This window comes from Marinactinospora endophytica (genome assembly GCF_054780875.1).
In genome coordinates, this window is sequence record NZ_BAAGVM010000001.1 from 171204 (window position 1) to 286546 (window position 115343).

Annotated in this window: 99 protein-coding genes and 2 tRNA genes (1 of these 101 only partly in view); 67 read left to right on the top strand and 34 right to left on the bottom strand. The window is 71.7% G+C overall.

Annotation, left to right across the window (positions count from 1 at the left end):
• The 5 genes from ACYVHU_RS00760 to leuA form a co-directional block, all read left to right on the top strand.
• Positions 1–591 carry the 3' portion of a hydroxypyruvate isomerase family protein gene (locus ACYVHU_RS00760; protein WP_078760186.1) on the top strand. It extends 210 nt beyond the left edge of the window, so 591 of the gene's 801 nt are visible here — the last part of the coding sequence; the start codon falls outside the window, past its left edge; the stop codon is at positions 589–591.
• A 32-nt stretch (positions 592–623) separates the two neighbouring features.
• The gene (locus tag ACYVHU_RS00765; RefSeq protein ID WP_078760187.1) at positions 624–1529 is read left to right on the top strand and encodes a 2-hydroxy-3-oxopropionate reductase; all 906 of its coding nucleotides are present in this window, start codon (positions 624–626) and stop codon (positions 1527–1529) included.
• A gap of 141 nt (positions 1530–1670) precedes the next feature.
• Complete coding sequence (gene gcl, locus ACYVHU_RS00770; protein WP_498947338.1) at positions 1671–3395, top strand: glyoxylate carboligase; 1725 nt, start codon at positions 1671–1673, stop codon at positions 3393–3395.
• Positions 3396–3467: 72 nt separating this feature from the next.
• Complete coding sequence (gene alc, locus ACYVHU_RS00775; RefSeq protein ID WP_078760189.1) at positions 3468–4622, top strand: allantoicase; 1155 nt, start codon at positions 3468–3470, stop codon at positions 4620–4622.
• A 287-nt stretch (positions 4623–4909) separates the two neighbouring features.
• Positions 4910–6619 (top strand): 2-isopropylmalate synthase, encoded by a 1710-nt coding sequence (gene leuA, locus ACYVHU_RS00780; protein WP_078760190.1) that lies wholly within the window; start codon positions 4910–4912, stop codon positions 6617–6619.
• A 45-nt stretch (positions 6620–6664) separates the two neighbouring features.
• On the opposite strand, the gene ACYVHU_RS00785 is transcribed toward leuA, so the two are convergent.
• The gene (locus ACYVHU_RS00785) at positions 6665–7366 is read right to left on the bottom strand and encodes a CAP domain-containing protein (protein ID WP_235000723.1); all 702 of its coding nucleotides are present in this window, start codon (positions 7364–7366) and stop codon (positions 6665–6667) included.
• Positions 7367–7632: 266 nt separating this feature from the next.
• Positions 7633–8925: an MFS transporter gene (locus ACYVHU_RS00790; RefSeq protein ID WP_078760192.1), complete on the bottom strand. Its 1293-nt coding sequence runs from the start codon at positions 8923–8925 to the stop codon at positions 7633–7635.
• 391 nt (positions 8926–9316) lie between these two features.
• Between ACYVHU_RS00790 and recO the strand changes: the two genes are divergently transcribed.
• The 4 genes from recO to ACYVHU_RS00810 all read left to right on the top strand — a co-directional run bounded on the left by recO (position 9317) and on the right by ACYVHU_RS00810 (position 12712).
• Positions 9317–10048 (top strand): DNA repair protein RecO, encoded by a 732-nt coding sequence (gene recO / locus ACYVHU_RS00795; RefSeq protein ID WP_078760194.1) that lies wholly within the window; start codon positions 9317–9319, stop codon positions 10046–10048.
• Positions 10045–10887, top strand: coding sequence for an isoprenyl transferase (locus tag ACYVHU_RS00800; protein WP_078760195.1), 843 nt, complete (start codon positions 10045–10047; stop codon positions 10885–10887). Before recO ends, ACYVHU_RS00800 begins: the two co-directional genes overlap by 4 nt.
• A 71-nt stretch (positions 10888–10958) precedes the next feature.
• Positions 10959–11783 (top strand): SGNH/GDSL hydrolase family protein, encoded by an 825-nt coding sequence (locus ACYVHU_RS00805; protein WP_078760196.1) that lies wholly within the window; start codon positions 10959–10961, stop codon positions 11781–11783.
• Between the two features lie 131 nt (positions 11784–11914).
• A complete protein-coding gene (locus ACYVHU_RS00810; RefSeq protein WP_078760197.1) occupies positions 11915–12712 on the top strand; it encodes an SGNH/GDSL hydrolase family protein in 798 nt (265 codons plus the stop codon).
• Positions 12713–12749: 37 nt separating this feature from the next.
• On the opposite strand, the gene ACYVHU_RS00815 is transcribed toward ACYVHU_RS00810, so the two are convergent.
• Genes ACYVHU_RS00815 through ACYVHU_RS00830 form a run of 4 tightly spaced genes read right to left on the bottom strand, consistent with a single transcriptional unit; the run spans position 12750 to position 15291 of the window.
• The gene (locus ACYVHU_RS00815) at positions 12750–13133 is read right to left on the bottom strand and encodes a Fur family transcriptional regulator (protein WP_498947339.1); all 384 of its coding nucleotides are present in this window, start codon (positions 13131–13133) and stop codon (positions 12750–12752) included.
• A complete protein-coding gene (locus ACYVHU_RS00820) occupies positions 13130–14050 on the bottom strand; it encodes a metal ABC transporter permease (protein WP_078760199.1) in 921 nt (306 codons plus the stop codon). Before ACYVHU_RS00820 ends, ACYVHU_RS00815 begins: the two co-directional genes overlap by 4 nt.
• Positions 14043–14873, bottom strand: coding sequence for a metal ABC transporter ATP-binding protein (locus tag ACYVHU_RS00825; RefSeq protein ID WP_078760200.1), 831 nt, complete (start codon positions 14871–14873; stop codon positions 14043–14045). The genes ACYVHU_RS00820 and ACYVHU_RS00825 overlap by 8 nt, the downstream gene beginning before the upstream one ends.
• A 31-nt stretch (positions 14874–14904) precedes the next feature.
• The gene (locus tag ACYVHU_RS00830; RefSeq protein ID WP_498947340.1) at positions 14905–15291 is read right to left on the bottom strand and encodes a DUF6703 family protein; all 387 of its coding nucleotides are present in this window, start codon (positions 15289–15291) and stop codon (positions 14905–14907) included.
• 278 nt (positions 15292–15569) lie between these two features.
• On the opposite strand from ACYVHU_RS00830, the gene ACYVHU_RS00835 reads away from it, so the two are divergent.
• Entirely contained in the window at positions 15570–19211 is a 3642-nt protein-coding gene (locus tag ACYVHU_RS00835; protein ID WP_078760202.1) for a bifunctional glycosyltransferase/CDP-glycerol:glycerophosphate glycerophosphotransferase, read from the top strand.
• Between the two features lie 16 nt (positions 19212–19227).
• Here the strand turns inward: ACYVHU_RS00835 and ACYVHU_RS00840 are convergent, their stop codons facing one another.
• The gene (locus ACYVHU_RS00840; RefSeq protein ID WP_498947341.1) at positions 19228–19980 is read right to left on the bottom strand and encodes a copper homeostasis protein CutC; all 753 of its coding nucleotides are present in this window, start codon (positions 19978–19980) and stop codon (positions 19228–19230) included.
• Between the two features lie 173 nt (positions 19981–20153).
• Here ACYVHU_RS00840 and ACYVHU_RS00845 point away from each other — a divergent pair, with 173 nt between their 5' ends.
• Together ACYVHU_RS00845 and ACYVHU_RS00850 are read left to right on the top strand one after the other, a co-directional pair.
• Positions 20154–20441: an antibiotic biosynthesis monooxygenase family protein gene (locus ACYVHU_RS00845; RefSeq protein ID WP_078760204.1), complete on the top strand. Its 288-nt coding sequence runs from the start codon at positions 20154–20156 to the stop codon at positions 20439–20441.
• 242 nt (positions 20442–20683) lie between these two features.
• Positions 20684–22072, top strand: coding sequence for a glycine--tRNA ligase (locus ACYVHU_RS00850; protein ID WP_498947342.1), 1389 nt, complete (start codon positions 20684–20686; stop codon positions 22070–22072).
• 249 nt (positions 22073–22321) lie between these two features.
• Here the strand turns inward: ACYVHU_RS00850 and trhA are convergent, their stop codons facing one another.
• A complete protein-coding gene (trhA, locus tag ACYVHU_RS00855) occupies positions 22322–22996 on the bottom strand; it encodes a PAQR family membrane homeostasis protein TrhA (protein ID WP_235000775.1) in 675 nt (224 codons plus the stop codon).
• 514 nt (positions 22997–23510) lie between these two features.
• Between trhA and ppdK the strand changes: the two genes are divergently transcribed.
• The 27 genes from ppdK (at position 23511) to ACYVHU_RS00990 (ending at position 54887) form a co-directional block, all read left to right on the top strand.
• The gene (ppdK, locus tag ACYVHU_RS00860; protein WP_498947343.1) at positions 23511–26189 is read left to right on the top strand and encodes a pyruvate, phosphate dikinase; all 2679 of its coding nucleotides are present in this window, start codon (positions 23511–23513) and stop codon (positions 26187–26189) included.
• A gap of 244 nt (positions 26190–26433) precedes the next feature.
• Complete coding sequence (locus ACYVHU_RS00865; protein ID WP_235000725.1) at positions 26434–27348, top strand: YdcF family protein; 915 nt, start codon at positions 26434–26436, stop codon at positions 27346–27348.
• A gap of 28 nt (positions 27349–27376) precedes the next feature.
• Entirely contained in the window at positions 27377–28627 is a 1251-nt protein-coding gene (locus ACYVHU_RS00870; RefSeq protein ID WP_498947344.1) for a deoxyguanosinetriphosphate triphosphohydrolase family protein, read from the top strand.
• 154 nt (positions 28628–28781) lie between these two features.
• A complete protein-coding gene (locus tag ACYVHU_RS00875) occupies positions 28782–29831 on the top strand; it encodes a LacI family DNA-binding transcriptional regulator (protein WP_200813507.1) in 1050 nt (349 codons plus the stop codon).
• A 58-nt stretch (positions 29832–29889) separates the two neighbouring features.
• Positions 29890–31536, top strand: a complete 1647-nt coding sequence (araB, locus tag ACYVHU_RS00880; RefSeq protein WP_200813529.1) for a ribulokinase — start codon at positions 29890–29892, stop codon at positions 31534–31536.
• A gap of 46 nt (positions 31537–31582) precedes the next feature.
• Positions 31583–32278, top strand: coding sequence for an L-ribulose-5-phosphate 4-epimerase (locus tag ACYVHU_RS00885; RefSeq protein ID WP_078760209.1), 696 nt, complete (start codon positions 31583–31585; stop codon positions 32276–32278).
• A 35-nt stretch (positions 32279–32313) separates the two neighbouring features.
• Positions 32314–33672: an L-arabinose isomerase family protein gene (locus ACYVHU_RS00890; RefSeq protein ID WP_498947508.1), complete on the top strand. Its 1359-nt coding sequence runs from the start codon at positions 32314–32316 to the stop codon at positions 33670–33672.
• Between the two features lie 141 nt (positions 33673–33813).
• Positions 33814–35133: an extracellular solute-binding protein gene (locus ACYVHU_RS00895; protein ID WP_078760211.1), complete on the top strand. Its 1320-nt coding sequence runs from the start codon at positions 33814–33816 to the stop codon at positions 35131–35133.
• 31 nt (positions 35134–35164) lie between these two features.
• Positions 35165–36121, top strand: a complete 957-nt coding sequence (locus ACYVHU_RS00900) for a carbohydrate ABC transporter permease (protein ID WP_078760212.1) — start codon at positions 35165–35167, stop codon at positions 36119–36121.
• On the top strand, positions 36118–36999 hold the full coding sequence (locus tag ACYVHU_RS00905) for a carbohydrate ABC transporter permease (protein ID WP_432936274.1): 882 nt from the start codon (positions 36118–36120) through the stop codon (positions 36997–36999). The genes ACYVHU_RS00900 and ACYVHU_RS00905 overlap by 4 nt, the downstream gene beginning before the upstream one ends.
• 22 nt (positions 37000–37021) lie before the next feature.
• Positions 37022–38026 (top strand): arabinan endo-1,5-alpha-L-arabinosidase, encoded by a 1005-nt coding sequence (locus tag ACYVHU_RS00910; RefSeq protein ID WP_078760214.1) that lies wholly within the window; start codon positions 37022–37024, stop codon positions 38024–38026.
• A 35-nt stretch (positions 38027–38061) separates the two neighbouring features.
• The gene (arfA, locus tag ACYVHU_RS00915; protein ID WP_200813508.1) at positions 38062–39576 is read left to right on the top strand and encodes an arabinosylfuranosidase ArfA; all 1515 of its coding nucleotides are present in this window, start codon (positions 38062–38064) and stop codon (positions 39574–39576) included.
• Between the two features lie 73 nt (positions 39577–39649).
• Positions 39650–40732, top strand: a complete 1083-nt coding sequence (chvE, locus tag ACYVHU_RS00920) for a multiple monosaccharide ABC transporter substrate-binding protein (protein WP_078760215.1) — start codon at positions 39650–39652, stop codon at positions 40730–40732.
• A gap of 38 nt (positions 40733–40770) precedes the next feature.
• Positions 40771–42312 carry a multiple monosaccharide ABC transporter ATP-binding protein gene (gene mmsA, locus ACYVHU_RS00925; RefSeq protein ID WP_200813509.1) on the top strand — a complete coding sequence of 514 codons (1542 nt, stop codon included), beginning with the start codon at positions 40771–40773 and terminating at the stop codon, positions 42310–42312.
• Positions 42309–43571, top strand: coding sequence for a multiple monosaccharide ABC transporter permease (gene mmsB, locus ACYVHU_RS00930; protein WP_078760216.1), 1263 nt, complete (start codon positions 42309–42311; stop codon positions 43569–43571). Before mmsA ends, mmsB begins: the two co-directional genes overlap by 4 nt.
• A gap of 231 nt (positions 43572–43802) precedes the next feature.
• Entirely contained in the window at positions 43803–44762 is a 960-nt protein-coding gene (locus ACYVHU_RS00935; RefSeq protein ID WP_144389955.1) for an MHYT domain-containing protein, read from the top strand.
• Positions 44763–44771: 9 nt separating this feature from the next.
• Entirely contained in the window at positions 44772–46649 is a 1878-nt protein-coding gene (gene dnaG, locus ACYVHU_RS00940) for a DNA primase (protein ID WP_078760217.1), read from the top strand.
• A gap of 86 nt (positions 46650–46735) precedes the next feature.
• The gene (rpoD, locus tag ACYVHU_RS00945; protein WP_144389956.1) at positions 46736–47854 is read left to right on the top strand and encodes an RNA polymerase sigma factor RpoD; all 1119 of its coding nucleotides are present in this window, start codon (positions 46736–46738) and stop codon (positions 47852–47854) included.
• Positions 47855–48025: 171 nt separating this feature from the next.
• Complete coding sequence (locus ACYVHU_RS00950; protein WP_078760219.1) at positions 48026–49324, top strand: glycoside hydrolase family 18 protein; 1299 nt, start codon at positions 48026–48028, stop codon at positions 49322–49324.
• 194 nt (positions 49325–49518) lie between these two features.
• The gene (locus tag ACYVHU_RS00955) at positions 49519–50361 is read left to right on the top strand and encodes a hypothetical protein (RefSeq protein WP_159457210.1); all 843 of its coding nucleotides are present in this window, start codon (positions 49519–49521) and stop codon (positions 50359–50361) included.
• 36 nt (positions 50362–50397) lie between these two features.
• Positions 50398–50823 (top strand): hypothetical protein, encoded by a 426-nt coding sequence (locus tag ACYVHU_RS00960; RefSeq protein WP_078760221.1) that lies wholly within the window; start codon positions 50398–50400, stop codon positions 50821–50823.
• Between the two features lie 36 nt (positions 50824–50859).
• Positions 50860–51711, top strand: coding sequence for a hypothetical protein (locus tag ACYVHU_RS00965; protein WP_078760222.1), 852 nt, complete (start codon positions 50860–50862; stop codon positions 51709–51711).
• 41 nt (positions 51712–51752) lie between these two features.
• On the top strand, positions 51753–52151 hold the full coding sequence (locus tag ACYVHU_RS00970) for a hypothetical protein (RefSeq protein ID WP_078760223.1): 399 nt from the start codon (positions 51753–51755) through the stop codon (positions 52149–52151).
• A 148-nt stretch (positions 52152–52299) separates the two neighbouring features.
• The gene (locus tag ACYVHU_RS00975) at positions 52300–53097 is read left to right on the top strand and encodes a hypothetical protein (protein ID WP_498947345.1); all 798 of its coding nucleotides are present in this window, start codon (positions 52300–52302) and stop codon (positions 53095–53097) included.
• 33 nt (positions 53098–53130) lie between these two features.
• On the top strand, positions 53131–53553 hold the full coding sequence (locus ACYVHU_RS00980) for a hypothetical protein (protein WP_498947346.1): 423 nt from the start codon (positions 53131–53133) through the stop codon (positions 53551–53553).
• A gap of 34 nt (positions 53554–53587) precedes the next feature.
• Positions 53588–54442 carry a hypothetical protein gene (locus ACYVHU_RS00985; protein WP_498947347.1) on the top strand — a complete coding sequence of 285 codons (855 nt, stop codon included), beginning with the start codon at positions 53588–53590 and terminating at the stop codon, positions 54440–54442.
• 43 nt (positions 54443–54485) lie between these two features.
• A complete protein-coding gene (locus ACYVHU_RS00990) occupies positions 54486–54887 on the top strand; it encodes a hypothetical protein (protein WP_498947348.1) in 402 nt (133 codons plus the stop codon).
• Between the two features lie 36 nt (positions 54888–54923).
• Here the strand turns inward: ACYVHU_RS00990 and ACYVHU_RS00995 are convergent, their stop codons facing one another.
• Genes ACYVHU_RS00995 through ACYVHU_RS01005 form a run of 3 tightly spaced genes read right to left on the bottom strand, consistent with a single transcriptional unit; the run spans position 54924 to position 56292 of the window.
• Positions 54924–55391: a pyridoxamine 5'-phosphate oxidase family protein gene (locus ACYVHU_RS00995; RefSeq protein WP_078760224.1), complete on the bottom strand. Its 468-nt coding sequence runs from the start codon at positions 55389–55391 to the stop codon at positions 54924–54926.
• Between the two features lie 48 nt (positions 55392–55439).
• The gene (locus ACYVHU_RS01000; RefSeq protein ID WP_078760225.1) at positions 55440–55934 is read right to left on the bottom strand and encodes a hypothetical protein; all 495 of its coding nucleotides are present in this window, start codon (positions 55932–55934) and stop codon (positions 55440–55442) included.
• A 46-nt stretch (positions 55935–55980) separates the two neighbouring features.
• Positions 55981–56292: a hypothetical protein gene (locus ACYVHU_RS01005; protein ID WP_078760226.1), complete on the bottom strand. Its 312-nt coding sequence runs from the start codon at positions 56290–56292 to the stop codon at positions 55981–55983.
• Between the two features lie 194 nt (positions 56293–56486).
• Here ACYVHU_RS01005 and ACYVHU_RS01010 point away from each other — a divergent pair.
• Positions 56487–56559 (top strand) — tRNA-Asn (locus ACYVHU_RS01010).
• A 395-nt stretch (positions 56560–56954) separates the two neighbouring features.
• On the opposite strand, the gene ACYVHU_RS01015 is transcribed toward ACYVHU_RS01010, so the two are convergent.
• The 12 genes from ACYVHU_RS01015 to ACYVHU_RS01070 form a co-directional block, all read right to left on the bottom strand.
• Complete coding sequence (locus ACYVHU_RS01015; protein ID WP_078760227.1) at positions 56955–57665, bottom strand: response regulator; 711 nt, start codon at positions 57663–57665, stop codon at positions 56955–56957.
• 182 nt (positions 57666–57847) lie between these two features.
• On the bottom strand, positions 57848–59164 hold the full coding sequence (locus ACYVHU_RS01020; RefSeq protein ID WP_078760228.1) for an MFS transporter: 1317 nt from the start codon (positions 59162–59164) through the stop codon (positions 57848–57850).
• A gap of 241 nt (positions 59165–59405) precedes the next feature.
• On the bottom strand, positions 59406–60581 hold the full coding sequence (locus tag ACYVHU_RS01025) for a 4-hydroxybenzoate 3-monooxygenase (RefSeq protein ID WP_432936254.1): 1176 nt from the start codon (positions 60579–60581) through the stop codon (positions 59406–59408).
• An 89-nt stretch (positions 60582–60670) separates the two neighbouring features.
• Entirely contained in the window at positions 60671–61087 is a 417-nt protein-coding gene (gene pcaC, locus ACYVHU_RS01030) for a 4-carboxymuconolactone decarboxylase (protein ID WP_078760230.1), read from the bottom strand.
• A gap of 28 nt (positions 61088–61115) precedes the next feature.
• The gene (pcaD, locus tag ACYVHU_RS01035; RefSeq protein WP_078760231.1) at positions 61116–61880 is read right to left on the bottom strand and encodes a 3-oxoadipate enol-lactonase; all 765 of its coding nucleotides are present in this window, start codon (positions 61878–61880) and stop codon (positions 61116–61118) included.
• Positions 61877–63250, bottom strand: a complete 1374-nt coding sequence (pcaB, locus tag ACYVHU_RS01040) for a class-II fumarase/aspartase family protein (RefSeq protein ID WP_498947349.1) — start codon at positions 63248–63250, stop codon at positions 61877–61879. The genes pcaD and pcaB overlap by 4 nt, the downstream gene beginning before the upstream one ends.
• 70 nt (positions 63251–63320) lie before the next feature.
• On the bottom strand, positions 63321–63878 hold the full coding sequence (gene pcaG / locus ACYVHU_RS01045; RefSeq protein WP_498947350.1) for a peptidase associated/transthyretin-like domain-containing protein: 558 nt from the start codon (positions 63876–63878) through the stop codon (positions 63321–63323).
• Entirely contained in the window at positions 63878–64636 is a 759-nt protein-coding gene (pcaH, locus tag ACYVHU_RS01050) for a protocatechuate 3,4-dioxygenase subunit beta (RefSeq protein ID WP_078760233.1), read from the bottom strand. The genes pcaG and pcaH overlap by 1 nt, the downstream gene beginning before the upstream one ends.
• Positions 64637–64664: 28 nt before the next feature.
• On the bottom strand, positions 64665–65840 hold the full coding sequence (locus tag ACYVHU_RS01055; RefSeq protein ID WP_498947351.1) for a thiolase family protein: 1176 nt from the start codon (positions 65838–65840) through the stop codon (positions 64665–64667).
• 40 nt (positions 65841–65880) lie between these two features.
• On the bottom strand, positions 65881–66636 hold the full coding sequence (locus ACYVHU_RS01060; protein WP_078760234.1) for a CoA-transferase subunit beta: 756 nt from the start codon (positions 66634–66636) through the stop codon (positions 65881–65883).
• Positions 66633–67460 (bottom strand): CoA transferase subunit A, encoded by an 828-nt coding sequence (locus ACYVHU_RS01065; protein WP_078760235.1) that lies wholly within the window; start codon positions 67458–67460, stop codon positions 66633–66635. The genes ACYVHU_RS01060 and ACYVHU_RS01065 overlap by 4 nt, the downstream gene beginning before the upstream one ends.
• 148 nt (positions 67461–67608) lie before the next feature.
• Positions 67609–68427 carry an IclR family transcriptional regulator gene (locus tag ACYVHU_RS01070; RefSeq protein WP_078760236.1) on the bottom strand — a complete coding sequence of 273 codons (819 nt, stop codon included), beginning with the start codon at positions 68425–68427 and terminating at the stop codon, positions 67609–67611.
• 471 nt (positions 68428–68898) lie between these two features.
• Here ACYVHU_RS01070 and ACYVHU_RS01075 point away from each other — a divergent pair, with 471 nt between their 5' ends.
• From ACYVHU_RS01075 to ACYVHU_RS01100, 6 genes are read left to right on the top strand one after another with little or no spacing between them, the layout of a single operon-like run.
• Positions 68899–69849, top strand: coding sequence for an ABC transporter substrate-binding protein (locus tag ACYVHU_RS01075; RefSeq protein WP_078760237.1), 951 nt, complete (start codon positions 68899–68901; stop codon positions 69847–69849).
• Between the two features lie 8 nt (positions 69850–69857).
• Positions 69858–70709, top strand: coding sequence for an ABC transporter permease (locus tag ACYVHU_RS01080; protein ID WP_144389958.1), 852 nt, complete (start codon positions 69858–69860; stop codon positions 70707–70709).
• Positions 70706–71533: an ABC transporter permease gene (locus tag ACYVHU_RS01085; protein WP_078760239.1), complete on the top strand. Its 828-nt coding sequence runs from the start codon at positions 70706–70708 to the stop codon at positions 71531–71533. The genes ACYVHU_RS01080 and ACYVHU_RS01085 overlap by 4 nt, the downstream gene beginning before the upstream one ends.
• A gap of 48 nt (positions 71534–71581) precedes the next feature.
• Complete coding sequence (locus ACYVHU_RS01090) at positions 71582–72376, top strand: ABC transporter ATP-binding protein (protein WP_078760526.1); 795 nt, start codon at positions 71582–71584, stop codon at positions 72374–72376.
• 21 nt (positions 72377–72397) lie between these two features.
• Positions 72398–74020, top strand: a complete 1623-nt coding sequence (locus ACYVHU_RS01095) for a thiamine pyrophosphate-dependent enzyme (RefSeq protein WP_078760240.1) — start codon at positions 72398–72400, stop codon at positions 74018–74020.
• A 36-nt stretch (positions 74021–74056) separates the two neighbouring features.
• Entirely contained in the window at positions 74057–75517 is a 1461-nt protein-coding gene (locus ACYVHU_RS01100; protein WP_498947352.1) for an aldehyde dehydrogenase family protein, read from the top strand.
• Between the two features lie 50 nt (positions 75518–75567).
• Here the strand turns inward: ACYVHU_RS01100 and ACYVHU_RS01105 are convergent, their stop codons facing one another.
• The 4 genes from ACYVHU_RS01105 to ACYVHU_RS01120 are packed head-to-tail and all read right to left on the bottom strand — an operon-like array spanning position 75568 to position 80190.
• A complete protein-coding gene (locus tag ACYVHU_RS01105; RefSeq protein WP_078760242.1) occupies positions 75568–76455 on the bottom strand; it encodes a carbohydrate ABC transporter permease in 888 nt (295 codons plus the stop codon).
• Positions 76456–77403, bottom strand: coding sequence for a carbohydrate ABC transporter permease (locus ACYVHU_RS01110; protein ID WP_078760527.1), 948 nt, complete (start codon positions 77401–77403; stop codon positions 76456–76458). It lies immediately after the preceding gene.
• 58 nt (positions 77404–77461) lie between these two features.
• Positions 77462–78868: an ABC transporter substrate-binding protein gene (locus ACYVHU_RS01115; RefSeq protein ID WP_235000726.1), complete on the bottom strand. Its 1407-nt coding sequence runs from the start codon at positions 78866–78868 to the stop codon at positions 77462–77464.
• A gap of 35 nt (positions 78869–78903) precedes the next feature.
• The gene (locus tag ACYVHU_RS01120; protein WP_498947353.1) at positions 78904–80190 is read right to left on the bottom strand and encodes a glycoside hydrolase family 15 protein; all 1287 of its coding nucleotides are present in this window, start codon (positions 80188–80190) and stop codon (positions 78904–78906) included.
• A 323-nt stretch (positions 80191–80513) separates the two neighbouring features.
• On the opposite strand from ACYVHU_RS01120, the gene ACYVHU_RS01125 reads away from it, so the two are divergent.
• The 3 genes from ACYVHU_RS01125 to ACYVHU_RS01135 are packed head-to-tail and all read left to right on the top strand — an operon-like array spanning position 80514 to position 82935.
• Entirely contained in the window at positions 80514–81743 is a 1230-nt protein-coding gene (locus tag ACYVHU_RS01125; RefSeq protein WP_498947354.1) for an alpha/beta hydrolase fold domain-containing protein, read from the top strand.
• A 32-nt stretch (positions 81744–81775) separates the two neighbouring features.
• Positions 81776–82480 carry a RibD family protein gene (locus ACYVHU_RS01130; protein WP_078760245.1) on the top strand — a complete coding sequence of 235 codons (705 nt, stop codon included), beginning with the start codon at positions 81776–81778 and terminating at the stop codon, positions 82478–82480.
• Positions 82477–82935 carry a cytidine/deoxycytidylate deaminase family protein gene (locus tag ACYVHU_RS01135; protein WP_498947355.1) on the top strand — a complete coding sequence of 153 codons (459 nt, stop codon included), beginning with the start codon at positions 82477–82479 and terminating at the stop codon, positions 82933–82935. Before ACYVHU_RS01130 ends, ACYVHU_RS01135 begins: the two co-directional genes overlap by 4 nt.
• A gap of 16 nt (positions 82936–82951) precedes the next feature.
• Here the strand turns inward: ACYVHU_RS01135 and ACYVHU_RS01140 are convergent, their stop codons facing one another.
• From ACYVHU_RS01140 to ACYVHU_RS01150, 3 genes are all read right to left on the bottom strand, one after another.
• The gene (locus tag ACYVHU_RS01140; protein ID WP_498947356.1) at positions 82952–84241 is read right to left on the bottom strand and encodes an alkaline phosphatase family protein; all 1290 of its coding nucleotides are present in this window, start codon (positions 84239–84241) and stop codon (positions 82952–82954) included.
• A 139-nt stretch (positions 84242–84380) separates the two neighbouring features.
• Entirely contained in the window at positions 84381–86894 is a 2514-nt protein-coding gene (locus ACYVHU_RS01145; RefSeq protein ID WP_498947357.1) for a DEAD/DEAH box helicase, read from the bottom strand.
• Positions 86895–87023: 129 nt separating this feature from the next.
• A complete protein-coding gene (locus ACYVHU_RS01150; RefSeq protein ID WP_432936216.1) occupies positions 87024–88013 on the bottom strand; it encodes a malate dehydrogenase in 990 nt (329 codons plus the stop codon).
• Between the two features lie 417 nt (positions 88014–88430).
• Here ACYVHU_RS01150 and ACYVHU_RS01155 point away from each other — a divergent pair.
• The 6 genes from ACYVHU_RS01155 (at position 88431) to ACYVHU_RS01180 (ending at position 97122) form a co-directional block, all read left to right on the top strand.
• Positions 88431–88504, top strand: a tRNA-Ile gene (locus tag ACYVHU_RS01155).
• Between the two features lie 722 nt (positions 88505–89226).
• Entirely contained in the window at positions 89227–92004 is a 2778-nt protein-coding gene (locus ACYVHU_RS01160) for an AMP-binding protein (protein ID WP_498947358.1), read from the top strand.
• Positions 92005–92092: 88 nt separating this feature from the next.
• Positions 92093–93478: a methyltransferase gene (locus ACYVHU_RS01165; protein ID WP_498947359.1), complete on the top strand. Its 1386-nt coding sequence runs from the start codon at positions 92093–92095 to the stop codon at positions 93476–93478.
• Positions 93479–93568: 90 nt separating this feature from the next.
• Positions 93569–94228 (top strand): helix-turn-helix domain-containing protein, encoded by a 660-nt coding sequence (locus ACYVHU_RS01170; RefSeq protein WP_078760252.1) that lies wholly within the window; start codon positions 93569–93571, stop codon positions 94226–94228.
• A 459-nt stretch (positions 94229–94687) separates the two neighbouring features.
• On the top strand, positions 94688–95701 hold the full coding sequence (gene galE, locus ACYVHU_RS01175) for a UDP-glucose 4-epimerase GalE (protein WP_078760253.1): 1014 nt from the start codon (positions 94688–94690) through the stop codon (positions 95699–95701).
• Between the two features lie 416 nt (positions 95702–96117).
• Entirely contained in the window at positions 96118–97122 is a 1005-nt protein-coding gene (locus ACYVHU_RS01180; protein ID WP_078760254.1) for an LLM class flavin-dependent oxidoreductase, read from the top strand.
• On the opposite strand, the gene ACYVHU_RS01185 is transcribed toward ACYVHU_RS01180, so the two are convergent.
• The 3 genes from ACYVHU_RS01185 to ACYVHU_RS01195 all read right to left on the bottom strand — a co-directional run bounded on the left by ACYVHU_RS01185 (position 97069) and on the right by ACYVHU_RS01195 (position 99906).
• Entirely contained in the window at positions 97069–97566 is a 498-nt protein-coding gene (locus ACYVHU_RS01185; RefSeq protein ID WP_078760255.1) for a MerR family transcriptional regulator, read from the bottom strand. The genes ACYVHU_RS01180 and ACYVHU_RS01185 overlap by 54 nt on opposite strands.
• A gap of 51 nt (positions 97567–97617) precedes the next feature.
• Positions 97618–98877: an MFS transporter gene (locus ACYVHU_RS01190; protein ID WP_078760256.1), complete on the bottom strand. Its 1260-nt coding sequence runs from the start codon at positions 98875–98877 to the stop codon at positions 97618–97620.
• A 117-nt stretch (positions 98878–98994) separates the two neighbouring features.
• A complete protein-coding gene (locus ACYVHU_RS01195; protein WP_078760257.1) occupies positions 98995–99906 on the bottom strand; it encodes an SDR family oxidoreductase in 912 nt (303 codons plus the stop codon).
• 876 nt (positions 99907–100782) lie between these two features.
• Here ACYVHU_RS01195 and ACYVHU_RS01200 point away from each other — a divergent pair.
• The 6 genes from ACYVHU_RS01200 (at position 100783) to ACYVHU_RS01225 (ending at position 109731) form a co-directional block, all read left to right on the top strand.
• Positions 100783–101622 carry an SAM-dependent methyltransferase gene (locus ACYVHU_RS01200; RefSeq protein WP_078760259.1) on the top strand — a complete coding sequence of 280 codons (840 nt, stop codon included), beginning with the start codon at positions 100783–100785 and terminating at the stop codon, positions 101620–101622.
• A 1-nt stretch (position 101623) separates the two neighbouring features.
• Entirely contained in the window at positions 101624–101929 is a 306-nt protein-coding gene (locus ACYVHU_RS01205; protein WP_078760260.1) for a hypothetical protein, read from the top strand.
• Positions 101930–101959: 30 nt separating this feature from the next.
• Positions 101960–103807, top strand: coding sequence for a non-ribosomal peptide synthetase (locus ACYVHU_RS01210; protein WP_498947360.1), 1848 nt, complete (start codon positions 101960–101962; stop codon positions 103805–103807).
• 11 nt (positions 103808–103818) lie between these two features.
• The gene (locus ACYVHU_RS01215; RefSeq protein WP_498947361.1) at positions 103819–108213 is read left to right on the top strand and encodes a type I polyketide synthase; all 4395 of its coding nucleotides are present in this window, start codon (positions 103819–103821) and stop codon (positions 108211–108213) included.
• A complete protein-coding gene (locus ACYVHU_RS01220; RefSeq protein WP_200813512.1) occupies positions 108210–108971 on the top strand; it encodes a thioesterase II family protein in 762 nt (253 codons plus the stop codon). The genes ACYVHU_RS01215 and ACYVHU_RS01220 overlap by 4 nt, the downstream gene beginning before the upstream one ends.
• An 88-nt stretch (positions 108972–109059) precedes the next feature.
• Entirely contained in the window at positions 109060–109731 is a 672-nt protein-coding gene (locus ACYVHU_RS01225) for a catalase family protein (protein ID WP_078760264.1), read from the top strand.
• 15 nt (positions 109732–109746) lie between these two features.
• Here ACYVHU_RS01225 and ACYVHU_RS01230 read toward each other — a convergent pair whose 3' ends face one another.
• Positions 109747–110298 (bottom strand): TIGR03086 family metal-binding protein, encoded by a 552-nt coding sequence (locus ACYVHU_RS01230; RefSeq protein WP_078760265.1) that lies wholly within the window; start codon positions 110296–110298, stop codon positions 109747–109749.
• 104 nt (positions 110299–110402) lie between these two features.
• Here ACYVHU_RS01230 and ACYVHU_RS01235 point away from each other — a divergent pair, with 104 nt between their 5' ends.
• From ACYVHU_RS01235 to ACYVHU_RS01260, 6 genes are all read left to right on the top strand, one after another.
• Positions 110403–111221, top strand: a complete 819-nt coding sequence (locus ACYVHU_RS01235) for a helix-turn-helix domain-containing protein (protein ID WP_235000729.1) — start codon at positions 110403–110405, stop codon at positions 111219–111221.
• A 597-nt stretch (positions 111222–111818) separates the two neighbouring features.
• Positions 111819–113048: a PP2C family protein-serine/threonine phosphatase gene (locus tag ACYVHU_RS01240; RefSeq protein WP_200813513.1), complete on the top strand. Its 1230-nt coding sequence runs from the start codon at positions 111819–111821 to the stop codon at positions 113046–113048.
• A gap of 147 nt (positions 113049–113195) precedes the next feature.
• A complete protein-coding gene (locus ACYVHU_RS01245) occupies positions 113196–113738 on the top strand; it encodes a hypothetical protein (RefSeq protein WP_144389959.1) in 543 nt (180 codons plus the stop codon).
• A 2-nt stretch (positions 113739–113740) separates the two neighbouring features.
• On the top strand, positions 113741–114283 hold the full coding sequence (locus ACYVHU_RS01250) for a CAP domain-containing protein (RefSeq protein WP_498947510.1): 543 nt from the start codon (positions 113741–113743) through the stop codon (positions 114281–114283).
• A gap of 236 nt (positions 114284–114519) precedes the next feature.
• Entirely contained in the window at positions 114520–114846 is a 327-nt protein-coding gene (locus ACYVHU_RS01255; protein ID WP_498947362.1) for a hypothetical protein, read from the top strand.
• Between the two features lie 162 nt (positions 114847–115008).
• A complete protein-coding gene (locus ACYVHU_RS01260) occupies positions 115009–115275 on the top strand; it encodes a hypothetical protein (protein WP_144389961.1) in 267 nt (88 codons plus the stop codon).
• The last annotated feature ends 68 nt before the right edge of the window (positions 115276–115343 follow it).

Genomic DNA, 115343 nt, shown 5'->3' on the forward strand with positions numbered 1-115343 from the left:
TACGCCGGTGAGATGCCCGGCCCCGATCGGGGGGTGCTCTCCCTGCCGGATCGGGCCCAGGAGTTCCGGGACAACGTCGACGTCGTCGTCGACATCGCCCGGCGCACCGGGGTGGCCGCCTTCAACGCGCTGTACGGTCTGCGCCAGGACGGGATCGACCCGGCGGAACAGGACCGGATCGCCCTGGAGAGCATCGGCATCGCGGCGGCGGGGGTCGCCGCCGTGGGCGGCACCGTCCTCATCGAGCCCATCAGCGGCGCCGACGCCTACCCGTTGTCGACCGCGGCCGACGCGCTGCGGGTCGTCGCCGCCGCGCACGCCGCCGGCGCGCCCAACGTCGCCCTGCTCGCCGACTTCTTCCACCTCGCCGCCAACGGGGACGACGTCGCCGCCGTGGTGGACGCCCACGCCGCGGAGTTCGGCCACATCCAGATCGCCGACTTCCCCGGACGGGGCGAGCCCGGAACCGGCACGCTCCCCCTCGACGAGCTCCTCGGCGCCGCCCAGACCAAGGGGTACGACGGGTACGTCGGGCTGGAGTACAAGCCGACCGTGTCCAGCGCCGAAAGCCTCGGTTGGCTCAAGCGCTGAACAGGACCGCATCCGTCAGGAAGGAAACGTCAATGCCCCAGGCGCACAAGGTCGCCTTCATCGGACTCGGCATCATGGGCCTGCCGATGGCGGTCAACCTGGTCAAGGCCGGTTTCGCCGTCACCGGTTACAACCGCTCGCCCCACAAGGCCGAACAGCTCGCGCAGCAGGGCGGGAAGGCCGCGAGCTCCGTCGCCGAGGCGGTGCGCGACGCCGACGTCGTCATCACGATGGTGCCCGACTCGCCCGACGTCGAAGAGGTGCTCCTCGGCGAGGACGGCGTGTTCGCCAACGCCGCCCCCGGGACCCTCGTCATCGACATGAGCACCATCCGCCCCGACGTCTCCCGCGAGCTGGCCCGGGCCGGAGCCCAGCGGGGGCTGCGCGTCCTGGACGCGCCGGTGAGCGGCGGCGAGGCGGGCGCCATCGAGGCGAAGCTGTCCATCATGGTCGGAGGGGAGGAGGCCGACTTCGCCGCGGCCGAGCCGGTCTTCTCCGCCCTGGGCACCACCTGTGTCCACGTCGGCCCCGCGGGCTCCGGCCAGACCGTCAAGGCGGCCAACCAGCTCATCGTCGCCGGCAACATCCAACTGGTCGCCGAGGCACTGGTGTTCCTGGAGGCCCACGGCGTCGACACGGAGGCCGGCCTGAGGGTCCTCAACGGAGGACTGGCCGGCAGCACGGTGCTGACCCGTAAGGGCGAGGCGATGCGCAACCGCGAGTTCCAGCCGGGGTTCCGCGTCGAACTGCACGACAAGGACATGAAGATCGTGACGACCGCCGCGCGTGAGGCGGGGGTGAGCATCCCCGTGGGGGCGCTGGTCGCCCAGTTCGTGGGCGCCCTCAAGGCACAGGGCCACGGCGGGCTCGACCACTCCGCGCTGCTCAAGCTCGTCGAACAGCTCTCCGGATCCGAGCGCGGCCGACCGCGCGGATGAGACGGGTCGCCGCCGGCGGGACTGGCGGGACGGTCTCGCGTCTTACGTGTGCTCCGCGCGAGATCCGGCCGCCTGGGTGTTGGCCGCACCACGGTTCCGCCGGCGGAACCCCAACCCCCTAGCACTGAAGGGTTTGCCACCATGGTACAGATGCCCGCGATGAACGCCGTCGTCGAGGTGATGAAGTCCGAGGGCGTCGACACGGCGTTCGGATGCCCCGGCGCGGCGATCCTCCCCCTCTACAAGGCGCTTGAGGAGGTCGGCGGAATCGAGCACCTGATCGTCCGCCACGAGGAGGGCGCCACCCATATGGCCGACGGCTGGGCGCGCACCAGCGGCCGGGTCGGCGTCGCCATCGGAACCTCGGGTCCGGCCGGGACGAACATGATCACCGGCCTGTACACCGCGTTCGCCGACTCCATCCCGATCGTCTGCATCACCGGCCAGGCGATCTCGACCAAGCTGCACCAGGAGGCCTTCCAGGCCGTCGACATCGTCGAGATCGCCAAACCGGTCACCAAGTGGGCGGTGCAGATCAAGGAGGCCGCCCAGGCCCCGTGGATCTTCCGCGAGGCCTTCAGGACCGCCCGCGAGGGACGTCCCGGTCCGGTCCTCATCGACATCCCGCTCGACGTCGCCCAGCAGATCATCACCTATGACCCGAAGATCGACGCCCCGCTCCCGGTCGCCGCGGTCCAGCCCCACCAGCCCAGGGTCGAACGCGCCCTCGACATGCTGCTGGCCGCCCAACGGCCCCTGATCCTGGCGGGCGGCGGTGTGATCATCGCCGACGCGGCCGAGGAACTGCGCGAACTCGCCGAATACCTCAACATCCCGGTCCAGGTCACCCTCATGGGCAAGGGCGCCATCGACGAGAACAGCCCGCTGTTCTCCGGTATCACCGGCATCCAGACCTCGCAGCGCTACGGCAACGCCTCCTTCCTGGAGTCCGACCTGGTCCTGGCCGTGGGGGCGAGGTTCGGCGACCGCCACACCGGTCGGCTCGACGTCTACCGAGGCGACCGGGCCTTCATCCACGTCGACATCGAGCCGACCCAGATCGGCAAGGTCTTCGAACCGGACCTGGGCGTCGTCTCCGACGCGCGACTGTTCCTGCGCGCCCTCCTCGACCTGGCGAGGAAGCGCGGCGCGGGCCGGCCGGCCGGAGCCTGGGTCGAGCGCGTCGGGGAACTCAAGCGGACGCTGGGCCGCCGTGAGGACTTCGACACCACCCCGATCAAGGCGCCTCGCGTCTACAAGGAGATCAACGAGGTCTTCGGCGCCGACACCTACTTCGTCACCGCCATCGGCCTCTACCAGATCTGGGGCGGGCAGCACCAGAAGGCGTTCAAACCGCGCCACTACCAGATCTGCGGCCAGGCGGGCCCGCTGGGCTGGGAGATCCCGGCCGCGATCGGGGTGAAGAAGGCCCTGAAGAACACCGAACCCGACGCCGAGGTGGTCGGGATCGTCGGAGACTACGGCTTCCAGTACATGGTCGAGGAGCTCGCCGTCGGCGCCCAGTACAACGTGCCGTTCGTCCTCGTCATGCTCAACAACGAGTACCTCGGGCTGATCCGCCAGGCCGAGATCCCGTTCGAGATGAACTACCAGGTCGACATCCACTACGACGAGTTCGGCACCGACAACGTCAAGATCATGGAGGCCTACGGCTGCTCGGGGCGGCGCGTCGCCGATCCGGCCGAGATCAGGCAGGCCCTGGAGTGGGCGCGCAAGGAGGCCGAGGCGACCTCCCGGCCGGTGCTGGTCGAGATCATGATCGAGCGCGAGGCCAACACCCCGCACGGCCCGTCGATCGACGCGGTCAAGGAGTTCGAACCGCTGCCCGACGAGGCCGCGCTCTAGACGACCGCGCCCTCGGGCGCGGCTCGCGATCCGGGGGCAGCCGGCCCCCGGACCCACTTCCACAGGAGAGAGATGTCATTGAGTGACCAGGAGTTCCTCCGGTACCCCGACCTCGCCCTCCGCTCCTTTGGCGGCGCCGTCGTCTACGCCAACGACGAGTCCTTCGCCGAGCGGGAGAACCTCATCAAGCCCACGGCGCCCTTGTTCGACGAGACGGACTTCGGCCACAAGGGCAAGGTGTACGACGGGTGGGAGACCCGACGGCGGAGGACTCCCGGGCACGACTGGGCCATCGTCAGACTGGGCGCGCCCGGCGTGATCCACGGCGTGGTGGTCGACACCGCCTGGTTCAAGGGCAACTACCCGCCCGAGGTCTCGGTCGAGGCGGCGGGTTTCGAGGGGTACCCCACCGTCGAGGAGCTCAACGCCGCCGAGTGGACCACGATCGTGCCACGGTCGCCGGTCCAGGGGCACCACGCCAACGTGTTCACGGTCACCGACGACCGCCGCTACACCCACGTCCGGCTCACCATGCACCCCGACGGCGGGATCGCCCGGTTGCGGGTGCACGGCGAGGCCATCACCGATCCGCGGCTGCTCGTCGCCGGAGGGCTGGACCTCGTCGCCCTGGAGAACGGCGGCCGGGTCACCGGGTGCAGCAACGAGTTCTACTCCTCGCCCACCAACCTCATCGCCCCTGGACTGACCCGCACCATGGGGGAGGGGTGGGAGAACGCGCGCCGCCGCGACGACGGCAACGACTGGGTGGAGTTCCAGCTCGCCGGCTGTGGCGAGGTGCGGCTGCTCGAACTGGACACCAGCTACTTCCTGTTCAACGCGCCCGGGGCGGCCCGGGTCACCGGATGCGACGAGACCGTCTCCGACCCGGCCGACCCGGACTCCTGGTTCACCGTGCTGGAACGCACCGAGCTGCTCCCCGACACCCGCCACCGTTTCGTGGTGGCCGATCCCCGTCCCGCGACCCGGCTGCGCCTGGACGTCTACCCCGACGGCGGGCTGGCCCGGTTCCGGGCGGTGGGCGAGCTGTCGGCGGAGGGTCGCTCCGCGCTGTGGCTGCGCTGGGCCAACGCCCTGCCCGAGGCGCAGCTGCGCGCCGCCTTGAACGCGGCGGGCCTCACGGGGGACCAGGCCGAGCAGGCGCTCGCGAGCCGCCCCTTCGACAAGGCGGACGCGATTCCCGCCGAACTGACCGGGGGCGCGTTCTGATCCCGCGTCCCGGTTGATGGCTCCCAGCCGCAGGGAGCCGGGGCGTCACGGTGGCCGACTTGGCCGGGTCACCGTGGCGCCCCTTCGCGGTGGGACCGGATTCGAGGGTCCGCCCCATCCCGCTCGCGGGGATCTGCTAACGTGATCGTCGTTATGCTGCGCGAGCTGCTCCTCCTTAGCGGCCGCGGCGGGGGCCGTTAGTCAGGCCGGCTCCCTCGCCGCGGGGCTTCGGCGTGTCTTGTCGGCCGTACGACACCGTGAGCACTCTCCACTGAGGAGCACCCGTCATGATTCCGCAGCAACAGCCCAGCGGTATGCCCTTCCAGCGCTACCAGCCCTTCGCCCCGGTCGATCTGCCCGACCGCACCTGGCCCTCCACGACGATCACCCGGGCGCCGCGCTGGCTGTCCACCGACCTGCGCGACGGCAACCAGTCCCTGATCGAGCCGATGGACTCCGAGCGCAAGCGCGAGATCTTCGACCTGCTGGTACGCATCGGCTACAAGGAGATCGAGGTCGGTTTCCCCGCCGCCAGCCAGACCGACTTCGATTTCGTCCGCGGCCTGATCGAGGACGACGCGATCCCCGAGGACGTGCAGATCTCGGTGTTGACCCAGGCCCGCGAGGACCTGATCGAGCGGACCGTGCAGAGCCTGGTCGGAGCGCGGCGCGCGACCGTGCACCTGTACAACGCCACCGCGCCGGAGTTCCGCCGCGTCGTGTTCGGCGTCGACCGCGACGCCTGCAAGGCCATCGCGGTCGAGGGCACCCGGCACGTCATGAAGTACGCCGAGCAGTACCTGGGCGACACCGGGTACTTCGGCTACGAGTACTCCCCCGAGATCTTCATCGACACCGAGCTGGACTTCGCGCTGGAGGTCTGCGAGGCGGTCATGGACGTCTGGCAGCCCGGCCCCGATCGCGAGATCATCTTGAACCTGCCGGCCACCGTCGAGCGCGCCACGCCCAACGTCTACGCCGACCAGATCGAGTGGATGAGCCGCAACCTGTCGCGGCGCGAGTACGTGTGCCTGTCGGTGCACCCGCACAACGACCGCGGGACGGGGGTGGCCTCGGCCGAGCTGGCGGTCATGGCCGGCGCCGACCGGGTCGAGGGGTGCCTGTTCGGCCACGGTGAGCGCACCGGCAACGTCTGCCTGGTCACCTTGGGCATGAACCTGTACAGCCAGGGCGTCGACCCCCAGATCGACTTCTCCGACATCGACGAGATCCGCCGTGTCGTGGAGCATTGCACCCGGCTGCCGGTGAGCCCGCGCCACCCCTATGGGGGCGACCTGGTCTACACCGCCTTCTCCGGATCGCACCAGGACGCCATCAAGAAGGGGCTCAAGGCGTTGGAGGCCGACGCCGAGCAGGCCGGCGTCCCGGTCGAGGAGTACCCCTGGAAGGTCCCCTACCTGCCGATCGACCCCAAGGAGGTCGGCCGCACCTACGAGGCCGTCATCCGGGTTAACAGCCAGTCGGGCAAGGGCGGGGTGTCCTACATCCTGCACCGCGACCACCGTCTGGACCTGCCGCGTCGGCTCCAGATCGAGTTCTCGCGGGTGGTGCAGGAGTTCACCGACGCCGAGGGCGGCGAGTTCACCGGTGAGCGCATCTGGGAGATCTTCCGGGAGACCTACCTGACCGACCGCGGACCGGTCGCGGTCATGGCGCACCGTTCCGCCACGGAACCCGACGGCTCCTACCGGGTCAGCGCCGACGTGCGCGTCCGCGGTGAGATCCGCGAGCTGGTGGGGACGGGCAACGGGCCGATCTCCGCGTTCGTCGACGCGCTGGCCGGCGTGGGGATCAAGGTCCGCGTCGTCGACTACGCCGAGCACGCGATGAGCGAGGGCGGCGACGCCCGCGCCGCGGCCTACGTCGAGGCCGAGGTGGACGGCCGCACCGTGTGGGGTGTCGGCATCAACGACAACATCACCACGGCCTCGCTGAAGGCCGTGTGCAGCGCGGTCAACCACGCCACGCGCGGCTGAGAGGACCCTCCCGGGGTGCGCGACCGCCCGTACCCCGGGAGGGGGTCACTCGCGGCCGAACATCTGGGTCCAGTGGACGCCGTCCCGGCCGACGCCGATGGACCGGTTGTCGCAGTCGAGGATGTTGGCGCGGTGGCCGGGACTGTTCATCCAGGCCGACATGACCTCCTCCGCCGAGGACTGGCCGGCGGCGACGTTCTCGCCGGACCAGGCCCCGTATCCCGCGGCGGCGGCCCGCTCGTCGGGTCCCTCGCCTTCGGGGTTCTCGTGTGCCATGTACTCCCGTTGCGCCATGTCCTCGCTGTGGGACTGGGCGGCCGAGGTCAGACGCTCGTCGGGGCGCAACGGCGCGCACCCCGCCGCCGCGCGCTCGGCGTTGGCCAGCGCGACGACCGCTGCGGCGGAGTCGGCCTGCGGTGCCTCGTCCGGCTCCTCCTCCCGCTCCGCCTCCCCGCGGTCACCGCCGGAGGGGCTGGGGCGGGGGGAGACCTCCTCGGCGGGGATCTCCACGCTGAGCTCGGTGGTCTCGCCGGTCGCGGACGGGACGTCGGGCGCCGAGGGGCTGGCGGAAGGGGCGGGGGAGGACGCGGGGGCGGCGGAGGACGGGACCGGCGGCAGCGAGTCGTCGGGGACGATGACGTTCAGGTCGCCGGCCTGTTCACCGGCCTCGTCCGAGGACAGGGAGGCCAGGGTCAGGGCCGCGGCCAGGCCGAGCCCCACCGGAACCGCGGCCAGCGCGCCGATCACGGGCCGTTGCCACGGGGGAGCCGGTGGAACGGGGGCGCGTCTTCTCCCCCGCCGCGCGCGTCGCGTTCTATCGTCCTGCCGCCGGTGGTTCGCGTTGCCCCGTGGCATGTCGTGGCCCCCGTCTGCCTGGTGTGGGTCGTGTTTGCGCGAGATGGTAGACCAAATGCGGGCAAAGAGTGTCGTGGTTCCCCGTTACCGCAGGAAAGGCGGTGGGGCCCGGTCGGCACCGGACCCCACACGTCGAAGGCCGCTCCCGCTGGAGCGGTTCAGTCCTCCTCGGCCACGGTGACGCGGCGGGCCATGGACACGGCCACGATGGAGATGATCGCGGTGAACACGAGATAGATCGCGATCGGCGCCCACGAGTTGTCGTAACGGCCCAGCAGCCAGGTGGCGAGCAGCGGCGCGGTGCCGCCGGCCAGCGCCGCGCCGACCTGGTAGCCCAGCGTCACGCCGGTGTAGCGGACCCGGGTGGAGAAGATCTCCGAGGACAGCGTGCCGATCGTGGCGGTCACGGGAGGCCAGAAGATGCCCAGGCCGATCACCGTGGCCAGGACGAGGGCCCAGGCGCCGCCCAGGTCGATCAGCATGAAGTAGGGCGCGGCGAACAGCGCGAGCAGTACGGCGCCGCCCAGGTAGACCCGCTGGCGGCCGAACGTGTCGGAGAGGCGGCCCATGAGCGGGATCATGACCGTGGCGACGATCGCGCCCACCGTCACCGCGTTGAGCGCGGTGGCGTTGGCGAAGCCGAGCGTTCCCGTGGCGTAGCTGACCACGAACGTGCCGAAGATGTAGAACGGCGCGGTCTCCACGACCTTGGCGCCGATCGCGATGAGCACGGAACGCCAGTGGTGGCGCAGCGTCTCGGCGATGGGCATCTTGGCGACGTTGCCCTCGGCCTTGGCCTGGCGGAAGGCGGGGGTCTCGTCGATCCCCGAGCGGATCCACAGGCCCAGCAGCACCAGCAGGAAGCTGGCGATGAACGGGATGCGCCAGCCCCAGGAGGTGAACTGCTCCTCCGAGAGCAGCTGCATCACGGTCAGGGCCAGACTGGCCAGCAGCATGCCGATGGTGATGCCCATCTGCGGAACGCTGCCGAACAGGCCGCGGCGGTTCTTCGGGGCGTACTCGTAGGCGAGCAGCAGCGCGCCGCCCCATTCGCCACCGATGCCCAGCCCCTGCACCAGGCGCAGGATGATCAGCAGGATGGGGGCCCACACCCCGATCTGGGCGTAGGTCGGCAGCAGGCCGATGAGCACGGTCGAACCGCCCATCAGCGACAGCGTGATGACCAGCGTCTTCTTACGCCCGATGCGGTCGCCGATGTGCGAGAAGATGAAGCCGCCCAGGGGGCGGATGAAGAAGGTCAGGGAGAAGGACAGGTAGGACAGCATCAGCGACACCACGGGGTCGCTGGAGGGGAAGAAGAGCTCGTCGAAGACGAGCCCCGCGGCGGTGCTGTAGAGGAAGAAGTCGAACCACTCGATCGAGCTGCCGGTCAGGCTGGCCGCGATCACCTTTCCGTGCGGACGTTTTCTGGCGCTGTTGGCCACGCTCATGTGCGCGGGTCTCCTGTTCAAGCCGGCCTCGGTGAGGCTGGGGGATGCGGCCCGCGGGCCGCCGGGGGAGGACGGCGAGCTCGGCGAGGTTTCCGGCCGGACGCGCTCCTGGGGCACCGTCGGTGGGTCCGGGGTGGCCGGAAGGGGGACCGAGCGGGAGGGGCCGGTGGCCGGGGTCGTGCCCCGTCACACGGCCCGGTGACTGCCATGAACCTAGGGCACGGTTGAAACCCGGGAGTTTGCCCACCTGGCCAAAGAACGGCCGGCGGGTTTGTTCGAGTGAACGAAAAGATGAAATCGCGAGTAATCCGGAAACATGACCGTTTCCCGGGGGTGGGAGCGCGGCCGGGCCGTGGCGCACCCGCCGCCCGGAATCGGCGACAATGGAGGGGTGAGCCTCTACCGTGACGAGGGCGTTGTCCTCAGGACCCGCAAACTCGGCGAGGCCGACCGCATCGTGACCCTGCTGACCCGGCGTACCGGGTTGGTGCGCGCCGTCGGCAAGGGCGTGCGCCGGACCAAGTCCCGATTCGGGGCCAGGCTGGAGCCGTTCACCCATGTCGACCTCCAGCTCTACACCGGGCGCACGCTCGACGTGATCACCCAGGCCGATACGCTGCACGCCTACGGGACGCCCATCGTCGCCGACTACGCGCGCTACACCGCGGGCACCGCGATGCTGGAGACGGCCGAGAAGATCGTCATCGTCGAGAAGGACCCCGCCCTGCGGCAGTTTCTCCTGCTCATCGGGGGGCTGCGGACGCTCGGCGGAAACGAGCACGACCCCCGGCTGGTCCTGGACGCCTACCTGCTGCGCTCCCTCGCGGTGGCCGGCTACGCGCCGGCGCTGGACGAGTGCGCCAGGTGCGGCTCGCACGGTATCCAGCGCTCCTTCGCGGTGCACGCCGGCGGCGCGGTGTGCTCGGTGTGCCGCCCGGCCGGCTCGGCCAGTCCCGCGCCGGACACGCTGCGGTTGATGGTGGCCCTGTTGCGCGGCGACTGGGCCGGCGCCGACGCCAGTGAGGAACGGCACCGCACCGAGTGCAGCGGTCTCGTCGCCGCCTACCTCCAGTGGCACCTCGAAAACGGAATCCGATCCCTGCGCCTCGTGGAGCGTTCTTGAGTCCTTACAACCCCCTCTCGTCGAAGTCCTCCCGGCAGTACGCGCCCCCGGTGCCCCACCCCAGTGGCGCCCGCCCGCCGGAGCTGCCCCGCGAGCTCATCCCCCGTCACGTCGCGCTCGTCATGGACGGCAACGGCCGCTGGGCCAAGGAGCGCGGCCTGCCGCGCACCGAGGGGCACAAGGCGGGGGAGAGCTCCCTGTTCGACGCGATCGAGGGCGCGCTGGAGCTGGGCATCCCCTATCTGTCGGCCTACGCCTTCTCCACCGAGAACTGGAAGCGCTCGCCCGAGGAGGTCCGCTTCCTCATGGGCTTCAACCGGGAGGTGCTGCGCCGCCGCCGGGACGAGCTGCACGCCCGCGGCGTGCGCGTCCGCTGGGCCGGCCGGCGCGGCCGGCTGTGGAAGAGCGTCATCAAGGAGCTGGAGGAGGCCGAGGAGCTGTCGAAGGACAACACCCGGCTCACCCTCCAGTTCTGCGTCAACTACGGCGGTCGCGCCGAGATCACCGACGCCGCGGCGGCGATCGCCCGCGCGGCGGTCGAGGGGCGGATCAACCCGGACCGGATCACCGAGGCCACGTTGGCCAAGTACCTCGACGAACCCGATATTCCCGACGTCGATCTGGTGGTGCGCCCCTCGGGGGAGCAGCGCATCTCCAACTTCCTGCTGTGGCAGTCGGCCTACGCCGAGTTCGTCTTCCTCGACACGCTGTGGCCCGACTTCGACCGGCGGCACCTGTGGCACGCCTGCGAGGTCTATGCCAGCCGTGACCGGCGCTACGGCGGCGCGGTGCCCAACCCGGTCCCGCCCGTGACGGACCCCGCCCCTCCCGGCCGCTGAGGTCCCCGCCGTGGCCCGCCACGGCGTCCCTGGAGCCGAGCCGAGCGCATGACCAGGCATGATCGGATGACGTGAGAACAATCGACCTGAACAGAGACAGCCTCACCTACGTCGCGATCGGCGACAGTTTCACCGAGGGGGTCGGCGACCCGCACACCCCCGAGCGGGCCGTTCACGAGGGCGAGTTCCGGGGCTGGGCCGACCGGTTCGCCGAGCACCTCGCCGGCCATGTCGGCGAGGTCCGCTACGCCAACCTCGCGGTGCGCGGCAAGCTGCTGCGCCAGGTCATGGCGGACCAGCTGCCCCGCGCCCTCGAACTCCGGCCGGACCTGGTGTCCTTCAGCGCGGGGGGCAACGACCTGTTGCGCCCCGGGGCCGACCCCGACCGGTTGGCCCTGGTGCTGGAGGAGGGGGTGCGCCGGTTGCGGGCGGCGGGCAGCGAGGTCGTGCTGTTCACCGGGGTCAACATCACCGGCGGCTACATGCGCGCCCTCATCGGCACGTTCGCGCGCTACTACCTGAACATCCGCGCGATCGCCGACCGGCACGGCTGCTATCTGGTCGACCAGTGGTCCATGGGCGTCCTCGCCGACGCCAGGGCCTGGGACGCCGACCGGCTGCACATGTCACCGGAGGGCCACCGGCGACTGGCGCTCAAGGTCTGCGAAGTCCTGGGCGTCCCGGTGGCGGGGCGCTGGGACGACCCGTGGCCGCCGGTCCCCGCCGTCCCCTGGTTCACGGCGCGGGGGGAGGACCTGCGCTGGGCCCGGAGCTTCCTGGTGCCGTGGGTGGGCCGCAGGCTCACCGGCCGCTCGTCGGGTGACTCCGTCACCGCCAAGCGGCCCGCGCCGGAGCGGGTGCGGCGTCTGGAGCGCGAGGACGACCCGTCCCGGTAGCGCGCCGCCGCGCGACCGTCGGCGGGCCGTTCACCGGGGCCGGCCCGCCGACGTGAGGCGCGCAACAAAAGGTCGAAATCCTCGAACCTACTGTCGCGTAACCATGGACTCAGCATGCATGATCGTCTACCATGAGCGGCTTTTCCATCGAGCGGGACATCGTTTCCTACGTCGCCATCGGCGACAGCTTCACGGAGGGCATGAGCGACCCCTACCCGGACAGCACGGCGGTGCCGACCGGTAGGTATCGGGGGTGGGCGGACCGGTTGGCCGAGCACATGGCCGACCACATCGGGGAAGTGCGCTACGCCAACCTCGCGGTGCGCGGAAAACTGATCCGCCAGATCGTCGCGGAGCAGCTGCCCCGCGCCATCGAACTACGTCCGGACCTGGTGACCATCTGCGCCGGCGGCAACGACATCATCCGCCCGGGCAGCGACCCCGACCAGGTCGCCGAGATATTCGAAGGGGCGATCGGCCGGCTTCGGGAGACCGGGGCCGACGTGTTGATCTTCACCGGCTTCGACACCGGGTTCCAGCCGGTCATGCGGCGCTTCCGCGGCAAGATCGCCACCTACAACATGCACCTGCGCGGCATCGCCGACCGCTACGGCTGCCAGGTCGTCGACCTGTGGAGCATGAAGATCTTCGCCGACCGGCAGGCCTGGGACGCCGACCGGCTGCACCTGTCCCCCGAGGGGCACCGCCGTCTCGCCCTCAGGGTGGCCGAGGTGCTCGGCCTGCCCGCCGACGAGGACTGGAACGCCCCCTGGCCCGCCCTGCCGCCGATGGCCTGGCACGTGGCGCGCCAGCAGGACCTGCACTGGGCGCGCGAGTTCCTGGTGCCCTGGATCGGCCGCAGGCTGACCGGACGGTCCTCCGGCGACGGGATCAGGCCCAAGCGGCCCAACCTGGAGCGGCTGCGCTGAGGGCCTGACGGCCGCCGGGGGGGAACCCCGGCGGCCGTCAGGTCGTGCTCTTCGCGCAATCGCCGCAGGTGCCGAACACCTCGACCGTGTGGGTGAGATCGACGAACCCGTGATGACGGGCCAACTCCTCGGCCCAGCTCTCCACGGCCGGCCCCTCGATCTCGACCGCCTTGCCGCAGGAGCGGCAGACAAGGTGGTGGTGGTGGGTGTCGGTCACACAGGCCCGGTAGACGGCCTCGCCGTCGTCCGTGCGCAAGACGTCGATCTCTCCGGCGTCGCTGAGCGCCTGGAGGGCACGGTAGACCGTTGTCAGCCCGATCTTCGAGCCCTCGGCGCGCAGATCGGCATAGAGGTCCTGGGCACTGCGGAAACCGGCGCTCTCGTTCAGCGCCTGGCGAACTGTCTCGCGTCGTGTACTCATGTCGATGGGCTCCCCGGATCCAGGCTCCCCGGCTTCGTCTGGGGAATCGTACCGGCCGGGACGGCCTCGGCGCCCTTCTGGGGCACCGGACCGCGGCCCCGCCGCCGGCGCACCACCTGGCCGACACCGACGGACACGGCGAAGACGGCCAGGGCCAGCAGCACGATGGCCGCTCCCGGCGAGATGTCGGCACCGGAGTAGAAGGCGGCGGAGACCCCGCCGAGGGAGGCCACCACGCCGATGCCCATGGCCAGCGCCACGGTCACCCGGAAGCTGCGGGTCAGCTGCTGGGCCGCGGCGACCGGGACCACCATCAAGGCGCTGACCAGCAGCACCCCGACCACGCGCATCGCGATGACGACGGTGACCGCGGCGGTGATCGCGATGACCGCGCTGAGCAGACGCACCGGAAGACCGTGGGCGCGGGCCACCTCCTCGTCCTGGCACAGGACGAACAGCTCCCGGCCGAAGAAGGCGAGAACGCCGAGGACGATCACCGCCAACGCGATCACGGCGTAGACGTCCTCGGTGCTGACGGTGCTCACCGAGCCGAACAGGAACGAGGTGAGTGTCGCCGTGTTCGCTCCCGGCGCCAGCCCGATCAGCAGGACACCGCCGGCGATCCCGCCGTAGAACAACAGGGCGAGCGCGACATCGCCGCTGGTGCGGGTCCGCACCCGGACCAGCTCGATCAGGAGCGCGCCGGCGGCCGAGACGATCAGCGCGGTGAAGATCGGAGAGGTACTGGTGAGGATGCCCAGCGCCACACCGGTCAAGGCGATGTGGCCGATGCCGTCTCCCAGGAGCGCGAGCCGGCGCTGCACCATGAAGGTGCCGATGGCGGGCGCGACGAGGCCGACGAGGAGGGCGGCGATCAGCGCCCGCTGCATGAAGTCGTAGGCGAACAGGTCAGTCACGGAGCGGGACCTCAAGGGCAGGGGCGGCGGGCAGGGAGGCCGCGTCGCTGGTGTGCGGGTGCAGGTGGGGGCTGGAGGAGAGAAGGCCGCCAGGCGGTCCGTCGTGCACGACCACGCCGTCGGACAGCATGACGGCGCGCTCGATGAGCGGTGCCAGGGGGCCGAGCTCGTGGAGGACGAGGACCACCGTCGCGCCGGATCGGGCGAGGTCGGCGATCGTGCGGGCGAGCGCCTGCTGGTTCGCGGCGTCCACGCCGGCCATGGGCTCGTCCATGACGAAGGTGTCGGGGCCGCCCGCGAGGGCCCGGGCGATGAGGACGCGCTGCTGCTGGCCGCCGGACAGCTCGTGGACGGAGTCGCGGGCGCGGTCGGTCAGGCCGACGGACTCCAGGGCGTGCTCGACGGCGGCGCGGTCGGCGGCGGACGCCCGGCGCCACCGGCGCCGGCGGGCCACCTGACCGGAGGCGACCACCTCGCGCACGGTGGCCGGCACGCCCCCGCCCACCGACAGGCGCTGGGGCACGTAACCGATGCGTCCCCAGTCGCGGAAGCCGCGCACCGGCCGGCCGTGGATCTCGACGGAGCCGCTGGCGAGGGGGACCACGCCGAGCATCGCGCGCATCAGGGTGGACTTGCCCGAACCGTTGGCGCCGAGAACGGCGACGACCTCGCCATGCGGGATCTCAAAGGAGACGCCGCGCACCACGGGCTTGCGGTCGTATTCGACGACGGCGTCGGCGACGCGGAAGGCGGGTGGGGCCGACGAGGGGGGCGTGTCGTGTGCGGACGCGGACGACTCGACGCGGGATACCTCTACAGACACTTCTCCATCATGCCGAAAACGAAAATGATTGTCAAAATAACCCGGATTGGAGCAGACCGAGAAGCAGCAGCGTCGCGACCACCACGCAGCGCAGCGTCCGCTCCGCCTGCTTCAGCGTCGGCCAGCTGAGGAACGCCAGCCAGGCGAAGAAGAGCGCCAGCAGGCCCAGCAGCAACGCGCCCACCACCCCCGCCAGGAGCAGGCCCGCGATGAACACCGCCGCCATGGAGATCGGGAGCACCCAGCGGGGCGCACTGTGCAACACCAGGAGCGGCACCGCGCTGCGGCGCTCGATCGCCGCGCGCAGCCCGGGCCCGGCGGGACCGGCGGCGGGCCGGGGATCAGCCGACGACGGCGGACGCCCCGGTCGGGAGAGACGGGTACGGGAGGTGCGGGAGTTCTTGCGTTTGGGGGACACGCGGCTCCTCCGGGACTGCGGCGCTGACGGGAACGCAGCCTATCCGCCGCCGGGTCGGGACGGAGGGAGAGCACACCAGATGGCGGAGAGTCAGGTATCGGGCCGCGCCAGTGCCGTTATTTTGGTTAGGAGGCGCCGAAGCGGCGTGATCCGGCCGCCGACGGCGGTTTACCACCCACTCACCCATGCCGACCTAGGGTCGCTCCACGTCGCGGGCGCCGACGCACCCGGTCGTACGCGCCGCTCCGCATGATGATCACCTGGGAGACTGTTTTTCCGTGCCGAAGCTCAGCGTCATCGTTTCCTTCGACGTCACAGAGCCCCACCTGCAGCACTGCCTGGACTCACTGGCCCGGCAGAGCATGGACATGGCCGACGTCGAAATCCTCCTGGTGCCGGTCGAGGCCCGGGACCCCCTCGCCCGAACCGCGGCGCGGCCCGCTCCGGTGCCGGGAGGCGACACCGACGACGGTGAGGAGGCCCCGGCCCAGGACGGCGACCGCGACGAGAGCGAGCAGGAGGACGGCGAGTCCGTCGACTCGGCCCGCGCCGAAGGACTCGCCGTCGCCAAGGCGCACGACGGGCGCTCGCTGGGCGGGGCGACCGTCAGGCTGGTCGACTCGGCCAGCCCCGGGCACGCGCCGGCGCGCCGCGCGGGTTCGGCCGTCGCCTCGGGGGAGTACCTGCTCTTCCTGGAGGGGGCCGACGCGCTGACCGAGTACGCGCTGGAGCACCTCACCTCGGTCGTCGAGACGTCGGGATGCGACCTGGCCGCCGGGAACGTCTACCGGTTCAACGAGCTCGGCGCGCGCGCCTCCTCCACCCACCGCAAGATCTTCGACCGGGCCCGCGACGCGGTCCACGTGCGCGACGTCCCCGCCCTCATCGGCGACCGCACCTACGGCAACAAGGTGTGGCGCCGTTCGCTGTGGGAGCGCCTGCCCGAGACCGTCCCGAGTGACGACTGCGCCGACCTCGACATCGTGCGCGCCCACTTCATGGCGCGCGCGGTCGCGACCGTCCCCGCCCCGGTCCTGCTCCTGCGCGACCGCGAGACCAAGAACGACCTCAGCGACATCGACGTGCTGACCAGGCGGATCACCGCCATCGATGACCTGGCCGCCGCCCTGGCCGGCGCCGACCGGCCCCTGTGGGACCAGGTCGCGCTCACCCGGGACCTGCGACGGGTCCTGCTGCGTCTGGACGACGCCGACGAGGCCGCGCGCGCCCGCTTCCTCGACCTGGTCAACGCCTATCTCGACGGCGTCTCCCGCGAGGTGCTCGACGAGTTGAGCGTGCTGCACCGGCTCAACTACCACCTCGTCCGCAAGCGCCGGATGGACCTCCTCCTGGAGACCGTCACCTTCCAAAAGAGCGTCGAGCTGAAGAAGGCGCCCGTGGTGCGCCGGGGGCTGAACTACTACATCTCCTACCCCTTCTTCGAGGACGCCGCGGCCGGCGTGCCCCGCGAGATCTACCGTCTCGACGAGGAACTGAAGGTGCGCCAAAAGACCGAGAAGGTCGAGTGGGTCGACGGCCAGCTGGTGATCGGCGGGCGCGTCGGCATCCGGCACCTGCGCGCCGGACGCCGTTGGCAACAGCACCTGCTGGCCTTCCTGGTCGAGACCGGGACGGGGCGGCGCCAGCCGGTGCCCGTCAAGGTGCGCCGGGCCGCCGAGTACCGGCTGCCCGACGTCCCCGACGCCGCACGGCACGACTACGGCGGTTTCGAGGTCACCGTGGACCCGGCCCGGCTGCGCGTGTCGGGCCAGTGGCGGTCGGCGGACTGGCAGGTCGAGCTCGTCGTGGTCAACCGGGGCCTGGTCCGCCGGCGCGTCATCGCCAACCCGGTCTCCGGCCCGCCGGAGCGGCCGCCCTACCGCAAGGTGGCCGAGGACGTGTGGGTCCGTCCCGACTGGGACGCCGACCAGCGGCTGCGGATCGTGGTGGAGCCGCTGCGGGTCACCCTCACCGGCCACCGGGTGGACCAGGGGACGGGGGCGCCCGAGCTGGAGCTCACCGGCCGGTTCGTCCCGCCCGTGCCGGCGCAACCGCACCGGTTGCGTCTGGTCCGGCTCCCCGGGACGAGCGAGCTCGAATACCCATTGCACACCTCCGACACCGGGTTCACCGTCCGTGTCCCGGCCCTCGACCTGCTCAGCCGCGCGGTCTCCGAGGGCAACGGCGCGCTGCGCCAGGAGCAATGGCGGGTCGAACTGTGCGCGGACGACGGGACCGTACTGCCGGTCGTCGTGCCCGACGACCTCCCCCTCGCCGCCCACCCGGCCGGTGACGGGCACCGCGAGATCGCGGTGCAGCGCACCAGCACGGGCCATCTCCGGCTGCGCGCGGGGTCGGCGCGCCCCGTCCTGCACGGTGTGAGCTGGGAGGGCCGCCGTCTCGTCCTGACCGGCCGCTACGCCGCGGCCCTGGACGCCGAGCTGGTCCTCAAGGCCAGGGGGCGCGACGAGCAGCACCTGTTCCCGATGGAGCGCGACGGCGAGGAGTTCCGCGCGTTCCTCGCCCCCGCGGACGTCCCCACCCTGTCGGGAACGCTCTCCCTGCCGGCGGGCACCTACCGGCTGGGCGCCCGAGTGCGCCCTGCGGGAGAGGAGGAGCACGAGGTCACGGCCGAGCTGGATCCCGACGTCGTCCGCGAGCTGCCGATGACGATGGAGACCGCCGAACGGGTCTACGAGTTCGCCGACAGCGGGTTCGACACCCCCGTGCTGAAGGTCGGCAGCGACCTGCGCCCCGAGGAACGCGGCACCTTCGCCCAGCGTCAACTGCGGGAGGTGGCCTACCCCGCGATGCGCGAGGAGGCGCTGACCGAGGGCATCCTGTTCGACAGCTACACCGGCCGGCAGTTCTCCGACAGCCCGCACAGCATCTACGCCGAGCTTCGGGCCCGCGGCGGGCGGTGGGCCGACTACCCGATGTCGTGGCTGGTGCGTGACGGCCAGGTCGACCTCCCGGCCGACCTCGCCCGGGTGCGGCACAACGGCCGCGAGTTCTACGAATCTCTGGCCCGTTCCGCCTACATCGTCACCAACTCCCGTCAGCCGGCCTGGTTCGCGCGCCGTCCCGGACAGGTGGTCGTGCAGACCTGGCACGGTTCGATGCTCAAGCGCATCGGCTTCGACATCGAGAACATCCGGGGCAAGGCCCGCGACTACCACGAGAAGCTGGCGTGGGAGACCAAGCAGTGGGACTACCTGGTGTCGCCGAGCCCGTGGGCGACCCCGATCCTGCGCCGGGCGTTCCGGTTCGAGGGCGAGATCCTGGAGACCGGCTACCCCCGCAACGACATCTTCTTCTCCGCCGACCGGGAGCTGATCGCCGAACGCACCCGGCGCCGTCTCGGCCTGCCCGAGGGCAAGAAGGTGATCCTCTACGCGCCGACCTGGCGGGACGACAAGTACTACACGCGCGGCAAGCACAAGCTGGACCTGCACCTGGACCTGCGGCGCATGTACGACAAGCTCGGCGAGGACCACGTGCTGCTGGTCCGCCGCCACCCGCGCGTCGTCGACAGCGTGCCGATCGTCGGCGAGGACTTCGTCTACGACGTCTCGCTGTACCCCGAGATCATGGAGCTGTTCCTGGTCACCGACATCCTGGTTACCGACTACTCGTCGATGATGTTCGACTTCGCCAACACCGGCCGGCCGATGCTGTTCTTCACCTACGACATCGAGAGCTACCGCGACAACCTGCGCGGGTTCTACTTCGATTTCGAGGAGACCGCCCCGGGGCCCCTGCTGTTGGAGTCCGACGACGTGATCGAGTCGATCGTCGGGGTCGACGACGTCGCGCGCGCCTACGCGGACCGCTACCGGGCCTTCACCGACCAGTTCTGCCCGCTGGACGACGGCGGCGCGGCCGCGCGCGTCGTCGACCGGGTCTTCGGAGAGGGGTAGCCGGGGCGGGCCGTCCTCAGGCCTGTTCCCGCGCGGCGGCCATGATGGCCGCGATCCGCCGGGGGGAGCTGACGCGGCGCTCGGTCTCGTCGACCGGCGCCGCGGTCGCCATGCGAACGCGCGGATTGCGGTGCGCGACCGGGACGGGCACCGTCTCCATCCCCGAGAAGTGCAGCTCGTCCACCCCGGTGCGGGCCACCAGGTCCGCGGCGGTGCGCTCGTCCACCCCGCCGCCCGGCATGATCGAGATCCGTCCGCCGGCGTGCCGCACCAGCTCGGAGATCAGCGGCGCGCCGGCCGGGGCGGTGGCCTCCTGGCCGGAGGTCAGCACCCGCTGTACGCCGAGGTCGATCAGCTCCTCCAGGGTCGAGAAGGGGTCGGCGGCCATGTCGAAGGCCCGGTGGAAGGTCACCGAGAGTCCCTGGGCCGCGGCGACCAGGCGTTCCACCGCGGGACGGTCGACCTTGCCCTCGGGGGTCAGGGCGCCGATGACGACGCCGGGCACTCCCGCGGCGGCGAAGGCCCACACGTCCCGTTCCATGGCGGCCACCTCGTGCCGGTCGTAGACGAAGTCGCCCCCACGCGGCCGGACGATCGGGTGGACCCGGATCCGGGAGGTGGCGGCGAGCGTCTCCTCGACCGTTCCCAGGCTCGGGGTCAATCCGCCCTCCGACAGCGCCGAGCACAGTTCCACCCGGTCGGCGCCGGCGCGCTCGGCGATGAGCGCGCCTTCGACACCGTCGACGCAGATCTCGAAGCGGAGGGTCATGGGGGGCTCCCTTTCCTCGTGGTACCTACCGGTATAGACCAGTAGACCACGGGGCGCGCGCCGGAACACGGCCACGGTGCCCGTGGCCCAGAACGCCGGAACCGAGGTCCCGGCGTTCCCGGGGACCTCGCTGTCGGGGAGGCGGAGGGGGAGGACGGTGGCACGATGGTCGGGTGATCGTCATCACCCGTTACACCGTCTCCCCGAACGACGCCGACGATTTCGTCGCCCGGGCCCGAGAGGCCCTCGGCGCGTTGAGTCGAAGGCCCGGCTTCAAGGAGGGCAGTGTCGGCCGCGCGGCCGACGACCCGGACCTGTGGACCGTCGTGACCTCGTGGGAGGGCGCCGGCTACTACCGCAGGGCGCTCTCCGACTTCGACGTCAAGGTCGCCGCGGTGCCGCTGCTCGCCCTCGCTCACGACGAGCCGAGCGCGTTCGAGGTGGTCGCCACGAGCCCGTGACCGGCCGCGGTCGCCCTTGTCCCCGCGTGTCGGGCGCGGGTCCGGTCGGGGACCCGCGCCGCCGGTCGGGGGAGCCGGGACCGGACCCCGAGAGGCCGCCCGTCTCCCAGGCCGACCCGGGGCGCGGCGCCGTTGGTGCTCGTCAGGACCCGGGCGTCCAATAGGCTGGAAGCTCATTGTTCTCGAGCGTCGCGCTTTCCCGCGATCCGCCGACCGCCAGCCGGATGGAGAGTTATACAGCTATGGCTGCCAAGTCAGAGGCTATGGATACCCTGGTCAACCTCGCCAAGCGGCGAGGTCTGGTCTACCCCTCCAGTGAGATCTACGGGGGTCTGCGCGCCTCTTGGGACTACGGCCCGCTGGGCGTGGAGCTGAAGAACAACATCAAGCGCCAGTGGTGGCGTTCCATGGTCCAGGAGCGCGACGACGTCGTGGGGCTGGACTCCAGCGTCATCCTGGCGCGTGAGGTCTGGGAGGCCTCCGGCCACGTCCAGGCCTTCGTCGACCCCCTCACCGAGTGCCAGTCCTGCCACAAGCGCTTCCGCGCCGACCACCTCGTCGAGGCCTACGAGGAGAAGCACGGCCGCGAGCCCGAGGGCGGTCTGGCCGCCCTGGCCTGCCCCAACTGCGGCGCGAAGGGCTCCTTCACCGAGCCCCGCATGTTCAACGGCCTGCTGCGCACCTACCTGGGTCCGGTTCAAGACGAGACGGGGCTGGCGTTCCTGCGGCCCGAGACCGCGCAGGGCATCTTCATCAACTACAAGAACGTCGAGCAGTCCGCGCGCCGCAAGATCCCCTTCGGCATCGGCCAGATCGGCAAGTCGTTCCGCAACGAGATCACGCCGGGCAACTTCATCTTCCGGACCCGCGAGTTCGAGCAGATGGAGATGGAGTTCTTCTGCAAGCCCGGTGACGACGAAGAGTGGCACCAGTACTGGATCGACACCCGCATGCAGTGGTACGTCGACCTGGGCATCTCAAAGGACAACCTGCGGCTCTACGAGCACCCCAAGGACAAGCTCTCCCACTACTCCAAGCGGACCGTCGACATCGAGTACCGGTTCAACTTCGTCGGCAGCGAGTGGGGCGAGCTGGAGGGCATCGCCAACCGGACCGACTACGACCTGCGGACGCACTCGGAGAAGTCCGGCACCGACCTGCTCTTCTTCGACCAGGAGAAGAAGGAGCGCTACGTCCCCTACGTCATCGAGCCGGCGGCCGGTGTGGACCGCGCGATGCTGACGTTCATGCTGGACGCCTACAACGAGGACGAGGCGCCCAACGCCAAGGGCAAGCTCGAAAAGCGCGTCGTCATGCGGCTGGACCCGCGTCTGGCGCCGGTCAAGGCGGCGGTGCTTCCGCTGTCGCGCAACGCCGACCTGTCGCCGAAGGCGCGCGACCTCGCGGCGCGCCTGCGCAAGCGGTGGAACGTCGACTTCGACGACGCCGGGGCGATCGGCCGGCGGTACCGCCGCCAGGACGAGGTCGGTACCCCGTTCTGCGTCACGGTCGACTTCGACAGCCTTGAGGACGACTCGGTGACCGTGCGCGAGCGCGACACGATGAGCCAGGAGCGCGTCTCCATCGACCAGGTCGAGACCTACCTGTTCGAGCGCCTGCCCGGCTGCTGACCGGTTCCACGAGCGAAGGCCCCGCACGTCCGACGTGCGGGGCCTTCGCTCGTTCGAGGAAGGGAGACGGCCGGATCCGGGGGGATGGTGGTGTCCGGCCGCCTCACTCGGTCCTCACGGCCGCACACGGCCATCAGGATCGGTCCTCAACCTACCGAGGTGATTCCGGAGTTTTGTGAGGTTTCACCCTTACCGTCCGGTCGTGTGAGCGAATCGTGACTGCCCGTCCGGAAGTGGCCAGACCGCTGGTCAGCCCGACCCGTAGACCACGAACGACACCGCGATGTAGTGGCAGACGTAGGCGGCGATCGTCAACGAGTGGAAGACCTCGTGGAACCCGAACCAGCGAGGCGCGGGGTCGGGACGCTTCAGGCCGTAGACGACCGCTCCGGCGCTGTAGAGGATGCCCCCGACCAGGATGAGGATCCAGGTCGCCGGGTGGGTGCCGCCCACCAGCTGGGGGACGAAGAGGACGGCCACCCAGCCGACCGCGATGTAGAGCGCGGTGGACAGCCAGCGTGGCGAGTTCAGCCAGAAGACCTTGAACAGCACGCCGGCGATGGCCGCGCCCCAGATCAGCGAGATCATCGCGGTGCGCAGCGTGCCGTCGAGCACGAGCAGGACGAAGGGCGTATAGGTCCCGGCGATGATCAGATAGATGTTGGAGTGGTCCATCCGCCGGAGGATCGCCATGCCCTTGGCCGACCAGCGGCCCACGTGGTAGATCGCCGAGGTGCTGAACAGCAACACGGAGCTGAGCGCGTAGACGGCGCTGGCCAGCCGGGACAGGCCGGTGGGGGCCAGGGCGACGAGCACGATGCCGGCGGCCAGGGCCAGTGGGGCGGTGCCCAGGTGGAGCCAGCCGCGCAATCGGGGTTTGACCACGTTCAGCAGGTCTGACGCCGCGGAGCCGGCCTTGTCCAAGGGGCTCTCGGGTCTCCTCGGGGTGGGCTCCGTGGAGGGCTGGTTCGGCGCGTCGTCGCTGTGGTCTGGAGGCACGTTCTCTTCTCCGTCGGGTCGGCTCCGGCAGCACCGGTGGCCGCGAGGGCTGTGCTGCCCTGTCCAGAACTCTACCTACGCAACCGTAGGTTACTTGTCGGTAGGAATGTGGCTCTCGGCACAGGGGAAGGGGCTTCGAGGGTGATCCGCGAGGCCTCTCCCGGTCAGTGTGGACCAGAAGACGGGCGGGGTGGCGGTCGGGTGGCGTGATGAGGGGAAGTGTCGGCCCGCCGCTTCGCGTGGAGGAGTGAGAACCCCGGTGACCTGGGTCTCTCCGAAATCGTCGATTAGACCTTTGGTCTAAACCAAAACGGCGCTGTGTGCTGCGAAAACGCGGATAACGGGGTGTGCTGGGGAAGATTTTTTCGCTGTCCGGATAGAGTCGCGCCCATTCGGGGTCACGAGGCCCCGCGGGCCTCGACGCAAGCAAGGAGTTCCCGTGCCCAAGTACGTCTACAACTTCACCGAGGGCAACAAGGACCTCAAGGACCTGCTCGGCGGCAAGGGCGCCAACCTCGCGGAGATGACCAACCTCGGTCTCCCGGTTCCGCCCGGCTTCACGATCACCACCGACGCCTGCCGGCACTACCTCGAACACGGCCGGGTACCCGAGGGGCTCGACGCGCAGATCGAGGAGGCGCTGACCGCCCTGGAGGAGGCCATGGGCAAGAGACTCGGCCAGGCCGACGACCCGCTGCTCGTCAGCGTCCGCTCCGGCGCGAAGTTCTCCATGCCCGGCATGATGGAGACCGTTCTCAACATCGGCCTCAACGACGCGGCGGTGCACGGCCTGGCGGCGCAGGCCGGCGAGGAACGGTTCGCCTGGGACTCCTACCGCCGCCTGATCCAGATGTTCGGCAAGACCGTCCAGGGCATCGACGGCGAGCTGTTCGAGGACGCCATCGACGACCTCAAGCGCCGCAAGGGCGTCACCGACGACCTCGCCCTCGACGCCGCGGACTTCGCCTCCCTGGTCGAGGTCTTCAAGGACATCGTCCGTGAGCAGACCGGCCGTGACTTCCCGGCCGACCCCCGCGAACAGATGCGTCTGGCGATCACCGCGGTGTTCGACTCCTGGAACGCGCCGCGTGCCGTGCTCTACCGCCGCCAGGAACGCATCCCCGCCGACCTCGGCACCGCCGTCAACGTCTGCTCGATGGTGTTCGGCAACCTCGGCATGGACTCCGGCACCGGGGTGGCCTTCACCCGTGACCCCGCCTCGGGCCGCCAGGGGGTCTACGGCGACTACCTGCAAAACGCCCAGGGCGAGGACGTCGTCGCGGGGATCCGCAACACCCTGCCCCTGGCCGAGCTGGAGCGGATCGACCCCAAGAGCTACGGCGAGCTGCTCGCCATCATGGAGAAACTGGAGAACCACTACCGCGACCTGTGCGACATCGAGTTCACGGTCGAGCGCGGCAAGCTGTGGATGCTCCAGACCCGTGTCGGCAAGCGGACCGCGGCCGCGGCCTTCCGGATCGCCGACCAGCTGGTCGACCAGGGGATGATCAGCCTGGACGAGGCGGTGGGCCGGGTCACCGGCGACCAGCTCGCCCAGCTCATGTTCCCCCGCTTCGACCACGAGGCCCCACGGCACCGATTGGGACGGGGCATGAACGCCTCGCCCGGCGCGGCGGTCGGCAAGGCGGTGTTCGACTCCTACACCGCCATCAAGTGGTCGCGCAGCGGCGAGAACGTCATCCTGTGCCGTCGCGAGACCAACCCGGACGACCTGGAGGGCATGATCGCCGCCCAGGGCATCCTCACCAGCCGTGGCGGCAAGACCTCCCACGCCGCCGTCGTGGCGCGGGGGATGGGCAAGACCTGCGTGTGCGGCGCGGAGGAACTCGACATCGACACCAAGAACCGCCGGATGACCGCGCCCGGTGGGGAGGTCGTCGAGGAAGGGGACGTCATCTCGATCGACGGGACCAGCGGCGAGGTGTTCCTCGGCGAGGTCCCGGTCGCCTCCTCCCCGGTCGTGCGCTACTTCGAGGGCGAGATCGACCCGGCCTCCGACGAGGCCGACGACCTCGTCCGCGCGGTCCACCGCTTCATGCAGTACTCCGACGCCGCGCGGCGGATGAACGTGCGCGCCAACGCCGACACCCCCGAGGACGCGGCCCGGGCCCGCCGGATGGGAGCGCAGGGCGTGGGGCTGTGCCGGACCGAGCACATGTTCCTCGGCGATCGGCGGACCCTGGTCGAACGCCTCATCCTCGCCGACACCGACAAGGAGCGCGAGGAGTCGCTGGCGGCGCTGCTGCCGTTGCAGCGTGAGGACTTCACCGGCATCTTCGAGGCCATGGACGGCCTGCCCGTGACGGTCCGGCTGCTGGACCCGCCGCTGCACGAGTTCCTGCCCGACATCACCGAGCTGTCGGTGCGCGTCGCGGTCGCCGAGGCGCGCGGCGAGGAGCACGAGGGCGACCTGCGGCTGCTCCAGGCCGTCCACCGGCTCCACGAGCAGAACCCGATGCTGGGCCTGCGCGGGGTACGGCTGGGCCTGGTCGTGCCGGGGTTGTTCACGATGCAGGTCCGGGCGATCGCCCAGGCCGCCGCCGACCGGATCAAGGCCGGCGGGCGGCCGCGCCCGGAGATCATGATCCCGCTCGTGGGCACGGTCCAGGAGCTGGAGATCATCCGCGAGGAGTCCCTGAGGGTCCTCGCCGAGGTCGGCGCCGAGCACGGGGTGGAGCTGGACTTCCCCATCGGCACCATGATCGAGCTGCCCCGCGCCGCGCTCACCGCAGGGCAGATCGCGGAGAACGCCGAGTTCTTCTCCTTCGGCACCAACGACCTCACCCAGACGGTATGGGGCTTCTCCCGCGACGACGTCGAGGCGTCGTTCTTCTCCAACTACCTGGAGAAGGGGGTGTTCGGGGTCTCCCCGTTCGAGTCGCTCGACGTGGACGGTGTCGGCCGGCTGGTGCGGCTCGCGGCGCAGGAGGGACGCGCCGCCCGCCCGGACATCAAGCTCGGCGTGTGCGGGGAGCACGGGGGCGACCCGGCGTCGGTCCACTTCTTCCACGAGGTGGGCCTGGACTACGTGTCCTGTTCGCCGTTTCGGGTGCCCGTCGCCCGGTTGGAGGCGGGTCGGGCCGCGGCCCGCTCCTGACGACCCCTCCGGTGTGGTGTGCCCCGCGCCACACCGGTCCCGGTTTTCCCGACCCGGCGGGGCCACGGTGACAAAAACCGCCGTGACCTTCTCGTAGCATGAACGAGACCGGCGCCCCGAACGCCGCGTCCGTGACGCCGCGCTCGCCGGGGACGAAGAACCGCCGATTTCGCCGACGAAACTCCTTTTTGCAGCTGTTTGTGGTTATCGTCAGGCGGGTCAACAGCCACTCAGGGGGTGAGACGTGCGGGCAACCGGTGAGGAACCGCGCGGGGACGACGGGCCAGGCCTCCCGCCCGGCGCGGAGGAGACACTACGGTTCGTCCGTGCCGACGTCGAGGCCACGGTCGGCGACCCCGACCGCACCCGCACCATGGTCAGGCCCGCCACGGAGCCGGCGGGGGGCGAGCCCACCCGCACGCTCACCCGGACGATGCCCGACGGCGATCCGGGGCGCACCCGCGAACTGCGCCGCCCCCGCCCGACGGCCGAGGACGCCCCGCCCCCGCCGTCCGGGGGCCGGACGCCCCGCCCGCGCCGACGGCGCCCGCCCGTCGGACGGATCCTCGCGCTGGTGCTGGCGATCGCCGTGGCGTTGCCGTGCGGCACCTGGGCCTGGGTGTGGTACACCGCGCGGCAGGACGATCGTCCCGTCTCCGACGCGATCATCGTGCTGGGCGCCAGCCAGTACAACGGACGTCCCTCGCCGATCTTCGAGGCCCGCCTGGCCCACGCCTCGGAGCTGTACGCCGAGGGCGTGGCCCCCACCGTGGTCACCGTCGGCGGTAACCAGCCGGGTGACAACTTCACCGAGGCGGGCAGCGGTCGCGACTGGCTGATCCGCCACGGCGTTCCGGGAGAGCGGATCGTCGCCGTGGACCGGGGAAGCGACACGTTGCAGAGCATCGACGCGGTGTCGGGGGTGTTCCAGCAGAACGGTTGGACCACCGCCGTCATCGTCACCGACCCGTGGCACTCACTGCGCTCGCGCATCATGGCCGAGGACTTCGGGATAGAGGCGGCCACCTCGCCGGCCCGCTCCGGTCCGGCGGTCCAGGAGCGCCGGACCCAGCTGTGGTACATCACCCGCGAGACGGCGTCCCTCTGGTACTACTGGATCTTCGGCGACAGCTCGTCGTTGCAGGTCGACGCCGCCTGAGCACGACGAGCGAATCCGGGACCAAGCCATGACCGCGACCGCCGGGGCCGCCCCGCCCGGCTACGCCGACCACGACCTGCGGCGCTGGGTCCTCGAACCACCCAAGAACCGCGCCCGCGGCCCGTTCGAACGCGACCGCGCCCGCGTCCTGCACAGCTTCGCGCTGCGCAGGCTCGCGGCCAAGACCCAGGTCGTCAGCCCGGGGGCGGGCGACTTCCCGCGGACCCGGCTCACCCACTCGCTGGAGTGCGCCCAGATCGGCCGTGAGCTCGGCGGTGCGCTGGGATGCGACCCGGATCTGGTCGAGACCGCCTGCCTCGCCCACGATCTGGGACATCCGCCGTTCGGCCACAACGGCGAGTCCGCGCTCGACGCCGCGGCGCGGGAGTGCGGCGGTTTCGAGGGCAACGCCCAGAGCCTGAGGCTGCTGACCCGCCTGGAGGGCAAGGTCGTGACCGAGGGGGGACGCAGCGCCGGCCTCAACCTCACCCGCGCCGCCCTCGACGCCACCTTGAAGTACCCCTGGGCGCGCGGCGCGAAGGGGGCCGCCGGCAACAAGTTCAACCACTATCCCGACGACGCCGAGGTCTTCGCCTGGGTGCGCGAGGGGGCGCCGGGCACCCGTACCTGCCTGGAGGCCCAGGTCATGGACTGGGCCGACGATGTCGCCTACTCCGTTCACGACCTGGAGGACGGGATCCACGCGGGCCTGATCCAATTGGCGGCGTTGCGCAGCGCGACCGAGCGCGCCGAGGTCTGCGCGATCGCCGCGCGCGCCTACACCGACGCTTCGCCCGCCGAGCTGGCCGAGGTCTTCGACGCGCTGCTGGCCGAACCCTTCTGGCCGGACCGCTACACCGGCGACCTGCGCTCGCTCGCCGCGCTGAAGAACCTCACCAGCGAGCTCATCGGCCGTTTCCGCAGGGCCGCGGAGGCGGCCACCCGTCGCGTCCACGGTCCCGGACCGCTCAGCCGTTATGCCGCGACGCTGGTCGTGCCGCGTCGTCGGCTGTTGGAGTGCGCCCTGCTCAAGGCGGTCGCCGTCCACTACGTCATGGCGCGCTCGGAGGCGCTGGAGTACCAGGCGCGGGAGCGCGAGGTGATCGCCGAGCTCGTCACGGCGATCTGGCTGGGCGCCCCGGGAACGTTGGAGGAGCCCTTCCGGGCGGACTACGAGCACGCGCCCGGTGACGCCGCGGCGCTGCGGGTGGTGATCGACCAGGTGGCGTCGTTGACCGACACCTCGGCGCTGGCCTGGCACCGCCGGCTGGTGGGATGACCGGCCGCGCGCGGCACCGGGGAAGGGCGCGCGCCGCCGTCCAGGCGGTGTGATCCAGATAACCCGGACCCCTTGACGCCTCGTTTGTTAGCGCTAACAATGTAGCTCACGTCACACCGGCGTTAACGGAAACTTCACGAGGTGTCGATCGCCCATGTCCTCCGAGAACGGCCGCAGCCCGGTCATGGCGGATGTCGCCCGGCTCGCGGGGGTGTCCCACCAGACCGTCTCCCGCGTGCTCAACGGCCATCCCAACGTCCGCCCCGAGACCCAGGCGCGGGTCCAGGCCGCCATCGAACAACTGGGCTACCACCGCAACTCCTCGGCCCGCGCCCTGGTCACCCGGCGGACCAACGTCCTCGGCGTGGTCACCTTCGACACCACCCTCTACGGGCCGGCGAGCACGCTGTCGGGGATCGAACGAGCGGCCCGGGAGGCCGGCTACTTCGTCAGCATCGTCACGCTCACCGACATCTCCCGCGCCTCCGTCCGCGAGGCACTGGACTACCTGGCCGAACAGTCGGTCGAGGGCTGCATCGTGATCGCGCCGCAGCGCGCCGCGGTGGAGTCGTTGACGGACGTGTCGGTGGCCAGGCCCCTGGTCGCGGTGGAGGGCGGTCGGGCCCCGGGCCTTCCCGTCGTGTGCGTGGACCAGGTCGGTGGGGCCCGCGCCGTCACCGAGCACCTGTTGGGGCTCGGCCACCGCACGGTCCACCACGTCGCCGGCCCGATGGAGTGGCTGGAGGCCGAAGGGCGGGTCCAGGGCTGGCGCGAGGCGCTGGAGGCCGCCGGGGCGCCGATCCCCGAACCGCTCCGCGGCGACTGGAGCCCGCGTTCGGGGTATGAGATCGGGCTGCGCCTGGCCGAGGACCCCCGCATCACCGCCGTGTTCGTGGCCAACGACCAGATGGCGCTGGGAGTGCTGCGGGCGCTGGGGGAGGCGGGGATCCGGATTCCCGAAGAGGTCAGCGTGGCCGGGTTCGACGACGTTCCCGAAGCGGAGTTCTTCACCCCGCCGCTGACCACCGTGTGGCAGAACTTCAGCGACGTGGGACGTCGCAGCATCCGATTGCTCGTGGACCAGATCGACCGGCGCGCGCGGAAGGGGTCGGCCGGTGCGACGGAGACGGAGGAGGACCTCCGCGACGTCGTTCCGGCCCGACTGGTGGTGCGGGCCAGTACCGCTCCCGTGCAGCTCAGATGACCCCATGAGGAGGGGAACCCCCGTGTCTCCTGATGTTAACGCTAACAATGTGACTCCCGTGGTGATCGGGGTCGACTTCGGGACACTGTCCGGCCGCGCCGTGGTCGTCAGGGTCTCCGACGGCGCCGAACTCGCCAGCGCCGTCTGCCCCTACAAGCACGGCGTCATCTCCCAGACGCTGCCCGGATCAACGCGACGGCTCCCACCCGACACCGCGCTCCAACTCCCCGAGGACTACCGCGAGGTACTGCGCCGCGCCGTCCCCGAGGCCCTGGCGGCCAGCGGGGTCGCCCCCGACCAGGTCATCGGGATCGGGACCGACTTCACCGCCTGCACCGTGCTGCCGGTCACCGCCGAGGGAACCCCCTTGTGCGAGCTGCCCGACTACACCGACCGCCCGCACGCCTACCCCAAACTGTGGAAGCACCACGCCGCCCAGCCCGAGGCCGACCTCGTCAACCAGGTCGCCCGCGAGCGGGGGGAACGGTGGCTGGCCCGCTACGGCGGCCGCATCTCCTCGGAGTGGGAGTTCGCCAAGGCGCTCCAGGTCCTCCGCGAGGATCCGGAGATCTACGAGCGCACCGACCGCTGGATCGAGGCGGCCGACTGGATCGTCTGGGAACTGTGCGGCCGCGAGACGCGCAACGTCTGCACCGCCGGCTACAAGGGCATCCACCAGGACGGCGCCTGGCCCGACCGCGGCTACCTCGCCGCACTCCATCCCGACTTCGCCGGATTCGTCGAGGACAAGCTGGCCCATCCGCTCTCCCAGCTCGGCGGACGCGCGGGAGGGCTCACCTCGCGCGCGGCCGAGTGGACCGGGCTGCCGGAGGGCATCGCCGTGGCCGTGGGCAACGTCGACGCCCACGTCACCGCCGCCGCGGCCAGGACGGTCGCCCCCGGCCAGATGCTCGCGGTCATGGGCACCAGCACCTGCCACGTGATGAACTCCGACGTCCTCGCCGAGGTGCCCGGCATGTGCGGCGTGGTCCGCGATGGCATCGTGCCGGGGCTGTGGGGATATGAGGCGGGGCAGAGCGGGGTCGGCGACATCTTCGGCTGGTTCGCCGACACCTCGGTGCCCGACGACTACGTCCGCCAGGCCGGCGAGCTCGGCGTCTCGATCCACGACCTGCTCTCCGCCAAGGCCGCGGGCCAGCCGGTCGGCGGCCACGGACTGGTCGCCCTGGACTGGCACAGCGGGAACCGGTCGGTCCTCGTCGACCACGACCTGTCTGGCGTCATCGCCGGGCTCACCCTGGCCACCCGGCCCGAGGAGATCTACCGGGCCCTTGTCGAGGCCACCGCCTTCGGCGCGCGGACCATCGTCGACGCCTTCGACGCCTCCGGAGTCACGGTCACCGAGTTCACGGTCGCCGGAGGGCTGGTGCGCAACCCCTTCGTCATGCAGGTCTACGCCGACGTGCTGCGCCGCCCCCTCAACACCATCGTCTCCGACCAGGGGCCGGCCCTGGGCGCCGCGATCCACGCCGCCGTCGCGGCCGGAGCCTATCCCGACATCCACGCGGCCTCAGCGGCGATGGGCCGGGTCCGCGAGGCGGCCGTGCTGCCGGACCCGGAGCGGGCCGACGCCTACGACGAGCTCTACGCGATCTACACCGACCTCCACGACCACTTCGGCCGCGGCGGCGACGGGGCGCTGCACCGCCTGCGCCGCATCCGCAACCGGGTCACCCCCGGCTGACCCCGAACCCCCTGACGGCCACCGGCCACGGAAGGAGCCGACGACCGTGCCCACCGACAGCGTCGACCGACTACGCCGCGAGGTCTGCGCCCTGCACGACGAACTCGTGCGCTGGGGCCTGGTCACCTGGACCAGCGGAAACATCTCCGCCCGGGTGCCGGGAACCGACCTCATCGTCATCAAACCGAGCGGAGTGCTCTACGACGACCTCACCCCCGAATCGATGGTCGTGACCGACCTTCACGGAACCGTGGTCGACGGCGCCTACGCCCCCTCCAGCGACACCGCCGCACACGCCTATGTCTACCGCGAGATGCCCGAGGTCGGCGGGGTCGTCCACACCCACAGTCCCTACGCCACCGCCTGGGCGGCGCGCGGCGAGGCGATCCCGTGCGCCATCACGGCCATGGCCGACGAGTTCGGGGCCGAGATCCCCGTCGGGCCGTTCGCGCTGATCGGCGGCGACGACATCGGCAAGGGCATCGTCGCGACGCTGACGGGACACCGCTCGCCCGCCGTGCTCATGCGCAGCCACGGGGTCTTCACGATCGGCCGCGACGCCCGGTCGGCGGTCAAGGCCGCGGTGATGTGCGAGGACGTCGCGCGCACCGTCCACCTGGCCCGCGTCCACGGTCCCGTCGAACCGCTGGCGCCCGAGCACGTCGACGCCCTCTACCACCGCTACCAGAACGTCTACGGCCAGCGGGCCGCCGACGACACCACGGAAGGAGCCGGTTCGTGACCGACCGTCTGCCCCGCATCGGGGTTCTCGGGATCATGCAGGAGCTCTACGACCACATGATCCCGGGGATCACCCAACGCCAGGCCGGCTACGCGCGTGACATCGCCCAGCGTCTCTCCGGCGTCGTCGAGTGCGTCGTCGGCGGGCCGGTGAAGGGCCGGGAGGAGACCGAGCGCGCGGTCCGCGCGTTCGAGGACGCCGACCTCGACGGCGTCCTGATCGTGATGCTCACCTACGCGCCGTCGCTGCGGGCCGCCCGGCTCTTCGCCGGGATGCGCCTTCCGGTGTGCCTGGCCAACGTCCAGCCCGACCCCGCGGTGACGCCGGCCTGGGACATGGACGACATGACCTACAACCAGGGCATCCACGGCGCGCAGGACACCGCCAACGCGATGGTCCGCGCCGGCCTGCCCTTCGAGGTGGTCACCGGCGAGTGGAACGACGACGCCTTCGTCGAGCGGGTCGGCCGCTGGGCGCGCGCCGCGCGGGCGGTCACCGCGTGGAAGACGCTGAAGGTCGGCGTGTTCGGGTACGCGATGAACGGCATGGGCGACGCCCGCGTGGACGAGTCCGCCCTGTTGCGCAGGCTCGGCCCCGAGGTCGTCGCGATCGCCCCCGGCGAGCTGCACCGCACCGTACAGGAACTGCCCGACTCCGCCGTCGAGGAGCTGATGGCCTGGGAGGACGAGCGGTTCGACGTCGACCCGCGCCTGTCCAAGGAGGAACGCGGCGACCACGCGCGCATGCAGATCGCGATCGAGCGGATTCTCGCCCGACGCGGCATCGGCGCCTACTCCACCCACTTCGACGCGATCGCCGAGGACGGGCGGTTCGCCCGGCTGCCCATGGCCTCGGCCTCCAGCCTCATGGCCAAGGGGTACGGGTTCGCCGGCGAGGGCGACGTGCTCGCCGCGTCCATCGTCTACGCGGGGCACCAGCTCGCCGGAGACGGGCACTTCACCGAGATGTACGCGATGGACTTCCCCAGTGACTCCATCCTCATGAGCCACATGGGCGAGGGCAACTGGAGGGTCGCGCGTTCCGACGAGCCGATCCGGCTGATCAAGCGCCCGCTGGGCATCGGCCGCCTCGACGACCCGCCCACCCTGCTGTTCCGCATCCAGCCGGGCCCCGCGACGCTCGCGTCCCTGGTCTACCTCGGCGGCGAGCGGTTCCGGCTGGTCGTGGCCGAGGGCGAGGTACTGGACTCCCAGGAGCTGCCGGCCCTGGAGATGCCCTACGGCCAGTTCCGTCCCGACAGCGGAGTCCGCGGCTGCATGGACGCCTGGCTGCGGGCCGGCGGCACCCACCACATGGTCATGAACCTCGGCCGGATCGCCGCCGACTGGGCGGCGTTGTGCACCCTGACCGGTATCGAGCTGGTCCAGGTCTGACCGGTCCGGCGCGGGCTCCGGCCCGCGCCGGGCTCCGGCTGTGTCCGAGTCACACACCCGAGGGGGTGCCTCGCGCACCCCGCACCGCGGCCCCCGGGGGACGGCCGCACCTACGGCGCATCACCAGGCAGAGGAGATGCCATGCGCACAGAAGAAACGCCGCTCCCGGCCCCCGCGCCGGCCATCGGGCGGCGCGGGTTCCTGGCGGGAGCCCTCACCGCCGCGGGGATCGGGCTGGCCGGCTGTGGGGGCGGCATCGCCACGGTCGGCGAGTCCCGGACCGTCCTGCGTCAGTGGAACCTGTTCACCGGCGGCGACGGCGTCCGCATGGTCGAGATGCACGACGCCTACCAGAGGGAGCACCCCCAGATCGACTTCCGCCCCACCACCTACCTGTGGGGCAACCCCTTCTACACCAAGTTCGCGATGGGCGCCGCGGGCGGCCGGGCCTTCGACGTCGCCACCCTGCACCTGTCCCGGCTGCGCGGCATGGGACCGGGCACCCTGATCGACCCGATCCCCGTCGAGCTGCTCGCCGAGTACGGCGTCACCCCCGACACCGTCCTGCCCAACGTCTGGGACAAGTGCACGGTCGACGGCGAGCTGTACGCGATCCCACTGGACACCCACCTGGTCGTCACCTACTACAACCGCGAGATCTGCGCGCGGGCCGGCGTGCTCGACCCGCAGGGGCGGCTCATCGAGACGGACGGCGTCGAGGAATTCCTCGACCTGCTCGCCGCGGTCAAGGACGTCACCGGAGGCTACGGGGTCGTCATGGACACCACGGGGGCCTGGCGCCAGTTCTGGTCCCTGTACCGCCAACTCGGCGGCGAGATGACCTTCGACGGGGACGTGGGCATCGACGACGACAAGGCGCTCCAGGCCCTCGACTTCCTGCGCCGGGTCTCGGAGGAGGGGCTGGCGCCCTCGGCGTCGGACGCCCCCGGCACCCCGGCGAACTTCGTCAACGGCATCTGCGGGCTCATGTTCGCCGGCAACTGGGAGATCGCCACCGCCCAGGCGGCGGGGATGGACTTCGGAATGCGTCCCTTCCCCGGTCTGTACGGCGACGAACTGGGCCAGGGCGACTCCCACGCGCTGGTGCTGCCCCACCGCAGGACCCGCGACGACGCGGCGGTGCGCGCCGCCGTGGAGTACGCGGCGTGGATGCTCAAGCACAGCATCACCTGGGCCGGCGGCGGACACGTCCCCGCCTACCTGCCGGTGACCGAGAGCGCCGAGTACGCCCGCCTGGAACCGCAGGCCGACTACCGCGACGCGGCGGTCAACGTCCAGTTCGACCCCGAGGCGTGGTTCAGCGGTTCGGCGGCGCAACTACAGAACGAGGCGAGCTCCCTGTTCGCGGGCGTCCACAACGGTTCCACGACGCCCGAGCGGGCCCTCGACGCCTTCAAACGGGCCACCCGCAAGCTCATCGAGACCCCCGCGCCGGTGTGACCCGGGCCCGCCATCCCCCTTGGAGTCCGACATGACCCCGTCCACCGACATCGCGCCGCCGGAAGCGGCGCGCGCCGTGTCCCCGGCCCCGCCCGGGGGCCGTGCCCGCACTCGCCACGTGTCCTCCTGGGCCGGCCTGTGGTTCGTCCTCCCCTTCACCGTCCTGTTCGCCGTCTTCCTCGTCTGGCCGATGCTCGCCGGCCTGTGGACCAGTTTCACCGATCGCAGCCTCGGCCGGGCCGGCTCCTCCTTCGTGGGCCTGGCCAACTGGAGCGAGATGCTGGGCGATCCCGCGGTGTGGCAGTCGCTGTGGGTGACCCTGCTGTTCACCCTCATCAGCACGCCCCCATTGGTCCTCATCGCCCTGGGCATGGCCCTGCTCACCCACCGGGTCTCACGCCTGGGCTGGTTCCTGCGCTTCTCCTTCTTCGCCCCGTTCCTGCTGCCGGTCGCCGTGGTGACGCTCATCTGGACCTGGCTCTACCAGCCGGGGTTCGGCATGGTCAACGGCGCGCTCCAGGCGGTCGGGCTGCCCGAGGTGAACTGGCTCACCGACAAGGACACGGTGCTGGTCGCGATCGCCATCACCACCGTGTGGTGGACGGTCGGATTCAACTTCCTGCTCTACCTGGCCGCGCTCCAGGGCATCCCCGCCTACGTCTACGAGGCCGCGGCCCTCGACGGCGTGAACCCCTGGCAGCGGTTCCGCCACATCACGCTGCCCCTGCTGCACCGCACCACCGCCCTGATCGTGACGCTGCAACTGGTGGCCTCGTTGAAGCTGTTCGACCAGGCCTACCTGATGACGGCCGGTGCGGGAGGCCCCGACTACGCGGCCCGCCCCATCATCGGCTACATCTTCGACAGCGGTTTCACCGGTCTGCGCATCGGCTACGCCTCGGCGATCTCCTACCTGCTCTTCGCGGTGATCGTCGTGGTCTCCCTCGTCCAGTTCCGGCTGTTCTCCGGGAAGGGGAAGAGCGCATGAGCGCCCCCACCGCGACCCTCCGTCCCTCCCGCGGCGCCACGGAGGGGAGCAGGCCGCGCCCGCGGATCACCGCGGGCGGCGCCATGGTCACCGTGTCCGCCCTCGTTCTCGCCGTCGTGTGGTTGATCCCTCTGGTCTGGGCGGTGCTCACCTCGCTCAAACCCGAGGGGGAGACGACGGCCGTGCCCATCCGCTGGCTGCCGCTGGAGCCCACCCTGGAGGCCTACCGGCTCGTCCTCGCCCGTGGCGACCTCCAACGCTGGCTCGTCAACAGCACCGTCATCTCCACGGTGGTCACCGTGCTCACCCTCGTGGTGTGCGTGCTGGCGGCCTACGCCTTCTCCAAGACCCGCTTCCCCGGCAGGAGGGCGCTGTTCGCGCTGTTCCTCGCGGGCATCCTGGTGCCACCGCAGGTCCTCATCGTCCCCTTGTTCGACGAGATGACCTTCCTCGGCCTGGTCGACACCTACTGGGGTGTGGCGCTGCCACAGGTCGTCGCCCCGGTCATGGTGTTCATCCTGAAACGCTTCTTCGACGCCATTCCCCGTGACTACGAGGAGGCCGCCCGCCTGGACGGCGCCGGCCACCCGCGGATCCTGTGGAGCGTCGTGCTGCCGATGTCGGGGCCGATCCTCGCGGCCGTCGCCATCTTCACCTTCGTCCAGTCCTGGAACAACTTCCTGTGGCCCTTCATCGCCGCCACCGACCCCGCCCTGATGACCGTCCCGGTCGGCCTGGGGAGCGTGCAGGGCGCCTACGGCATCCAGTACGCGCAGAACATGGCGGCGGCCGTGCTTGGAGCTTTGCCGCTGCTCGTCGTCTTCCTGCTCTTCCAACGCCAGGTCGTGCGCGGGGTCACCGACGCCGGCCTCAAGTGAGCCCCCGCGAAGGAGGGTCCCGATGAAACGCAGATTCCTCACGACGGCGGCCGCGCTCGCCGCCGCGGTCCTGACGGTCTCCCCCCTGGCCCCCGCGCACGCGGCGCCGCAGCCGCGCGCGGCCGACCGGCTCGACGGGGACGTGCGCGTCCACGACCCCGCCCTCGTCAAAGGCGAGGCGGGGGAGGACTGGTACGTCTTCTCCACGGGCGATCCGGCGGTCGGCGACGGCAACATCCAGATCCGCTCCTCGCCTGACGGGCGCACCTGGACCTACGAGGGGACCGTCTGGGCGGACAAACCCGCCTGGCTCGCCGAGGAGATCCCCGGCGTCACCAACCTGTGGGCGCCGGAGGTCTACGAACACGACGGCACCTACTACCTGTACTACTCCGCCTCGACGTTCGGCTCCAACCGGTCGCTGATCGGGCTGGCCACCAACACCACGCTCGACCCCCGCGACCCCGACTACGCCTGGATCGACCGGGGCAAGGTCACCGAGTCCTTCCCCGGCGACGACTACAACGCGATCGATCCCGGCGTCGTGGAGGACGCCGAGGGGACGCCGTGGATGGCGTTCGGCTCCTTTTGGAGCGGGATCCGCATGCTGCGCCTGCACTGGCCCGACGGCAAGCCGGCCGCGGGCCAGGGCGAACCGCTGCGCATCGCCGACCGCGGCGAACCCCCCAACGCGATCGAGGCGCCCTACATCGTCGAGCGGCACGGTTGGTACTACCTGTTCGTCTCCCTCGACAGCTGCTGCCAGGGCAGCGCCAGCACCTACCGGATCGCGGTGGGCCGCTCCCGCGCGGTCACCGGCCCCTACCACGACCGTGACGGCCGTCCCCTGCTGGCGGGAGGCGGCACGGTGATCCTGGCGAGCTCCGGGTCGCGGATCGGCCCCGGAGGCCAGTCGGTCTCCGGTGGATACCTCGCCTACCACTACTACGACGCCGACGCGGGCGGAGACTTCCGGCTCGGTCTTCGACCCCTGCGCTGGTCCCCCGACGGCTGGCCCCAGCCGTAACCGTCCCCTTCCCCGTCCCCAGAGGAGAGCGCACCGTGCTGAACGCATCCTTCCCCCTCGATCCGGCCCTGCGGATCGCCCCCGTCCACCGCCGCACGTTCGGCTCGTTCGTCGAGCACATGGGACGCTGCGTCTACACCGGCATCTACGAACCCGACCATCCCACCGCCGACGCCGACGGGTTCCGCCGCGACGTCCTCGAACTCACCCGCGAACTCGGGGTGACGACCGTGCGCTACCCCGGCGGCAACTTCGTCTCCGGCTACCGGTGGGAGGACGGCGTGGGGCCGCGCGCGTCACGTCCGGTCCGCCGTGACCTCGCCTGGCACAGCCTGGAGACCAACGAGGTCGGCCTGGACGAGTTCATGCGCTGGACCCGCAAGGCCGGCGTCGAGCCGATGATGGCCGTCAACCTCGGCACGCGAGGCGTGCAGGAGGCCCTGGACCTGCTCGAGTACGCCAACCATCCCGCCGGCACCCACCTGTCCGACCAGCGCGTCGCCAACGGGGCGGCCGAACCCTACGGCATCCGCATGTGGTGCCTGGGCAACGAGATGGACGGCCCCTGGCAGGTCGGCCACAAGACCGCCGACGAGTACGGCAGGCTCGCCGCCGAGACGGCCCGCGCGATGCGCATGGCCCAGCCCGACCTGGAACTGGTCGCCTGTGGTAGCTCCGGACCGGAGATGGCGACCTTCGGCGCGTGGGAGGCCACCGTCCTGGAGCACACCTACGACCAGGTCGACTACATCTCGCTGCACGCCTACTACGAGGAGCGTGACGGGGACCTCGCGAGCTTCCTCGCCTCGGGGGTCGAGATGGACCGTTTCGCCGACTCCGTCATCTCCATCGCCGACGCGGTGGGGGCGCGCCTGCGCAACCGGAAGCGCATCATGCTCTCCTTCGACGAGTGGAACGTCTGGTACCTCAGCCGGCACCAGGCGCAGCAGCCGCGCACCGACTGGCCGGTGGCGCCCCGCGTCATCGAGGACCGCTACCACCTGGCCGACGCCGTTGTCGTGGGCGGTCTGCTCATCTCGCTGCTGCGCCACAGCGACCGGGTCACCGCGGCCAGCCAGGCCCAACTGGTCAACGTGATCGCGCCGATCATGACCGAGCCGGGCGGGCCCGCCTGGCGTCAGACCATCTTCCACCCCTTCGCCCGGACCGCCGCCGCGGCGGCCGGCCAGGTGCTGCGGGTCGAACCGACCTGCCCGACACACGAGACCGCGCGCTACGGCGAGGTGCCGGTCATCGACGCCGTCGCCACCTATGACGCCGAGGCCGCGACCGCGGCGATCTTCGTCGTCAACCGGTCCACCGACTCCCCGGTCAGCCTCGACGTGGACACGCGCGGCCTGGCCGCCGAGCGGGTCACCCGCTGCCTGACCCTCTCCGACACCGACGTCTACGCCTACAACACCGCCCGGCATCCCGACCGTGTCGCCCCGCGCGACAACAAGGACGTCCGGCTCGACGGGGGAAGACTCAACATCGTCCTGCCCCCGGTGTCGTGGAGCGTCATCGAACTGGCCACGGCCCGCTCCTGACCCGCACGCCCTCTCACAGTCCCTCCCGCCCGGTCCGCGCGGCCGGGCGCATCCCGAAAAGTGTGGAGCGCACATGAACGTCAAGCCACTGGGCGCGCTGCTCGCCGGCGCCGCGCTGCTGCTGTCCTCCTGCGCGGTGGGTGACGCCGCCCGGACCAGCGGGGAGAACGGGACGGTCGGCATCGCCATGCCGACCCAGTCCTCCGAGCGCTGGGTCGACGACGGAGCCAACATGGTGGAGCACTTCGAGGAGCTCGGGTACGGCGCCGACCTGCAATACGCCGAGGACGTCGTCGAGACCCAGGTCTCCCAGATCGAGAACATGATCACCAAGGGCGTCGACGCCCTCGTCATCGCCGCGATCGACGGGGAGGCGCTGACCGACGTCCTCCAGCAGGCCGCAGACCAGGACATCCCGGTCATCTCCTATGACCGGCTGATCCGCGGCACCGAGCACGTCGACTACTACGCGACCTTCGACAACTTCCAGGTGGGCGTCCTCCAGGCCACCTACATCGAGGAGGCGCTGGGCCTCGCCGAGGAGGAGGGCCCCTTCACCATCGAGCTGTTCGGCGGGTCGCCCGACGACAACAACGCCTACTTCTTCTACGACGGGGCGATGTCGGTGCTCCAGCCCTACATCGACTCCGGTGTGCTGGAGGTGCGCAGCGGACAGACCACGATGTCGCAGATCGCGACGCTGCGCTGGGACGGGGCCACCGCCCAGGCGCGCATGGACAACCTCCTCAGCGCCAACTACTCCACCGAACGGCTCGACGCCGTGCTGTCGCCCTACGACGGCATCAGCATCGGCGTGATCTCCGCGCTCAAGAGCGTCGGCTACGGCGGCGAGGACAGGCCGATGCCCGTCATCACCGGGCAGGACGCCGAGGTCGCCTCCCTGAAGTCGATCATCGCCGGTGAGCAGACCCAGACGGTGTTCAAGGACACCCGGGAACTGGCCAGGGTCGCGGCGAACATGGCCGACGCCGTCGTCAAGGGCGAGGAGCCCGAGGTCAACGACACCGAAAGCTACGACAACGGGGTCAAGGTCGTCCCCGCCTACCTGCTCGAACCCGTCTCGGTGGACGCCGACAACTACGAGGAGGTGCTGATCGATGGCGGCTACTACACCGCCGAGGAACTGCGGGGCTGACGCCGCGCGACGGCCCGGCGAACGGTAAGGAGACCGACATGCCCGACGCCATCCTGCGCATGCGCGGGATCAGCAAGGAGTTCCCCGGCGTCAAGGCGCTGGAGAACGTGGACCTCACGGTCGAGCGCGGCGAGGTCCACGCCCTGATGGGCGAGAACGGGGCCGGCAAGTCGACCCTGATGAAGGTCCTCAGCGGGGTTTACCCCCACGGCACCTACGGCGGCGACATCCTCGTCGACGGCGAGGTCCGCGCCTTTCGCGACGTCCGCGACAGTGAGGCCGCCGGCATCGCCATCATCCACCAGGAGCTCGCGCTCGTCCCCCAGCTCTCGGCGGCGGAGAACGTCTTCCTGGGCAACGAGCGGACCCGCGCCCGGGGGATCTTCGACCGGGACCGCACGGTCGCCGAGGCCCGGACGCTGCTGCGGCGGGTGGGGTTCGACGAGGACCCCACGGTCCCGGTCGCCGCCCTGGGGGTCGGCCGCCGCCAACTCGTCGAGATCGCCAAGGCCCTCGCCAAGGACGTGCGGCTGCTGATCCTGGACGAGCCGACCTCGGCGCTCAACGAGTACGACAGCGCCGACCTGCTCGACCTGATCCTGGACCTCAAACGCCAGGGCGTCACCTCCATCCTCATCTCCCACAAGCTCAACGAGGTCACCCGGGTCGCCGACACCATCACCGTCCTGCGCGACGGCCGGACGATCGAGACGCTGAGCACGGCCGGGGGAGAGGTGAGCGAGGACCGCATCATCCGCGGCATGGTCGGCCGCGACCTCGACCACCGCTACCCCGAACGCACGGGCCGGGCCGGGCAGGTCCGTTTCGAGGTCCGCGACTGGACCGTGGACCACCCCGACCAGGCCGGCCGACGGGTCGTCGACGGCGTCGACATCGACATCCGACACGGCGAGATCGTCGGGATCGCCGGTCTGATGGGGGCCGGGCGCACCGAGTTCGCGATGAGCCTGTTCGGCCGCTCCTACGGCCGCTACGTCCGCGGGACGCTGCGCAAGGACGGGCACGAGATGCGCGTGCGCACCGTCGGCGACGCCATCGCCGCGGGCATCGCCTACGTTCCCGAGGACCGCAAGGAGCTCGGGCTGATCCTCGGCGAGGACGTCCGGCGCAACATGACACTGGCGGGCCTGCGCCAGGTCGCCTCGCGCGCGGTCATCGACCCCGGCCGCGAGATCGTGCTGGCCGAGCGGCTGCGCGAGCGCCTGGGGGTCAAGGCGCGTGACGTGTTCCAGCAGGTGGGCAACCTCAGCGGTGGCAACCAGCAGAAGGTCGCCCTCGCCAAATGGGTGTTCACCGAGCCGGAGCTGCTCATCCTCGACGAGCCGACGCGCGGGATCGACGTCGGCGCCAAGTACGAGATCTACCTGATCATCCATGAACTGGCCAGGCAGGGGCGCAGCGTCCTGGTGATCTCCTCGGAACTGCCCGAGCTGATCGGGCTGTGCGACCGGATCTACGCCATGAACGAGGGGCGCATCACCGGTGAGCTGTCGCGCGCCGCCGCCGCCCAGGAGCCGCTGATGAAACTCATGACCGCGACGAAGGGCGGGGATCGATGAGTGCCCTGAGGGAACTGCAACGTGGAAACGTCCGGCAGTACGGCATGCTGATGGCCCTCGTGGCCATCGTCGTCCTGTTCAGCGTCCTGACCGGCGGACTGCTGCTGCGCCCGATCAACATCACCAACCTCATCATGCAGAACAGCTACGTGCTGATCCTGGCCATCGGCATGATGCTGGTGATCGTCACCGGGCACATCGACCTGTCGGTCGGCTCGGTGGTGGCCTTCGTCGGTGCGGTCTCGGCGGTGATGCTGACGAGCTGGGACCTGCCCGTTCCCCTCGTCATCGTGCTCGCCCTGGGGATGGGCGCGCTCGTCGGCGCCTGGCAGGGGTTCTGGATCGCCTACGTGCGCATCCCCGCGTTCATCGTCACGCTCGCCGGAATGCTCGTCTTCCGCGGCGCGACCATGATCGTCCTCGGCGGGGAGTCGATCGGTCCCCTGCCCGATTCGCTGCGCGCACTGGGCTCGGGCTACCTCCCCGACGTGTTCGGCGGACAGATCCACGTCCTGACGCTCGTGCTCGGCGCGCTGGCCTGCGCCGCGCTGGTGTGGAGCCGGCTGCGGGCGCGGGCGCGCAGCCGGCGTCACGGACTGCAGGTCGGCTCGGCGGCCCTGTTCTGGGCGAGGACGATCGCCCTCGTCGTGGTCGTCATGGCCTTCGCCTACGTCCTGGCGATCGAGAACGGCGTCCCGGTGGTCGGTGTGCTGCTCGTCGCGCTCATCGTCGTGTTCTCCTTCGTCATGAACAGCACCACGGTCGGACGTCATGTCTATGCGGTCGGCGGGAACGAGAAGGCCGCGATGCTCTCGGGGGTGAAGACCCAGCGCACGACCTTCTGGGTCTTCGTCACCATGGGAACGCTGTCGGCGCTGGCGGGGCTGGTGTTCATGGCCCGGCTCAACGCGGCGACGCCGCGCGCCGGGACGATGTTCGAGCTCGACGCGATCGCCGCGGCGTTCATCGGCGGGGCCTCGGCGTCGGGCGGTGTGGGGACCGTGGTGGGCGCCGTCGTCGGAGCGCTCGTCATGGGCGTGATGAACAACGGCATGTCCCTGATCGGCCTGGGCGCCGATTGGCAGCAGGCCATCAAGGGGCTGGTGCTGCTGGCCGCGGTCGCCTTCGACATCTACAACAAGAACCGGGTCGGCCGGTCGGTCATGGACCGGGTGTCGGCGCGGGGGGTCGGCGGGGAGCCGCCGCAGGACCGGTCGGCGCGTGGGGTCCGCGCGCGGACCCCCACCGGCGGGGGATGAGCCGAGAGCGGGTGTGGTCCGGTGGCCGGACCACACCCGTGCCGGAATGTTTCCGCTCGTCCCCGTGGACCCTCGGTGACCTGGGATCTCAGAACGGGTGAACTTCATAAAGAGTAGATATCGACATATAGCTGACAAGGGGCGAAGGTCCTAGGCTCGGTCTCCCCGACGTGGCGGACGTCACGTCGCTTCGCGTCACGTCGACGCTCCGGGTCCGGAAAGGACGGCGCCATGGCAGAGGTCGAGCACTACGCCTATGGGTGGTGGACCCCCGCGCTCGCCTACGCGGTCTCCTGTCTGGGCGCCTTCATCGGACTGACGATGACGGCGCGGGCCCGGGCGGTCGGCGGCCGGGCCCGCGCCGGATGGCTCGCCTGCGCGGCCGTATCCATCGGCTGCATCGGCATCTGGGCCATGCACTTCATCGCGATGCTCGGGTTCCGCGTCCCGGGGGTCCCCATCCGCTACGACGTCCTCCTCACCGTCCTCAGCGGCCTGCTGGCGGTCCTGGTCGTCGGCGCCGGCCTGGCCCTCATCGGGATGCGCCGCCGGGGCGTCGGCGCGCTGCTCGGCGCCGGGCTCATCACCGGCCTGGGCGTGGCCGGCATGCACTACCTGGGGATGGCGTCGATGCGCATGGACGCCCATATGTCCCACCGCTGGGAGTTCCTCGCCGCCGCGGTCGCCATCGGGATCCTCGCCTCCACCGCCGCGCTGTGGGCCGCGCTCTACGTCACGGGGATCGGTGGTGGGGTGGTCGCCGCGCTCATCATGGGGGCGGCGGTCAGTGCGATGCACTACACCGGGATGCTCGGGGTCGAGATCACCCCGATCGAGGTGACCGACCACGTGGTCATGGCGCAGGAGGTGGAGGGCCACGTCCACGAACACGCGGGGGAGGGGGCCACCGGCATGGACTTCTTCCTCCCGCTGTTCGTCGGCCTGGCCATGTTGACCCTCCTGTTCGTCCTGATCCTCGTGCTCTCCCCCGGAGAACGCGAGTACGGCGAACGCCGCAGCTTCGAACAGCGCCTCGCCGGCATCCGCAAGGCGACCCGGAGCGGGCCCTCGCCCGGCCCCCGTCCCACGGCCGGGACGGAGCCCGCCGTGTCGATGTTCGAACGCCCCTCCCGGCCCGCGCCCCCCACCCCTCCACCAGGGCGGGGTCGAGGCGGCCACCGACGTCAATAGACTTCCCATGTGGCCGGCCGAATCCGAGACGAAGACGTCGCGCTCGTCCGCGAGCGCTCCCCGATCGCCGAAGTGGTGGGGGAGTACCTGCAGCTCCGCAACGCCGGGGGAGGCTCTCTCAAGGGACTGTGCCCCTTCCACGACGAGAAGTCCCCGTCGTTCAACGTCACCCCCTCCCGGGGGCTCTTCTACTGCTTCGGGTGCGGCGAGGGCGGCGACGTCATCGCCTTCGTCCAGAAGATCGAGCACCTGAGCTTCGTCGAGGCCGTCGAGAACCTCGCCCGGGGCGCCGGTATCCAGCTGCGCTACGAGCAGGGCGGGTACGTGCCCCGCAACGAGCAGGGACAGCGTCAACGCCTGCTGGAGGCCCACCAGGCCGCCGCCGCGTTCTACGCCGAGCAGCTACTGACGCCCCAGGCCCAAGAGGCGCGCCGCTTCCTCAGCGAGCGCGGGTTCACCCGCGCCGACGCCGAGCACTTCGGCGTCGGTTACGCTCCCGCCGGCTGGGAGGCGCTCACCACGTACCTGCGCGGCAAAGGCTTCACCGACAAGGAGATCATCCTCGGCGGGCTGGCCAGCCAGGGGCGGCGCGGCCCCTACGACAAGTTCCGCAACCGGCTGGTGTGGCCGGTGCGCGAGGTCACCGGCGAGGTGGTGGGGTTCGGCGCGCGCAAGCTCGACCCCGACGACGACGGACCCAAGTACCTCAACACCCAGGAGACCCCGCTCTTCAAGAAGAGCCACCTGCTCTACGGGCTCGACCTCGCCAAACGCGAGATCTCCCGGCAGCGTCAGGCGGTCATCGTCGAGGGCTACACCGACGTCATGGCCTGTCACCTCGCCGGGGTCACCACCGCGGTCGCCACCTGCGGCACCTCCTTCGGCAGCGAGCACATGAAGATCCTGCGCCGGATGCTGCTGGGTCGCTCGGAGTTCGGGGGCGAGGTCGTCTTCACCTTCGACGGTGACGCGGCCGGACAGAAGGCGGCGCTGCGCGCCTTCGCCGAAGAGCACGGTTTCACCAGCGAGACCTTCGTCGCCGTGCAGCCGGACGGCCTCGACCCGTGTGACCTGCGCATCCAACAGGGAGACGGCGCCGTGCGGGACCTGATCGCGGCCAAGAAGCCGCTGTATGAGTTCGTGATCCGCAGCGCCATCCAGGGGCACAACCTCGACACCCCGGAGGGGCGGATGGCCGCCTTCGAGGCGGCGGCGCCGATCGTGGCGAGCATCCGCCACGAGGGCGTGCGCAAGTTCTACGGGCTCAACCTGGACAAGTGGACGGGGCTGATGGACGAGCGGTTCGTGCTGCGCCGCGTCCACCAACTGGCCCGCGGCGTCCGTGACGGTGACCGCAGGCAGGCCGCACCGGTCCGCCCTTCCCGGCCCGACCACGACGCCTCCTCCTACGACCTGCGCGACCCCTCGCTCCAGAGGGAACGGCTCGCGCTCAAACTGGCCGTGCAGCACCCCTCACTGGCGCTGGAGTTCGACCGGCTGGACGCCGAGACGTTCACCGTCCCCCAGCACCGGGCGATGGTCGAGCTCATCCGCGCGCAGGGGGGCGTCGCCGCCGCCGATGACCCGGCGCAGTGGTCGCTCCGGCTGCGCGAGGCCGCACCCAACGAGGTGCAACGCGAGTTCGTCACACAATTGGCCGTGGAACCGATCGAGGTCTATGGAGAGGTTGACGAGCGGTACGCGAACGAAATCCTGGGCACGATCAAAATTCATTCCATCAACCGCCGGGTCACAAACCTGAAATCACGCCTTGGTCGTCTCGACCCGATCACCGAGGCCGAGGATTACCAGCGGGTATTCAGCGAACTCATGGCGGTTGAGCAGCAGAAAAGGCAGATGCGGGAACGCACGGTGGGTGACACCTGACACAAGGGTGACAAAAATAGTTCTCTCTGCCGCGCTGTATGAGGGGGCACACTGGGGGTGTGGCTCTTTCGGTTCTGACAAGCGAAATGCCACCGATCCAGCAGGTGGTGGAAATGGTCGCGGGCGAGAAAAGCGGCGGATCGGTCTCGATGACCGATGTCGCCTCCGTCCTGGACCGCCTGGACGTTCCACCCGAGGCATTGGAGGACGTGGTCCGCGATCTCGCCCGGCGTGGGGTCGAGGTCGTCGACCCCGGTGCCGAGGAGCCGGCTCCAGACCCCGATCCCTCTCGGCGGGCCCCCACCGGCGACCTGGTGCGCATCTACCTGCGAGAGATCGGTCGCGTCTCGCTCCTCACGGCGGAGGAAGAAGTCGAGCTCGCCAAATCGATCGAGGCCGGCCTGTACGCCCGCCACAAGCTCGATACGGCGACTCCGGGCACCGAGGAGGAGACCAGGGACCTCTCCACGCTGGTCCATGACGGCGAACGCGCCAAGCGGAGGCTGATCGAGGCCAACCTGCGCCTCGTCGTGTCGATCGCCAAACGCTACATCGGACGCGGGCTGCTCTTCCCCGACCTCATCCAGGAAGGGAACCTGGGCCTGATCCGCGCGGTCGAGAAGTTCGACTACACCAAGGGATACAAGTTCTCCACCTACGCCACCTGGTGGATCCGCCAGGCGATCACCCGGGCGATCGCCGACCAGGCCCGCACCATCCGCATCCCCGTGCACATGGTCGAGACCATCAACAAGCTCGTCCGGGCGCGGCGGCGGCTCCACCAGGAGCTGGGCCGCGAGCCGACCCCGGCCGAGCTCTCCCGCGAACTCGGGGTGGGGGACGATCGGGTGCAGGAGATCCAGCGCATCGCCCAGGAACCGGTCTCGTTGCAGGCGCCGATCGGGGACGAGGAGTCCGACTTCGGGGACTTCATCGAGGATTCCGACGCGGTCGTTCCCGCCGAGGCGGCGGCCTTCCTCATGCTCCAGGACCAACTGGGCCTCCTCCTCGACGGGCTCGGCGACCGTGAGCGCCGCATCATCCGGTTGCGTTTCGGTCTGGCGGACGGGCACCCGCACACCCTGGAGGAGGTGGGGCGGGAGTTCGGGGTGACACGCGAGCGCATCCGCCAGATCGAGGCCAGGACGCTGGCCAAGCTCCGCCAGCCCTCGAAGGTGCGGATGCTCCACGACTACCTCGACTGAGGCGCCGGGGAACGTCGCGTGACGTGGGGGAGTTCCGAGTCGGCCGGTGTCGGCCCGTACCGGCCGACTCCCGGTAACGTACTGTGCTGTTCGCCTCACCCGGGCTAACGTTCAACTGTGAAGGCAGCCCACCAACATCGCCCCTCGCGCGGGGGCCCCCGACACAGGAACATGCTCCTCGGCGTCGTGGCGATCGTCGGGGTGGCTGGACTGCTGTTCGGCGCCGCCACGGTGGTCGAAGGGCGTCCGGGCATCTTCGGGGGTCAGCCACAGCGCATCGGCTACTTCGCCGACTGGAACACCGCCAACCGGGGATTTCGGATCAAGGACGTCGACGACAGCGGGGCGGCGGCCCGCCTGACCCGCGTGATGTGGGCCTTCGGCGACGTCAGCGCCCAAGGCACCTGCCACATCCCGGCCGGTTCCTCCCAGGCGTGGGAGATCTACCAGCGCCGCTACTCCGCGGCCGACAGCGTCGACGGACGCGCCGACGACTACGATCAGCCGTTGTCCGGCAGCCTGAACCAGCTGCGCAAGCTCCGCGGCGAACACCCCGAGCTCGGCGCCAGCATCTCCCTGGGGGGGTGGAACTGGTCCGATCACTTCTCCGACGCCGCGCTCACCGAGGAGTCACGCGAGCGGTTCGTGTCCTCGTGTATCGACCTGTGGCTGCGCGGGGACTTCCCCCGCATGGGCGGCGAGCCCCAAGGGGGCGACGGAGCCGCCGCGGGTGTCTTCGACGGCATCGACCTCGACTGGGAGTGGCCGGGGGGCGGGGGCCATCCCGACAACACCGAGCGTCCCGAGGACAAGCGCAACTTCACCCTGCTGGTCCAGGAGTTCCGCCGACAGCTCGACGCGCTGGAGGACGAGACCGGCGAGGAGTACACGCTGTCGGTGTCGCTGTCGCACGATCCGGAGCTGATGCGGGCCGGCTACGAGCCGGAGCTGTTCGACTCCGTCGACTTCGCCACCGTGCAGGGCTACGACTTCACCGGCTCGTGGAGCGACACGACCCAGCACCACTCCCAGCTCTACGCGCCCGAGGGCGCGGCCGGCCGGGCCAGCGCGGACCTCGCGGTACGCACCTACCTCGACTACGGGCTTCCCGCCGACAAGCTGGTGTTGGGCTTCCCGGGCTTCGGGCGGGGCTGGAGCGGGGTCGGCTCGGAGAACTTCGGACGCCACGCCCCGGCCACGGGGCCCGCCGACGGCGACTACGGCGAGGGCACCGACGCCTACGCCGACCTCCAGCAGCGTCCGGGACAGCGTTTCTTCGACCCGGTGAACGGCGCCTACTGGATCTACGACGGCGACGAGTGGTGGACCTACGACACCCCCGAGGTCGTCGCCCTCAAAGGGGCCTACGTCCGCGATATGGACCTGGGCGGCCTCATGCTGTGGAACCTCGACATGGATCCCGGCGGTGAACTCGTCACCGCCATGGACGAGTCGCTGCGCGACGATTAGCCCTGGCTCCCTGGCCGGTTCCGGACAGGGGCCGGGCCCGCCCGTCCCCGGAACCGGGCCGGCGAGGTGAAGAAACGCGATGTCGGTGATGGAGGGCTGCCCGCCTTAACCGGAGGGTGAAACCCGGAATGTCGCACCTCACCGCAATACTGCTAACTTCCACCTGAAATCCCCTGGAGTGCGCGGGATGGCCGTTGGAAGCGTGGATCCTGAGGAAGGAGAACGCGATGCCGCCGTTGGGGCCTTTGCTGAGATTCCTGGACGTCGCCCCCTGGGCCGCGGCCACGGCCCTGGGAATCTTCGCCGCCGCCGGACTGGTCATCGCGGTCTCCGAATTCCGCAGGTCGCAGAACACGCGGCTGCGCCGGAACTATTTCGAGAAGGGCGAGATCCCCAAACGCAAGAAGTTTCTCCTGTTCGGGGCTGAGACCAGGGAGATGAAATACGTTCCCGGAACCAAGATTCCGCTGAGCGAGATGAGGCCCCAGGCGGTCGAGAAGTTCCGCGACGAGATCGTCACCGGCCGGGACCGGGCCGATGAGATGGAGCTCCTGGGCCACAAGGGAGGCTTCGTCCCCTCGGAGAGGGTGGCCGCTCTCCGGGAGCAGATCCAGGGCGAGGAGAACAAGCTCGCTCCCGAAAGGGCGGCCCTGCTGCCCCTCCAAGACGAGAACAGGAAGTTGGAACAGCTGGCCGCGCGGGTCGAGGAGGAGGGACGGCCCTACCAGGACATCGCCCAGCGGGCCGCCGAGCTCCAGCGCCGGGTGAACAACGAGGTCAAACGGGTGACCAGCGACATCAAGCGTGGGGGCGACGCGCTCAAACAGGTCACCGACCAGGTCAAGGCCGATCCCCGGGTGGTCAAGTTGGAGAAGACGGCCGGGGAGGAACGAGAGGGGGCGGCTCTCGCCGGCTTCGATCTCGAAAAGGCAGTGAAGAAGAGACTGGGGTCTGCGGGAGAGCCGCGGAACCAGGGGAACCGGTCGAGGCTCACCGGTTGGCACAATAAGGGCGGCTCCAGCAGAGGGAAGAAGTGACACGATGCTCCTCCTCCACATGCGGGGTGCAGACGGATGACAGAGATCGTTCTGTGGGCCGTCCTCGCCCTGTTCGTGCTCCGTGAGGTGATCCGGGCGGTGTTCGCCTACCTGGGGCTCTACCATTCCCGGGCCCCCGAGGGCGACACCGCCACGTTCCAGGTCTCCGAGACGCTCGCCTCGACGCGACTGGAACTCCTGCGCCTGAGAGGCGAGCTGGAGACCGCCCGCCTGCCCGCGGGGGCGAGGGACCCTGGCCGGTCCGGCACCGAGGGGTCGCCTGAGGGCGGCCTCGTGGGGTTCCCCGGCCGGGTGGGCGAGATGACGCGGCGCCTCACCGCCATCGCCGAGAACGGGCGGCGCTTCTCCGGAGTACGCGGTGCCTTCACCCGAGGCTCCCTCGCGCAGTTGGCCGTGGACATCGTGATCATCGCCGTCGCCGTGTGGATCGCCTCGTCATGACGCGGCCCCCGACCCAATCCGTGAGATGAGGTGGGCATGGACCTTCTCGGTGCCCTGACGTCGATGGAAGCCGCCGTCATCTCCACGGCGCTGATCGTCGCCGGGGCCGTCACCCGGTGGAGGGTCAGCAAGGCGGCGAACGAGGACGCCGCGGCCGCGCGGGCGGATGTGCAGAAGGCCATCGAGACCCGGATCGAGACCGCGCAGAAGGCGCGAGAGCTCCACGAGTACGAGGGACGCGATCCCGAGACCGGGATGTCCATCCGGGAGAACGAACTCCAGCAGAAGAGAGCCGAGCTGGAGAAGGCCAACCGTGGGCTTCGCACGGGTATCGAGGAGGCCGTCGAGTCCCGCCCGCACAATCTCATGAAGGCGGAGACCGAGATCGCCGACATCCGACGCGCGCTCGCCGAGGCGCGGGCGGCGACCTCCACGCACGAGAACGCGAACGTCGCCATGGACGACACGCTCAGGCTCGCCCGGATCGCGGGACGCCTGGACGAGGACGACCGGGTCGTGGACACCACGGGGCTTCCCGATACCTACCGGGGCAACGTCGAGCGCGGTATCGCCGAGTGGAAGGACGTACAGCGCAACGTCGGCCAGCCGGAACACGACCTCCTACGGGAGTTCGCCGACCAGACCGAGCAGTTGGCGCGGGAGAGCGCGCGGCTCAAACAGGGGCTCACCCCCCAGGCGTCCACGGCGGCTTCGGAGGGACGGCGCCCCGGCACCGCTCCCGACGCCCCCGTATCCGACGTCAAAACGATGATCGACTCCTACCTCTCCCGCAGCAGGCGCGAGAGAACGGCACACAGGCCCGACGCCCCCGCACCCGCCTCCACGGAACGTCCGCACGGCCGGGGCCCGACCGGGCCGCGTGGCTGAGGGGTCGGCGTGAAGAGAAACCGGCGCCCACAGGAGAGGCCATGACGTTGTTCCTGCCGCTCGCGATCATCATCGTCTCGTCGTGGACACTGGTCCGCTCCCTGGAGGGGGTCATGGACCACCACAACGCGGGCCCCGACATCGGACGCGGCGCGGCCCGCAACAGGGTCCGCAGACGGCAGGGCATCGAGACCGCCGCGATCCTCCACCGCAGAGCGCCCGCCATCGTCGAGGCCGGCGAGGAGGACGCCCCCTCCCTGCTGAGGGAACTCGACGACGAATTGGCGCGGGTCGAGGCCGAGGGGGAGCGGGCCCTGGCGGGCGAGGAACGGCGCGAGGAGCGCGTCCGCGCGATCGCCTACGCCGTGGACTTCGGCTTCGCGGTCCTCGGGCTTCTCGGCGTGATCGTGGGGATCGTCCTCCTGGTGACGTCCCTGTGACCCCTCGTCCGCCCGCCGACGCCAGGCGCCGGCGGGCGTCTTCGCTGTGGCCGGACTCCCGCGCGGGGCGAAAGGACGGAAGCGCCACCGGGAACGGGGGCACAGGGGTTCCCTCCCCCCAGGCGGATTCGGCGAAGAAAGGAGTCCCGTGCCACCGTTTGGGCATCTGCTGAGGTTTCTGAACATCGCCCCCTGGGCCGCTGCCGCCGCTCTCGGTGTTCTGGCGGTCACCGGGCTGGTGATCCTTGTAGCAGAGGTCCGCAGATCACAGAATAAAACGGAGCGGCAGAAGTATTACCTGACAGGGGAGATCCGGAAGGGGCGGAGGTACCTCCTGTTCGGCCCCCGTGTCAGGGAGCCCGTGCATATTCCGGGAACAAGGATACCGCTTCGCGATATGCGTCCGGTGACCGCTGACGAGATCATCGAATCCTTGACAGTTGGGAAAGGCGTCACCGATGTGGTGACCGCTGGATGTTTCGTTCCGGCAAGGGAGCTGGCGAAGCTCAGAATGCGTCTGGGGCAGGAGCAGGAGAGGATTGAGAGGGAGAAGGGAGGCATGCAGGGGCTCGGAGACAGCGTCTCTTTCGCAGGGAGACTGGCCCGGGAGATCGATAGAGAGGGAGAGCCCTACCGTAAGTTCGCCGAAAGGGCGAGTGGATTGCAGAAGAGGATTGATAACAGGGTGAAGGGGATGGGCGTCCATGCTAAACGGGCGGCCGACGCGGCGAAGGAGATCAACGGTTACATAAGATCCGATCCTCGTGTCATAGAGCTGGAGAAGAGTGTTGAAGGGGACCGGAAGGAGAAGGCGCTGGAGGGATACAGTGTCGCGGAGGCTCTCGCCAATCTGAAGAAGGGGACTCCCGGACAAGAGGCGGAGGACGCCAGGAAATGGCGGGATTGGCGTCCGAAGAAGGGAAGAAGGTCCGGGAATGGACGATGACGGGATGCTGCCGGGCCTCTCAGAGGAGTGGGGATGATGGAGGCCGTCTTCTGGGGCGTGGTTCTGCTCCTGATACTCCGTGAGGTGTCCCGTGGCGTGTTCGCGTTCATGGGGTTTTACCACGCCAAGAGCCCTTACGGGGGTGCCGACACGTACCGGGTCGCCGAGGAGATCACCTCTGCCAGGATCGGACTCCTCAGAGTGAAATGGGCCCTGACGACGGACCGGCTGCCCGAGGAGCTCAGAGGCGGGCGCCGGGACGATGAGTCATCGGCCGAGAGGGGACCGGAAGGGGGAAACGGGCGAGTGGCCGACGCCCGGCGTGTCCTCCTGTCCGTCGCGGAGAACGGCCGGCGTTTCTCTGGCATCCGCAATGTCTTCACCGGGCGCTCCGTCATGGAACTGGTCGTGGACGGAGTCGTCGTCGCCATCGCCGTGTGGGTGGCCCTGTCGTGAATGTTTCCGTCTCTGTGCCTTCCTTTGAGGAGTGATGATCATCGACTCCGTTCTGGCCGCTCTCATGTCGTTGGAGGCCGCGGTCCTCTCCACCGCGGTTTTCCTGTCGGCGGCCGTCGTCCGATGGCGTCTCCGGAAATCAGGAAACGAGACCGCCGATGAGGTGATGAGAGAGAGTGAAAAGGCCGAGGCGGGGAGAGACGAGGCGGTGCGGACGGCCCGCAATCTGGCGGAATATGTAAGGGTCGATCCTGAAACCGGGCTGACCAGCCAGGAGGCGGAGCTGGCGGAGATGCGATCCGGGCTGGAGGAGAAGCAGGCCGAACAGGTGGAGAGGATCGAAAAGGAGATCGCCGTCCGTGGAGACCTTCTCAGATCCGGGGAGACAGAGCTGTTCGCCGCCAGACGGGCGCTGGCCGATGCGAGTGCCATGGCCTTCGGCTTGGTGAGAACAGGCGAGGAAGTGGCCGAGTCGGTCAGGATCGCCCAGGCGGTGGGGCGGCTTGATGATGACCGGAACGTCATCGACGGCAAGGGGCTCCCGCCCGACTACGGGGATGTCCTCAAACGCGCTTTCGGTGAAACAGAGGATGCGCTGAGGCATCTTGGCGAGGGGCCGCGTCAGGAGCTGGGCGAGCTGGCGAAGGAGGTCGATTCGATGCGTGAGGAGGCCGCTGTCCTGAAGCGTTCGTTGAACGACTCGGCGGCTCCGACGGGCTCCCGGGTATTGCAGAGCGGGATCCCTGTGGAGAGCGCTGTTTCCGTCAAGGAGGCGATCGGTCTCCATCTTGAGCGTAAGAACAGGCGACAGAGGGAGCGCGCTCGGGGCGCTCTTCCCGCTCGTGGGGAGGGACCTCGGATTCCGGGGTCTGGAGGAGGACCCTCATGATGCGGATGTCCGGGGACGGACCTCGTCGTCATAAGGAGAAGGCATGACGTTGTTCCTTCCGCTCGCGGTCGTCTTCATCTCGCTGTGGACCATGGCCCGCTCTCTGGAGGGCGTGCTGAGCCACACCCGCCTGGGAGCGACCGGCGCGCGGCAGGCCGCCGAGAACAGGGTCGACCGGATCCGTGGGCTGGAGCTGGCGGAGAGCGTCGGCCGGAGCATACCGGCGGTCACCGGACGCGACGCCGAGGAAGCCCTCCCCCTGCTCGAACGGCTCGACGCGGAGATCGAGCGGATCGACGCGGAAGGAGAGCGGAGGCTGCCGGCCGAGATCCGGCGGGAGGAACGCGCCCGCCGGAACGTCTACATAGTGGACTGCCTGTTCATGACCCTCGGTCTTCTCGGCGTCGCGGTGGGGTTCGCCGCCCTGGTGGCCGGGCTCCTGTGACGCCTATGGCCGGTGCCGGGGCGGGCCCGCCCCGGCTCAGGTCCGCTCGAACCTGCGCACGCCGGCGCCGGGCCGCCATAGTCGGATCACCAGCCGGTCGCCCTCCACCGTGGTCACCGCGACCTCCTCGACCAGCAGCCGGAACAGGTGAGAGCCGCCCGAGGGCTGCTCCGGGAGCAGCCTCCTCCGTTCCGCGTCGTCGGTCACCTCCACCGCGTGTCCGGAGACCTTCGCGTCGCCCTCCATCGTCCCGTCGGCGGGCTCACCCGGATTGACGTGGAGCGCGTACCGGTTGTCGCGGCGCAGGTCGAGCGCCTTGCGTGAACCGGGCATCGAGCCGAGTACCAGGTGGCCGTCGCGAAACAGCACCTCGGTACCGCTCACCCGGGGAGAACCGTCCCGGCGCAGGGTCGCCAGGACGTGGTGGCGGAACCCCTCGAACCGGCCGCGGACGAACGCGGCGAGGTCGGGGGCCTCCCGGGCGAAGTCGTTCCATGTCGTCATGGGGCCACTGTGCCGGCAGAGACTGACGTCTCCTGTCAGGTTCCCCGGTCAGATTCCCATCCGTTCGCGCAGGGAGGCCAGGGCGCGGGCCGCGTGCTCGCGCACACCCGGCTCCTGCGGGTCGACCCCGGCGTCGTAGTGGACCCGCCACAGCACCTCCGAACCGCCGGGCGGCCGACGGGCCACCAGACGGTAGCCGCGGGGCTCGTCCTCGCCGCTGCCGGGCAGGGCCACGTGGGTGTTGACGAGGATGGACGAGGCGACCCGTTCCTGGACGACCTCGGGGAGGGCGCCAGGGGAGGGCAGGGCGATGACGGTTTCGTCCGCGCCCTCCTCGACGAGTTCCAGTCCCTCGGCGTTCCAGCGGGCGCGTTCGACGCGCTCCCAGGGGATCACGCGCCCGTCGGGCAGGTGGAGCGCGCGCGTGGTGGCGACGAGCGTGCCCGGCTCGGCGGGGGCGTGGGCGAGCACGCGCTCACCACGTTGCAGGTGGAGTCGGGCGCGCACCTCGGCGGAGGGACGCGAGCGGCGGGGCCAACGCATGGGCCCACGCTAGCGTGCCGGCCCGTTCGGCGGGCCGGCACGCGGCTCACCGGGAGCCGTCTCCCAGCGGAGCCCCGTTGATCTGCGTGCGCTCGACGGCGGCGGCCTCCTCCTCGGTGGGACGGGCGAGGAAGTCGCGCAGCGAGGTGACCGGCAGCTTCTCGCTCACCTTGGTGTAGACGGTGCGGCCGGCGTTGCTCACCTGCGCGCCGACGAGTCCCGCGGTCTCCTGGACGGTGGGGTTGTCGGCGATCCGGCGGGCGGCGCGAGCGAGCTGCTCGTAACGCTCCTTGCCCGCCTTCGCCCCGAGGACGTAACCGACGGCGAGTCCGGCGATGAAGGTGATCCGGTGGCGCATGGGTTCCTCTCGGCGTCGATGGTCGTTACAGGGTGAACGGTACCCCGCGCGGCCTTCGTCATTCCGCCGCGGCCGGGCCGGGACGGCGACGCCGTGACCGGCAAGGGAAAACCTGTCACGAGCACCCTCGCGAGTGCGCTAGTCTTTTCCTGTCGGCAGGGAGCGCAAGCCCCCAGGGCCGACAGGGAAGACGATCCCGCGTAGCTCAATTGGCAGAGCAGCCGGCTGTTAACCGGCAGGTTATTGGTTCGAGTCCAATCGCGGGAGCCCCTTGGAGAGTCCCGCCGGTGATACCGGCGGGGCTTTTCGCTTTCCCGGGTCTTTTCCGTGGACGGTGGTCCTGTTCCCCTCCGCGGTGGAACCGCACGCGCCGGAAACGGCGCCGTTCGAAGCCGGTGGCTCGATGCCCGGGAAACGTCGCCCTGACTCCGCAACGGACGGGGCGGGCCGCGCTCGCCCGGGGAACACGTTTCAAGGGTGAAGCCGGCCGGGAGACGCTCATCGACCTCGCGTGACAAAGCCCCGGCGATGGCCGGCGGGGGAGCGGTCTTCCGAGAGGCCTCCCGACACCGGTCGGTGATGGAACACCGGGATCACGGGCCGACCGTGACGGCCCGCGCCCGGGGAGGCCGGCGGTCCCCGGGACGCGGAGGTCGCCACCCTCACTCGCCCAGGACGTTCTCGCGGACCGCGTAGACCGCGGCCTCCACGCGCGAGTGCAACTGGAGCTTGTCGAGGATGTTGCGCACGTGGTTCTTCACCGTGTTGTCGGAGATGACCAGCTCGGCGGCGATGTCGCGGTTGCTCAGGCCGCGCGCGATGAGACGCAGCACCTGGGTCTCGCGGGTGCTGAGCGCGGGAGGGGGGACCGGGACCGGTCCGCCCCGCTCCCTTCCCGAGGACGCGGTGAACTCCCGGATGAGCTTCGCGGCCATCGCGGGGGTGAGGAAGGAATGGCCCTTGTGGACCGCGCGCACCGCCGTGGGAAGCTCGGCCACCGAGACCGACTTCAACAGGTAGCCGACCGCTCCCGCGCGCAGCGCGCCGAACAGGTCGGCCTCCTCGTCACTGCTCGTCAACATGACGATCCTGCTGGTGGGGGCCACGTCCTTGATACCGGCGCAGGCGGTGATCCCACCGCCGTGCGGCATGCGGATGTCCATCAGCACCACGTCGGGCAGCAGGTCGGCGGCCCGGCGCATCGCGTCCGCGCCGTCGCCGGCCTCGCCGACCACGTCGATGTCGGGTTCGGCGGCCAGGACCGAGACCAGGCCGCGCCGGAAGAGCGCGTGGTCGTCGACGACGAGGATCCTGATGGGGTCGTCGGTGGGCGGGGCGCAGGCACCGCCGGGAGCGGGGAGCACGTCGTTCACGGGTCTCCTTCCGTGCCGATCGTCCGGGCATCCGGTGACGACTCTGACACGCGCCGTCGCCCCGGGGGCGCGGATGAGAAAGAGGGGTCCTCCCCTCGCTTCTCGCCCCGGGCGACGCCGCCGGAGACGGAGAGGGGTCCCCGCCGGGCGGCGGGGACCCCGTCGACGACGGACGGCCGGGCCTACTCGGCCATGTCGGTGTCCTTGGTCTCCGGACCGAACCACAGCGCGGTGAAGGTGAGCAGGGCCAGGACCAGCGCGTAGAGGGCCAGCCGCACCGGCGACTCGCCGCCGCCGATCAGCGCCGAGGCGATCATCGGCGCGAATCCGCCACCGAGGATCGAGGCCAGCACGAACGCCGAACCGGCACCGGAGTAGCGCACCCGCGTCGGGAACAGCTCCGCCAGGTAGGAGGAGACCGGCGCGTACAGCAACGTGTGCACGACACCGCCCACACCGAACCCGAGCACCATCAGCCAGGGGTCGCCGGTGCCCATGAACAGGAACATGGGGAAGGCCCACACCGCCAGCGCGACGGCGCCGATGAGCATCGGCAGCCGCCGGCCCACCCGCTCGGCCCAGTGCGCCATGGGGACGATCAGCACCAGGTGCACCAGCGCCGCGGCGGAGACCACCAGCAGCATCGTCGACTGCGCGACGCCGCCCACCGACACGCCGTAGGAGACGCTGTAGACCGTCATCAGGTACCACAGCGCCGAGCCGGCCAGGGCCGCGCCGACGCCGATCACCAGCCGCTTGGCGTGCCCGCGCAGCAGCGCGCCCATCGGGAAGCGCTCCGGCCCCTCGTCGCGCTCCTGGGCCTCGGTGAACAGGGGGGACTCGTTGACCTGGGAACGGATCCACATGCCGATCGCGATCATCACGAAACTGAGCAGGAACGGGACGCGCCACCCCCACGCCATGAACGCCTCCTCGCTCATCGAGGCGGTGACCGCGGCGAAGACGCCGTTGGCGAGGAGGACGCCCAGCGGAGGTCCGGCCTGGGTGACCGCGGCGTAGACCGCCCGCCGGTTGGGCGGGGCGTGCTCGGAGGCCAGCAGCACCGCGCCGCCCCACTCGCCGCCCAGACCGATCCCCTGGAGGATCCGGCAGGTCACCAGCAGGATCGGCGCCAGCAGCCCGACCGTGCCGAAGGTCGGCAGCAGACCCACGGCGATCGTGGCGCCGCCCATCATCAGCAGCGAGATGACCAGCGCGGGCTTGCGGCCCAGCCGGTCGCCGAGGTTGCCGAAGACGATCACGCCGATGGGGCGGGCCAGGAAGGCGGCGGCGAACGTCGCGAACGCGGCGAGCGTCCCCGCCGCGGGGTCACCGGCCGGGAAGAACAGGTGGGCCAGCACGATCGCCGCCGCGGCGCCGTAGATGCTGAAGTCGTAGTACTCGATCGTGGTGCCGATGAGACTGGCGGCCGCGACCTTGCGCGCCTCACGGCGCTTCTCCGCGGGGGCGAGGACCGCGCCCGCAGGGGACTGGTTCATCCCGTGCTCCTGAAGAGTGTGGTCGCCGGGGCTGTGGGCCCGGCGGTGCTGAGGAGGGACGCGGGACACGCCGCGCGTGTCCCGCCGCGCGCCGGCCGGCACGGGGTGGGGCCGATCGGCGCACCCGGACCCGTACCCCCGTGAGGAGGCCGGGTGGGGGAGGGCGGGGCCGGCCGCATCGAGGCACGCCGAGGAGACCGGCGGCCCCGGTGGGCGGGCGGTGCGGGGGAGGTTCCCGAGGTCAGACCTGCGGGAGCCCGGTGTAGTTCTCGGCGATCTCGGTGGCGGCGGCCCGCGAGGCGGCGATGCGGTCCAGGTCCGAGATCTGTAGGCGGCGCTCGAAGTCGCCCCCCTGCGGGTCGGGGTGCAGCATCGTCGTCATCCGGTAGGAGAAGTGCTCGGCCCGCCAGACCCGGCGCAGCGCGTCGTCGGAGTAGGAGTCGAGCAGCGTGGTGGAACCGTCCCGGTCCCACGCGGTGAGCGCCTCGGCCAGGAGCATGACGTCGTGCATGGCCAGGTTGAGGCCCTTCGCGCCGGTGGGCGGCACGATGTGGGCCGCGTCGCCGGCGAGGAAGAGGGAACCGTGGCGCATCGGCTCGGTGACGAAGCTGCGCATGGGGGTGATCGACTTGTCGGTGATCGGGCCGCGCTTGAGCTCCCAGGAACCGTCGGCGAGCGCGAAGCGGGCGGTCAGCTCGTCCCAGATCCGCTCGTCGGACCATTCGGCGGTGTCGGTTCCGTTGGGGACCTGGAGGTAGAGCCGGCTCACCTGCTCCGAGCGCATGCTGTGCAGCGCGAACCCGCGGTCGCTGTGGGCGTAGATCAGCTCGTCGCACGAGGGAGGGACGTCGGCGAGGATGCCCAGCCAGCTGAACGGGTAGACCTTGTCGAAGGTGCGCACCACCTCGGCGGGCAGCGACGCGCGGCCGATGCCGTGGAAACCGTCGCAGGCCACCACGATGTCGCACTCCAGGACCTGTTCGGCGGCGCCGTCGGTGAACCGGACGTGGGGGGAGCCGGCGTCGATGTCCTCGATCGCGGTCGCCCGGGACTCGAACAGGATCTTCCCGCCGTCGGCGAGACGACGGGCGATGAGGTCCTTGACGATCTCGGTCTGGGCGTAGATGACGACCTCGCGGCCGCACAGGTCGGGGAAGTCCAGGTGGTGGGCGCGGCCGTCGAAGCGCAGCTCGATGCCATGGTGCACCAGTCCCTCGCGGTCCATGCGCCCGCCGACGCCGGCCCCGCGCAGGGTCTCGGCGACGGCGTGCTCGACGACGCCCGCGCGCTGGCGCCGCTCGACGTAGTCGCGGGACCGGGCCTCCAAGACGACGGACTCGATGCCCTGAAGGTGCAGCAGGTGGGAGAGCAGCAGGCCGGCGGGGCCGGCGCCGATGATGCCGACGCGGGTGCGCATGGGGACTCCTCGGAGGGTCGGAACGGGCCGGAGCTGGGACGTGTCCGGCGGGGAGAGGCCGCGGTGGGGTGGACCGGGCGAGGTGGGGATCAGTGGGGGGAGGTGTCGTCGATCTCGGCCAGGACGCGCTGGGCGATGGAGAACGCCTTGTTCGCGGCGGGGACGCCGCAGTAGATCGCGGCCTGGAGGAAGACCTCGGCGATCTCCTCGGCGCTCAGCCCGTTGCGCACGGCGGCGCGCACGTGCATGGCCAGCTCCTCCCAGTGGCCCTTGGCGACCAGGGCGGTCAGCACCATGCAGCTGCGGGTCTTGCGGTCCAGCCCCGGGCGGGTCCAGATCTCGCCCCAGGCGTAGCGGGTGATGAGGTCCTGGAACGGTTCGGTGAACGGTGTCGTGCCGGCCACGGCACGGTCGACGTGGGCGTCGCCGAGGACCGCCCGGCGTACCCGCATGCCCTCGGCGTGCCGGGCCTCGTCGGTCGCGGACCGTGTCTCATCGGTGTCCATGGGGATTCCCTTCGCGCGGAGGGCCGCGTCAGCGCACGAAGTGCGCGCGCAGCAGCGGATTGACCTGGTCGGCGCGTTCCCAGCTGGCCAGGTGGGCGCCGGGACCGACGACCTCCAGGCGGGCGCCGGGCACCGCGTCGGCGATGAGTTCGGCGTGGGCGGGCGGGGTGGCGGGGTCGTCGGCTCCGGCGACGACCAGTGTCGGGGCGGCGATCGCGGGCAGGTCGGGGCGCAGGTCCATGCGTTCGATGGCCGCGCAGCATCCCGCGTACCCCTCGGCGGGGGTCGCGGCGACCATCGACGTCATCCGTTCGACCACGGCGGGCTCGGCGTGGGCGAAGCCGGGGGTGAACCACCGTTCCACCACTCCGGCGGCGACCGCCCCGGTGCCTTCGGCGCGCACGGTCGCGGCGCGCCGGCTCCACCCCTCGGGCGGTCCCAGCAGCGCCGACGTGCACAGCAGCGCCAGTCGGTCGATCCGTTCGGGGGCGTGCGCGCCCAGCCACATCCCGGTCATCCCGCCGATGGACAGCCCGGCGAAGTGCGCCCGGCGCACGCCCAGGCGGTCGAGCAGGCGCACCACGTCCGCGCCCAGGTCGGCGATCGTGTAGGGGCCGCCGGGCACGGGGGAGCGGCCGTGACCGCGCATGTCGTAACGGACCACCCGCAGGTCCCGCGCGAGGTCGGCGACCTGCGGCTCCCACATTTCCAGGGTGCTGCCCAGGGAACCGCCCAGGATCAGGACGGGCGCGTCCTCGGGGCCGTCGATGACGTGGTGGACGTCGACCGTCATCCTTCCTCACCTTCCACTCCAGCGGGCCGCGCGCCGAAGCGCTGTAGTGCCCGGTCGACGAACACGCCGGCGCTTCCCAGGTAGCCGGCCGGATCCAGCAGCGCGGCGATCTCCTCGCGCGAACGCCGCACCTCCGCCCGCCCGGCCAGCACGTCGGCGAGGTCGCGCCGGCCGTCGGCCGCCTCGGCGCAGGCGTCCTGGACGAGTTCGTGGGCGGCCATCCGGCCGAGGTCGGCGGCCAACGCCGTGGTGACCCGCTCGGCGAGCAGCAGCCCACCGGTCAGGTCCAGGTTGGCGCGCATCCGCGCGGAGTCCACCCGCAGCCGTTCCACCGAGGCGCGCAACCAGGCCACCGCCGAGCCGGTCAGGCACAACAGCCGCGAGAGCGGCTGCCATTCGGAGTGCCAGGACCCCGCGGCGCGCTGGTGTTCCTGCGCCATCGACGCCAGCAGCGACGCGACCAGCGCCGGCGCCTGTTGGGCGCAGGCCAGCGCGGACACCGCGGCGATCGGGTTGCGTTTGTGGGGCAGGGTGGAGGAACCGCCCGTTCCCGCCTCCCCCTCCTCGGCGACCTCGCCGACCTCGGTCTGGGCGAGCAGGACGATGTCGTGGGCGGCCTTCGCGACCGCGCCGCACAACCGGCCCAACGCACCGGCCAGCTCGGCGATCCGGCCGCGGTCGGTGTGCCAGGGCAGGGCCGGCTCCGCCAGGCCGAGTTCGGCGGCGTAGGCGCGCACCACGTCGGGTCCGGCGGCGCCCAGGGAGGCCAGTGTCCCGGCGGCGCCGCCGAGCTGGACCGCGAGCCCGTCGCCGGCCACGTCGGACAGCCGCGTCGCGGCCGTCGAGATCGCCTCCAGCCAGCCCGCGGCGACCAGGCCGAACGTGGTGGGCAGCGCCTGCTGGAGGAGGGTGCGCCCCGCCATGGGGGTGTCACGGTGGCGACGGGCCGAGCGGGCCAGTTCCCGGGTCAGCGCTCCGGCGTCGGCGTCGATGGCCGCGCAGGCCCGCCGGGCCACTAGCATCGCCGCGGTGTCCATGATGTCCTGGCTGGTCGCGCCCTTGTGGACGTGGCGCGCGGCCTCCCCCTCCACGGCCCGGGTGAGTTCCCGCACCAGCGGGATCACCGGGTTTCCACCTCCAGCGGCGGCCCGGCCGAGCGCGTCGGCGTCGAAGCGCTCCGGCAGGCACGCGGCGGCGATGGCCTCGGCCGCGGCCGGTTCGATCAGCCCGACACGGGCCTGGGCCCGGGCCAGGCCGGCCTCGGCGTCGAGCAGGGCCCGCAGCCAGCCGGCGTCACCGGTGTGCTCTGCGGCGCCGCCCCGCTCGAACACCCCGCCGAACAGGCCGGTCGGGACGGATATGGCGGTCATGGTGGTCTTTCCGTTGCTTGCGGTGTCTCGCGGTCCGGTTCCGGCGCGGCCGGAACCGGACCGCCGGTCCTCAGATGTCGAAGAACGCGGTCTCGTTCTCCCCCTGGAGCCGGATGTCGAACCGGTAGCCGTCGTCGGTGGCATCGGCGATGAGCGTCGCCCGCACGGCGGGGTCGGACACCGCGCACAGCACCGGGTCGGCGGCGTTGGCGGTCTGCTCCTCGGGGAAGTAGATCCGCGTCACCACCCGGTGCAGCATGCCGCGGGCGAACACCGAGACGTCGATGTGCGGGGCCTGGGGCCCGCGCGGACCGGGGAGCGGACCGGGCTTGAGGGTGAAGATCCCGTAGGCGCCGTGGGCGTCGGTGGGGCAGCGGCCGAAACCGCGGAACCCCGGGTGACGTACCGCGCCGCGCGGATCGTCGGGGTGGTCGAACCGGCCGTCCGGATCGGCCTGCCAGGTCTCGATGAGGCCGTCGGTGACCGGCTGGCCGGCCCCGTCGTAGAGGGTCCCGCGGATCCAGATCCCCCCGGACGTCCCCTCCTCGACGGCGAAGGGGCCGTCGGGCCAGGGCAGGCCGATGTGCAGGTAGGGGCCGACGGTCTGGGACGGAGTGGTGTCGGGCATCAGTCGTCGTCCACCTCGGTCTCGAAGGGAGTCTCCTCGCGGCCCCGCAGCACGATGTCCCACTCGTAGGCCAGCGCCCATTCGGGGACCGTGGCGGCGTAGTCGAACCTGGCCACCAGCCGCTCCCGCGCCGCGGGGTCGGGGATGGAGTTCCACATGGGGTCCTGGAAGAACAGCGGGTCGCCGGGGAAGTACATCTGGGTGACCAGCCGCTGCGTGAAGGCCCGGCCGAACAGCGAGAAGTGGATGTGGGCGGGGCGCCAGGCGTTGTCGTGGTTCTTCCACGGGTAGGCGCCCGGCTGGATCGTCGTGAAGCGGTAGCGCCCCTCGGCGTCGGTCATGGTGCGCCCGACCCCGGTGAAGTTGGGGTCCAACGGGCAGGGCCAGTTGTCGTTGACGTGGCGGTACCTCCCGCCCGCGTTGGCCTGCCAGATCTCCACCAGCGTGTTGGGGACCGGCCGGCCGTCGCTGTCGAGCACCCGCCCGTGCACGATGATGCGCTGGCCCTGCGGTTCCCCGTCGTGCTGGCGGGTCAGGTCGTTGTCGAGCTCGCCGATCCGGTCCTCGCCCAGGACGGGGCTGGTGATCTCGGTGAGCATGTGCGGCAGCAGGGTCAGGGCGCGCTTGGGATGGCGCAGCGCGGTGCTCTTGTACCCGGAGAAGTCCAGCGGCGGGTGGACCTCGTGGTCGCGCCGGTAGCCGGGGACGGTCAGGCCGCGTTCGCGCGCGGTCTCCTCGGGTTCCACTGGTGTCGTCATCGTCTCCTCCACAATCGGTGCCGCCGCATCAGACGTGCAGCACGACGGCCAGACCCTGCCCCACGCCGATGCAGATCGCGGCCAGTCCCCAGCCTCCGCCCCGGCGGCGCAGTTCCCGGGCGAGCGTGCCCAGGATGCGCGCGCCGGAGGCCCCCAACGGGTGGCCGATCGCGATGGCCCCGCCGTTGGGGTTGACGATCTCGGGGTCCAGGTCGGGCCAGTTGCGCATGCAGGCCAGGGCCTGGGCGGCGAACGCCTCGTTGAGCTCGACGACGGACAGGTCGCCCCAGCCGATCCCGGCCCGGCGCAGCGCGGTGTTGGCGGCCTCCACCGGGCCGATACCGAAGGTGTCGGGGTCCACGCCGGCCACGCCACGGCTGACGATGCGCGCCAACGGTTCGCGGCCGGTCGCCCGCACGGCGGCCTCGTCCCCGATGAGCAGCGCGGCCGCACCGTCGTTGAGCGGTGAGGCGTTGCCCGCGGTGATGGTCCCCTCGGGCCGGAAGGCGGGCTTGAGGGCGGCGAGCTTGTCGGCGGTGGTCGCGCGGATGCTCTCGTCCCGCTCCAGCTCCACCCCCGGGACCGCGACGACCTCGTCGTCGAAGACGCCCCGCTCCCAGGCCGCCGCCGCCCGCTCGTGGCTGCGCAGCGCGAACCGGTCCTGCTCGGCCCGGCCGATGCCGTGCGTCTCGGCGACCCGTTCGGTGCTCTCGCCGAGCGAGATCGTCCACTGTTCGGGCATCCTCGGGTTGACCAGGCGCCAGCCCAGCGTGGTGGAGTGCAGCGTCTCGTGGCCGGCCGGGTAGCCCTTGGCGGGCTTGGGCAGCACCCACGGCGCCCGGCTCATCGACTCCACGCCACCGGCCACCACCACCGAGGCGTCGCCGACCGCGACGGCCCGGTTGGCGGCGATCACGGCCTCCAGGCCCGATCCGCACAGCCGGTTCACCGTCGCGCCGGGCACCGAGGTGGGCAGACCGGCCAGGAGCGCGGCCATGCGGGCGACGTTGCGGTTGTCCTCGCCCGCGCCGTTGGCGTCACCGAGGTAGACGTCGTCGATCAGGGCGGGGTCCAGGTCGGGGGAGCGGTCCACGACGGAGCGGACGACGTGCGCGGCGAGGTCGTCGGGCCGCACACCGGCGAGCGCCCCTCCGTATTTGCCGAAGGGGGTCCGGATCGCATCGAGGATGAACACGTCGGTCATGGTGGTTCCCATCCGTTGGGGCGTGCCGGGCGGCGGCGGGTCACTTCCCGGTCAGGGCCCGCAGCACCGCCAGCTCCTCGGCGGTCGGCTCGGGCGTACGGCCGAGATCGGGGGAGACGGCCAGGTCCCAGCCGGTGGCCGCGCGGGCGTCGTCGACCGAGACACCGGGGTGGATCTGGACCAGGGTCAGTTCGCGGGTCACGGGGTCGGGTTCCAAGACGCCGAGGTCGGTGATGACGCGGGAGGGGCCTGCGCCGCGCAGGCCCAGGTCGGCCCGGTCGGTACCGCCCTTGCCGTGGCCGACGGAGGTCACGAAGTCCACGGACTCGACGAAGGTGCGCCGGCTCTGGCGGACGATGACGATGACCTCGCGGCAGGAGGCGGCGATCTCGGGGGCGCCGCCGGCGCCGGGCAGGCGCACCTTGGGGTCGCCGTAGTCGCCGATCACGGTCGTGTTGATGTTGGCGTACCGGTCGATCTGCGCGGCGCCGAGGAAGCCCACGTCGATGCGGCCCGGCTGAAGCCAGTAGTTGAAGACCTCGGGCACCGGGATGACGGTGTCGGCTGTCTCGGCGAGGACACCGTCGCCGATGGACAGCGGCAGCGTCCCGGGCTTGGCGCCCAGGGTGCCCGACTCGTAGATCATCCACAGGTCCGGCGCGTGCGTGCGCCGGGCCAGGTTGGCGGCGGTGCTGGGCAGCCCGATGCCGACGAAGCAGGCCATCGCGCCGCTGAGGGCGTGGGCCGCCGTCACGGTCATGATCTCGTCAGAGGTGTAATCCGTGACGGTGCTCATCGTCCACCTTCCCGGGCGGCGCCGGCGCCGCCGAACACGTCGGTCTCCAGCCAGCGCGCGAACGAGTCGCGGTCCCGGCTGATCGGGTCCCAAGCCTGGTAGGCGCCGTTGTCGCGCTCGTAGTAGCCGTGCGCGTAGGAGGGGCGGGCCCCTCCGGGCACCTCGGCGACCGCGGTCACCACCCTGCTGGGCAGGATGACCTGTCCGGGCAGCGGTTCGAGCTCGTCGACGATCTCCTCGACCGTGACCAGGGAGCGGCGTGCCGCCAGCACGGCCTCCTTCTGCACGCCGGTGATGCCCCACATCTGGACGTTTCCGCGGCGGTCGGCGCGTTGCGCGTGGATGATCGTGACATCGGGGTTGAGGGCGGGCACGGCGGTGAGCCGTTCGCCGGTGAAGGGGCACTCCACCGTCGCGATGTTGGGGGTGTGGGAGACGAGGTCGGTTCCGGTGTAGCCGCGCATGACGGCGAACGGCAGGCCCGAGGCGCCGGCGACGTAGCGGTTGGCCATGCCGGCGTGGCTGTGCTCCTCGATCTCCAGCGGGACCGGCCACCCGTTCTGGATGGCGTCGCGGAAGCGGTGCAGGGAGCCCACGCCGGGGTTGCCGCCCCAGGAGAACACCAGCTTGCGCGCGCATCCCGCACCGATCAGCTGGTCGTAGACCACGTCGGGGGTCATGCGGACCAGGGTGAGGTCGCGGCGGCCCTGCCGGATGATCTCGTGCCCCGCGGAGACGGGGATGAGGTGGGTGAAGCCCTCCAGCGCGACCGTGTCCCCGTCCCGGACGAGCTCACGGATCCCCTCGTCCAACGACACGATCATAAGCGTCTCATCCTTTGTTCGGATAGCGAATAAATGTTCATAAAGCGAACATCGTTGGGGGTGAAGCTACCCCTCGCCTGTGATCCGGGTCAAGAGCCGCTGTGAGGGCGCCTACTCGGCAGGGTGATCCGCGCTGCCCCGCGGGGACCTAGCCGCCCGTCCCCCGGCTGCGCGCGGCGATCTCCAGATCGGCCTCGATCCGCGCCGTGGCCGCCAACAACGGGGGCAGCAGGTCTCGTCGGATGTCCTCGATCGACGTGCGGCTGGCGTGCGTCGAGACGTTCGCCGCGGCGACCACCCGTCCCTCCCGGTCGCGGATCGGGGCCGCCACCGAGCGCAGGCCCTCCTCCAGCTCCTGGTCCACGATCGCCCAGCCCTGCGCGCGCACCCGGTCCAGCTCGGCGCGCAGCCGGGCGGGTGAGGAGAGGGTGTGCGCGGTAAGGCGGCGCATCTGGAGCCGTTCCAGGTAGGCGCCCAGTTCTTCGGGGGAGCGGCCGGCCAGCAGCACCCGGCCCATCGACGTGGCGTAGGCGGGGAAGCGGGTGCCGACGTTGATCGACACCGCCATGATCCGCGACGTCGCCACGCGCGCCACGTACACGACGTCGTCGCCGTCGAGGACCGAGACCGAGGAGGATTCCCGCACCTCGGCGACCAGGCGCTCCAGGTGGGGCTGGACCACCTCGGGCAGGCCGGCCGAGGAGAGGTAGGCGTAGCCGAGCTCCAGCACCCGCGGCGTCAGCGAGAACAACCGGCCGTCGGTGCGCACGTAGCCCAGGTCGGCGAGGGTGAGCAGGAAGCGGCGGGCCGCGGCCCGGGTGAGCCCGGTCGCCCTGGCGACGTCGCTCAGCGTCATCGTCGGGGCCTCGGGGGTGAAGGCGCGGATCACCGCCAGCCCGCGCTCCAGGGACTGGACGTAGTGCTCGGCGCGTACGTGGCCGTCGGGGTCGTTGCGGGTCGCCGTCATGGTGTTCCTTCCGCGTCGCGGGGCGCCGCCCGACCGGGCGGCGCCCTCTCGGGTGGCTGCGGCCGGATCCGTCCGGCCGTCCGCGTGTGCGGTCATTCTGGGTGATGTTCCCATACCGCACAGAGGTGGACGGGGGACTTTCCCCGGCCGGTGACCACAGGTGGACATGGTGACGTTCCGGTTCTTCGACGGAACGGCCAGTTAGGTCCCATGACCTGATCTATTTCGTCTGCGCTGCGCCGTGGTGACGAAAAAAGTGGAACGTGACCGGTCTCCCTTGACGGCGTGAGCGCCATCACTTATGTTCGCGGAAAGAACATGCGTTCGTAAAACGAACGAAACACGTGTGTGCCGGTTTTGCCCGGACCCCGCGGTATCCGACCGCATCCCCGGCCCGCGGCCCCGACCGCCCCCTCCGGACAGGCGGTCCGGCACGCGGGATCCCCGCCCTTCCCCCACTTGGAGAGCCCGATGCGTCGTACGCCCCTCGCCCTGGCGGGCACACTGCTCCTGGCCGCCACCACCGCCTGCGGAGGCGGCGGGCCCACCGAGGAAGGAGGACTCACCCAGGTCACCGTGGGTGCGATCCCCATCATCGACGTCGCCCCCATCTACCTCGGCCAGGAACAGGGATTCTTCGAGGAACGCGGCATCGAACTGACCATCGAGAGCACCAGCGGAGGCGCCGCCGCCGTCCCCGGTGTCGTCAGCGGCAACTTCCAGTTCGCCTTCGGCAACGTCACCTCGCTGATCATCGGACGCCAGGAGAACCTGCCCCTCAAGATCGTCACCAACGGTGTGACCAGCAGCGGCCAGGACGGTGCCGACTTCGGCGCCATCGTCGTGCCCGAGGGCAGCGACATCACCTCCCCCGAACAGCTGGAGGGGGCCACCGTCGCGGTGAACAACCTCAAGAACATCGGTGACACCACCGTGCGCAACTCCGTGGAGCTGGCCGGCGGCGACGGAAGCGGCATCGAGTTCGTCGAACTGGCCTTCCCCGACATGCCGGCCGCGCTCGACAACAACCAGGTCGACGCCGCCTGGGTGGTCGAACCACACCTGACCACCGCGCTGCGCAACGGCGCCACCGAGATCGCCTCCAACTTCGTCGACGCCTCACCGGACCTGTCCGTCGCGGCCTACTTCACCTCCGAACAGACGATCGCCGAGAACCCCGAACTGGTCGACGCGTTCACCGAGGCCATGACCGAGTCCCTGGAGTACGCCGACGCCAACCCCGACGAGGTGCGCCGCATCCTGTCCACCTACACCGAGATCGCCCCCGAGGTCATCGAGGAACTGCGGCTGCCGCGCTTCCCGGCCGAGGTCGACCGCGCCTCGGTGCAGACCGTCGCCGACCTGATGGTCGAGCACGGCACCCTCGACGAGGCCCCCGACCTGGACGCCCTCTACCGATGACGGCCGCCATGACCGACAACGCCCCCGCCACCCCGGCCGCCGGACCGACGGCCGAGGCCGGTCCGTCCAGGGCCGCGCGCGCGACCTCCCGCCTCGGCACCACCGCCCTCGGCCTCACCGGCATCGCCGGTTTCCTCCTGCTGTGGGAGGTGGTGCCCCGGATCGGACTGGTCTCGGCCGACTACCTGCCCCCGGCCTCCCAGGTCCTCGTCGCGCTCGCCGAGCGCCTCACCCTGCCACGGCTGTGGGTCGCCCTGCTCGACACCGTGATCGGCTGGGGCCTGGGCCTGCTCATCGCCACCGTGGCCGCCGTCGTCCTCGGCTTCGCCGTGGGCTCGCTGCCACTGCTGCGCCGCCTCACCGCCTCCACCGTGGAGTTCCTGCGCCCGATCCCCTCGGTCGCGCTCATCCCGCTGGCGGTCCTGCTCTACGCCACCGACATCCGCTCCACCCTGCTGCTCGTCGTCTACGCGGCCTTCTGGCAGATCTACATCCAGGTGCTCTACGGCGTCGCCGACGTCGACCCGGTCGCCGAACAGACCGCCCGCTCCTTCGGGCTGGGCCGGCTGGCCCGGATCCGCCACGTCGTGTGGCCCTCGGCGCTGCCCTACGTCCTCACCGGGTTCCGCCTGGGCGCCGCCGTCGCGCTGATCCTCGCCATCACCGCCCAGCTCATCATCGGCAGCCCGGGGCTGGGCAAGGAGATCGCCGTCGCCCAGTCCAGCGGCGCGGTCGCCGCGGTCTACGCCCTGGTCATCCTCACCGGCGCGCTCGGTGTCATCGTCAACATCGGGGTGCGCGCGCTGGAACGGCGTCTCCTCCACTGGCACACCTCCGTCCGAGGGGAGAACGTCGCATGAGCGCCCCCGAAGTCACATCCGCGCGGCGCGCCCCGGCCCTGCGCCTCCTCACCGCGGCGGCCCTGCGCCTGTGGTACCTGCTCGCGCTGCCCGCCGCGCTCATCCTGCTGTGGTGGTGGGCCGGCGCCGTCAGCGGCATGTACTACCTGTCCTCACCCGATGTCATCGCCGCCACCTTCGCCGAGGTCTGGTTCGGTGAGCGGTTCCTCGTCGACGCCCTGCCCAGCGTCGCCCGGCTGCTCGGCGGGTTCGCGCTGGCCGCCGTGCTGGGGGTCGCCCTGGGCGTCGGCCTGGGCCTGTCGCCTCGGCTGCGCGCCCTCACCGAGCCGGTCCTGGAGTTCCTGCGGGCCATCCCGCCGCCCGTCCTGGTCCCCCTGCTGATGCTGCTGGCCGGGGTCAGCACCGGGATGAAGCTCCTGGTCATCGTCTCCGGATGCATCTGGCCGATCCTGCTCAACACGATCGAGGGCGTGCGCGCGGTGGACCCGGTCCTGGCCGACACCTGCCGCTGCTACGGCATCGGGAGGCGACGCCGGCTGACCACCCTGATCCTGCGCTCGGCCAGCCCGCAGATCATGGCGGGCCTGCGCCAGGCGCTGTCCATCGCGATCATCCTCATGGTCATCAGCGAGATGTTCGCCAGCTCCAGCGGCCTGGGCTTCACCATCGTGCAGTTCCAGCGCAGTTTCGCCATCCCGGAGATGTGGACCGGCATCGTGCTGCTGGGTCTCATCGGGTTCCTGCTGTCCGTGTTGTTCCAGCTCGTCGAGAAGCGCGTGCTGGCCTGGTACAACGGCGTCCGCGCCGCGACTCGGGGGGAATGAGCCGACATGACGTCATCCGACACCGTCCACGGCGCGGCGGGCACGCCCATGCTCGACGTGGCCGGGCTGCGCAAGGTCTACCAGGGGGAGGGGCGCGCCGTCGAAGCCGTGCGCGACCTCACCTTCGCCCTCGCCGACGGCGAGCTGGCCTGCCTTGTCGGCCCGTCCGGCTGTGGCAAGACCACGCTGCTCAAGTGCATCGCCGGACTGTTGCGCCCCACCTCCGGCACCGTGCGGCTGGCCGGGCGCGGGGTCACCTCCCCGCCCCCGGACATGGCGGTGGTGTTCCAGGAGTACGGGCGCAGCCTGTTCCCCTGGCTCACCGTCCACGCCAACGTCGAGCTGCCGCTCAAGGAGAAGGGGCTGCCCAAGGAGCGGCGCGCGGAGCTCGTCACCGGAGCCCTCGAAGCGGTCGGCCTGGCCGACTTCGCCGGCTCCCACCCCTGGCAGCTCTCCGGCGGCATGCAGCAGCGCGTCGCGATCGCCCGGGCCATCGCCTACGAGCCGCGCGTGCTGCTGATGGACGAGCCGTTCGCGGCCGTCGACGCCCAGACCCGCGCCGACCTGGAGGACCTCATCCGATCGCTGTGGAAGCGCTTCGGCATGACCGTCCTGTTCGTCACCCACGACATCGACGAGGCCGTCTACCTGGGACAGCGCGTCCTCGTCCTGTCCTCCTCGCCCACCGTCGTGCAGGACGACATCACCGTGGACCTGCCCGACGAACGCGACCAGCTGACGACCCGCTCCCTGCCCCGCTTCGCCGAGCTGCGCACCCGGGTCTACGCCGAGATCCAAAGCGCCAAGCGCGGCCCGGCGGTCGCGGGCACGGCCGGCGAATAGAAGATCGACGAGGAGGACAGCGTGACCACAGGATCGCGGACCGTCCGCGACGCCACCTTGGAGATGCTGCGCGGGCTCGACCTGACCACCATCTTCGCCAACCCCGGATCCACCGAGGTCGGCTTCCTCACCGACCTGCCCGAGGATCTGGACTTCGTCCTGGCGTTGCACGAGGGCTCGGTGGTCGGCATGGCCACCGGCTGGGCCATCGCCCGCAGGCGCCCCGCGCTCGTCCAGCTGCACACCACCGCGGGACTGGGCAACGCGGTCGGGGCGCTGGCCACCGCCCGTGTCAACCGGGCCCCGCTGGTGGTGCTCGTGGGCCAGCAGGACCGCCGCCACCTCGCCCAGGAGCCCTTCCTCGCGGGGCGGCTGGAGGGCCTGGCCGGCGACTACCCCGTCTGGGTCAAACAGCCCGAGCGGGCCCAGGACGTGCCCGCCGCCATCGCCAGGGCCCACCACGAGGCGAGCACGCACGGCGGTCCCGCGCTGGTCATCGTCCCCATGGACGACTGGCACCAGCCCGCCGGCGACCCCGCCGTCCACGCCGCGCCCCGGCGCGTCCTGCGCCCCGCCCCGGCCCCGGCCGCCCTGGACCCGGCCCTGGAGGAGGTGGCCGCCCTGGTCGACGGCGCCCGATCCCCGGCGTTGGTCGCCGGGGCGGCCAACGACGACGAGGAGGGCTGGGCGGCCCTGGTCGCCCTCGCCGAGCGGCTCGGCTGCCCGGTGTGGCAGGAGAGCTTCGGGGCGCGTGCCGGGTTCCCGCAGGACCACGCGCTGTTCGCCGGGCACCTGCCCGCCGACCGGCCGCGGCTGCGCGCCCTCCTGGCCCCCCACGACGTCGTGGTCGCGGTCGGCGCGCCGGTCTTCCGCCAGTACCAGTACCACCCAGGGCCGCTCGTCGAGCCCGCGACCCGTACCGTCGTCGTCTCCGCCGACGCGGGGGAGATCGGCCACAGCCCCGCCGACGTCGCCGTGCACACCCCCGTGGCGCCCTTCGTCGCGGCGCTGGCCGAGCGCGTCCGGCGCCGCCCCGGCTCCGATGAGCCCCGACGCGAGGTGGCGCGCCCGCTCCCGCCCGAGCCCGGCCGTCCCCTCGCGCCCGGCCACGTCTTCGCCGCGCTGGCCGAGCGCGCCGCCGCCGACACGATCTTCGTGGAGGAGACCCCCTCCAGCCGGCCCGAGATGCACGCGCTGCTGCCGGCCCGGCGCCCCCTCGGCTTCCTGTCCGCGGCGATGGGCGGCCTGGGCTTCGCCCTGCCCGCGGCCACCGGGGCGCGCATGGCCGACCCCCGACGGCCGGTCGTCGCGGTCGTCGGCGACGGATCGGCGATGTACCAGGTACAGGCGCTGTGGAGCGCGGCCCGCTACGGCGCGGGCGTCCTGTTCGTCGTCTTGTCCAACGGCCGCTACGCGATCATGGACCGCCTCGCCGAGGGGCAGGGGGGCAAGCCCCCGTGGCCGGCGTTCGACGAGGTGTCGGTCGCGGAGGTGGCCCGCGGGTTGGGCTGTCCCGCCCGCAGGATCACCTCCTACGACGACCTCATCACCGTTTTGGACGAGGTCGTCCCCACCCTGACGGAGCGGACCGAACCACTCGTGCTCGATGTCGAGGTGACGGTCGGGACGACGTTCGCCCCCTGAGGGCACCGTGTGGTCGAGAACGTGAGAAGGAGTGACATGAGTCTGTTCGACGGCGACGTGTGGACGTCGAAGGTGTTCACCGGAACCTGGACGAGCGCGCGTGGCGGCGACGCCCCGGTCGTCTCCCCGGCGACCGGCGCCGAGATCGGCCGGATCGGCTCGGCCGACGCCACCGACGTGGCCGAGGCCGCCGCCGTGGCGGCCAAGGCCCAGCGCGCCTGGGCCGCCGCGCCTTTCGCGGAGCGCGCGGCGGTGCTGCGCCGGGCCGGAGCCCTGTTCGAGGAGTACGGCGACGAGGTCGCCGGCTGGCTGGGCCGCGAAGCGGGGTCGGCGCCCGGCAAGGCCGGCTTCGAGGCGCACCTGGCCGTCACCGAGGCCTACGAGTGCGCCGCCCTGGCCTCCCAGCCCGCCGGCGAGGTGCTGCGCTCGGCCAAGCCTCGGCTGAGCCTGGCCCGCCGGGTCCCGGTGGGGGTGGTCGGCGTCATCGCCCCGTTCAACTTCCCGCTCATCCTCGCCATGCGCTCGGTCGCGCCCGCGCTGGCCCTGGGCAACGCGGTCGTGCTCAAGCCCGACCCGCGCACCGCCGTGTCCGGGGGAGCGGTCATCGCCGAGGTCTTCCGCCGCGCCGGACTGCCCGAGGGCGTCTTGCACGTGCTCCCGGGCGGCGCCGCGGCCGGGGTGGCGTTGGTCGAGGCGCCCGAGGTCCGCGTCATCTCCTTCACCGGCTCCACCGCGGCCGGCCGCAAGGTCGGCGAGGCCGCCGGACGCCACCTCAAGCGCGCCCACCTGGAGCTGGGCGGGAACTCGCCCTTGATCGTGCTCGCCGACGCCGACGTCCAGCGCGCCGCGTCGGTGGGGGCGTGGGGGTCCTTCCTGCACCAGGGACAGATCTGCATGACGACCGGACGCCACCTCGTGCACGAGTCCATCGCCGACGCCTACGTCGAGGCGCTGGCGGCCAAGGCCGAGGCGCTGCGGGTCGGCGACCCCGAGAGCGGCGAGGTCGCGCTCGGACCGATCATCGACGCGGGGCAGCGCGACAAGATCCACTCCCTGGTCACCCGCAGCGTCGAGGCCGGGGCCCGGCTGGCCGCCGGCGGCACCTACGAGGGCCTGTTCTACCGGCCGACCGTCCTGGACGGTGTGACCGTCGACACCCCGGCCTTCGCCGAGGAGGTCTTCGGGCCGGTCGCCCCGGTGATCCGCTTCTCCACCCTGGAAGAGGCCGCCGAGATCGCGAGCAGCAGCGACTACGGGCTGTCGCTGGGCATCCTCACCGCCAACCCGATGCGCGGCTACGAGCTCGCCGAGCGCATCCCCTCGGGGATCGTGCACATCAACGACCAGACCGTCGACGACGAGTCGGTCGCGCCCTTCGGCGGGGTCGGCGACTCCGGCACCGGTTCGCGGTTCGGGGGGACCACCGCCAACATCGAGGCGTTCACCGAGACCCAGTGGGTCACGATGCAGGCCGAGATCGAGCGTTACCCCTTCTGATCGCGTCCGCGGTGGGGGAGGCCCGCGGGGCCTCCCCCACCGGGCGCCGTTCAGCCCTTCTCGGCGCCGGCGGTCAGCCCCGAGATCAGCAGCCGCTGCGCCGCGAGGAACCCCACCACCACCGGCACGGTGATCGCGATCGACCCGGCCATCAGCACCGGCGCGGGCACCGTGAAGTCGGTGAGCTGGGCGATGCCCAGCGACACCGTCCACCGCTCACGGTCGTCGACCAGGAACAGCAGCGCGAACAGGAACTCGTTCCAGGCGATCATGAACACATACAGCGCGGTGGCGGTGATGCCCGGCAGCGCCATGGGCAGCACGACCCGCGTGATCACCTGGACCCGGTTGCACCCGTCCACCTCGGCCGCCTCCTCCACGCTCGCCGGGACCGCGCGGAAGTAGTTGCGCAGCATGTACAGCGACACCGGCACCGTCTGCGCCAGGTAGATCAGCACCAGCCCCAGCAGCGACCGGGTCAGCCCCATCCGGCTGAACAGCACGAACAGCGGCACCGCCAGCACGATCCCGGGGAACAGGTAGACCGCCAGGAAGAACCCGTTGACCGCGTCGCGGCCCAGGAAACGCAGCCGCGCCGCGGCGTAGGCGCCCAGGGTGCTGCACGCCACCGCGAGCACCGTCGTCCCCACCGCCACGACCAGCGAGTTGCGCATGAACCTGGCCAGCCCGTAGCCGTCGGCGGACTCGTCGCGCAACGCCTCGGAGTAGGCGCCGAAGTCCAGTTCGCCGGGTGCCGGAAGCGCCAACGGGGCGGCGATCACATCGGGCAGCGAACGCAGCGACAGGACGATCCCGTACAGCAGCGGCCCGGCCGAGGCCAGCACCGCCGCGACGATCACCACCACGCGCAGCACCGCCAGCACCCGCCGCTCCACGGCGTGCCGGTCCAGCGGCGGACGGTTTCGGGTCCGGGGCATCTAGGCACGCTCCTTCCGCGACGCCCACACATACAGCGCGAGCGGCACCGCCAGGGCCAGGGTCATCAGCACCCCCAGCGCGGAGGCCGCGCCGATGTCGGCGCGGGTCACCAGCTCCTCATAGACCCGCACCGCCACCACCTGGGTGCCGCCCGCGCCGTCGGTGAGCAGGTAGACGTCGGTGAAGTTCTGGAACGACCAGATGAAGCGCAGCAGGGCCAGCAGCGCGATCACCCCGGTCAGCTGCGGCAGCAGGACGTGGCGGAACCCCTGCAACGGGGAGGCGCCGTCGACCACGGCGGCCTCCTCCACGTCGCGCGGCACCACCTGGAGGCGCGCGGTGATGAACAGGAACGCCAAGGGGAAGGAGCGCCACACCTCGAAGGCGATGACCACGCTCAGCGCCACCGGAACCGGCAGCCCCCACAGGTCGATGTCGTAGGTGCTGAGGAAGTTGATCGGCGCCTCCCAGCCGAGGAACCGCCGCCCCACCTCGTTGACGGCCCCGTACTGCGGGTTGAGCAGCGTCGTCCAGATCGTGGTCGCCGCCACCACCGGCAGCACGTAGGGGATGAGCAGCAGCCCGCGCACCAGACCACGCCCGCGGAAGGGACGGCGCAGCGCCAACGCCAGCACCAGGCCCACCAGGACCGAGCCGACCGTGCTCGCCGTGGCGTAGACCAGCGTGGTCCGCGCCGCCTTCCAGAATCCGGCGCTGGACAGCACGTCCGCGAAGTTGTCCAGGCTCACCCCGAGGTCGCCCAGACCCAGGGAGCGGATCTCGATCAGCCGCAGGTCCTGGAAGGCCAGCACGAAACTGGCGACGAAGGGGGCCAACACCACCAGGCCGACGACCAGCAGGGTCGGCGCGACCAGCAGCCGCCCGTGCAACTCCTCCTGCGCGCGCCGGGTCCGGCGGGCACGGGCCCGCCGATCCGGCGATGTCATCACGCTCACGCCCACCTCACCGTTGTCGGGGCGGCGCACGGCGCCCGCCACTCGTCGCTCACTCGATGTCGGTACGCACTTCCTCGGCGATGCGCGTCATGTCCTCGGCGTACTCCCGCGCGTCGCCGCCGGACAGGAGCGTGCCCAGCTCCTGGACCAGCGCGTTCTGCGAGGCCAGCGATCCCGCGAGCACCGCGTCGGGGCCGCCGTACCCCCAGCGTTGGAAGGAGCCGGCCCCGTCGAGGATCGCCGAGATCGTCGCCTCGTCGTAGACGCGCGACAGTGGGGTCCGGGTCTCCTCGGACTCACCGGTGGGCAGATCGGCCCAGGCGTCGGTGAACGCGGAGGGCTCCTCGGGGGTTCCCGAGCGCATCGGCACCCGCCCCTCCGGGGAGACCCCCAACGTCTCCAGGTAGCCGTCGCCCAGCAGGAACTCGATGAAACGCCGTGCCTTCGCGGTGTCGGCGCCGTGGGGGACGCCCAGGTTGAGCGTGACCCCGTACTGACCGCCACCCCCACGCGCACCGTCCGCCAGGAGGGCCACACCGGAGTTGTCGGCGAGGAAGCGTGGATCCCGCGCGCACTCGTCGCAGGTCGGGGGGAAGTCGGGGGCCAGCCCGGCCAACTCGTCGAAGATGTGGGTGCCCCAGAACAGCATCGCGCTCTCCCCGGCGAGATAGGCGGCCCGCGTGGACTCCACGTCCTGGTCGCCGGGGACCGACGCCGCGGCCAGCCGCGCGTACAGCTCCAGTCCCTCGACGCAGGCGGGAGAGCCCAGTGAGATCTCGCCCGCGCCGTCGGTGAGCCGGCACCCGTTGGCCAGCAGCAGGGCCTCCAGGGTCTGCGTGGTGAAGGGGTCCCCGGGCTTGGTGCCCAGCACGATCCCGGCGACCCCGTCGGTGTCCAGCGCCTCGGCCGCCGCGGCGACGTCGTGCAGGGTCTCGGGGGGCTCCAGCCCCGCCGCCGCGAACAGGTCCTCACGGTACAGCAGCACCTGGCCCCAGCCGTCGCTGGGGACCGCGGCGATCGTGCCGTCCACGGTCACCATCTCCAACGCCCGTTCGTTGAAGGTGGCGCGTCCCAGCCGTTCGACGGTGGCGGTGGCGACCTCGGTGTCCAACAGGCCCTGCCGGCTCCACGCCGCGGCCTGGTCGGGGGCGAGCATCACCACATCGGGCACGTCGCCGGAGGCGGCCCCGGTGACCAGCGCCTGGTTCTGGTCGGCGGCGGCCATCGGCACGACGTTCACCGCGATCCCGGTCTCCTGGGTGAACCTGTGGGCCGTCGCCTCCTGCTGGGCGATCCGGTCGGGCGTGACGTGGGAGGTCCAAAACGTCAACGCGCCGTCCTCGTCATCCCCGCCTCCCGCGCAGGCCGTTGCCAGCAGCAGCGCGACGACGGCGGCCGGCGCGAGGGCCGCGCGGCGGGCGCGCGGTGGGCGCGCCCGCCTCCTCGGTACGGACATGCAACCTCCTGAGCGGTCGGCGGGAGGAGACCGGGTCATCCCGGCGGTGTCGGCGGCGGGCGGCCCTCCAGCGAGGCCAGCGCGATGAGGACGCTCGCCCCGGTCAGGGCGAGCGGGGCGACGGCCGCCGGCCGGCCGTCCTCGGTGACCTTCTCCGGCAGCGCCCCCAGTCGGGTCCGGCGCTCCTCCAGCCAGGTCAACAACCCCTCGGCCAGGTGACGCTCGCCCGTCGCCGCCGCCGTCATCGCGAACAACGACACCTGGGGGGTCCAGGCGGTGCGGGTGTCGGCCCACTCCTCTCCCGGCCGCACCCCGCCGTTGGCCAGGCGCAACGCCGCCAGAGTGCGCCTCCAGGCGGCATGTGGGCCCGGCTCCATGGGAGAGAACGGCGGCAACAGGAACGCCACCGACGCGTCCCGGCCGCCGCCCCCCACGCGGCGGGGGAAGTCGAGGGGGGCGAAATGACGCCGGATCCCGTCGCTAAGCAGGTCCCGGACGCGTGCGCACCGCGCCGCAGCGGCGCCGTCGCCCGCCCGGCCGAGCAGGTCGGCGGCGGCCCGGGCACCGAGGAGCAGGGGCGCGGCCGTGCCCAGGGTCGCCTCGTCGACGTCGCGTTCCCAGTAGTCCTGGGAGGGCCGGGGCAGTCCCGTGCCCGGGTCCACGGCCGCGGACATCGCGTCGGCTGCGGCGCGGACCGTCGCCAGCATGTCGGCCAGCTCCGCCGCCACCGTCCTCGCAGGCGCGGTGGCCGCCCACACCCACAGCGCCCACAGGGTCCAGCCGATGCCGTCGAGCTGGGTGCCGCGCCGGTCCGGCACCCGCCCCGAACCGTCGGGCAGGTAGCGGGCCTGCCACGTGCCATCGGGCTCCTGTAGGCCACAGACGTAGCGGAGCGCCCGGAGCGCGTCACCGTGGCGACCGCCCAGGCACAGCGCCACCGCGCAGAACCCGGCGTCACGCGGCCAGACGTAGTGCCAGTAGGGGCTGGCCGCGGCGACCAGCGCCCCGTTGGGATACAGCAGCGCGCGGATGTCGACGAACGCGGTGCGGGCCATGGCCGCGTAACGGGTGCCGGCTCCCGGCAGCGTGGCCGCGGCCGTCTCGGCGGCGGCGCGCGCCACCTCGTCCGGCCCGGGCCGGGCGGCCCCGGGCAGCGTCCCACTGGCGGGATCCAGGAACGGGGTGTCCGGTAGCCGGCGCAGCGCGCCGTGGGGCGGGACGACCAGCGGAGCCCCATCGGCGCCGGTGACGACCCCGTCGGCGTACAGACGGGTCTCGGGGTTCCACGCGGTGCCGCGCCGGCCCAGCACGGGTCCGTCCACGCGGCCGGAGGCGCCCGCGCCCGGGCCGTTCACCACGGTCCCGGCCGCCGTCCGGACGAGCCGATCCCCATCCGCATCGCCCCTCCTCTCCGACGGGCCGGCGGCCGCCCGTGCTGCCGTGGCGGCCGGATCACGCTCCGTCGTCCTTTCCTGCGAAGGTAGACCACGGCCGCGCCGAAGGGTAGGCCCGCGCGCCGGGGCGTGTCCGGCCGGAGGCGGACGGGCGCATAGCCGGGAAGATCGGGGGAAGCAGAGCCGCGGGCCCGGCCCCGCGTCCAAGGACGGCCCCTCCGTCCCGCGGCGGTCCGGCCGAAAGGGGATTCATGCGGCAAGGCCCACGGCACCAGCGACGGCCCGCCACCGGATCCGCCCGGCGCCGGTGGCGCGTACTCGCGATGGCGGTGGCCGCGCTCTGCGCGGCGGCCCTCGCGGTGGTGGCGTTCACGATCCTGTCCCGGTGGCTGCCGCCCGCCCTGCTCCCGCTGTCCCCCCTGCTGACCCGCCACGACCTGCACGTCGTGCCGTTCGCCCTGGCCGGCGTCGGCGTGGGGGCGCTCGCCGTGCTGGCGGGGGCGCGGCGCACCGGCGGGCTGACCATGGCGGTGGCCGCGTCCACCGCCGTCGTCGCGCTCCTCCCGGTCGCGGCGTCGTGGCGGACGGCCGAGGAGCAGGACGTCCCGCTCTCCCTGGCCGCCTACCTCGCCCCCGATCCGGAGAGGGGGCCCGACGAGTCCGACGTCGTCTACGGGCACGCCGACGGGAGGGAACTGCGGCTCGACGTCTACCGGCCACGGGGCGGCGGCCGGACCCCCGCGATCGTGCACGTCCACGGCGGGGCGTGGATCGGCGGGGACAAGGCGGAGTTCCCCGGCTGGCCGCGCCGCCTGGCCGACCAGGGCTACACGGTCTTCTCCGTCGACTACCGGCTGGCCCCGCCCGAGCGCTGGCGTGACGCGCCCGGTGACGTGCGCTGCGCCCTGAACTGGGTCACCGAGCACGCCGCCGACTACGGGGCCGACCCCGGCCGCGTCGTCCTGTCCGGCAGCTCGGCCGGCGGCCACCTCGCGCTCATGGCCGCCTACGCCGACGACACGATCCCGCCCACCTGCGGGGACGGGGACACCGCCGTCGCCGCGGTCCTCGCCCTGTACCCGGTCGCCGACATCGCCGCCTGGTGGCGCACCGACACCCTTGGATACGGCGGCGCCGGACGGTCGCGCCCGGCCATGCGCGCCTACACCGGGGGCACACCCGCCGAGGTCCCGGGCGCCTACGAGCTGGGCTCCCCCGGCCACTACGTCCGCCCCGGGCTGCCCCCCACCCTGATCCTGCACGGGGGACGCGACCACACCGTCCCCCCGGAACCCTCGGAGCGTCTCGCCGGGCGACTGGCCGCGGCGGGCGTCCCGACCCGCTTCGTCCGGCTTCCCTTCGCCGAGCACGGCTTCGACGTCGCCCAGGGGTCGTGGGCCGACCAGATCGCCCACGGCGTCACCACCCGCTTCCTGGCCGAGCACGCCCCGCCACGCGACACCGCCCACGGCGACCGGTGAACGCGCCCCCGCGCGCCGCTACCCTGGCAGGCATGACCGCTCCGGCACCGAACGGACGCCCCCACACCATCCTGAGCTGCGCGATGTCCATCGACGGCCACATCGACGACACCTCCGCCGACCGCCTGCGGCTGTCCGACGAGGCCGACTTCGACCGGGTGGACGAACTCCGGGCCGGCTGCGACGCGATCCTCATCGGCGCCGGCACCGTGCGCGCCGACGACCCGCGGCTGCTGGTGCGCTCGCCGCAGCGCCGCGCCCGCCGGATCGCCGAGGGCCGTGACGAACAGCTCCTCAAGGTCGTCTTGAGCGCCCGCGGCGACATCGACCCGCGCGCCCGCGTCCTGTCCACCGGCGCCCCCGGCGCGGTCGTCTACGTCGCCGACCCGGCCCACGCGGCCACCGCGCGACGCCTGGCGGACCTGCCCGACGTGGACGTGGTGGCCGTTGGGGACCCGCCCGATCCGGCCCGCGCCCTCGCCGACCTCGCCCGGCGCGGCGTGCGCCGCCTCATGGTCGAGGGCGGGGGCGCCGTGCACACCGCCTTCCTGTCCGCGGGGCTGGCCGACGAGCTCCACCTCGCGGTCGCGCCCTTCCTCATCGGCGACCCGGAGGCCCCCCGCTTCGTGCACCCCGCGGACTTCCCCAACGGTCCCGCCCGGCCGATGCGCCTGGCCGGCGTCGAACAGGTCGGCACCATGGCGGTGCTGCGCTACCTGCCGGGGGCGGCCACGTGACCGCGGACGCCCCCACCGCCACCGACCGGCGCCTGCTGGAGGCCGCCGTCGAACTGTCGCGCCGCTGCCCGCCCTCGCCCACCGCCTTCTCCGTGGGCGCGGTCATCGCCGACGCCCGCGGCACGGTCCTCGCCGACGGCTACTCGCGCCGCGACGACCCGCTCGACCACGCCGAGGAGGTCGCGCTCCGCGGACTGCCCGCCGCCGACCCCCGCCTGGCCGAGGCCACCCTGTACAGCAGCCTCGAACCGTGCAGCGCCCGCGCCTCACGCCCCTGCCCGTGCGCCCGGCTGATCCTGGCCACCCCCATCCCCAGGGTGGTGTTCGCCTGGCGGGAACCGGCGATCTTCGTCGACTGCCAGGGCGCCGAGCTCCTCCGCGAGGCCGGCCGCAGCGTCATCGAGGTCCCCGACCTGGCGCCCCTGGTGCGCGAGGTCAACCGGCACCTGCTGTGAGCACCGCCGACCGCCCTCAGCCGTCGGTGAACGCCTCCTCCAACACCCGCCCCTGCGCGCCCGCGGGCGGTTCGGCGCCGAGCAGCCGGCTGATCGTGGGGGCCACGTCGATGACGCGCGCGTCGGCGGGGACGGCGCCCACCGCGATCCCGGGCCCCGACAGGATCAGCGGGGCGCGCGCCTCGCGCATGCTGGAATGCCCGCCACGCTCCCGGCCGTCGATGATCGCCGGATCGACGAAGGCGTAGGGCGGTCGCGCCTCGATCGTCAGGTCGCCCTCCTCAGGGGAGGCGCCCAGCGCGTCGAGCTCGCCCCGGTCGCGGACCGCCTCCAGCTCGGGCAGGCCGCGCAGCAGCGACTCCACCCGCGCCCGCCCCTCGGGCTCGGCCGCGGCACCGCGCAGGTAGACGTTGGCGGTGCGCGGGCTCGCGGTGAGCACCACCTCGGTGTCGGGGCCCGGCGCCCGGCCGGAGTACAACCGCTCGGCCCCGAACCCGGCGTCGCGCAGCGCGCCGAGCACCTGCGGCTCCAACGACTCGGTGTAGCCGGTCATGCCGTGGTCGGAGACGAACACCACCACGGTCCGCTCGTACAGCCCCGTCTCGCGTAGCGTCTCGACCAGCCGTCCCAGCCCCGTGTCCATCTCGGCGAGCCGGGCCGGGATGCGCTCGGAGCCGGGCCCCTCCCCGTGCCCGATCGAGTCGATGTCGGCCGAGTACAGCGCCAGGAGGTCGGGGACGCGCGCGACCGTCACCGGCTCGCCACCGGAGTCCACCGGCTCACCGCGCAGCACCCGCACCGCGGTGTCCACGTTCTCCTCCCACGTCGAGCCCTGCGTGTAGAGCCCATCGGGGTCCCCGTAGGACACCCCCCGATCCTGGACGATGTACCACCCCGCGGACACGACCGTGCGGCCCTGGCGCCGCAGGCTCTGCACCATGTTCTCGACCGCCAGCACACGGGTCTGGCCCCGGGCCCGGCCGGTGGCCGGATCCAGCACGTAGGCGGTGTTGCCGTGCGTCGCGGGCAGGGCGCCGGTGGCCAGGCTCGCCCGGTTGGGGTTGGACACGGCCTTGTAGGTGCACCCGGCCACCGTGCGCGTGCCGGAGGCGGCGAGCGCGTGCAGGTTCGGCAGCGAGGCGGCGTGCCGGTCCAGGTAGGAGGGGTCGACCCCGTCCCAGTCGACGAGGACCACGTGCCGCACCGTCCGGCCGGCCTCGGCGGAGGCCCGGGCCGCGGCGGGGCGCGCCGACAGGGCGAGGGAGGCGCCGACGGCGGTCGCGGCCAGGAACGTTCGTCTGCGCATGGGCGTCCTTCGCCTTCTGGTGGGGCGGGGCCGACGGGGCGTCACTGGCGAGCGTAGGCAAACCGGGGCGGCCAGGGAAGCAGCATGGCGCGCATGTCGCCCCGGGGTAAGACGGCCCGCACGCGCCGGACGGTCCGGCTTAGCCCATGCGGTCGACCGCGGTCACGTGCACGACCGCGTGGCCCTCCTCGTCGGAGGCGGCGAGGTCGACCTCGGCGGTGATCCCCCAGTCGTGGTCCCCGGCCGGGTCGTCGAAGATCTGGCGGACCTCCCAAAGGCCCGGCCGTTCCTCGATGAGCAGGAGCCGGGGGCCACGCGCGTCGGGGCCGGTGCCGATCTCGTCGTGCTCCTCGTAGTAATCGGCGAGCGCGTCCTCCCAGGCCTCGGCGTCCCAGCCGTCCTCGCCGTCCAGCGCCCCCAGCTCGTCGTAGCGGCGCAGGGCGGCCAGCTCCACGCGGCGGAACAGCTCGTTGCGGACCAGCACCCGAAACGCCCGGGTGTTGGCGGTGACCGGCTTGGGGCGCTCCTCGACCTCGGCCTGCGCGCCCTCCTCCGTGGGGTTGGCCAGCTGTTCCCACTCGTCGAGCAGGCTGGAGTCGACCTGGCGCACCAGTTCGCCCAGCCACTCGATCAGGTCGCGCAGCTCCTCGGTCTTGGCGTCCTCGGGCACCGTCTGGCTGAGCGCCTTGTAGGCGCCGGCGAGGTAGCGCAGCACCAGCCCCTCGGACCGGGCGAGCTCGTAGAAGCCGACGTAGTCGGTGAACGTCATCGCCCGCTCGAACAGGTCGCGCGCCACCGACTTGGGCTGCAACGGGTGGTCGCCCACCCACGGGTGACCGCGCCGGTAGACGTCGTAGGCGTGGTCGAGCAGCTCCTCCAGCGGCTTGGGGTAGGAGATCTCCTCCAACCGCTCCATCCGCTCCTCGTACTCGATCCCGTCGGCCTTCATCTGCGCGACCGCCTCGCCCCGGGCCTTGTTCAGCTGCGCGGCGAGGATCTGGCGCGGGTCGTCCAGGGTGGACTCCACGACCGTCAAGACGTCCAGCGCGTACGTCGGCGAGGACCGGTCCAGCAGGTCGAAGGCCGCCAGCGCGAACGTCGACAGCGGCTGGTTCAGCGCGAAGTCGGGTTGCAGGTCCACGGTGAGCCGCGCCGTGCGCCCCTGCTCGTCGGGTTCGGGCAGCTGCTCGACGATCCCGCCGTCCAGCAGCGACCGGTAGATCGCGATGGCCTCGCGGATGTGGCGGCGCCGGCTGCGCGGGTCCTCGTGGTTGTCGGTGAGCAGGTGCCGCATCCCGGCGAAGCAGTCGCCGGGGCGGGCGATCACGCTCAACAGCATCGCGTTGCTGACCCGGAACCGCGAGGTCAACGGCTCCGGCTCGGCGCCGATCAGCTTCTCGAACGTGCTCTCGTCCCAGCCGACGAACCCCTCCGGCGCCTTCTTGCGCACCACCTTGCGCCGCTTCTTCGGGTCGTCGCCGGCCTTGGCCAGCGCCTTCTCGTTCTCCACGACGTGTTCGGGGGCCTGGGCCACGACGTTGCCGACCGTGTCGAACCCGGCCCGTCCGGCCCGTCCCGCGATCTGGTGGAACTCCCGGGCGCTGAGCCGGCGCACCCGGTTGCCGTCGTACTTGCTCAACGCGGTGAACAGCACGGTGCGGATCGGCACGTTCACCCCCACGCCCAGTGTGTCGGTGCCGCAGATGACCTTCAACAGCCCGGCCTGGGCCAGCCGCTCCACCAGGCGACGGTATTTGGGCAGCATGCCCGCGTGGTGCACGCCGATCCCGTGGCGCACGTACCGCGACAGGTTGCGGCCGAACTTCGTGGTGAACCGGAAGTTGCCGATGAGCTTGGCGATCGCGTCCTTCTCGGCGCGGCTGCACATGTTGATGCTCATCAGCGACTGCGCCCGCTCCACCGCCTGGGCCTGGGTGAAGTGGACGATGTAGACCGGCGCCTCGTGCGTGGAGAGCAGCTCCTCCAGCGTCTCGTGCAGCGGGGTGGTCCGGTAGGAGTAGAACAGGGGGACCGGCCGTTCGGCCGAGCTGACCACCGCCGTCGCCCGCCCCGTGCGCCGGGTCAGGTCCTCCTCGAACCGCGACACGTCGCCCAGCGTCGCCGACATCAGCAGGAACTGCACCTGCGGCAGCTCCAGTAGCGGCACCTGCCAGGCCCAGCCGCGGTCGGGCTCGGCGTAGAAGTGGAACTCGTCCATGACCACGGTGCCGATGTCGGCGTCGGCGCCGTCGCGCAGCGCGATGTTGGCCAGCACCTCGGCGGTGCAGCACACGATCGGGGCGTCGGAGTTCACGCTGGCGTCGCCGGTCATCATGCCGACGTTGTCGGTGCCGAACACCTCGCACAGCTCGAAGAACTTCTCCGACACCAGGGCCTTGATCGGGGCGGTGTAGAAGGCGCACTCGTCCCTGGCCAGCGCGGCGAACAGGGCGCCGGCGGCCACCAGGCTCTTACCCGAGCCCGTGGGGGTGCTCAGGATGACGTTGGACCCCGACACCACCTCGATGAGGGCCTCCTCCTGGTGGGGGTAGAGGCTGAGCCCTCGATCCGCGGCCCATGTCGCGAATGCCTCGAAGAGGGAATCGGGTTCTGCGCCGTCGGGAAGCTGATCGATGAGACTCACACTTCCCATACTGCCCGCTCCCAGAGACCTTCTCGTCCATCCCCCGTTCTCGGCGCCCCGCCCTCCGGCGCCGATGGGGCCGTGGACGCCGTGGGGCGCGCCCCGCGCGGGACGCGCCCCACGGCCGGAGGGAACGGGTCAGATCAGGCCGAGCTGCTTGACCGCGTCGCGCTCCTCCACGAGTTCCTTGACGGAGGCGTCGATGCGCTCGCGGGAGAAGTCGTCGATCTCCAGGCCCTGGACGATCTCGTAACGGCCACCGCGCGAGACCACCGGGAAGGAGGAGATCAGACCCTCCGGGACACCGTAGGAGCCGTCGGAGACCACCGCGGCCGACGTCCAGTCGCCCTCAGGGGTGCCCAGCACCCAGTCGTGGACGTGGTCGATCGCCGCGTTCGCCGCGGAGGCGGCCGAGGAGGCGCCGCGCGCCTCGATGATCGCGGCGCCGCGCTTGGCGACGGTGGGGATGAACTCCTCGGTCAGCCAGGTCTGGTCGTCCACCGCCTTGGCCCCGGTGGTGCCGTTGACCTCGGCGTGGAAGATGTCGGGGTACTGGGTCGCCGAGTGGTTGCCCCAGATCGTCATCTTCTTGATGTCGCTCACCGTGACACCGAGCTTCTTGGCGAGCTGGGTGAGCGCCCGGTTGTGGTCCAGGCGGGTCATGGCGGTGAAGCGCTCGGCCGGCACGTCCGGCGCGTGCGCCTGCGCGATGAGCGCGTTGGTGTTGGCCGGGTTGCCCACGACCAGCACGCGGATGTCGTCGGCGGCGCCGGCGTTGATGGCCTGGCCCTGGGGCTTGAAGATGCCGCCGTTGGCCTCCAGCAGGTCGCCGCGCTCCATCCCCTTGGTGCGCGGACGGGCGCCCACGAGCAGCGCGATGTTCGCGCCCTCGAACGCCTGGCGCGGGTCGTCGAAGATGTCGATGCCGCTCAGCAGCGGGAACGCGCAGTCGTCCAGCTCCATCGCGGTCCCCTCGGCGGCCTTCACGGCCTGCGGGATCTCCAGCAGGCGCAGCTTGACCGGGGTGTCCGCGCCAAGGAGCTGTCCCGAGGCGATACGGAACAGCAGCGCGTAGCCGATCTGACCGGCGGCGCCGGTGACGGTGACGTTGACGGGAACTTGGGCCATGACCTTCTTCTCCTGACGGATTTCGAACAGTTCCGGGACGCCGCCCCGGAACCCGCGGCGCCGGGCACACCCGTTCCCGCTCCGCGTCGGACACCGAAGGCGGGCGCGGACGGGCCGGGCGGCGCGCACGGCCGTCGCCGATGTCCGGAGCGGAGAGGACCGGAGGGCGTCGCGGACAACAACACTAGTCCGCGGCCCTCCGCGCCCCGTGAACCGGTCCCGTCCCGCGCGCCCGGGACGCCTCTTCCCGCCGGTGACGCGGGCCGCAGGCAGGGCGGCGGTGCGGGTGGTCGTCGAGCCGTTGTCGGCGGTCTTCCGGCAGGTGGGTTTGAGCCGAATCCTCTGCTGTGCAACCGTCGTGCGACTAAGGTAAAGTCGACCAGGATTTCGTATCCCCTGCTCAGCAGGGGTTCCGGAGGGCCGGTAGCTCAGCTGGTCAGAGCAGGGGACTCATAATCCCTGGGTCGCGGGTTCGAGCCCCGCCCGGCCTACCCCTTGTCCCGAACCCGATACGCCGCCGGCCTTCCATGGGACGGCGGCGTCGTGGTGCCCGGCCCGCTCCCCAGGAGCTCGCGGGGGAGCACGCCGGGCTCTCCGCTCGGAGACCGCGCGTCCTGGTACCGGTGACGGTTCCCACGCGCCGCCGAGGCGGCCGTGCCGGAATCGGTGGGCGCGGCCCTCGGGCCGGTCGCCCCCGAGGGCACCGCGCCGGAAGGGCGGTGGGTTCCGGGGACCGGGCCGTCCCTCCTCGGCCCGGCGGGCCGTTGGTCCTGGCCCGGCCGCCCGTCGACGGCGGGCGTCTCCTGGGGAACTCCGTTGGGAGCCTCGGCCGACCGGCCGGACGTCCAAGCGGGGCCGGAAGCGAGCGGGCGACCCCGCCAGACGGTGGAAACGGCCGGACCGATCCGCGGGCTTGGGGAGAGCCCGATCCCCGTCTGGGAACGCTCCCGGTTCAAGGCGGGCGAATCCGAAAGTAGCCCGGTTCTTCTCTCATGTGCGTCTGTCTCCTGATGCGCCCAATGACCTGGAACTACCTGGTCACCAGGTCGGGGGAAACAGGTTTTCGGTTCTGGGGACACGGAGACGCTAGGGCGCGGAAGATGACGGTGGGTCACCAGAGTGCGCCGGTGCGTGATGTCGGCGTCGGTGGCACCCGCCGCGGTAGGCGCCGCGACCCGGCGTCCATCCCCCGACCGCGTACAAGGAGACATCCGTGAGTACGGCAGCCGACAACACCTCGACCCTGGACACCGGCCGGACGACGCCCAGGGAAGCCCGGGCGGAACCGGGCGGACTGGCCGCGCTTCTCACCCGCGCCGCCGCCGAACACCCGGACAAGGGGATCCGCTACGGCGACGACGATACCTTCCAGTCCTATCCCGCCCTCCTGCGCCACGCCGGGCGGATCCGCGCCGGCCTGAAGGAACACGGGCTGGACCCGGGCGCGCGGGTCGTCCTCATCCTCGACCGTCCCGGCGACGTCCTCCCGGCCTTCTGGGGGTGCGTGCTCGGCGGCTACGTCCCCTGCCCCATGGCCCCCTCGCGCGGCGACGCCGACCGCTGGCTGCGGCGCCTCCGCCACGCCGCCGCCCTGCTGGAGGGGCCGCTGATCGTCACCACCGACGACGTGCGGCGCGAACTGTCCGAGGAGGACGGGTTGCGCGTCGCCACCCTGCGCGACCTCGCCGCCGGCGAGGACACCGCCGCCCCGCCCCATCCGGCGGCCCCCGACGACCTCGCGCTGCTGATGCTCACCTCGGGCTCCTCGGGCAACGGCAAGGCGGTCGAGCTGACCCACGCCAACCTGCTGGCCGCGCTCGCCGGCAAGGCCGAGGCGCTGGGCTGCGGCCCCGGCGACACCATGCTGAACTGGATCGCCTTCGATCACGTGGCCGCCGTCGAGGGCCACCTGCTGCCGTTGTCCACCGGCGGCGCCCAGGTCCAGGTCTCCCCGCGGACCGTCCTCGGCGACGTCACGAACTTCCTGCGCCTCGTCGACGCCCACCGCGTCACCCTGACCTTCGCCCCCAACTTCCTGTTCGGCGAGCTCAACAAGGTCACCGACGCCGCGTCCGGCCTCGACCTGTCCTGCCTGCGTCATCTGATCTCCGGCGGTGAGGCGGTGGTGCGGGCGACCGCGCTGGAGTTCCTGGACCGGCTGGCCGGCCATGGGCTGCGCCGGGACGCGATCGTGCCGGCGTTCGGGATGACCGAGACCTGTGCGGGCAGCGTGTTCTCCCTCGGCTTCCCCGGGGACGACGACGGACGGGAGTTCGCCTCCCTCGGCCGGGGCGTGCGCGGCCTGCGCATGCGCATCGTCGACGAGCGCGGGGTGCCGGTGCCCGACGGACAGGAGGGCGAGCTGCAACTACGCGGCCCGATGGTGACCCGCGGCTATCTCAACGATCCCGACTCCACCGCCGCCGCGTTCACCGACGACGGCTGGTTCCGCACCGGCGACCGCGGCAGCCTCACCGCCGAGGGCCTGCGGCTGGCCGGCCGCATCAAGGACAGCATCATCGTCAACGGCGTCAACCACTTCAGCCGCGAGGTCGAGGCCGCGCTGGAGGAGCTGCCGGAGGTCGCCGACGGCTCCGTCGCCGCCTTCCCCGTCCGACCGCCGGGCAGCGACACCGAACAGCTCGTCATCGTGTTCGCGCCGACCTTCCCCCCGGAGGACGAGGCGACGCTGCACCGCACCCTGGTCGCCATCCGGACCGGGGTGGTGCTGCTGTGGGGGTTCCGCCCCTCGCTGATCCTCCCGTTGGACGCCGCCGACATCCCCAAGACCAGCCTCGGCAAGATCCCCCGCGCGCTCCTGCGCGAGCGGCTGGAGTCCGGGGCGTTCGCCGCCCAGGAGAAGCGGGTCGCCCGGCTCACCGAGCGCATGCTCGGCGGCTACGAGCCCGCGCGCGGCGCGACCGAACGCATGCTGGTCGGCATCTACGCGGAGCTGTTCGGCCTGCCCGCCGACCGCGTCAGCGTCACCGCGGGCTTCTTCGACCTGGGCGGCACCTCCATCGACATCCTCCGGCTCAAACAGCGGGTGCAACGGGCCTTCGGCATCGACGACCTGCCGGTCGCCGCCCTGCTGTCGGCTCCGAGCGTCCACGCGCTGGCCAGCGTCCTCGACGGGCACGGCGAGACCGGCGGGGAGTACGACCCCTTGGTGACCCTCCAGCACAGCGGCGAGCGCACCCCGTTGTTCTGCGTCCACCCCGGTGTGGGCGAGGTGCTGGTCTTCATCAACCTCGCCTCCTACTTCACCGGCGAGCGCCCCTTCCACGCCCTGCGGGCGCGCGGCTTCGCGCCCGGCGAGTCCTACTTCACCGACTTCGCCGAGATGGTCGACTGCTACGTGCGGGCGATCCGCCGCAAGCAGCCGCACGGGCCCTACGCGGTCGCCGGGTACTCCTACGGGGGCGCGGTGGCCTTTGAGATCGCCAAGGCGTTGGAGGCCCTGGGGGAGCGTGTCGACTTCGTCGGGATCTTCAACCTGCCGCCCTACATCGCCTCGCGCATGGCCGAGCTCAACTACACCGAGGGTGCCGTCCACCTGGCGCTCTTCCTCGACCTGATCCGGCAGGAGGAGGAGCACGACCTCATCGAACGCATCCGCGACCTCCCCCAGGGCGAGCAGGTCGACCACATCATGCGGGCCGCCGCCCCGCGTCGCCTGGCCGAGCTCGGCATCGACCGTGACGGGTTCGCCTCCTGGGTGGACCTCGCCCAGTCCCTGGTGCGGGTGGGCCGCTCCTACGAGCCCAGCGGCAGCGTCGCGTCGGTCAGCGTGTTCTACGCGATCCCCCTGCGCGGCACCAAGCAGGAGTGGCTCGACAAGGAGCTGCGCAGGTGGGACGAGTTCACCCGTGGCGAGAACCGCTACATCGACGTTCCCGGACAGCACTACACGCTCATGAGCCCCGCCCACGTCGGGGCGTTCCAGGAGATCCTGCGCGCCGAACTCGACCGGGCGCTGGGCGGCGCCTGAACACCGCACGCCGGACCACCACCGACCTCGCGGGCGCGGAACGGACGACTGTCGTGCCTGCGACACCTTCACGACGAGGGGGCACCACTTGGTCACCAGGGAAGCACTCATCCGCGGCCACTACGCCGCGCTGGAACGCGGCGACATCGACGCCGCGCTGTCCGTCCTCGACCCCGGGGTGCGGTGGAGCCGCCCCGCGGGGCCGGACGCCCACGGACCCGGCACGGTCCTGACCGGGCACGACGAGGTCAGGGCCGCCCTGGAGCGGGGCCGGTCCCTGTTCGGCGAGGACAGGTTCGAGCCGCGCGAGTTCGTCGGCTCCGACGACCGGATCGTCGTCCTCGGCGTCCGCCGCCTGCGCGGGGCGCGTGGTGGCGGCGCCGAGGCGCCGTCCGCGCACTACTGGCACTTCGCCGGCGACCGCGCCATCCGCGTCGACGACGTCCACGACAGCGCGCCCGTCCGCGAGCTGTTCGCCCGTGACCGGGGCGACCACGTCTGGCCTCTCGGCATCGCCTACATGAAGTCCCGGACGCTGTACTCCGCGGTCGAGCTCGGCGTCTTCACCGCGCTCGCGGACGGCCCCGTGCAGGGTGAGGAGCTGCGGCAACGGCTGGGTCTGGACCCGCGTGGCGCCAGGGACTTCTTCGACGCCCTGGTGGCGCTGGGCCTGTTGGAACGGGGCGAGGACGGCTACGCCAACACGGTGGCCACCTCGACCCTCCTCGCCGACCCCGAGTCCGACACCTACATCGGCGGTCTGATGGAGTACACGGCGACCCAGTGGTACTGGTCGTGGGGCAGGCTCACCGACACCCTGCGCAGTGGCCGCTCGCACACCTACGGCGACACCGACCCCTTCGAGGCCATCTACGGTGACCCGGACCTCGCCGAACGGTTTCGGCGGGCCATGGCCGGAGGCGCGGTCCGCGCCGTCATGGCGCTTCCCGACGCCTTCCCGTGGAAGCGCTACCAGACGGTCGCCGACATCGGCTGTTCGGACGGCCCGGTGCTGGCGCGTCTGCTGCGCACCCATCCGCACCTGACCGGGGTCGGCTTCGACCTCCCCCCGGTCGAGGCCGCCTTCCAGCGCACCGTCGAACGGCACGGGCTCGGGGACCGCATGAGCTTCGCCGCGGGTGACTTCCGCACCGGGGGGCTTCCCCGGGTGGACGCCCTCATCTTCGGGCACGTCCTGCTCGACTGGGACGTCGAGACGCGGCGCATGCTCCTGGCCAAGGCCTATGAGGCGCTGCCCGACGGAGGGGCGGTGCTCATCTACGACATGATGATCGACGAGGAGCGCACCGACCTCGCGGGGCTGCTGTTCAAGCTGCACATGCTGATCGACTATCCGGGCGGGGGCACCTACACGGCCCGGGAGTGCTTCGACTGGCTGGCCGAGGCCGGATTCCGCGACCTCCGCTCGCAGTCGCTCGCCGGTCCCGACCGGCTCGTGATCGCGATCAAGTGAGGACACGGCTCCCCGCGCCCGAGGGGAGCCGCAGCCGGACGATCCGGTGCGACGGGGCGGTGACACCTTTCGCCGGTACGGCGGTCGGTGATGCGCAGGCGTGGGGGAGAGGGAGGGGCCGTGCGGTGTGAACGAGACGGTCGGAGGTTGGCGGCCAATCTCCGCATACTTCGCGGGGTGGCGGGGCTGTCCCTGTCGGAGCTCGCGCGCAGATCGGGGGTGGCCAAGGCGACGCTGTCCCGGTTGGAGTCCGGGGCCGGCAACCCCACCCTCGAAACGGTGTTCAGCCTGTCCGAGGCGTTGAACGTGCCGATCGCCTCGCTGCTCGCGGACCGGGCGGATCCCGAGATCGTCCTGGTCCGTTCCGCGGACGCCGAGGCCGTCGGCGACGACGGCGTGGACCTGCGGATCCTGCGCCGGATCGTCCTGCCCACGGGGAGCATCGAGGTCTATGACCAGCGCATCCGGCCGGGAACGAGGCAGTACTCCCACGGTCACTCCGGGCGTGAGCACCACATCGTCACCCAGGGGGTGCTGCGCCTGGGCCCGCCCGATGCCCCCTACGAGCTCTACCCGGGCGACTACGCCTGCTTCTCGGCCACCCACCCCCACTGCTACGAGGCGGTGGGACGGGAGGAGGTCGTCTCGGTCCTGCTCCTGGACCACACCGGCGAGGGGACGGCGAGGAACGGTCGCCGGTCGGCGAACGGCGTGGCCGGCCACCACACGTCCAGCGCCCGGCGCAGTTGAGGGGAGCCCTCGGCAGGGATCCCCCCACCACCGTGGTCTTCCCGCCCAGCGGAGGGGCGATCACGTCGGGGGACGTAGGGAGAGGGCGAGAGCGGGCCGCGCGCGTGCGCGCGGCCCGCGGGAGACCTCCCGCCCCGGGGAGCGGCCCGGTGCGGGGAACCGCACGCGGACGACGGGGCGTCCCCGCGGGCCGGGCCGGGGCCTGGTCTAGGATGTGTCGGTCCGGCCAGAGGCGCGGTGGTCGTCCCGGGCCGTCGGCGCCGCGGTGACCACCGGCCCCGGACGCCGCCCGGTGGAGGCCCGGGCGCGCGGGCGCCCGGCCGATGGCGGCGAGGCCGCCGTCCGCGCCGCGGACCGGCCCCTCCCCGTGGGGCCCGGCGTCCACCGCCGTTACCGTCCCCGGCTCGGGGGGCGGTGGCCGTGGCGCGGGACGTCCTCGATCTCCCAGAGGGGCACGCGATGAGAATTCTGTTGACCGGTGGTGCCGGCTACATCGGTTCGCACACCGCGGTGGAGCTGGTGGCGGCGGGGCACGAGGTGGTCGTGGCCGACAACCTGGTGAACTCCCACGTGGAGGCGGTGCGCCGGGTGGAGCGCATCACCGGGACGCGGGTGCCGTTGCACGTGGGGGACTGCGCGGATCCGGGGTTCATGGGCAAGGTGTTCGCGGAGCACTCCTTCGACGCGGTGGTGCACCTCGCCGGGCTCAAGGCGGTGGGGGAGTCGGTGGCCCAGCCGTTGCGGTACTACCGCAACAACCTGGACGTGTTGTTGACCGTGTGTGAGACCGCCCACGCGCACGGTGTCACCCGGCTGGTCTTCTCCTCCTCGGCGACCGTCTACGGTGATCCGGCCGCTGTGCCGATCCCCGAGGGCGCGCCGCTGTCGGTGACCAACCCCTACGGTGCGACCAAGCTGTTCGGGGAGCGGATCCTCACCGATCTGGTCGCGGCGTCGCCGGAGTGGCGCGTGCTGGTGTTGCGCTACTTCAATCCGATCGGCGCGCACGAGAGCGGGCTGATCGGCGAGGACCCGGCCGAGGTCCCCAACAACCTGTTCCCCTACATCACCCAGGTCGCGGCCGGACGTCTGCCCCGGCTGGACGTCTACGGCGACGACTACGACACCCCTGACGGCACCGGCGTGCGGGATTACCTGCACGTGGTGGACCTGGCCCGTGGGCATCTGGCCGCGGTCGAGCGCGTCGCCGAGGGGACGGGCGTGGCGGTGTACAACCTCGGCACGGGGGTGGGCACGTCGGTGTTCGAGGCGATCGCGGCCTTCGAACGGGCGACCGGGCGGAAGGTCCCCCACCGAGTGGTCGGCCGGCGTCCCGGTGACATCGCGTCCTGCTACGCCGACCCCTCCGCAGCCAACGCCGAGCTGGGCTGGGCCGCCACCCGGACGGTCGAGCAGGCCTGTGCCGATGCGTGGCGGTGGCAGTCCGCCAACCCGGACGGCTACCGGGGGTGAGCCGGTACGGCCGTGGGACGCGGGGCCGAAACGGCCGGCGAGCCGCCGACGGCGGGGCCGCCCTCGGTACACGGGGCAACGGCACGGCGGCCCGGGGCGACAAGAGGCGGAGGGGAGAGGCGGGACGGGCGGCGTCGGACCCGACGACGCGCGGCGACGGGCCCCAGGAGCCCTTCTTTCCACGGCTCGGGGACGGATCGCCCTGCCTCCCTTCCGCGCGCCGGCCGCGCGGGCGGCCACAGCGCGCCACCGGCGACCGCGCCCGATCCCCGGGAAGGGTCCGGCGTGGCGAAGGCCGCGGGGAGGGCGGAAATAACGGGCGGCGCCATGCGGTTGGCCTGGACAGTGGCCGTCTCGGCGGCCCCGTCCGCGCTCCGTCGCGGCGCCCACGCACCCGTCACGAAAGGCCGTCGACCTTGTCCGCGTCAGCCTCCGGCACCGTCCCGCTCTCCATCCTCGACCTCGCGCACATCCCCGAGGGGAGCAGCGCGCGCGACAGCCTCGACGCCAGTCTCGCGCTGGCGCGTCTCGCGGACGGCCTCGGCTACCAGCGCATCTGGTACGCGGAGCACCACAACATGGCGACCATCGCCTCGTCGGCCCCGAGCGTGATCATCGCCCACATGGCCGCGCACACCGAGCGGATCCGTCTGGGCGCGGGCGGTGTGATGCTGCCCAACCACGCCCCGCTGCCCATCGCCGAGCAGTTCGGCACCCTGGAGACGCTCCACCCCGGCCGTATCGACCTCGGGTTGGGGCGCGCGCCTGGAAGCGACCAGAACACCATGCGCGCGCTGCGCCGCGACCACACCTCGGCGGACGCCTTCCCCGAGGACGTGTTGGAGCTCCAGGGCTACCTGACGGGCCGGTCGCGGGTCATCGGGGTCCAGGCGACGCCCGGCCACGGCACCAACGTCCCGCTGTACATCCTCGGTTCCTCCCTGTTCGGCGCAGGGCTCGCCGCGGCCCTGGGACTCCCCTACGCCTTCGCGTCGCACTTCGCGCCGGCCGCGCTGGAGGAGGCCGTGGCGCTGTACCGGCGTGAGTTCTCCCCCTCCGAGCAGCTTTCCGAGCCCTACGTCATCGCGGGGGTGAACGTCACGGCGGCCGACACCGCCGAGGAGGCGCGGCGCCAGGCCCATCTGGCCCGCCGTCGGATGGCGGCGCAGCTGCTGGGACGCGGGCGCGCCCTCTCCGCCGAGGAGGCCGACGCGGCCCTGGCCTCTCCGGCCGGCCGGCACGTCGAGCAGATGATGACCTACTCCGCGGTCGGCGACCCCCGGGAGGTCACCGACTACCTGCGCGGCTTCGCCGAGAAGGCCGGGGCCGACGAGCTGATCATCGCCTTCCAGAGCGGCGACACCGAGTCACGCCTGCGCTCGGCCGAACTCGTCGCCGAGGCTGCCGGTATCGCCGGCTGAGCGCGCACGCGCGGGGAGGGGGCTCCCCTCGCCGGTCGTCTCCTCCTCCCGCGTCCTCGTGGAGGCGGGAGGAGACGGGGCCTGGTGCCGGATCCGGGCGCGCATGTCGCCCAGGTGCTCCTCCAGACGGGCGTGGACGTCCGTCAGCTCGTCGAGCCGGCCGCGCACGTGCCGTAGTCGCTGTTCGAACAGGGCGATCGCCTCGGCGCACTCCGGTTCGTGGCCGAGATCGCGGTCGAGGCAGTCGGCGAGCTCGCGGATGTCCTCCGAGGTGAGTCCCGACGCCAGGAGGGAGCGGATGTTGCCGACCCGGAGCACCGCCGTGGAGTCGTACTCCCGGTAGCCGTTGGCCCGGCGTCGGGAGCGCAGCAGTCCCTGCTGCTCGTAGTAGCGCAGGGCCCGTGTCGACACCCCCGTCCTGGCGGCGAGCTCACCGATACGCATGCCGACCGTCCTCTCCCGCGCTTCTGGAAGTCCAGCAACCCGGCCAGGGTCTCATCCCGCGGGCCGGGGCGGGGCGGAGGTGTCCTCAATGGGACGGGACGATCCCTGCGGTGTGGGGGAGGGGAAGCGGCGCACCGAGACCGCCATCAGCACGAGTGTCGCCGCGCCGATCCCCGCCGCCGCGACCGTCACCCCGACGCCGCCTCCCCCTCCTGCCAGCACCATCCCGCCGATCGCGCCGGCGAATGCGATCCCCACGTACAGTCCGCTGGTGTTCAGGGCCACCGCTTCGGTGCCGGCGTCCGGGGCCAGCCGGAGCATCCGCATGTTCATCGGCGGGTTGAACCCCCAGCCGGCGAACCCCCATACGGCCAGGGCCCCCGCCAGCAGCCACACCGGTGCCGTTCCCCGGCCCACTACGCCGATGAGCGTCAGGGCCACGGTCGCCGCGACCAGCCCCGCGTAGGTGGCCAGCAGCGTCCGGTCGGCTCCCCAGCGGTCGGTGGCACGTCCGCACAGGAACGTGCCCGCGGCGCCCGACAACCCCACCACCGCGATCAGCAGCGCCAGGATCGGTCCGTCCCCACCGGTGAGGTCACGGGTGATCGGCGCGATGTAGGTGTAGGTCATCAGTCCTGCACAGGCCCCCGCGGTGGTCCCCGCGACGCAGAGCAGTACCGCGGGCCGTGACAGCGTCCGCAGCTGCGCTCGCACCCCACTGGTGACACTCCCCGCCACAGCGGGCAGCAGCAGCGCGCCGGCCGCGGCCACCGCCAGAGAGAACAGGCCCACGGCCACGAAGGTCGAACGCCACCCGAAGGTCGATCCCAGGAAGGCGCCGATCGGAACCCCCAGGAACAGCGACACCGTCAGCCCCGCGGCGACCACGCCTATGGCCCGGCCGGCGCGTTCGGGAGACGCCAGCCGCTCCGCCATGGCGAACGTCGCCGGTGTGATCGCCGCCGCGACCAGCGCGGACAGCACCCGCAAGGCCATCAGTACCGGATAGTTCGGTGCCAGCGCGCTCACCAGGTTCACCAGCGCGAACACCGACATGCCACCGATGACCAGCAGCCTGCGCGGTACCGTCGCCGTGGCCACCGCCAACGGTGGGGCCGCCACCGCGTAGGTGACCGAGAACGCCGTCACCAGCTGGCCGGCGGTCGCCTCGTTGACCCGCAGGTCGGCCGAGATGGCGGGTAGGACCCCCGCGATCACGAAGTCGTCGGTGCCGATCGCGAAGGACACCAGCATCAGGCACACCAGCCAGCCCCAATCCCGGGGGCGCATACCACGCTCATCCGTCGTCATGCCGGCACGCTAGAACCTTGACGCTCGCGTCAAGGTCAACCCGACGGCGGGACGCGGCCGCCTCGGCCACGTCGTCGGAACCGTCCGAGGCGGCGAGGATTCTGCCGGTGGGCAGGCTCACCGGTAGCCGGTGGGGTCGGCGGGCCTGCCCGGGTCCTGCACCTCGACGATGTAGCGCCAGGCGTCAGGACGGCTGCCGTCGAGGTCGGTGAACCCGTAGACCCGGGCCAGTTCGCCGCTGGACAGCGACGTACCGTTCCACCGCGCCACCGCGGGGTCGGCGGCCAGGGCCGCCACCGCGCGCCCGGTGAAGCGAGGTGTCTCGGAGATGCAGAAATGCGGCTCCCGGGCGAGCGCGTCCCGCCAGTTCTCCTCGGTTACTCCGTAGGTGTCCAGCATCAGCTCCGAACGCATCCATCCCGGTGTCAGCGCCACCGCGGTGGCGCCTCTGGGGCCCAGCTCGCGGCCGAGGGCGAAGGCCATGCGCAGCACGGCCGTCTTGACGAGGTCGTAGAAGAAGGAGAGCCGGTAGGTGCCGCTGTTGTAGTCGGCGGTTCCGTCGGTGACCTCCACGACCAGGCCGCCGGGGGTGCGTAGCAGGAGGGGCAGGGCGTGGTGGGAGGTGATGGCGTGGGTGTCCACGCCCAGGCGGAGTATCCGCAGCCCCTTGTCGAGGTCGTGTTCCCAGACCGGGACGTCCCACTCGGTGAGGAGTTCGCCGCCCCAGATGTCGTTGACCAGTAGGTCCAGCCGTCCCTGTTCGGCGTCGATGCGCTTCACCAGGGCGCGGACCTGCTCGGGGACAAGGTGGTCGGTGGGCACCGCGATGCCTTGGCCGCCCGCCGCGGTGACCAGTTCCGCGGTCTCCTCGATGGTCTCGGGCCGGTCATACTCGGAGCGCCGTTCCCGCGTGGTGCGCCCGGTCACGTAGACGGTCGCCCCCGCCGCGCCGAGTTCGACCGCGATGCCCCGGCCTGCCCCGCGCGTGGCCCCCGCGACCAGCGCGACCTTTCCATCCAATGCCACCATGAAGTCTCTTCCGTCGATGTTGTTGGCCGGCGTTCGGTGTGCCGGCGGAGTGATGCTGTCACCGATACCTGACATCTCTTGTCAGGTGTGGTCGACATGTCGGGCGCGGACGGCTCTCCGCCGAGTCGGGGGTCCTCTCTCGGGCGTGCCGGCCTCGGGTCCACGGGGTGGGAGTCATGCGCCTGGGCGGGCGGGAGGTGCCGCCGGCTGTGTCCGTTCGCCCTTCCTGAGGGGGTCTTCGCGCTGTCACCCGGTCGCGGGTGAGGGGACGCGAGGGGCGGCGCACCGTTCTCGTCGTCCCCGGCCCGGCGTCGTGGGGAGGCGTGGGGCGGGGGCGTGTACCGGCGGACCGCCGGTGTGAGGGTGTCGCGGGGGAAGAGGGTCGGGGCGTCCGCGGCGCTCCACGTGTCCTTGGCCGGGCCTGCATTCCGGGGCGGCGATGGGGAGGCGGCAGGTGTGTGGGTGCTGTCCCAATCCCGTTTTCCGGCGTCCGTGTTTCACCGGTCGTCATGGGGGCAGAGGGAGTCGGCCTTCCGGGATTTTTTCGGGAGGGGCGAGCAGAGGAATTGGAATGTTGTTTTGTGGCGATGTGTCGTCCGCGTGTCCGAGTGCTCTGTCGCAATCTGCCCGCATATCCGGTTCTTTGATTTTTGATTTGCGAATGTATTTCCCGTGTGTCCGTTTGGCTGCCTGACGGGGGTTTGTTCGACAAAAGTGAATTCAATTCAATATCGTGCACATGGCTGATCAGCGCTAGAGTTACGCCCGGCCGAAAAGCGCGGCAGGCGTCTTTTTGCAATAGGGGTTCGGTGGGGGCGGAGCCCCTCCACCCCGCCTGCCCTTCGAACGCGATCCTCTAGTCGGCTCTGGGGAGACATGAAAAGCGCGTGGACCGATTCGTTCTCCTGGCAGGAGATCGAATCGACGTACGACCATCTCTCGGTACTCGTGGAAGAGACCGCCGGACCCGACCGGCACTACGGGTACTGGGAAGGCGACGACGACAGCGCCTCCATCGAGGAGGCCACCGAACGGATGACCGACCTCGTCGCCTCCCGGCTGGGAATCCGGCACGGCTCCCGGGTCCTGGACGTGGGGTGCGGCAACGGCCGACCGGCCGTGCGCATCGCCAAGACGTTGGGCGCCGAGGTCGTGGCGGTCGATGTGGACCGGCGGGCCCTGCGCAACGGCACCGATCACGCCCGCGAACAGGGCGTCGCCGGCATGGTCCGGTTCGAATGGGCCGACGCCCTCGACCTGCCCTACGCGCCGGCCTCCTTCGACGCCGTGCTGCTGTTCGAGACCACCCCCCACTTCCACATCCGCGACCTCTACCGCGAGGCCGCCCGGATGCTCCGCCCGGGGGGACGCCTCGTCGTCGAGACGCCCTACCCGCGTGTCCCGCTGACCGACGAGGTGCGCGACCGCATCGGTCCCTATCTGACCATGCTCAAGGCGGTCGCCTTCGACGCCCCCGACGAGCATGTCGCGGCCGCGGGGGAGGCGGGCCTGGCCGTCGAGGAGGTCACCGACATCACCGCCAACACCCGAGACTCCTTCCGTCGGCTCGTGCGCGGTCTGCGGGAGAACAGGGAGCGCCTCGAAACCGAATGGGGCTCCTCCGACGCCCGCCTCCTGCTGGACGGATTCGGCGCGTGGGCCGAGGCCGACGAGGTGGGCGCGGTCGTCATGGTCTTCACCCGAACGGAGGGCTGACGTGACCGTCGACGCCGATGTGACAGTCCCCGGGATCGGCGCGCTCGGCCCCGGGAACGGGTCGGCCCGCGCGGAGGCGGGCCCGGGCCTGAAGGGGCGCGGCGGGCACACCCGCGATCAGGGCCCCCCGGCCACGCACCTTGGCGGCCTGGGTCTCCTGGACGAGGCCGCCGCCCGGGCCGGCACCGGCCGCTCGACGGCGCGGGGGCACGTTCAGCGGGAGGCGAGGGCCGGACACCGGCGCGAGCATGCCACGGTCCTCACCGGGCGGTCCGGCGAGCGACACGCGACCGGCCACGACCGCTGAGGGGGGAACGTGTTCGCTTGTCAAGGAGAGGTGGCCACGGCGGAGAGGCTCTTCGGGGCGTGGGCCGCCGCCGTCCCCGAGCGTCTCGCCCTGGTGGACTCCCGGGGACGGATGTCCTACGCCGAACTCGACGCCCTGTCCACGGCCCTGGCCGGGGAGCTGGTCCTCGCCGGTGTCGTCCCAGGTGACCGGGTCGGCATCTTCATGGACCGGTCCTTCCTGCTGCCCGCCACCGTCCTGGCCGTGTGGAAGGCGGGAGCGGCCTACGTTCCGCTCCCCCCGGCACAGCCCACCGCCCGCACCGCGTTGGTGCTGGCCGACACGGCTCCACGGGTCGTGGCCGCCGACCGCGACCCGGCGGGCGGGCTGGGAGAGGGGGCCCCGCCCCTGCTGAGATTCGACGGCGTCGACGTCTGCGACGGGCCTGGCCCGGCCGGCCCGGCACCGGCCACGGGCGCGGGCGACCTCGCCTACGTGCTCTACACCTCCGGGTCGACCGGCACCCCCAAAGGGGTCATGGTGGAGCACGGCGGCGTGGTCAACCTCGCCGAGGGACTCCGGGAGCTGTTCGGTGACCTCGAAGGGGCCCGGGTCCTTCAGTTCGCCCCCTTCACCTTCGATGTGTGGGTCTGGGAGCTGGCGATGAGCCTGCTCAACGGCGGCACCCTGTGCATCCCCCCGGCAGGGGCGCAGCTCCACGGCCTCGAACTCGCCCGCTTCCTGCGCGAACTGTGTGTCAGCCATCTGTCGGCGGCCCCGTCGCTGTTGGCGACCCTGCCCACCGAGCCCGACCTCCCGCTCACCACGTTGACCTCGGGGGGCGAGCCCCTGCCCGGTTTCCTGGTCGAGAGATGGGCCCCCCGGTTACGGCTGTTCAACGCCTACGGCCCCACCGAGGCCACCGTGTCGGCCACCGCGGGACGCTGCCACCGAGGTCAGACGAGGCCCTCCATCGGCCGTCCGCTCACCGGTGTCGAGGTGCACCTGCTCGACGCGGCCGGACGGCCCGTGGAGCGGGGACGGACCGGGGAGCTGTGTATCGGGGGACGCGGAGTGGCGCGGGGTTACCTCAACCGCCCCGATCTGACCCGGGAGCGTTTCGTCCCCGACCCCTTCTCCGGACGCGCCGGAGCGCGCCTCTACCGGACCGGTGACCTCGCCCGGTACCTCCCCGAAGGCGACATCGAATTCGCCGGCCGTATCGACGACCAGCTCAACCTGCGGGGCTACCGGATCGAGCCGGGAGAGGTCGAGGCGGCCCTGCTCCGCTACCCGGGAGTCACCGGTGCCGCGGTGACGGTGACCGGACTGCGGCCCGAGTCCCGGCGCCTGACCGCCTATCTCCAGTTCGCCGAAGGGCGCAGGGAGCCGGTCGCCCGGGTGCGCGGCCACCTCTCGGCGCTGTTACCGGCCCACCTGGTCCCGTCGCTGTTCGTCGTCGTGGACCGGCTGCCGCTCAACGCCCACGGAAAGGTCGACCGGGCCGCCCTGCCGGATCCGGGCCGGGAACGGCCCGAGACCGGCACCCACTACACGCCTCCCGAGGGCGAACGCGAACGCGAGGTGGCCGAGCTGCTGGAGCAGATCCTCGGCATCGACGGCATCGGGGCCGACGACGAGTTCTTCGCCCTGGGAGGGACGTCGGCCGACCTCATCGAACTCCAGGCGCGGGTCCAGGAACAGTGGGGGATCAGGGTCCCCGCCGCCGAGCTCGTCGCCGCACGCACCGTGCGGATGCTGGCGGAGCTGCTGGACACGGCTCCTGGCGATCACGACCGGCCGCTCCCCAAGGCCGGCCCGGCGCCCGCGCACGCGGACGACCTGCTCGCCGGCAGCCGGACGCTACGGGAGCGCCTACGGAAAGGACGACAGGGGTGAAGGTGGAGAACGTGGACACTACAGCGGACGCGCGTGGGCGCGAGGTCTCGGAGACCGACATCGCCGTTGTCGGCATCGCCTGCCGCTTCCCGGGTGCCCACGGCCCGCGACAGTACTGGGAGCTCATCTCCGAGGGGCGCCTGGGGATCGGCGAGCTCACCCCCGACGAGGTGCGGCGGGCGGGGGGAGGGGAGGAGCGGCTGGCCGACCCGGCCCTGGTACGCGCCGCCGGCGTCCTGCGCGACGCCGACCGGTTCGACTCCGCCTTCTTCGGCTACTCGGGGCGCGAAGCCGCTCTCATGGACCCGCAGCAGCGGATGTTCCTGGAGGAGGCCTGGCACGCGCTGGAGGACGCGGGACACGACCCCGGCCGTTTCGACGGCGCGATCGGGGTCTATGCGGGGCAGAGCCTGGGCACCCACCGGGAACGCGACTTCGGCTCCTTCCTCGGCACCTCGGGCGACCTCCTCTCGGCGGCGGACGACAAGGACTTCCTGCCCACCCGGGTCTCCTACAAGCTGGGACTGACCGGCCCCAGTGTCGCCGTCCAGGCGGCCTGTTCGACCGCGCTCGTGGCGATCCACCTGGCCTGCCGGGCGCTGATCACCTTCGACTGCGACATGGCGCTGGCCGGAGGGGTCTCCTGGACGCCGCTGCGCCGTCAGGGCTACCTCTACCAGGAGGGCGGGGTGTGGTCGGCCGACGGGCACGTCCGCGCCTTCGACGACCGCGCCTCGGGGTTCGTTCCCGCCGACGGCCTGGGGATCGTCGCGTTGCGCCGCCTGGGCGACGCGCTGGCCGACGGCGACCGCATCTACGCGGTCGTCAAGGGCAGCGCGGTCAACAACGACGGTTCCGACAAGCCCAGCTACACCGCCCCGGGCGCCGCGGGCCAGCGCGCCGCGGTCACGGCGGCGCTCGCGGTCGCCGACGTCCACCCCGACACCATCGGTTACGTGGAGGCGCACGGGACCGCCACCGCGCTGGGCGACGCGGTCGAGGTCGCGGCGCTCACCCAGGCCTACCGGATGGCCGGTGCCTCGCGGACGGGGTACTGCCGGATCGGGTCGGTGAAGTCCAACATCGGTCACACCGACGCCGCGGCCGGGGTCGCCGGCTTCATCAAGGCCGCGCTCATGGTCCACCACGGCCGCATCCCGCCCAGCCCGGTCCTGGAGACGCCCAACCCCCGGATCGACTTCGCCTCCAGCCCCTTCGTCCCGGCTCGGGAGGGCGAGGAGTGGCCGGTGTCGGGGGCGCCGCGCCGCGTGGCCGTCAGCTCCTTCGGGATCGGCGGCACCAACGCGCACGCGATCGTGGAGGAGCCTCCGCCGCCCCGTCCCACCGCGCCGGCACCCCCATGGCAGCCGGTGCTGCTCTCGGCCCGCGACGAGAACGCCCTGACGGCGATGATCGGCGCGTGCGCCGAGGCCCTGGAGGAGACGCCCGACTCGGCCTTCGCCGATCTGGCCTGGACCCTGGCGACCGGCCGGCGCGAGTTCCCGGTGCGCTACGCCGGGGTGTTCCGGGACCGCCGACACGCCGCGCGGGTCCTCCGCGAGCACGCCGGGAGCGGGGCGCGCGAGGCGATCCGGCGCGCCTCCCGAGGGGAGCTGGCGTTCGTGTTCCCCGGCGGCGGGTCCCAGTACCCCGGCATGGGGCGGGAGCTCTACGGGAGTGAACCGGTGTTCCGCGCGGCCGTGGACGAGTGCCTGCGGTTGCTGCCCGAAGGGGAGATGGCCGAACGGTTGCGCGCCGCCTGGGCGGGACCCGCTCCCGACCACGCCGACGAGGACCCCCGGTTCGCGCTGCCCGCGGTGTTCATCACCGAGATCGCGTTCACCCGGCTGCTCGCGTCGCACGGGGTCCGCCCCGACGTCCTTGCCGGTCACAGCCTCGGCGAGTACGCCGCGGCCTGCGCCGCGGGCGTCATGTCCCTGGCCGACGCCCTTTCCGTGGTGGTCAAGCGCGGGGAGCTGCTGGCCGGCCTGCGCGGCGGGGCGATGCTGGCGGTCACCGCGACGGAGGCCGAGCTGGCCACCTACCTGGACGACGAGGTCTGCCTGTCGGCGGTCAACGCCCGGGCCGCCTGCGTGCTCGCCGGCCCGGCCGAACGCATCGCCGAGGTCCGGACCCTGCTGGAGGGCGACGGGCTGGCCTGCCGTTCCCTGCCGTTGGCGACCGCGGCCCACTCCTCCCTGGTGGACCCGCTGCTCGGCGAGTTCCGGGATTTCCTGCGCGGCGTCGAGCTGCGCCCACCTACGGTCCGGCTCGTCTCCACGGTGACCGGGGACGAGGACGCCGATGTCGCCGACCCCGAGTACTGGGTCACCCACCTCAGGGCGACGGTGCGCTTCGACGACGCGCTGTGCCACGTCCTGGCGCGGCAGCCGAGGGCCGTGGTCGAGGTCGGACCGGGAACCACGCTGACCGCGTTGGCCAGGACCCGCGCCGGAGCCGACGTCGAGCTGCTGTCCACCGGCCGGCACCGCAAGGAGGAGCGGACCGAGCGCGAGGCCCTGCTCCAGGCCCTGGCCGGCCTGTGGCGGGCCGGGGTGGCGGTGGACCCGGCCACCTTGTGGCCTCGACCGAGGTTGCGCACGCCCGCCGTCCCCTATCCCTTCGCGGGGACCGAGCACCCCCCGCCCGGTCCCGCCCGGACCGCGCCGGCCACCGTCGCGCGGGAGGCGGACCTGTACGGGGTGTCATGGGTCCGCGCCGTCGAGCCGCCTCCGCCGCCTTCTGCTCCCGGCGGGCACCGCTGGGTGGTCCTCTCCGATTCCTCCCCGCTCGCCCACGCGCTCGTCGCGGAGCTGGTCGCGCGCGGGGAGGAGCCCGTCGTGGCGGTGCCGGGGACGGACTTCGCGCACGACGGTTCGGGCCGCGTGACCCTGGATCCGCGCCGGCGCGAGCACTACCGGATGCTGCGGGACGCTGCCGTCACCGGGACCACGCCGTTACGCCTGGTCAGCCTGTGGGCGGGCGCGATCCCGGCGGAGTACCACCGCCCCCTGGGGGAGATCAGCGGGTTGGCCGCGGCGCTCGGCGACGTCCCCCCGGGAACCGAGGTCTGCCTGGTCACCCGTGGCGCCTTGGAGGTCACCGGGACCGAACGGCTGATCCCCGAAGCGGCCCTCACGCTCGGAGCGTCCGGTCCACTGGCCTGTGAACTGCCCGACGTGGTGGTCCGCGTCGTCGACCTGGAGCCCGACGACGCCGTGGACCCGCGGCGGCGGGCCGGCGCCCTGCTCGCCGAGTTCTCCCGCCCGCCCCGCGCGGAACCGGTGGCCTACCGCGCGGACCACCGGTGGCTGCGCCGCTTCGAACCGGTCCCCCCGACCCCCTCCGCGGCCCCGGTGCTGCGGACCGGCGGGACCTACGTCATCACCGGCGCCACCGGCGGTGTCGGCCTGCGGTTGACCGCTCACCTGGCCACGGTCCACTCCGCGCGGCTGCTGCTCGTCGGCCGCGGCGCGGTCCGCGCCCTGGAGGAGTGCCGGGACGAGGAGGTCAGGGACGCGCTCGCCCGGCGCCCCGCCGACATCCTGGTCCGGGACGCCGACGTCACCGACCACGCCCGGCTCAAGGAGGTTCTCACCGAGGCGCACGTGCGCTTCGGCGCGATCCACGGGGTGCTGCACACCGCGGGCGACCCGGGAGGGGGGATGGCGGCCCTGCTGTCCGAGGAGGAGATCGACGCCGCCCTCCAGGCGAAGACCGAGGGGACCTCCGTCCTGCTCGCCGCGCTGCGCGACGTCGGGGCCCACCCCGACTTCGTCCTGCTCTTCTCCTCGCTCGCCTCCTTCTCCGGGGTGCCCGGCCTGTCCTGTTACGCGGCGGCCAACGCCTTCATGGACACCTATGCGGCGCGGGCGCGCCGTGAGGGCCTGCCGGTCCTGTCGGTCAACTGGGACCGCTGGAACGGCACCGGTATGGCGCGCACGATGGAGCGGCGGCACCAGGAGATCGCCGGGGAGGGGCTGGACGGGGGGATGAGCGTCCGGCAGGCGCTCGCGGCTTTCGAACGGTGTCTGGCGGCTCTTCCGCTGGGACAGGTCGTCGCCGCCACCCGCCTGCCGGAGGTCGGGACGCGGAGGGCCACGCGCGCCCCGCTCCCGGCGCCGGCCGCCGTCGACCCGGACCCTGGGGAGGAGGATCTCACGGGGTGGGCGCCGCTGGAGCGGGAGCTCCTCCAGATCTGGCGGGAGGTTCTGGGGGCCGGCGCGCGGATCGACCGCGACGAGGACTTCTTCGATTTGGGCGGCGACTCCCTGAGCGCCCTCCAGATCGTCCGATTGTGCCGGAACCGTTTCGGGGCGCAGATCTCGGTGGAGACGCTGTTCGCCGCGCCGACGATCACGGATCTGGCCCGACTGCTCGCGGCCGAACAGGGGGCGGACACGTGACCGGTCCAGTGGTGGAGGACACCCGGCGTTGGCTGCGCCGTAGACCTACCGGGACCCCGCCGCGGGTGCGCCTGGTGTGCTTCCCGCACGCCGGCGGCGTCCCCGGGTTCTACCGGGGGTGGCAGGCGCGGCTACCGGCCGACGTCGAGGTGGCGGCCGTGTGCTATCCGGGCCGTCAGAATCGGTTCGGGGAGCCCCCGATCGACCGGATGGAGCCGCTCGCCGACCGACTGTGCGCGGTGCTGGCCGAGTTCGCGGATCGGCCGTTGGCCCTGTTCGGCCACAGCATGGGGGCCGTGGTCGCCTACGAGGTGACGGTCCGTCTGGCCGAGCGGTACGGGATCCGTCCGCTGGCGCTCATGGTCTCCGCGCACGCCGGCCCGCACATGTGCGGGCTGCCGGGGGAACGGCCGAGGCTCGACGACACGGCGCTGGCCGCGCAGGCCGGCAGCCTCGATCCGATCGTGCCCCACTCGCCGGAACTCCTGGAGCTGGTGCTCCCCTCGATGCGGGCCGACCACGACCTGTTGCGGGCCTACCGGCCCCACGACCCCCGACCTGTCGACACGCCGATCATCGGCTACCTGGGAGGTTCCGACCCGCAGGTGAGCGAGTCGGACATGCGTTCCTGGCGCCGGGTCGCCGGGGCGGGGTTCGACTTACGGGTCCTGCCAGGAGGCCACTTCTACCTGGTCGAGGGCGAGGCGGGGCTCGTCGCCGACATCACCGCGGCCCTGCGCGAGCGAACGCCTCGCTGAGCTCCCCCGCGGGGTGGCCCGAAACGGACCGTTTCCGTGCTCCCAGCGGGGGCAGCCGACCGACGTGGAGACGACGAACGGTACCCGCGTGTCGACCCTGTTCCGTGAGCTGGCACGGGCCCGTGGGGCGCGGGCCTTCCACCCCCGCGGCCGATGGTTCGCCGGGGAACTGACCACGCTCTCCCCCGGAGCGCTCCCGCTCCCCGAGGGGACTCGGCCGGTGACGGTGCGCATGTCCAAGGGAGCGGGGGTGCCCGGCGCGGGCGCCGACGTCCTCGGCCTGGCCGTGCGTGTCCCGGCCGGGGACGGCCGCGGCGGTCCCTGGGACCTCGCGTTGTCGGCCTCGGGCATCGGATGGCTGACCAGGATGGTGCCGCTGCCCGCCCGGGGATGGGGCCGGGCCCGTTACGGAAGCATCGTCCCCTACCGGAGCGGGGGACGGCTGGTGTGGCTGCTCGCCGTCTGCGCGGGGGACGATCCGATCGCCCCAGCGTCCTTGGAGACGCTGTGCCGGCGGGTGGCGGAGCGGCCACCGCTCCTGGTCCTGCACGAGGGAACGGCGTGGGACGGTTGGCGTCCGGTCGCCCGGCTGGTCCTGACGGCCCGGACGCGGGGCCCGGACCCGCGTCCCTGCTTCGACCCGATGCGCAACCGGCCCGCGGAGGTGGAGATGGCACCACGGGGGTTCGCGGCGCTGCGCGAGCGCGCCTACCACGGCAGCCGGCTCGGCCGGTGGTCCGTGGACTCCCCCTCGGAGTGACCGGTCCCGCGGGGGTCACCAGGCGCGGCGTCCCAGGAGCGCCAGTACCCGCGTCTGTTCGTCGGCGCCGGGTGGCGGGGTCAGCCCGGGGGCGAAGTGCTCCTTCGCGCTCGGTTCGGTGGCGAACCCGGCCGCGGCCTCGCCTATCCAGCGCAGGTCGGCGGGGGCTATCCGCTCGTCGAGTCCGGTGGCCCGGGCCAGGTCCCAGCGGTGGACGACCAGGTCGAAGGCGATGAAGCGATCGACGGCCTCCTCGAACGCCGTCACCCCGAAATGCCCCTCGAAGGTGGTGGCGGCCTGGCGCGGGTCGTCCAGGACGGTCTGGACGCCGTGGGCGGCCCCCTTCCAGGCGGCGAGCGGATCCTCCTCGACGGAGGGGAGCGGCGCGGCCTCCCGGCCGATCAGCCCGAGGAACGCGCCCTGGGTGTCCACGACGTGTCGCACCACGTCGAGCGCCGTCCAGCCGGCGCAGGGGGAGGCGGCGTCCCACCGCTCGGCGGGCACCCGCGCCACCGTCGCGGCGAACTCCGTTGCCAGCCGTTCGTAACGTGCCGAGATCTCGCTCATGACCGTCCTCGCTTCCGTGGGTCTTCCGTGGACCATCCGAGGGTGCCGCAGCGGCCCGGGGACCGTCTTGAACGAACGCGACACCGGCTGGCTAGCCTGGGCGTGTGGTCGAACCGGTGGAACGGGACGCGCGGGGCATCCTCGCCCCCGAGCGCGGGCTGAACCACTTCCGTCTGCACCGCCACGCGCCCTCCAGAGAGGTCGCCCGTTTCGTCGACCGTTACTGGCTGGTCGACTGGGACCTGCGCGGGCGTGCCCCCTACGTCCAGCGCGTCTTCGCCCATCCGGTGGTCAACCTCGTCTTCGGACCGGTCGACGCCGGGCTGCACGGTCCCACCACCCGGGTGGGTGAACGGGAGCTGCGTGGTGCGGGACGCGCGCTGGGGGTCATGTTCCGCCCCGCCGGGTTCCGTCCCTTCCTGGGTGGGCCGATGACCGGGATCACCGACCGGACCGTCGATCCGGCCGAGGTGTTCGGCGCGCGGGTCCGGGAATTGGCGGTGCGGGTGGAGACGGCGGCCGATCCCGAGACGATGGTGGCCCACGTGGATCGCTTCCTGGCCGAACGGCTCCCCACGGCGCGCGTGGCCTGTGAGGACACCGCCGACCTGGTCGAACGGATGGCCGCGGATCCGAGCGTGACCAGGGTGGAGGAGGTCGCCGCACGGGAGGGGATCGGGGTGCGCCGCCTCCAGCGCCGTTTCGCCGACCACGTCGGGTTGGGGCCCAAGGCCGTGATCCGCCGTTACCGTCTCTACGAGGTGGCCGAGCGCGCGCGGTCGGCGGGCTCCGTCGACTGGGCCGCCCTGGCGGCGGAGCTGGGCTACAGCGACCAGTCGCACCTCGTCCGCGAGTTCACGAGGCTCGTTGGCACGCCCCCGGCGCGCTACAGCCGCGCGTCGCGAGCGGGTCGCGGGGCGTAGGCCGGAGGGACGGCCGTGGCGCGGGCCCGGAGTGGTTTCGAGGGCGTCGGGGCGCCCTCCCACGGCTCTCCCGGGCGCGGGGAGGGGCGGCAGCGTGGGCCGGGAACGCGCGCCGCGCGGAGGCGGAGGGACGGCGGGGTGGGGAGCTCCGTTCCCTTGGCGCCTGGTCGGGGACGCGCCTCGGCGATCGGCCGGTCGGCGCCTTCGTCCCGCGCCGGGGAGGACGGCCCCCGCAGGGGGCGCCCAGACCGGTGGCCGGCGTGCCCTGCGTGAAACGGACCCCTCCGCCCCGAATCCCCGGCGCGCCTCGCGGTGGATGTCCACGGAGCCCACGGGAGGTGGTGCTCCCCGCTCTGTTCCGCGGCGCCGATCCCGCCATGTCACGGTCGGCCCCACCCGGTGGTGGGACGGCCACGGTGGCGCGGCCCCGGGGCCGCGGGCGCGTCCCTCGCGCTTCGCCTCCCCGTCCGCTACGGCACGCGCAACGTGCTCCCGCGTTCGCGGGGCGGGCTCGGTTAGGGTGGACGGCCGGTACCGGAGACGGCTTTGCGCACGTCAGCGCGGTCGGAGGGGCGGGCAGGCGACGCGGGGGTGGCCATGGCGACGGAGAGGACTTCCGAGCGCGTCGGCGCCATGCTCGCCGGCCTGTTGAGCACGGCCCATCTGTGTCCATTGGATGAGCTGCCCGCCCTGATCGCCCGGCACGCGCCGTCGGCGGGCCTGCACGACGTCGTGCTCTACCTCGCCGATCTTCGCCAGGAGGTGCTGCGTCCCTTGACGGGGACGGAGATCGGGCTGCTGGGCAAGCGGGTGAACATCGACGCCACCCTGGCCGGTCGCGCCTACCGCACCTACGGGATCGTCGCGGTCACCGAGAACGGGGAGGGAGGGGAACAGGGGCCGCGTCGGCTGTGGGTGCCGTTGGTGGACGGGGTGGAACGGCTCGGGGTCCTGCGCGTGGGGGTGGAGGTCGACGATGCCGCCACGCGTGAGGCGGCCCGGGCCCTCGCCGATCTCGTCGCCCTGCTCGTGGCGAGTAAACGTCCCCACAGCGACACCTATGCCGGACTGGTCCGCAGCCGTCCGATGAGCGTGTCGGCGGAGGTGCAGTGGACGCTGATGCCCCCCTCGACGTTCGCCAACGACGACGTGGTGGTCAGCGCGGCCCTGGAGCCGGCGTACCACATCGGAGGGGACGCCTTCGACTACGCGCTGGCCGGCGACCTGCTCCGCCTGGCGATCTTCGACGCCACCGGCCACGATCTGGCCTCGGGGCTGGCCGCGACGATCGCCATGGGCTGCAACCGCAACCAGCGTCGCCAGGGGCGGGGGCTGGTCGAGACCAGTGAGGCGATCGACGCCGAGGTCGGCGAGCAGTTCGGGGGGACGCGTTCGGTCACCGGTCTGCTGGCCGACCTCGACCTGCGCACCGGCGTGCTCACCTGGGTCAACCGGGGGCACCACCCCCCATTGGTGATCCGGGGCGGACGGTGGGTCGCCGAGCTGTCCTGTCCGCCCGCCCTGCCGATGGGGATGCCCCTGCCGAGCGACCCCGAGGCGTGTCAGACCCAGTTGGAGCCGGGCGACCGGCTCGTCCTCTACACCGACGGCATCATCGAGGCTCGCAGCTCACGCGGTGACTTCTTCGGCCTGCACCGCTTCATCGATTTCATCATCCGCCGCATGGCGGACGGCCTGTCCACCCCGGAGACGCTGCGGCGACTGGTCGAGACGGTGCTGCGTCACCAGGACGGCCGGTTGGAGGACGACGCCACCGTGCTGTTGGTCGAGTGGGGCACCAAAGGCGGGCGGGACCTGCTGTTCTGAGCGGTGTGCCGGTGCTGGGAAACCGGCCGGGAAGGTTTCGACGACCCCCGCATTACTCTGCGTATTTGGGTAGAAGCGCGCGGTGAGCATCGGAGGTCGGGCGGCTGTGCCTCCCGGCCGTGCACATAGGAAACCAGGGGGAACACGATGACGAGGATGGCAATCCTCACCGGTCTGGCGATCGCGGGCATCGCGGCGACGGCCCTGCCCGCCCACGCGGAAACCGCCCCACAGGAGCAGTACGTTTCGATCCTCATCTCCCGAGAGGGGGTCGAAGTGGCGCCGGAGCTGTTCGAGGAGCGTTCCCTCGGCCCTTGGGGGATCACCGGTTACATCGAGGAGCTGCTGTGGGGACGCCCGGCCGGCCAGCAGCAGGAGGAGGCCGTCCAGACGGAGGCGCGCCCGAGCCAGACGGAGGAGAACGCGCCTCCCGCCGAGGCGATCGAGGTCTGGACGCCGCAGGGGCAGGTGCGTTGTGAGGTTCCACGCCCCGACCTGGAGCGACTGCGCGATCGGCTCGCCGCGGTCAAGGAGGGGGACTCCGACCGGTTGCAGATCTCGCTGAGGGAGGACTCCTGCGACCTGCGCGACCCTGGCCCGGTCGGTCCGACGGTGGGAGAGACGTCCGAGGACGCGCCGGCCTGGGAAGGGCCGACCATCCGGATCGGCCGACTCCAGATCGGGCCGTGACCATGGGCCGCGTCGACGCTCTGGGGCGTCGACGCGGCGCCCTGGTATCGACGGCGCTGCTGTTCGTGTGCGGATGCGGCCCGATCGGCGTGGAGGGGATCGCCGGACGAGAGGCCAAACCGCCCCTGTCGCGGCTCGATCCGCGTCCGCTGGGGGAATCGTCGCAGGGACCGTCGGAGAACGCGGTGCTCTCCGAGGTCAACCGGGCACGGGTACGGGCCGGATGCCCTCGGCTGAGGGTCGATGAGCGACTGCGCGTGGTGGCCCTCGGCCACAGCCGGGACATGGCCGAACGGGGGTTCCTCGGCCATCTCGCGCCGGACGGTCGAGGGCCGAGGGAACGGGTGCGGGCTCGTGGATATCGGGGGCCGGTCGGCGAGGTCGTCGCGGGAGGGCGGTCCGACGCAACGGGAGTGGCCGGATCATGGCTGCGCGATGGGCGGGATCGCGCGCTCCTGTTGGACTGCGCCATGACGGAGACGGGGGTCGGGATGGCGGGGGAGGGGGCGCGGACGCGCTGGACCCAGCTCCTCGGGGGCGGCTGACCGGATACGGCGACGGCGTACGGCGGATTCCGTCGTGCGCCGTTTCTGTACTCCCGCCCCCCTTTGTCGTTACTTTGTGTGGGCAATGCATTACGCATAGTTACAAAGGAATTCTTCGGGTAGCTGGATGCGCGACGGGTGCGGGCTCCCCGCCGCGGCGCGAAGCGCGACGGTGTCGAGCCGGCACACATCTCGGTCCGGTCGCGTACCGGATTCACCTGGGAAGGGAAACCCGAATGAACAAGATGCTCAGCCGAGTCGCCGTGACCGCCGTCGTCGCCCCGACCGTCGCGCTGGCCGCTCCCGCCGCGGCCATGGCCGACACCCTGTTCGGTGCCGAGGCCAGCGCCGCCGGCCCGCAGGGCGCGGTCTCCCAGGAGGTCCTCGCCTTCGCCGGTGACGGCTTCGGCCACGGCAAGGACGGCAAGGACGGCAAGGGCAAGGACGACAAGGGCAAGGGCGGACACGGCGGCTTCGGCGGCGTCACCCTCTACAAGGAGTCGTTCGAGGCGGCCGGCCCGTACGGCGCGATCTCCGAGAACCTGGTCAGCGTCGCCGACTAGCGACCATCCCGGCCGGGGCGGCCGGCTCGCGCCGTCCGCCCCCGGCCACAACCCAGCCGAACCTAGGGGGCGTCCCGCATTCTCGTCCGACCGGACGGCGCCTCCGGTGTCCTTCCGGCTCTCTCGTGAGAGCGGCGGGATGTGGGACGGCCGGGGAGAGCAATGGCAAGCAAGAGGAGAGTGGTGCGTCGCGCCGTTGTCGCTGGTGTCACGGCGACGATCGCCCTCCTGTCGCTGCAGTCCACCGCAGCGGCCGACACCGAGTTCGAAGAGAGCGACATGTGGGCCAGCCGTGACGGGGCGAGCCTGTGCGTCGTGAAGGCCGTCGCCCGCGACGGCAAACACGCAGGCGCCCGTTACGAGCAGGTCTGCTATCGGGTCGGACCGGGGGGAGCCAGCATCGAGGCGACCACGAGCGCAGCGCGTTAGAGGATGTCCGGGACGGCTCGGGGCCGTCCCGGACGGATGGAACACAGGGTGCCGATCCGTGATCCGGC

Excerpts from the sequence above, each read along its gene's own strand:
- ACYVHU_RS00765 (WP_078760187.1), top strand. The coding sequence starts at position 624 with ATGCCCCAGGCGCACAAGGTCGCCTTCATCGGACTCGGCATCATGGGC.
- gcl (WP_498947338.1), top strand. The coding sequence starts at position 1,671 with ATGGTACAGATGCCCGCGATGAACGCCGTCGTCGAGGTGATGAAGTCC.
- alc (WP_078760189.1), top strand. The coding sequence starts at position 3,468 with ATGTCATTGAGTGACCAGGAGTTCCTCCGGTACCCCGACCTCGCCCTC.
- leuA (WP_078760190.1), top strand. The coding sequence starts at position 4,910 with ATGATTCCGCAGCAACAGCCCAGCGGTATGCCCTTCCAGCGCTACCAG.
- ACYVHU_RS00790 (WP_078760192.1), bottom strand. The coding sequence starts at position 8,925 with ATGAGCGTGGCCAACAGCGCCAGAAAACGTCCGCACGGAAAGGTGATC.
- ACYVHU_RS00810 (WP_078760197.1), top strand. The coding sequence starts at position 11,915 with ATGAGCGGCTTTTCCATCGAGCGGGACATCGTTTCCTACGTCGCCATC.
- ACYVHU_RS00815 (WP_498947339.1), bottom strand. The coding sequence starts at position 13,133 with ATGAGTACACGACGCGAGACAGTTCGCCAGGCGCTGAACGAGAGCGCC.
- ACYVHU_RS00840 (WP_498947341.1), bottom strand. The coding sequence starts at position 19,980 with ATGACCCTCCGCTTCGAGATCTGCGTCGACGGTGTCGAAGGCGCGCTC.
- ACYVHU_RS00850 (WP_498947342.1), top strand. The coding sequence starts at position 20,684 with ATGGCTGCCAAGTCAGAGGCTATGGATACCCTGGTCAACCTCGCCAAG.
- ACYVHU_RS00870 (WP_498947344.1), top strand. The coding sequence starts at position 27,377 with ATGACCGCGACCGCCGGGGCCGCCCCGCCCGGCTACGCCGACCACGAC.
- ACYVHU_RS00875 (WP_200813507.1), top strand. The coding sequence starts at position 28,782 with ATGTCCTCCGAGAACGGCCGCAGCCCGGTCATGGCGGATGTCGCCCGG.
- ACYVHU_RS00890 (WP_498947508.1), top strand. The coding sequence starts at position 32,314 with ATGCAGGAGCTCTACGACCACATGATCCCGGGGATCACCCAACGCCAG.
- ACYVHU_RS00895 (WP_078760211.1), top strand. The coding sequence starts at position 33,814 with ATGCGCACAGAAGAAACGCCGCTCCCGGCCCCCGCGCCGGCCATCGGG.
- ACYVHU_RS00900 (WP_078760212.1), top strand. The coding sequence starts at position 35,165 with ATGACCCCGTCCACCGACATCGCGCCGCCGGAAGCGGCGCGCGCCGTG.
- ACYVHU_RS00905 (WP_432936274.1), top strand. The coding sequence starts at position 36,118 with ATGAGCGCCCCCACCGCGACCCTCCGTCCCTCCCGCGGCGCCACGGAG.
- ACYVHU_RS00910 (WP_078760214.1), top strand. The coding sequence starts at position 37,022 with ATGAAACGCAGATTCCTCACGACGGCGGCCGCGCTCGCCGCCGCGGTC.
- chvE (WP_078760215.1), top strand. The coding sequence starts at position 39,650 with ATGAACGTCAAGCCACTGGGCGCGCTGCTCGCCGGCGCCGCGCTGCTG.
- mmsA (WP_200813509.1), top strand. The coding sequence starts at position 40,771 with ATGCCCGACGCCATCCTGCGCATGCGCGGGATCAGCAAGGAGTTCCCC.
- mmsB (WP_078760216.1), top strand. The coding sequence starts at position 42,309 with ATGAGTGCCCTGAGGGAACTGCAACGTGGAAACGTCCGGCAGTACGGC.
- ACYVHU_RS00935 (WP_144389955.1), top strand. The coding sequence starts at position 43,803 with ATGGCAGAGGTCGAGCACTACGCCTATGGGTGGTGGACCCCCGCGCTC.
- rpoD (WP_144389956.1), top strand. The coding sequence starts at position 46,736 with ATGCCACCGATCCAGCAGGTGGTGGAAATGGTCGCGGGCGAGAAAAGC.
- ACYVHU_RS00950 (WP_078760219.1), top strand. The coding sequence starts at position 48,026 with ATGCTCCTCGGCGTCGTGGCGATCGTCGGGGTGGCTGGACTGCTGTTC.
- ACYVHU_RS00960 (WP_078760221.1), top strand. The coding sequence starts at position 50,398 with ATGACAGAGATCGTTCTGTGGGCCGTCCTCGCCCTGTTCGTGCTCCGT.
- ACYVHU_RS00965 (WP_078760222.1), top strand. The coding sequence starts at position 50,860 with ATGGACCTTCTCGGTGCCCTGACGTCGATGGAAGCCGCCGTCATCTCC.
- ACYVHU_RS00970 (WP_078760223.1), top strand. The coding sequence starts at position 51,753 with ATGACGTTGTTCCTGCCGCTCGCGATCATCATCGTCTCGTCGTGGACA.
- ACYVHU_RS00980 (WP_498947346.1), top strand. The coding sequence starts at position 53,131 with ATGATGGAGGCCGTCTTCTGGGGCGTGGTTCTGCTCCTGATACTCCGT.
- ACYVHU_RS00985 (WP_498947347.1), top strand. The coding sequence starts at position 53,588 with ATGATCATCGACTCCGTTCTGGCCGCTCTCATGTCGTTGGAGGCCGCG.
- ACYVHU_RS00990 (WP_498947348.1), top strand. The coding sequence starts at position 54,486 with ATGACGTTGTTCCTTCCGCTCGCGGTCGTCTTCATCTCGCTGTGGACC.
- ACYVHU_RS00995 (WP_078760224.1), bottom strand. The coding sequence starts at position 55,391 with ATGACGACATGGAACGACTTCGCCCGGGAGGCCCCCGACCTCGCCGCG.
- ACYVHU_RS01000 (WP_078760225.1), bottom strand. The coding sequence starts at position 55,934 with ATGCGTTGGCCCCGCCGCTCGCGTCCCTCCGCCGAGGTGCGCGCCCGA.
- ACYVHU_RS01005 (WP_078760226.1), bottom strand. The coding sequence starts at position 56,292 with ATGCGCCACCGGATCACCTTCATCGCCGGACTCGCCGTCGGTTACGTC.
- ACYVHU_RS01020 (WP_078760228.1), bottom strand. The coding sequence starts at position 59,164 with ATGAACCAGTCCCCTGCGGGCGCGGTCCTCGCCCCCGCGGAGAAGCGC.
- ACYVHU_RS01025 (WP_432936254.1), bottom strand. The coding sequence starts at position 60,581 with ATGCGCACCCGCGTCGGCATCATCGGCGCCGGCCCCGCCGGCCTGCTG.
- pcaC (WP_078760230.1), bottom strand. The coding sequence starts at position 61,087 with ATGGACACCGATGAGACACGGTCCGCGACCGACGAGGCCCGGCACGCC.
- pcaD (WP_078760231.1), bottom strand. The coding sequence starts at position 61,880 with ATGACGGTCGACGTCCACCACGTCATCGACGGCCCCGAGGACGCGCCC.
- pcaB (WP_498947349.1), bottom strand. The coding sequence starts at position 63,250 with ATGACCGCCATATCCGTCCCGACCGGCCTGTTCGGCGGGGTGTTCGAG.
- pcaG (WP_498947350.1), bottom strand. The coding sequence starts at position 63,878 with ATGCCCGACACCACTCCGTCCCAGACCGTCGGCCCCTACCTGCACATC.
- pcaH (WP_078760233.1), bottom strand. The coding sequence starts at position 64,636 with ATGACGACACCAGTGGAACCCGAGGAGACCGCGCGCGAACGCGGCCTG.
- ACYVHU_RS01055 (WP_498947351.1), bottom strand. The coding sequence starts at position 65,840 with ATGACCGACGTGTTCATCCTCGATGCGATCCGGACCCCCTTCGGCAAA.
- ACYVHU_RS01060 (WP_078760234.1), bottom strand. The coding sequence starts at position 66,636 with ATGAGCACCGTCACGGATTACACCTCTGACGAGATCATGACCGTGACG.
- ACYVHU_RS01065 (WP_078760235.1), bottom strand. The coding sequence starts at position 67,460 with ATGATCGTGTCGTTGGACGAGGGGATCCGTGAGCTCGTCCGGGACGGG.
- ACYVHU_RS01070 (WP_078760236.1), bottom strand. The coding sequence starts at position 68,427 with ATGACGGCGACCCGCAACGACCCCGACGGCCACGTACGCGCCGAGCAC.
- ACYVHU_RS01075 (WP_078760237.1), top strand. The coding sequence starts at position 68,899 with ATGCGTCGTACGCCCCTCGCCCTGGCGGGCACACTGCTCCTGGCCGCC.
- ACYVHU_RS01080 (WP_144389958.1), top strand. The coding sequence starts at position 69,858 with ATGACCGACAACGCCCCCGCCACCCCGGCCGCCGGACCGACGGCCGAG.
- ACYVHU_RS01085 (WP_078760239.1), top strand. The coding sequence starts at position 70,706 with ATGAGCGCCCCCGAAGTCACATCCGCGCGGCGCGCCCCGGCCCTGCGC.
- ACYVHU_RS01090 (WP_078760526.1), top strand. The coding sequence starts at position 71,582 with ATGCTCGACGTGGCCGGGCTGCGCAAGGTCTACCAGGGGGAGGGGCGC.
- ACYVHU_RS01100 (WP_498947352.1), top strand. The coding sequence starts at position 74,057 with ATGAGTCTGTTCGACGGCGACGTGTGGACGTCGAAGGTGTTCACCGGA.
- ACYVHU_RS01105 (WP_078760242.1), bottom strand. The coding sequence starts at position 76,455 with ATGCCCCGGACCCGAAACCGTCCGCCGCTGGACCGGCACGCCGTGGAG.
- ACYVHU_RS01110 (WP_078760527.1), bottom strand. The coding sequence starts at position 77,403 with ATGACATCGCCGGATCGGCGGGCCCGTGCCCGCCGGACCCGGCGCGCG.
- ACYVHU_RS01115 (WP_235000726.1), bottom strand. The coding sequence starts at position 78,868 with ATGTCCGTACCGAGGAGGCGGGCGCGCCCACCGCGCGCCCGCCGCGCG.
- ACYVHU_RS01125 (WP_498947354.1), top strand. The coding sequence starts at position 80,514 with ATGCGGCAAGGCCCACGGCACCAGCGACGGCCCGCCACCGGATCCGCC.
- ACYVHU_RS01130 (WP_078760245.1), top strand. The coding sequence starts at position 81,776 with ATGACCGCTCCGGCACCGAACGGACGCCCCCACACCATCCTGAGCTGC.
- ACYVHU_RS01140 (WP_498947356.1), bottom strand. The coding sequence starts at position 84,241 with ATGCGCAGACGAACGTTCCTGGCCGCGACCGCCGTCGGCGCCTCCCTC.
- ACYVHU_RS01145 (WP_498947357.1), bottom strand. The coding sequence starts at position 86,894 with ATGGGAAGTGTGAGTCTCATCGATCAGCTTCCCGACGGCGCAGAACCC.
- ACYVHU_RS01150 (WP_432936216.1), bottom strand. The coding sequence starts at position 88,013 with ATGGCCCAAGTTCCCGTCAACGTCACCGTCACCGGCGCCGCCGGTCAG.
- ACYVHU_RS01170 (WP_078760252.1), top strand. The coding sequence starts at position 93,569 with ATGCGCAGGCGTGGGGGAGAGGGAGGGGCCGTGCGGTGTGAACGAGAC.
- galE (WP_078760253.1), top strand. The coding sequence starts at position 94,688 with ATGAGAATTCTGTTGACCGGTGGTGCCGGCTACATCGGTTCGCACACC.
- ACYVHU_RS01185 (WP_078760255.1), bottom strand. The coding sequence starts at position 97,566 with ATGCGTATCGGTGAGCTCGCCGCCAGGACGGGGGTGTCGACACGGGCC.
- ACYVHU_RS01190 (WP_078760256.1), bottom strand. The coding sequence starts at position 98,877 with ATGACGACGGATGAGCGTGGTATGCGCCCCCGGGATTGGGGCTGGCTG.
- ACYVHU_RS01195 (WP_078760257.1), bottom strand. The coding sequence starts at position 99,906 with ATGGTGGCATTGGATGGAAAGGTCGCGCTGGTCGCGGGGGCCACGCGC.
- ACYVHU_RS01200 (WP_078760259.1), top strand. The coding sequence starts at position 100,783 with ATGAAAAGCGCGTGGACCGATTCGTTCTCCTGGCAGGAGATCGAATCG.
- ACYVHU_RS01230 (WP_078760265.1), bottom strand. The coding sequence starts at position 110,298 with ATGAGCGAGATCTCGGCACGTTACGAACGGCTGGCAACGGAGTTCGCC.
- ACYVHU_RS01240 (WP_200813513.1), top strand. The coding sequence starts at position 111,819 with ATGGCGACGGAGAGGACTTCCGAGCGCGTCGGCGCCATGCTCGCCGGC.
- ACYVHU_RS01245 (WP_144389959.1), top strand. The coding sequence starts at position 113,196 with ATGACGAGGATGGCAATCCTCACCGGTCTGGCGATCGCGGGCATCGCG.
- ACYVHU_RS01250 (WP_498947510.1), top strand. The coding sequence starts at position 113,741 with ATGGGCCGCGTCGACGCTCTGGGGCGTCGACGCGGCGCCCTGGTATCG.
- ACYVHU_RS01255 (WP_498947362.1), top strand. The coding sequence starts at position 114,520 with ATGAACAAGATGCTCAGCCGAGTCGCCGTGACCGCCGTCGTCGCCCCG.
- ACYVHU_RS01260 (WP_144389961.1), top strand. The coding sequence starts at position 115,009 with ATGGCAAGCAAGAGGAGAGTGGTGCGTCGCGCCGTTGTCGCTGGTGTC.